Below are 93331 nucleotides of genomic sequence, written 5' to 3'. Positions count from 1 at the left end.
ACGCCTTCACGGATGTATCAATGAAGCTCGGTATCAACAGGCGGGCGGAATATTACACTGCAGTCCCACTAACGACAGGCGATCGAAACATTTCACCACAGCCCCACGAATTCTCACTCCACACTATTATTCCCCTTCACTCTCGAATATTCTTACTCTGCTAACTTTTTATTAACAGGAGTCACGAATGTCTTCTCATGATGAGTATCTACAGCGCGCATTAGCGTTGGCGGCGGAGAGCGTTGAGCAGGGCGGGCGTCCATTTGGTGCGGTGATCGTACGTAATGGAGAGGTTGTCGCCGAAGCGGTGAATACCATTCATCTTAACGGTGATCCAACGGCACATGCCGAGCTGAACGGCATTCGTGATGTTTCTACGCGCCACGGCAGTACTGCGCTGCGTGAGTGCGTGGTCTATGCAAGTGGTCAGCCTTGCCCAATGTGTTTGAGTGCCATGTATCTGACCGGTGTGCAGGCGGTGTATTTCGCCAACGGTAATCAGGATGGAGAAGACTATAAACTCTCTACTGCAGCGATTTATCAGCAACTGCAGTTACCGCTAGAACAGCAAACTTTGCCAATCCATCATTTACCGCAGTTGAATGGCCGTAAGCTGTATGAACGTTGGGCGCAAAAGCAGTCATGAGCCAAACACAAAAACATGGTTTGATGTTGTTAGTTTTGGTGTTGATCGGCCTGAACATGCGCCCGTTGTTGACGTCTATTGGTCCATTGCTGCCACAGTTACGCGAAGCCAGTGGGATGAGTTTCACTGCCGTTTCGTTGTTAACCGCGCTGCCCGTTGTTGCGATGGGCGTTTTAGCGTTGGCGGGCGGTTGGGTTGATCGCCATTTCAGCGAGCGTAATAGCGTGGCATTGAGCCTGTTGGCCATTGGCGTGGGGGCTTTGCTGCGTGAACTGGCGCCGCAAAGTCTATTGCTGCTGAGCAGCGCGTTGCTTGGCGGTATTGGCATTGGGATTATTCAAGCGGTAATGCCTGCGGTGATCAAACGAACATTTCAGCGGCGTATGCCATTGGTGATGGGGCTGTGGTCAGCGGCACTGATGGGCGGTGGTGGCTTAGGCGCGGCGTTAACGCCTTGGTTGGCGGAGCATAGCGACGTTTGGCATCGTTCTTTAGCATGGTGGGCGTTGCCAGCACTGGTAGCGTTAATCGGCTGGTGGCCGCAGAGTAAATCGCTCAACCAGCCGATAAAATCGTCGCAATTAGCGCAGCCATTGCGGCTACATCTTAGTCCACGCGCGTGGACGCTGGGTCTGTATTTTGGGCTGATCAACGGCGGTTATACCAGCTTGATCGCATGGCTTCCACCTTACTATATGCAGCTTGGTGCCACCGCACAGTTCAGTGGTAGTTTGCTAGCGTTAATGACGGTAGGGCAGGCGGCGGGCGCGCTCATTCTGCCGATGTTTGCGCGTAAACAAGATCGGCGCAGCCTATTGATGGTGGCGCTTACGTTACAACTGATAGGTTTCTGCGGATTTATCTGGTTGCCACTCCAGATGTCGGTACTGTGGGCGGTAGTGTGCGGTTTTGGGCTCGGTGGCGCTTTCCCGCTGTGTTTAGTTCTGGCACTCGACCATTCACCTCAGCCAGCCATTGCGGGGCGTTTGGTGGCCTTCATGCAAGGTATTGGTTTTATCGTCGCCGGGCTATCGCCGTATCTTTCCGGTTTACTGCGTAGTTTAAGCGGTAATTTCCTGCTGGATTGGATGTTCCATGCTGTGCTGGTAGTTGGGCTTATGCTACTGACGCTGCGCTTTGTGCCGTCGCATTATCCACGAGAATGGGCACTGAGCCGTCATTAAAAAATCGCCAGCGTTTAAGGCGCTGGCGATTGTCTTTGGCGTCAAAACGGCTAGTTCAAGGAGACCGTCAGCTCGCTGCAGCCTTGCTGTGGGGTAATGATAATACCCATTTCGTCAGACTGTACTGAACCGTTGGTCGCGGCGCTCACGCTGTGAATATTGCGTAAGCACAGACTCCAGTTGCGCGCGTTACCTGTGCCGCTGACATGGAGTTGCTTGCCTTCGCGTCGTACGTTAAGCGTGAACTGAGTACTGCCGTCGGCGGCAGGGATCACTGCTTGAGCCAGTGCGCCGTCTTCGAGGGCGAACAGATGGAAAGCAGTGCTATCGGTATAGTCGTAATCTGGTTTTTGGCTATTATTCCCAATCGCAATCAGGCTATTTGGGCGCACATATAGCGGCAGGCTGTTGAAGTCATGGCGCTCTTTACGCCAGCCGCCAGTGACTTCTTGGTTGGTGTACAAATGTGTCCAACGCCCAGTTGGCAAGTAGACGCTAACGTCACCGTTTTCGCTGAATACCGGTGCAACCAGCAGCGAATCTCCCAACATGTATTGGCGGTCCAGATAATCACAGCCCGGATCGTCGGGGAACTCTAGCATCATGGCGCGCATCACCGGTGAACCCGTTTCCGCTGCCTGCGCAGATGCAGCATACAGATACGGCATCAGGCGGCATTTCCACTCGGTGAAGAAGCGCACTACGTCGCAGGCTTCGTCATCATATGCCCATGGCACACGATAAGATTTGCTACCGTGCAAGCGACTGTGGCTGGAGAGCAAACCAAACGCGCACCAACGTTTGTAGACGTGAGCTGGCGCGGTATTTTCGAATCCGCCGATATCGTGACTCCAAAAGCCAAACCCAGACAGCCCTAACGACAATCCTCCACGCAGGCTTTCAGCCATGGATTCATAGTTGGCGTAGCAGTCACCGCCCCAGTGCACAGGGAATTGCTGCGCGCCCACGGATGCCGAGCGTGCAAACAGCACCGCTTCATCTTTACCCAATTCCTGTTGTAAGACTTCGTAGACTAACTTGTTGTAAATAAACGCATAGTGGTTATGCATTTTTTGTGGACATGAACCGTCGTGCCATATGACATCCGTCGGAATACGTTCGCCGAAATCGGTTTTGAAGCAATCCACTCCCATATGAATCAGGCGTTTCAGATGGCTGGCATACCAGTCACAGGCGGCTGGATTCGTGAAATCAACAATCCCCTGTCCTGGTTGCCATTTATCCCACTGCCATACGTCACCGTTCGGGCGTTTAAGCAGATAGCCTTTTTCCATCCCCTCTTTGAACAGCGGAGATTTTTGTCCGATGTAGGGATTAATCCACACGCAGATTTTTAACCCTCGCGCTTTCAAGCGTTTGAGCATGCCTTGCGGATCGGGGAAGGTTTCTGGATCCCACTCAAAATCACACCATTGGAATGCCTTCATCCAGAAACAGTCAAAGTGGAATACGTGTAGTGGCAGATTGCGTTCCGCCATGCCGTCGATAAAGCTATTGACGGTTTTTTCGTCGTAGTTAGTGGTGAATGAAGTGGTTAGCCATAGGCCGAATGACCACGCAGGCGGCAGCGCTGGGCGGCCTGTTAGGCGAGTATAGCGATCGAGAACCTGTTTCGGCGTTGGGCCGTCAAAGATTAGATATTCCAGATATTCGCCTTCCACGCTGAACTGCACTTTCGAGACTTTTTCTGAGCCTATTTCAAATGACACGCATTCGGGATGATTCACCAGCACGCCGTAACCGCGGTTGGTTAAGTAGAATGGAATATTTTTGTAGGCTTGTTCAGTACTGGTGCCGCCGTCTCGGTTCCAAGTTTCAACATTTTGCCCGTTTTTCACGAAAGCAGTGAATCGTTCACCTAAGCCATAGACGGTTTCACCGACGCCTAAATCGAGACGCTCATACAGATGCGTTTTGCCATCTTTAGCGTTCTGAATATAGCCGTTGGATTTCGCGACGCTGCCAGTAATACGTTCGCCGTTGCGTAGAAAATCGAGCGCCCAATTTTCACCTTTGGTGACTCGTACGCTGAGATTTCCGCTATGCAGTGCCGCAAAACTATTCGTGTCTTCCATCCGAATGAGATGTTCGGTGGAATGAGTTAAAGGATATTGTGGCCCGCGTTCCACTCGTCCAGCAAAGTGTGCGATGCGTACACCGATCACGCCTTCCTGCGGGGAGAAGAAACGCAGCGTAAACAGAGGTGTGTCTAGCTGTGCAGAGCGAGCGCTCGCGTCGCGCGGGGCGGCATAGACGATCATCTCACGGTCATGTTGTTCCACCTCAAATACATATAATGGGTGGATCAGGCTGAGCCCTTCTTGGATGAGCCAGTTACCGTCACTGATTTTCATGACTTAAGTCCTCTGATGTTTTCATCTCTTGATTGAATTCTTGTTCGTTGCGTCGTACACCTGCGGCCAGCTCTTTTAAGATGCGATTGATGAAAGGTGTACGTAGGGTATAAAGGCGAGCCGCAATCACGGCGCTAAGGAAGTAGCAAATGGCTGGAACCAGCGTGAATAGGGCAATAATGCTGACCATGGTGGCGTTATTTTGGGTTGCAGCGCCGGATTGGTAGCCTGAGCCCGCGAGCATCCAGCCAATCAACGCACCGCCGAGTGCCAGACCCAGTTTCAGAACGAATAACGTACCGGCAAAGCTGATCCCTGTGAGACGTTTTCCGTTTTTCCATTCGCCGTAGTCAACCGTATCGGACATCATCACCCATTGAATCGGAGTGACTAACTGATGCAGGATGCCGATGATAAAGATGAATACAAACATGGTGATATTCGCACCGAGAGGCACAAAGAACATCGCCACGCTCAATACCGTTAAAATCGCGTTGGTCCACCAGAATACGCTTACTTTGCATTTCCAGTCAGTCAGCGGCTTGGCAGCAGCGCTGCCGAGAAGATTGCCAACGCAGTAAACGGTTAAGAACACGGTAAATACGGGGGGATTGTGAAGTAGGGATAGAAGGTTAAACAACGCTGAGCCTTCTGGTGGAGCACCAAGCACATAGGTGACGTAGTACATCATTGCCCCACCGCGCACAGACACCGCCAAAATATTAAGGATGGTCAGCAGGCCGACGATACGCCATTGATCATTGCGCATGATATCTCTGAGATCTTCACGCATGCTGCCTTGAGTCGCGCCTTCATCGCTAATACGTTCTTTGGTGGTAGCGAAACAGATAGCCAACATGAATACAGCGACAAGGGCGAGTATCGCAATACCCCCTTGAAAACCGAAAGCCTGATCGCCTTTACCGACGAAATTGACCAGTGGCATCATGAGCACGGTACTTAGCATGCCACCGGCGGTCGCCAGCACGAAGCGATAGGACTGTAGGGAAATACGCTGTGTTGGATCGGCAGTGATAACGCCGCCTAGTGCGCAATATGGAATGTTGACGACGGTGTACATAAGCGTTAGCAGCGTATAAGTACATGCGGCGTAAACCATTTTTGCCGTTAGGCTAAGATCTGGCGTGCTGTAGGCGAAAACACAGACGATGCCGAATGGAATGGCGGCGAATAGCACATAGGGGCGGAACTTCCCCCAACGGGTACGGGTGCGATCGGCCACCAAACCCATGACGGGGTCGGAGATGGCATCCAGCGCTCGAGCAACCAAAAACATGGTGCCAACGAAACCGGCTGGAATACCAAAAATATCTGTATAAAAAAACATCATGTAAAACATGACATTATCAAAAACGATATGGCTAGCGGCGTCGCCTAGTCCATAACCGATTTTTTCCCGCATTGACAGAATATGGTTGCTCATATATCCCTCTGAGGCGCATCTAGTGTGAATTCAATACGCCATTTTTAGAGCAAGGATATATCGCTAACCATTGTGTTTTTTGGTTCTGAAATTATGTTTTGTGTTTTATGTGATCAAGGTAACCGGTTTTAAAACAGAGTTATTATAGGAAAAGATGAGACGCAGTTAAGTTATTAGCTGCGTCTATGTTTTAGGCATGTGTACGCCAGAAATCGTAATAGATGTGGTCTACCTGAAAATCAACGTTGGCGCTATCGCCGGTCAGCTTCCAGCCTAGATGAAAGGCAAAGTCAAAGGCGACGCCCAGACCTTTACCACTCAGCAAGTTGCCGTCTTCAACGATCTTTTCATCCACGTATATGCCGTCTTTCACATCCTGATAAAGTTCGCCAGAGCAAGTATAGCGGCGTCCTTTGAGCAGGTTATTACCACCCAGCACGCGGGCAGCGGCAGAACAGATTGGGCAAATCCATTTCCCTGCTTCATCGTGGCGACGAATGAATTCAACCACTAAAGGATTCGCTGCAAGATTAACGGTTCCTTCCGGCCCACCAGGTATCACAACGGCGTCGAAGGTTTCATCCATATTGCGTTCCAGAAGAGCATCGGCAAACATCCGAATATTGTGGTAGCTGGTGATTTCCAACATATCTTGGCAGGCTAACGTGGTGACGCTGATATTAAGGCGGCGCAGCACGTCGATGGTCATGATAGCTTCGGCTTCTTCAAACCCTTTAGCCAACAATACAGCGACTTTCTTAGACATGGTATCTCCTGCAAATTAGGGGCGGTGATTTATGCAGCGAAGAGTACCAAACTTGCATCGATAAAAATAAAACGATGTTTTGAATATGCCATGGGCGTCGCGAAACAAGGATTTATCCTTTAGCATTGCAGGGATTTCGGGGTATAATCGCCGACTCTCTCGATCTCCCAATGGAAGATCATCGTCCCCGGTGGGGCGGCTGGACTTCAAATCCAGTTGGGGCCGCCAGCGGTCCCGGGCAGGTTCGACTCCTGTGATCTTCCGCCAATTTGCCTCTCTGAACCCCACGTAATTCAATCAATCCTGTGTTCCTTTTATAAAACCAAATACAGTACCCGTCTTATCCACATTAGCAAGAGTAGGCTCGGCCTTACCAATTTCAACACCTTCCACTGTTATTCAATCAGTTTTCTTAATAGATAACTGAATCTCTGCGTACTCATTATGAAAAATATCCAGAGATGTGTAATGAGTGAAGGTATTATAAAAGTTAAACCACCGAAAATGAGTTTAGAGTAAAAATAATATTAGTGGGGCATGTTTATTGTTTTCAATTATCTCAATGTTTTACATCGAGTTACTGAAAATATATCGGATGTGATTTTATTTGCTTACGGATGGTTATTGTTTGAATAAGTTATGAGTAGCACTCTAATTAAGTCGAGTCGTGGACATATTACTGTACGTTACTTACGATGACTGTAGGTTTTACTTGCCATAGAAATAAGGGTAAATACATTCAAATTTGAAGATAATTTATTAATTCACATTACACTTTCTTGCGGATGTTTCATTTTAATTCTGTACTTTTCAATATATCGTGACAGGAGAGAGAAATGTTAAGCCCAAAATATTTATCAGAAAATGAACGTAAGCATGGCATGTATTTATTAGAACAAAGCATGGGATTTGTCTGGCAGGCAGCACTGCGAACGGCTGCATTACTGGGGGTTGCAGATTGTCTCAAAAATGGGGGTAAAACGGCAGAGCAACTCGGACAAGAATTACAGGTTGATGTGGAATTTTTATATCGAGTCATGCGCACATTAGCCTCTCGCGACGTATTTCAGGCCACTGCTGACGGCGTTTTTACGCTGACACCGGCAGCACAATTCTTATGTTCAGATACTCCGTATTCCTTGCGTGCCGGAGTGCTGATGTTGACGGATAAGACTCTCTGGCAGCCCGCAGGGGAAATGACAGATGTAGTGAAGGGAAAACCAGTATTTAATGATTTATTTGGTATGCCTTTTTATGAGTACTGGGGTAAGAAAAAAACGCCGTCAGGAGAAGATGGATTTCATGCAGGTATGTCATCCATGTCCAGCATAGAAAACGAAATCTTAGTTGATTATTACGATTTCCCGGAGAATGCAACGGTTGTTGATATTGCCGGTGGATTGGGGAATTTGCTATTGAATGTTTTACGCCGAAACCCATCATTACAAGGTATTTTATTTGATCAGCAAAACGTTCTGGCGGAAAACCGTCTGCACTTATTGGGTGATGATTCTCGCTGGGAAACTGTAGCTGGCAGTTTTTTTGAGTCCTGCCCATGCGCCGATATTTATTTACTAAAATATATTTTGATGGATTGGCCAGATACTAAAGCCAGTCAAATATTACAGACCTGCCGTAAAGCGATGAAAGCAGACTCCCGTTTATTAATTCTAGAACCCATTATTAAAGAACATGGTAACGAACCGGGACGATATGAAATAGATCTTATTTTGCTGTCAAGTTTTGATGGTGGACGGGCACGAACGGAGAAAGAGTATGCCGCCATGCTAGATAAAGTGGGGCTGAAGATAAATCGAGTGATTCACACCCCATCCTATTTATCGATCGTGGAAGCTATTCCTGCCTGACGGGAACGATGATGAAAATGACCGAACGCTAAGATGGTGTCTCCAGAATTCTGTGATCATTTTGTTTGCCGGAAATTGATACCATTTCTAGTCTTAATGATTTAGGTGCTACGTTTTTATTTGCGGGCAGAAGAGGGGTTGCGGCATAGAGGTGAACTTACTTAATTGGTTGCACAATCAGTAGATCACATAACTCTATGCCCGTCCTTTTTTACCCGCTAGTGACCGCGGATCCCTGTGCGACTCATTTATCAAACATAAAGCACTTACAGAACGGCTTTAGCCTGTTTCACCACGTTCTCAACGGTGAAGCCAAACTCTTCAAACAGCTGCTCAGCAGGTGCAGACTCACCGAAGGTGGTCATGCCCACAACCGCGCCGTTCAGGCCAACGTATTTGTACCAGTAGTCAGCGATGCTGGCTTCGATAGCAACACGCGCAGCAACCGCTTTTGGCAGCACTGCTTCACGGTACGCTGGATCTTGTTTGTCGAATGCATCGGTAGACGGCATGGAAACCACGCGCGCTTTGATGCCTTCTGCAGACAGCTGATCCCAGGCCGCAACGGCCAGTTCAACTTCAGAACCGGTTGCGATCAGGATCAGTTCCGGAGTACCTGCACAATCTTTCAGAACGTATGCGCCACGGGCGATATCGGCCAGTTGTTGTGCGCTACGATCCTGCTGTGCCAGGTTCTGACGGGAGAAGATCAGCGCCGTCGGGCCGTCGTGACGTTCTACTGCGTATTTCCACGCCACCGCAGATTCAACCTGATCACACGGACGCCATGTGCTCATGTTTGGCGTCACGCGCAGGGCAGCAAGCTGCTCTACTGGCTGGTGAGTCGGGCCATCTTCGCCCAGACCGATTGAGTCGTGGGTGTAAACCATCACCTGACGTTGCTTCATCAGCGCGGCCATACGCACCGCGTTACGGGCGTATTCAACGAACATCAGGAAGGTTGAGGTGTACGGCAGGAAACCACCGTGCAGCGCGATACCGTTAGCAATCGCCGTCATACCGAATTCACGTACACCGTAATGGATGTAGTTACCGGCCAGGTCTTCGTTGATCGCTTTAGAACCAGACCAGATAGTCAGGTTAGACGGTGCCAGGTCCGCAGAGCCGCCGAGGAATTCTGGCAGCAAGTGGCCGAAGGCTTCGATGGTGTTCTGGGATGCTTTACGGCTGGCGATTTTCGCCGGGTTAGCTTGCAGGTTCGCGATGAACTCTTGCGCTTTAGCAGCAAACTCAGCAGGCATTTCGCCTTTCATGCGGCGGGTAAATTCTGCGGCTTCCTGCGGGAAAGCTTTAGCGTAGGCAGCGAACTTCTCGTTCCATGCCGCTTCTTTCGCCTGGCCTGCTTCTTTTGCATCCCACTGAGCGTAGATCTCAGACGGGATTTCGAATGGCGCGTATTTCCAGCCCAGCTGCTCACGGGTCAGCGCGATTTCTGCATCACCTAAAGGTGCGCCGTGGGAATCGTGCGTACCGGCTTTGTTTGGAGAACCGAAACCGATGATGGTTTTGCACATCAGCAGTGAAGGTTTGTCAGTGACCGCTTTCGCTTCTTCTACAGCACGTTTGATAGCGTCTGCATCGTGACCGTCCACGCCGCGCACAACGTGCCAGCCGTAGGCTTCAAAGCGTTTTGCCGTATCGTCAGTGAACCAGCCTTCAACGTGGCCGTCGATGGAGATACCGTTGTCATCATAGAAAGCAACCAGTTTACCCAGGCCCAGCGTACCCGCCAGCGAGCAAACTTCATGGGAAATACCTTCCATCATGCAGCCATCACCCATAAAGGTGTAGGTGAAGTGGTCTACGATGTCGTGGCCTGAACGGTTGAACTGTGCGGCCATAGTGCGTTCCGCAATCGCCATACCAACAGCGTTCGCAACGCCCTGACCCAGCGGGCCAGTCGTGGTTTCTACGCCGGCGGTGTAGCCCACTTCCGGGTGGCCCGGAGTTTTGGAATGCAGCTGACGGAAGTTTTTCAGCTCTTCCATCGGCAGGTCATAACCTGTGAGGTGCAACAGGCTGTAAATCAGCATTGAGCCGTGGCCGTTAGACAGCACGAAACGGTCGCGGTCAGCCCATGCCGGGTTCTGCGGGTTATGGTTCAGGAAATCGCGCCACAGGACTTCGGCAATGTCGGCCATGCCCATAGGGGCGCCCGGATGACCGGATTTGGCTTTTTGTACTGCGTCCATGCTGAGTGCACGAATAGCATTGGATAACTCTTGTCGTGTTGTCATGTTCTACCTTGAAAATTTATTGAAAACTCAGGAAAAAGTGATCGTAACGAGGTGAAACCCGTATCGAGCGGTAGTCTTCTAGCGCTGGAATCTGCCCCAAATTATGGGGTACCGACTGCGCAGTTTTCACTTCAACCGCTTGGCAGCCCGCAGCCCAAACAGACTGTAGTCCTGCGAGGGAATCTTCAAACGCGGCACACTGCTCCGGCTGTATGCCGAGACGCTCAGCGCCCAGCAAGAAAGGCTGCGGATGAGGTTTGCCATGGATTATGTTTTCGCTGGTGATCAGGACGGGGGGAAGGGGTAAACCGGTTTGGCGGATCCGTGCGGCAGCTACTTTCATCGAACCCGAGGTCACAATCCCCCACGGGATCTCCAACTCATTCAGCCGCGTCAGAAATGTGCTGGCACCGGGGAGAGCTTCGATACCTTCGGTGTGAGTGGCTTCATATTCTTCCAGCGCTAAAAACTGGTGGCGTAATTCCGCTTCGCTAGCTTGCGGCAGAAAGTGCCGGAGGGTACTCATTGCCGGTTTGCCATGTAAAAAATTTCGCACCTCGAGCGCACACAGGCCATGCATCTCGGCCCAACGTGTCCAAGAATGCTCAACGAAATTGAGAGAAGTTACCAGCGTGCCATCCAAATCAAATAATAAAGCCTTACAGTGCATAGAGCTGCCCTCTAATGAATATATGATTTCATCTTAGAGCGCAGGAAAGTAATTAAAATAGTAATAAAAAGACATTTATATAAATAAAGTTACCTGCATTTCATTTTTCAAACCTGTGATGAATATCTCAAAACCTCGCAGAACAATAGATATGAAAATTAATTCATTTAAATCAAGAAAATGGAGTGGATGTGGTTGTCTATAAAACTGAGATAGCAATCACACTTTTACTATTATAAAACTCAACTACAGCAAAGGTCACAATTTTACTATGTAAAAACAACTTTTGCCCTACGAGGATAGAGGCATGGGTGACGTGAAAAATAATGTCGCTAAATATTATTAACGCGGAGTAGTTATGGCTGAGCAATTAATTTATGCCTGCAACCTGAAGGAGGGTATTCATGCCCGCCCTGCCGGACACATTGAACGCCTGTGCAATACCTTCAGCGCGGATATTTTCTGGAGCAATTCTCGCACCGGTATCACTGCCAATGCAAAAAGTGCCCTTGCACTGGTGGGAACTGATACTTTGTTTCAGGATGAATGCAAGATCACGCTAAGTGGCGATGATGAATTCGATGCCTGTGTTCAGCTTGCTGATTTATTAGAAAAAATATCCTTGCAGGAAGAAATTCACACCGAAGAAACCCCAGATGTCGATCTTTCCTTGCCACGAACCTTACGGGAAACTCACCCTGTATATATACGCGGTACTCGTATTAGCAGTGGGATCGCCATAGCTCGTTCGGTAGTAAGCAAAAGTATCACTTTTTGTCAGCTAGCGAGTTTGGCGCCGGTGGAGTATTTGGGTGAAAAAGCTGAGCTGGCATTGTTTCAACAGGGAATTGAAAATCTCAAAAATGAAAAAGTAACACAGCTTGAAAATGCCAGCGGAGTTGAACGCGATATTATTGAAGCACACTTGTCTATTGTGAATGACATTACCTTTGCAGGACAAGTCACGGAATATATTTACCAACAACACAATGCTTTCTCTGCTGTGATTTCAGCGGCCATCGCGTTCTGCGATATTCTGAATAATTCTTCCAGTAAGTACATCAAAGAACGCGTGCTGGATGTGATGGATATTACCCTGCAATTATTGAGTAAAATTAATAGCGATATTCATCTTCCCCATTCACGGATAGAACTGGTGGAATCGTCAATTCTGGTCGCTGATAGCCTGACGCCTGGGAAATTTATGGCATTAGATAAAACTCGGCTGGCAGGAATGGTGTTGTCAAATACGGGTAAGACATCGCATACGGCGATTCTGGCTCGTTCACTCGGTATTCCAACAATAACCGATCTTGATGACGATGCGCCGAGTTTTGATTCTGACGAGTTAATGGTACTCGACGGGAATCTCGGATTACTGATCCCTTCGCCGACAAATGCGGTATTACGCTATTACCAGCGTGACATTGACGCTAAAACCCAGAAGCAACAACAGATGCTCGCGCAGGTTATTAATCCAGCCACCACGGCTGATGGGCGGCGCATTGAAGTCGCGGCCAATATTGGCAGCGATCTCGAAGCGGCCAGAGCTTTCAGCAACGGAGCTGAGGGAATTGGCCTGTTCCGTACCGAAATGGCATTTATGGATCGTGCGGTTCCTCCGACGGAAGATGAATTGACTCAGCAGTACATTGACGTTATTAAACATGCGAACAACCAACCGGTTATTTTCCGCACCATCGATATTGGCGGAGACAAGCCTGTGGAATATTTAAATATTCCGCCTGAAGAAAATCCGTTCCTCGGATATCGCGCGATTCGTATCTATCCAGAATTTATTACTCTTTTTAAAACCCAGTTGGCGGCTATTTTGCGAGCCTCAGCCTCGGGTTACGCCAGAATCATGATCCCGATGATTGCATCCGTGGAAGAGGTGGTTTGGTGCCGCGAAGTGCTTGAATCCGTCAAAATAGATCTTCGAGCCAACCATATAAAATTTGATGAAAATATCGAAATGGGTGTCATGCTAGAAGTGCCATCCGTTCTGTTTGCCGTACCAGAAATTGCTCGTCACGCCGATTTCTTCAGCGTGGGCAGTAACGATCTCACTCAATATCTCTTTGCGGCTGACCGTGGTAATACACGGGTTGAACACGTTTACGATAACTTCTCTCCCGCTTTTTTGCGTGCGCTAAAGTTCGCTGTAGATGAAGTTCACCGCCAAGGCCGTTGGATTGGTATCTGTGGAGAATTAGCGGCCAACCCACAACTTCTCCCCCTGTTAATTGGTATGGGTTTTGACGAATTAAGTATGAGTTCGGCGGCGATCCCCACTATCAAAAGTGAAATTGCCGGTATGACGCAAGAGCAGTGCAGCGATCTTTTACAGCAGGCTCTGGCATTGGGGAGTTCAGCAGAAGTGCGGCAAATACTGGAGAACCCAAACGTCAAGATCACAACGTCTCTTCCTATTATTGCCGAGAGCTGCATTTTAAATAATCTGGATTTACAGAATCGTAATGAAGTAATAAAGACGCTCACTGATAATCTTTGGCTTCAAGATAGAACGAATAACCCTGAAAAATTAGCAGAAGATGTTTGGGCTAGAGAAGATTCATTCCCGACCGCGGTCGGCTATGGATTTGCTATTCCCCATACTAAATCCGACTTTATTACCAATTCTACGATCAGTATTGCTAAATTGCAGGAACCTATTCAATGGGGTGAACAACAGGTCAACATTATTATTATGCTCACCATTCGTAAGAGCAGTACTGATAATGAACACATGAAATATTTCTCTCAATTGGCAAGGAAAATCATGAATGAGGATTTCAGAAATGAAATAAGCCGCAGCAATACAACAAATGATATTTACAAAGTTGTCGCACAGGCAATTGCCACTGCTCTTTAATTAATTAGAACATGAATCACCTCTCACTCTACACGAGGTCACTATGCTCAGTTTATTGAAAAACACTAAACGCCATTTTATGACTGGCGTCTCTTATATGATTCCTTTCGTTGTCGCTGGCGGGGTATTACTTGCTTTGGCCGTGATGTTTAGCGGTAAAGCTGCGGTACCTGACCACGGTTTCTTGAAAGCCATGTCTGACATCGGTATTGCTGGATTAAGTCTATTTATCCCTATTCTGGCAGGCTTTATCGCTTATTCCATGGTGGAAAAACCGGGTATTGCTCCGGGTGCCATTGGCGGTTATCTGGCTAATCAAATGGGGGCTGGATTTCTGGGCGGTATGCTCGCAGGCATCATCGCGGGTCTGGTTGTTTGGATGTTATTGCAGATAATCGCACGACTGAAAGTGCCCGATTTCCTCCGCATGGTATTACCGATTTTTGTTATCCCTCTGGTGGGGACATTCTTGACCGGCATCGCTATTTATTACGTCGTTGGCGATCCCGTAGCCTGGATTATGAAATCCCTTAGCGTATGGCTGGCAGGTATGCAGGGCGCATCCTTCGTGGTGTTAGGCATCATTTTGGGCTGCATGATCACCTTCGACATGGGAGGACCCGTTAATAAAACAGCCTTCTTCTTCGCTGTGGCTCTGATAAGTACGAACCCACAATTGATGGCCGCCGTTGCCGTACCCGCCTGTACGCCGCCGCTGGGGATGGCTCTGGCAACGTTCTTCTTCAAAGGTATTTTTAACGATGAAGAACGCGAAGCGGGCAAACCCGCATTTGTTATGGGCTGTATCGGCATTAGTGAAGGAGCCATTCCGTTCGCCGCAGCCGATCCGATGCGAGTCATCCCAGCCAACATGATCGGGGGGGCCGTGGGTTCCGTCCTCGCACTGTGGTTTGGTGCCACCAATGCCGCACCTTGGGGCGGGCTTATCGTACTGCCGGTTGTCGGCAACCCTATTGGATATGTCATCGCTGTTATTGCCGGCGCTGCAGCCACAGCTATTGCAGTCAAGGTATTGAAAACCGTGATGAAACCAAGAGTGAAAGAACAGCAAGATTTCGATATTTCGTTCGATTGATAAGTAACTGGAGATAGTATGAAAAACTCTTTAAAGCAGTATGTTGATTACATTGTTAAGGGCGGAAAATCCTCCATGTTGGGTATAGGGCCAATGTCTCCGGCATTGATTCAGGCCTGCTTCGAATTGGGAAAAGAAAAAGACTTACCCCTGATGTTTATCGCTAGCCGTAATCAGGTTGATGCAGATGAATTTGGTGCTGGCTATGTCAATAACTGGGATCAGTTCCGCTTTGCTGCGGATCTCAAAGCCATCGCGGAAAAAGTGGGCTTTGACGGAGATTACTTCCTCTGCCGTGACCACGGCGGCCCGTGGCAGCGTGACAAAGAGCGTAAAGACCATATTCCTGAAGATCAGGCCATGGCGCTGGCTCGCCGCTCATATGAAGTGGATATGGATGCTGGTTTCGATCTGTTGCATATCGACCCAACGAAAGACCCGTATGTGGTTGGTAAAGCCATTGATATTGAAATCGTATTACAACGAACCATCGATCTTATCCAGTTTTGTGAAGATTACCGCAAAGAAAAAGGCCTTAAGCAGTTCTATTACGAAGTTGGTACTGAAGAGACTAACGGCGGTCTGACTTCCATCGAAGCTTTTGAAGCTTTTATTATTGAGCTGAATAAACGTCTAGATGATGCGGGATTACCGCGACCGCTGTTCATCGTCGGGCAGACCGGGACACTCACTCGTTTGACTCGCAATGTTGGCCACTTTAACGATATTCAGGCTAATCAGCTTTCTGACATTAGCTGCCAATATGGCGTTGGGTTGAAAGAACATAATGGGGATTACCTATCAGACGATGTTCTGCTCAAACATCCAGGTCTGGGTATTACCGCGATGAATGTGGCTCCCGCTTATGGTACTTGGGAAACCCGAGCGTATCTCAAACTCCATGAAGTAGAGAAAGATTTAGCGGAAAAAGCACTGATCCCAACTGCTTCTAATTTTAAAACCGTACTGACTAAAGCTTGTGTTCTTAGCCATAAATGGGAAAAGTGGATCACCGAAGAGCATAAAAATAAATCTGAAGAGCAAATTTTCAGCGAGCCAGATTTATTAAAAGAGATTCTTGAACTGAGTGGTCATTATAATTACGAGAAAGATGACGTCGTAGTTGAAATGAAAAAAATGTTTGCCAACTTGTCTCAATTTGGCGTTGAGCCACAGCGTTATGTGATCAACAAAATTAAAGATGTTATTCAGAATGAAGCCGAGTGTTTTAATATGCCAGGGTTAACCAGCCGAGTTTCTGAGGCCTAAGTAATTATTCATCTCACTTTTGGATATTAAAATATGACAATTTTAATTGCTGTAACGGCATGTCCTACAGGCGTCGCGCACACCTATATGGCAGCAGAAGCATTGCAAACGGCTGCGCAGAAAAAAGGTTGGTCGATTAAAGTTGAAACTCAAGGTGCCAGTGGAATTGAAAATGAATTAAATTCCGCAGACATTGAAAATGCCGACATGGTTATTCTAACTAACGATATCAGCATTAAAAATGAAGGCCGATTTAATCATAAAAAAATTGTCCGCGTGGGGTCTAACACTGCTGTCCGCCACGCAGACAAAATTATGGTGAAAATTGCCGAAAATCTTGGCATCGAATAACTATCTAAACTCTCTTGGCGCCAGTCACTAACCTTTAGTTCGCGGCGTTCGGGTCTGCTCCTTTGCACAGTTCAGTCCCGTTCTCCGCGTTCTTTAATAGCGCCGACAAGAGAAAACTAAAACGATGAGAGTATACAATGAATCAACTTGATCAGTTAAAGCAACATACTGTGATTGTCGCCGACAGCGGCGATATTGATAGCATTTTGCAATACCAACCGCAGGACGCAACGACTAACCCTTCGCTTATCTACAAAGCCGCGCAGCTTCCGCAGTACCGTACATTGCTAAGCGATGCGATCGCGAGCGTAGGGGAGTCCTATCCAAATAATGCTGCACGCGCCGCTGCGATTGCCGATTATCTGGCGGTCAGTATCGGTACATTGATTCTCAAACGTATTCCTGGTCGTATCTCAACAGAGGTGGATGCACGCCTTTCTTGGGATACGGAAGCTTGTATCAACAAAGCACGCCACCTTATTCGGCTTTATCAACAACAAGGCGTTGGCAAAGAGCGCGTATTAATTAAGCTTGCCGCTACTTGGCAAGGTATTCGCGCAGCCGCAGTGCTGGAAAAAGAGGGGATCCAGTGTAATCTGACGCTCCTATTTTCATTTGCTCAGGCACGAGCCTGCGCTGATGCTGACGTGTTTTTAATCTCACCTTTTGTTGGCCGTATCTACGACTGGTATCAGAAGAACAATCCCTCGCAGGCGACAACCCCAGAGAATGATCCCGGCGTACAGTCCGTACGCAAGATCTACCAGTTTTACAAAATGCACGGCTACCGCACTATCGTTATGGGAGCTAGTTTCCGCACACCCGCGCAAGTTTTGGCACTAAACGGCTGCGACCGTCTGACAGTATCACCGGCCCTGCTGGCTCAGCTGCAAAATTGCAATGATTGTATTGCGCAACCGATCGTTTATAACGGGGAGGTTGCTGCCAAACCCGCGCCACTAAGTGAGGCCGAGTTCAACTGGCTACACCATCAAGATCCAATGGCTGTGGATAAACTTGCCGAAGGTATACGACTGTTTGCTGTCGATCAAAATAATCTTGAGGCTTTGATCATCGAATTGCTTTAGGTTCGTATTGCGGCGATTAGGCTTGTCATTTGTCATCTATCTGCGTGGACGTGTATACAGATGACAGGCCGATGCTAACGTTTTGATTGTTAATATGTAATATTTATCATTCTCTAAGCAGATGTGGGATCAAATAGGCAATGAGTGCATTTATCCAGTCAATACTGAGTGAATACAGCAGTATTTATGCCAATTCCAGCGCTGTCTTTGTCGCCAACGGGCGGGCGGAACCTCCTGGTATGGCCTATCGACTGCCTCTGCCTCGCCTTGAACTGACGGTTAAAGGTGTGATGACTATGCTGGTGCCGAAAGGCACCGATAAGATAATGCGCTTTGAACAGCCCGTGGGAACCATCACCTATATCCCTGCTAATGGCTGGAATTTGCCTGACTGGTCAACGCCAGTGATTTCCCTTTCGTTGGTTTTTTCGCGTCAAGATATTGGTTTTAGCATGATCAACTGGGATGGACATCAGTTTAAAGAAGTGGAAAAGTTCGCCTTACAACATGCCAGCGTTAATATCCGCGATCACATCCTGCAACTCACGGAAGAACTCGCCTGGTCACAGGACACCACCAGTGAAACCTTCTCTCATCTGGTGCTTGCCCTAGCCAATAACATTTATGATCAACTTAGCCAGACAACGTCCAATCATCTAAACGCTTCGCTGATTGATGATATCAAGTGTTATATAGACAACAACTTTGATCAAAGTGTTAGCCGCGATTCCGTTGCTGCATTTTTTAATATTTCACCCAGCTATTTATCCCGATTATTTTCGCGATCGTCTGAGGTAAAATTTAACGAATACCTTACACAGACTCGTATTGCTAAATCACGCTTACTCTTAATCAATACCACTCTAAAAATACGGGAAATCTCAGCTAAAAGCGGATTCATTGACAATAATTATTTTTGCAAAGTTTTCAAGTTAATAAATGAGTGCACACCGATGGAATATAGAAAAATTAACCGTAACCACTCATTGACGAATAAATCATAAAAAAGGAGGAGATATGTCGTCTCAAAAAGGCACCTCAAAAATTAACATCCTTGCGGTTACCGCTTGCACGACAGGAGTGGCGCATACTTACATGGCAGCAGAAATACTCGAAAAGCTCGCAAGGAAATACGATTTTAACATCAAGATCGAGACTCAAGGAGTCCTTGGTATCAAAAACAAGCTCTTAGAGAGTGACATCGCTCAAACTGATTTGGTGATTGTTGCTGCCGATATTGTTATCGACGAGCCCGCCCGTTTTTCTGGCTGCCGGGTGATTAATGTAAAGATCAGTTCATTACTCATGGATAGCAGTAGTTTATTGGTGAACATCAAAAAAATATTGCATTACTCGAAAGGGAAAACCCTCGATATATAGCCTGTGATGCGGTTTTATTCTATAAAGCCGCATTTGCACCAAGAGCATAATCAACTTGGACATTGCCGGTTCATTATCTGCAAACTTTCAGCATAATTTTGCAAAATTGGCGTTTACCTACCCCACAACAACGACCAGTGGCCACTGGTAAGATTGTTTGTTAACGAAAATGCCTGCTACGGGATTATATATAGATCCCTTACATTAGATGACAGGAAAATTTCCTCTATACCTGTGCGGTAACATCCCCTCCTTTTTACGTAAAAATGTGATATACATCACACTAATCATGCAAAGCAATAGATCGCAAACAATGAAATAAATGGTTTTTAATTCTATAAAAATATTAATTTAATAGTAATTAATGTTATCAAAAATATTTTTAACGCACTAAAAGATCGTTGCTATCTATTTATCAATAATTCCATTATAGAAAAGTCTCATGGTCTTCATTTTTTCTGCATGTAATATCTTCTCGGCGGCGTAAATATATAATGTTGAGATAAAAGGATGCTTGGCGTGTATTACTTATTGGCTTTTATTTTATCGTCATTCCTTGTTGTCATGGTTTCATTCATAACTGGCAGCTATACCATTTTACTTAATGCCACTATCCCATTGGGTTAGAATAGTGTAGGTTGAAGCATGAGTGACGCTATACAGGTCTATAACGTAAAAAGCAGAACAACCAAAAAGAGAATGTACTTTTCTCTATGCTTAATTGTTTTTTTTACATTTCTTTATTTTAGTGTAACAAGTCAAGCAGCGCTGGTTTATATTGCTAGAAATATGATCCCTGATATTTCTGTGTTACCGGATGATTACACAAAATATACCAATAATGTCACTCGTGTTGGTGATCTTCATTATCCGTCAAAATATGGTAGCAGTGATTTTGATATTTACTATCCATCGCAATCCACATCTAAGGCGTCTTTGCCGGTGATTATCTGGGTGCATGGCGGTGCTTTTATTTCGGGTGACAAACGGAACGTGGAAAGCATTGTTTCGATGTTAGCAAGCGCGGGTTATGTGGTTATTGCTATGAATTATCAATTAGCGCCAGAAGCGCGTTACCCTACGCCAGTCTTGCAAGTATACGAGCTGCTTAACTACTTGCCTTCTTTAGTTCAGGCCTATCCGCAGATCGATGACAAACGTGTGTTTTTGGCTGGTGATTCTGCCGGTGCACAGATCTCGGCACAAAGTGTTTTGGCGATGAGTAACGCGACAATGCGTCGTGAGCTGAACATTACGCAGTCTATTCCAGAAAATATAATACGTGGTGTTTTGCTCTTTTGTGGCCCATATAGCGTTGAGAAAACGCTAGCAATTGATAGTCCATTGATAAAACAGGCCTTTGATACTATTGGGTCTGCTTATCTTGGCAAGGAACTATGGCGGCAAAGTAAAGAACTCGAGCAGTTTGATATTATTACTAATGTGACATCAAAATTCCCCCCAACTTTTATTGCGGATGGAAACTATATGTCTTTTTCCGATCAGGGAAAGGCGTTGGCAGATACGCTTAAAAATAAAAATGTGCCTGTTCAAACGACCTTTTTTAATGGGGCTAGAGCTATTCCTCACCAATATCAGGTCGATTTCTCCCGGCCAGAAGCGTGGTTTACCTTTTTTAAAGCTAAAGGCTTTTTGCAACAGTACAGTGAGTGATAAATGATTATTTCTTGTGGTTCTAGCCTCTTGCAATCCCTATTCAAAGAGGACTGCAAGATAGCTATTTGAACCAAATGAACGCTATATGGTTAGCTTTCAGCAACGTCTGCCAGTGCTTTATGGATTACCGCAGAGAGCTCTGCAACATCAAATTTTGCGACATAGCCATTGGCTCCGACTTTACGCACATGATCTTCGTTTGCACTGCCTGACAGTGATGAATGGATCACCACCGGAATATGTTTTAATGCCGGTTCATTTTTAATATTTCGCGTTAGAGTAAAGCCATCCATCTCAGGCATTTCAATATCGGTGAGTACTAGCCCAATGCGGTCTGTAATGGGTTGACCAGCGGCTTTAGCTTCGGCGGCAATGGACTGGATTTTTTCCCATGCCTCTAAGCCGGTGGTGTGCATAAGCGCCGGAATCCCCATCCCTTTCAGGCCTTGTTCCAGCATGGAGCGAGCGACTTTAGAGTCCTCCGCCACAATCGCCAGTGCGCCAGGCTTCAAGGCATAGATTTTCTCTTCGATAGCGTCTACATCGACATCGCGGCCAGAGGGGATGATGTCATACAGAATTTGTTCAACGTCGAGTACTAGCGCCAGATCTTTGTTGCCGTCTTCGTCCTCCATGCTGGCGATACTGGTAATGTTACGGCTACTGACGCCTGAATCGGCAGCATGAACCTGACTCCAATCCAAGCGAATAATGTTATCCACTGACTCCACGGCAAAGGCTTGGGTACTGCGTGCATACTCGGTGATAAGCAGTAGGTTAAGGCCGGTTGTCGGCGTACAGCCAAGCGCTGCGGGGAGATCGATAACCGGCATTATCTGGTCACGGATATTCACCACGCCTAATAGAGGAGACACCATACCCGCTGCACGATTAATTTTTTGCATTGGCACGATTTCACGCAGCTTGAAAACGTTGATCCCATAAAGCTCTGATTTACTTTCGTGTTGACTGGTCCCTAACCGAAACAGCAACAGCTCGAACTTATTGGATAAGGCAAGGTTAGCCCTTTCATCGATATCTTTCTGAAAACTATCCATCTAAACCTCAGTTGCTTATCGGTAGGTGTTGATAACAATGTTGGTAACAACACGAAGAAATTTTCTATAGAGGTTATCGGCAGCAACGGCGGAAAATAGAGTGGTTGAGGGAAAATGATGTGTGACCGAGGAAACAAAATGAGTTTAAAGAAAGCAATTCAAGCTGATGGCTTACACCAGCTTGAGTCTAAAAAGATAATAAATTACAAGCGCATTCCACCAGAGACTTCAATTCGTTGCGCGTTTACCCAGTGATTATCGTCGGATAAAAATGATGCCAGCATTTTTCCGATATCGTCAGGTAATCCAGGGCGGCCTAATGCGGTCATACTGGAGACGAGCTGGTTATCGCGCACCACGCCGCCGCTAAAATCGGTTTGAATTGCTCCTGGTGCCACGGTATTTACTGAGATATTGCGAGGGCGAGATCGTGAGCCATATAGCGGGTGAACACTTCAACGGCACCTTTAACGGTGGCATAGGTCACGCTATTTGGATTAACAAATCGAGTGACTCCAGATGAAATATTCACGATCTGGCCACCATCACGCAGCAGAGGCAGTAATTTTTGAGTCAGGAAAAAGACACCTTTGAAGTTCACTTGAAACTGTAAATCAAACTCTTCCTCAGTGACCTGCATAAACGGCGTATGGTTTGAGATACCTGCGTTATTGACCAGATAGTAGTATCCGGCTCAGATGTTTCATATCTCGAGGACGGTCAGATAGTCATTGATCTGCTTAATAAACGTCTTTAGCAATAATACTTCATCGGCTGTCCACCATCCCATTAAGTGGCCGATAAATAATGCATTGTGCAAATCGTGAGGTGTTTTTATCTCAAACGAATAATCTCGCATCTCCTCCCAAGTACGATCAAAGTTCTGGCATGTCACTATCACACGAGAATCAGAAACCACGCGAGAGTCAGAAACGAACCTCATGATATAGCGTTGGTTATCCTCAGCCAGAAGATATATCTGCTCATTAAATACGCAGAATGAGAATGGAAAGTGGATATTCATAAGTGAGCTAATTATGCCGCGAGTAACATTAACGATGTCCATCGCTGAATACCTACAATCAATACAAGAGTCTTTTATTTATAAACACAGATAAGTGAAAAAGAGAACGATCTTGATCACAGAGTAAATAAACTTAGTAATGGGTTGGGTATTTCAGATGGGGGAGTTAATACCGCATGTTATTTATTAATTGGTGGAAATTAAATCTATGTTTAGAATATTAACAATAAATCTACGTTGCGTCTTCTTGAGAATAGGTGCGTTGACTACGTAGCAGTAACATTTATAACAATTCGTTAATATAAATTAAATTATATTTGTAATAATGCAAAAATATTTTTTTATTTAAATATTCATCCAATATTTCAAATGAAAAAGATCTCCATTTTTTATAACTCAGAAAATAAATAAAGGATCTAATTATCGCGACTCCTATCACATTCAAAGTTGAAATATTTAAGCATACTTCCGGCGTCAAATAATCTGTGGGATGAGAAAATGAAGATATATAATAATCTGCCAGTGACGCTTAACGACATAATCGAGGCCCAGCAAAGGATAAAAGGCCATGTCTATAAAACCGGCATGCCCAAGTCAAACTACCTCAGTGAACGTTGTAACGGCACCATCCATCTTAAATTTGAGAATATGCAGCGCACCGGTTCTTTTAAAATCCGTGGCGCATTTAATAAATTGAGTTCTTTATCTAGAGAAGAGCGTGAGCAGGGCGTTATCGCTTGTTCAGCGGGTAATCACGCACAGGGCGTTTCTCTTTCCTGCGCGATGTTAGGAATTGATAGTAAGGTTGTCATGCCTTGCTGTGCTCCAAGCTCTAAAGTCGCGGCGACAGCAGATTATTCTGCTGAAGTTATCCTGCACGGAAATAGTTTTAATGACACCATATCGAAAGCGCAGGAATTAATTGAAGCAGAAAATAGAATATTTATTCCACCTTATGACGACGTGAAAGTAATTGCAGGCCAAGGCACCATTGGTTTAGAGATTCTTGAAGACCTGTATGACGTTGATAACGTTATTGTCCCTATTGGTGGTGGGGGATTAATTTCCGGTATCGCGATTGCGCTGAAATCAATTAACCCAACAATCAATATCATAGGTGTCCAAGCGGTCAATGTTCATGGTATGGCCAAATCTTTCCATGAAGGACAATTTTTATCTCACCGCACAACAGGTACAATCGCGGACGGCTGCGACGTAGCGACGCCAGGTAAACTGACATATGAGATTGTCAAAGAGCTGGTCACCGATATTGTGGTAGTCACGGAAGAAGAAATTAAGCGCGGCATGATTGATCTTATTCAGAGAAACAAGATCGTGACTGAAGGTGCTGGTGCGCTGGCATCTGCGGCAATATTAAGCGGTAAGCTCAAGGGCTATATCGAAAATAAAAAGACCGTTAGCCTTATTTCCGGTGGGAATATTGATTTATCCAGAATATCCGAGATAACGGGACTGAATCACGTTCACTAATAATATGTTAAGACCCTACTGAGGCTGCGGTAACGCAGCTTCAAGAAAGGGCAAATCCGCGAGGAATATAGTATGACGACAGACAGCGTAACTTATGCAAAACAAGGATCTACGTGGCGAAAATCGGACACCACATGGACTCTGGGGCTATTTGGTACGGCTATCGGTGCAGGGGTTCTGTTCTTCCCTATCCGTGCAGGTTTCGGCGGTTTAATTCCAATCCTCATCATGCTGGTATTGGCCTATCCTATCGCTTTCTTATGCCATCGTGCATTAGCGCGTTTATGCCTATCGGGTAGTAATATTTCCGGCAACATCACCGACACGGTCGAAGAGCATTTTGGCAAAACCGGTGGTGTCATCATCACCTTCCTGTACTTTTTCGCGATTTGCCCACTGTTATGGATTTACGGTGTCACTATCACCAACACCTTTATGACATTCTGGGAAAATCAGCTGCAACTCATGCCGTTAAACCGCGGCTTAGTGGCTCTGGTTCTGCTGATGGCGATGGCTTTCATTATCTTCTTCGGCAAAAACCTGATGGTTAAGGTGATGAGCTTCCTGGTGTTCCCGTTTATCGCCAGCCTCGTTCTGATTTCTCTGTCGCTCATCCCTTACTGGAACGCTTCTGTATTTGAGCAGGTAAGTGCCAGCAGTATTTCTTTACTTGGTCATGATGGTATTTTAGTCAACGTTTGGCTGGGCATCGCCATCATGGTGTTCTCCTTTAACTTCTCGCCAATTGTCTCTTCTTTCGTTGAGTCAAAACGTGAAGAATATGAACCTGAGTTTGGTGCGCAGTTCACCGAAGACCGTTGCTCTAAGATTATCTCTCGCGCCAGTATGCTGATGGTTGCCGTGGTGATGTTCTTCGCCTTTAGCTGCCTGTTCACGCTCTCTCCAGCGATGATGGCCGATGCGAAAGCGCAAAATATTCCGGTTCTTTCTTATTTGGCAAACCACTTCTCTTCTATGTCGGGTGGTAAATCAACGTTCTCAACCGTGCTGGAATATGGTGCTTCGCTGATTGCCCTAGTCGCTATCTTCAAATCGTTCTTCGGTCACTATCTTGGAACGCTGGAAGGTATGAACGGCTTGATCGTTAAGTTCGCATGTAAGGGTGATAAGAAGAAGTACTCGGCTGGCAAACTGAACATGATTAGCATGTTCTTCATCATGGGCTCGACTTGGGTAGTTGCTTATGTGAACCCAAATATCCTCGACCTGATTGAAGCGATGGGTGCGCCTATTATTGCCTCTCTGCTGTGCTTACTGCCGATGTACGCAGTTCGTAAAGTTCCAGCTCTGGCAAAATACAAAGGCAAACCAGAAAACTACTTTGTCACTATCGTTGGTCTGCTGACTATCCTGAATATCTTCTACAAACTCGTTTAATTTAAATTAAAAAAATAGCAGCTAACTCCTCTCTGGGGAGTTAGCTGTGAGGTATCTCTATGTCTTCAAAATCTGTAGTGCTAGTTATTAATTGTGGATCTTCATCTATCAAATTCTCTGTTATGCAGGGAAATAACTGTGATGTGATGATGTCTGGCATTGTTGATAACGTTGGTATTGAAAATACCTCAATGACGATAGATAAAACTATCAGCATTAATTTAAAGACCGGTAGTTATGAAGATGCTCTGAATTCTATCGTCAGAGAATTAGAAAAAAGAAAACTGAGTGAGGCTATTTCTTGTGTTGGTCATCGCATTGCTCACGGTGGCGAAGCTTTTAGCGATGCAACCCTGATTAATGACGAAGTATTGGAAGAAATAACTAATGTTTCCTCTTTAGCTCCGCTGCATAATTACGCTAACTTGGAAGGAATAATGGCGGCACGTCATATATTCCCTGATTTACCCCACGTAGCCGTATTCGATACCGCATTCCATCAGAGCCTAAAACCAGAAGCCTACACTTACGCATTACCACAGCAATATTTTAAGAAATATGGCGTAAGACGGTATGGTTTCCACGGCACTTCACACCGCTATGTTGCTCAGCAAGCTATTGAGCAGCTTGGTTTGGAAGAGAATAATTCAGGCATTATCGTTGCTCACTTAGGGAACGGGGCGTCGATATGCGCAGTGCAGAACGGTAAAAGCGTGGATACGTCCATGGGCATGACGCCGTTAGAAGGTTTGGTGATGGGAACCCGAAGCGGTGATGTTGATTTCGGTGCGCTGGCCTATCTGGCAGATAAAACCGGTAAAACGCTGGATGACCTGATGTTTATGGTAAACAAAGAGTCTGGGTTATTGGGGATTTCCGGCCTTTCTAGCGATCTGCGCGTGTTGCAGAAAGCTTATGAGGAGGGGCACGAAGGGGCTCAGTTGGCGATTAATGTCTTTGTCCATCGTTTGGCCCGCCATATTGGCGGCCACGCCGCATCACTGACCAAGCTTGATGCCATCATTTTCACCGGTGGTATTGGGGAAAACTCCGAGCTTATTCGTCAGCTAACGCTCGACCATCTGGCAGTTTTCGGTCTGGAAATTGATGAAGTTAAAAATCATCTACGTCGCACCGGTGACGCTGAGATCATTACTTCTTCATCTTCCAAAGTAATTGCCGCCGTAATCCCCACCAATGAAGAAAAGATGATTGCGCTGGACGCCATGCGAGTGAGTTCCACTGCTGAAAATATCGCGTTCGCATAACGTAGTGAAATAAAGCTGAAATAAATACTCTTTTCGCCCCTATATTCGATAGGGGCGATATCATCGTATACGGAGTTGATGAATGAATATCGATCTAGATGTATGTGAGAATATATTTACCGACGCATGGAACGGATTTTCTGGCTCACAATGGAAAGAAGAAATTAATGTAAGAGATTTTATTCAAAATAACTATACGCCATATGAAGGCGATGAATCTTTCCTTTCCACCGCCACCGAAGCCACCACTAAACTGTGGGAAAAAGTGATGGAAGGTGTGCGGCTTGAAAACGCCACTCATGCGCCGGTTGATTTTGACGATAATATCGCGACAACTATCACGGCACATGCTCCGGGATATATTCATCAAGATCTGGAAAAAATTGTTGGATTACAAACTGAAAAACCACTGAAACGCGCGTTGTTCCCGTTTGGTGGTATTAATATGATTGAGAGCTCTTTTGAAGCTTACAATCGCAAACTGGATCCTAATTTTAAATACCTTTTCACCGATATTCGTAAAACCCACAACCAAGGCGTATTTGACGTTTATTCTCCAGAAATGCTGCGCTGCCGTAAATCGGGCGTTTTGACAGGCCTGCCTGACGGCTATGGCCGTGGGCGCATCATTGGTGATTATCGCCGTGTGGCGCTGTATGGCATTCGTTATCTGATCCGTGAAAGAGAGCTACAGTTTGCCGATCTGCAGGGCAAGCTGGAAAAAGGGATTCAGCTTGAGCAGGTGATCCGTCAGCGTGAAGAGCTTGCTGAGCAGAAACGTGCGCTGCAGCAGATTCAGGAAATGGCGGCGAAATATGGTTTTGATATTTCACGCCCGGCGCAGAATGCACAAGAAGCGATCCAGTGGCTTTACTTTGGCTACCTGGCTGCGGTGAAATCACAGAACGGCGGGGCGATGTCACTGGGACGGACGTCTACTTTCCTTGATATTTATCTGGAGCGTGACCTCAAAAACGGCGTCATCAACGAGCAAGAAGCCCAGCAGCTGATTGATCATTTCATTATGAAAATCAGAATGGTGCGTTTTTTACGCACTCCTGAGTTTGATACGCTGTTCTCCGGCGATCCGATCTGGGCAACGGAAGTCATCGGCGGTATGGGCTTAGATGGCAGAACGCTGGTAACGAAAAACTCATACCGCTATCTAAATACGCTTGAAACCATGGGGCCATCGCCAGAGCCAAACCTGACGATTCTGTGGTCTGAGCGCCTGCCGAAAGCGTTTAAAGCCTATGCGGCGAATCTCTCGATTGCGACGTCATCGTTACAGTATGAGAACGATGATTTGATGCGCCCTGATTTTGACAGCGATGACTACGCGATTGCCTGCTGCGTTAGCCCTATGGTGGTTGGTAAGCAGATGCAGTTCTTTGGCGCACGTGCCAACTTGGCTAAAACCCTGCTGTATTGCATCAACGGCGGCGTGGATGAAAAGCTGAAAATTCAGGTTGGGCCAAAAGTACCTGCCATGACCGATGAAATATTGGATTACGACAAGGTGATGGCAAGTCTGGATTCGTTCATGGACTGGCTGGCGGTACAGTACATCACCGCACTGAACGTCATCCACTACATGCACGATAAATATAGCTATGAAGCTGCGTTAATGGCATTGCACGATCGTGACGTTGTACGCACCATGGCGTGTGGTATTGCAGGGCTCTCCGTTGCCGCTGATTCTCTGGCAGCGATTAAATATGCCAAAGTGCGTCCAATTCGCGATGAAAGTGGCTTGGCGATTGATTTTGCTATCGAAGGGGAATATCCGCAGTTCGGTAACAACGATCAGCGGGTAGACGATATTGCCTGCGATTTGGTTGAGCGCTTTATGAAGAAAATTCAGAAACTGCCAACTTACCGTGGTGCTGAGCCAACGCAGTCTATTCTAACGATCACCTCTAACGTGGTTTACGGACAGAAAACCGGTAACACCCCTGATGGGCGTAGAGCGGGTACGCCGTTTGGTCCAGGCGCTAACCCGATGCACGGACGCGATCGCAAAGGGGCTGTCGCTTCGTTAACATCGGTGGCGAAGCTGCCGTTCAAATATGCGAAAGATGGCATTTCATACACTTTCTCGATTGTTCCCGGCGCACTGGGCAAAGACGAATTCATTCGTAAAAACAATCTGGTTGGTCTGATTGATGGTTATTTCCATCATGAAGAAAACGTGGAAGGCGGCCAGCATTTGAATGTGAACGTCATGAACCGTGAAATGTTGCTAGATGCGATTGAGAACCCGGACAAATATCCGAGCTTAACTATTAGGGTATCGGGATATGCAGTGCGTTTTAATGCGTTAACGCGTGAACAGCAACAAGACGTCATTTCGAGAACTTTCACCAGTTCGCTGTGATCGATTAGTCGCGTTTGATCCTAAATGCCTCGCAAAGCCTGCGAGGCATTTTTTATGGGCCTGAGGGGGACGTTTTGCCTCACAGATCTACGCTAAACCAGTACCACCCTGAATTAAGTAAGGCTATTCTATACATAAGTTTTCTACATGGAGAGGTCATACATATGTATAAAAGCATTTTGGTGCCGGTAGATATTGAAGAGGATATTCTGACTCAAAACGCACTGCGCCACGTTGAGTATCTGGCAAAAATGGCAGATGCAGACGTTCATTTCTTATATGTACTACCCGATGCACAGGCTTTCGTCACCGCTTACTCGTTTGGCATCAAAGAGTTTGAAAATAAAGCGGTTACCTACGCGGAAGAGAAAATCCGGGAACTTATTCAGGGCGTTGACCTGCCTAAAGATCGCATGTCATACACCATTCGCTTCGGCACACCGCGCGACGAAGCATTACAGCAAGCAGATGAAATGGGCGCAGATCTGATTATCGTCGGGTCGCATCGTCCAAGCGTGAAAACCTATCTGTTGGGCTCCAACGCCGCAGGTATCGTGCGTCATGCAAAAGTGAATGTGATGGTGATTCGTTAGTTTTCACCCCTTCAGTACTTCTGATTTTTCAATGAAAGGGAGCCTTCCGCAGGCTCCCTTTTTTATTAATCTATTGTGCTCATTAATTGAGTAGCAACAAGCAGGATAAATCATCATTTGCATTGATCTGATCGATGTATGCGTTTAGCTCTTTTGCTAAGTTGTGGTTGTGGTTATAGACCATATGGAATGAGCCAAAAAGTTGCATGATTTCTTCCTGAGTCACGTCTCGCGTCATGGATATCATCGATATTTGAGTTTTCAGATAAAAATAATCCGCAATCATCAGATAGTATTTACGCAGGATGTCGCCCATCTCATCGCCGGGAAAAGCGTTGTTGTACATATGGTAAAGAATATAATTCTTCACTACATGTTCTTCAGATAGGCAACTGTTGGCTAGCACCTTTTCCCATTGTAGATTTAAAACTGTGAATTTTTCCTGCACCTTAGCTTCGTTGGGTTCTTTATCTAGCTCTAAATAAGTTGCGAGATTCAGGTGATTTTGCACCATGAAGTTGCGGCCGCGACGAAGTTTTTGAATAGCGGTGCCAAAGACACTCAACAGCATCAATTTCATGCTGGCTGAGCTACTAATTTGTTTACGCTGTTTGGTAATTTCTCCACTCGCCAACTGATTCTGCAGATTTAAGAAAAGAGAGTCTAGATTCTCGACGTTGGTTTCAACTTCATACTTAATCTGCTGTAAATAAAGGATCAGATGTACGATGGCGAGTAAATTATCTTCGATAGTAGGGCTGTCAGCCATGATGAGGTGGCTGCAAAATAAATTGATTAATTGACTGGTTTGAGAGCGATCTGCGTTTGCTCCCTTCTGCTTAATTCGTACGGCCGTTTCAACAATTAATTTTTCATGCTCATTCACTAACATGCTATCTGGCTGAAATAACACTTGATTAACCACTTCGGGGCAAGCCATCGTCAGGCTGAGTAAGGTCTCGTTTGCATACTGTTTTTTTAGTCGAGGGAATGTTTTGCAAGTCACACTCAGCGCATTGGGTCCCATTTCAGCATGGATAGTGCAGAGTTTATCTGCAGTTAGCATTGGACAATTCCCTGACTCATCTACTTTGACCATTGCAAATTCATTGTAGCCTTTGCGGGTTAACAGCAGAGAGTTTTTGGCAAAAGAGCGAATCTTTTCGTGGTGGGCATTGGTGTATTTTTTGTAGGTTTTCTTATCAATTAAGATCTGCCAGCCGGAACAGCAATGATCAATACATTCTGTTCCAGAGCATTGGAATCGGGTGTAAAAATTTGGGGTAACGGTCTTATGTGTTTTCATGTGCTAGCCAGTGATGGGTTTCTAGTAATGTTTAAATTATCACCAGCACGTTTTTTTGATCTTTGAATAAGCGTGAGAAAAATAGGCTAATTTAAATCACTGTCATGTTTGACTCAGCATCTGACGGTAACTACGTTTTTCCCTCATTGATTCATTTAAACCTAGCTCCTGTGCTTTTTGCTGTAACTCTTGCAGCAAGCAGGGAAGCGCGGATTCATCGTCGGTCATAATGGCAATCTCGGCGAAATGCCCGAGCGTTGGCAAGTGATCTATGGTGATGTGATAGCACCCAAGAAAATAGATGCTACGGTTTTTTTCCATACGCAGGCTTGGGACAAAACCCAGCTTTTTGACCATACTGGCGACTTTTTCACAGTCCTCGATGTTAATTGCTTCACACTCTGAGGCATCTGGCCCCTTCACTATCCACAGCTTGATTCCAGACGGCTGCATTTCACGAATGCACATGCTGACGCCGTGATTTACCAGTGGAGAGCTGGGAAGCTCGTAGTAGCAGTCAATTTCGCGATTATCAAGATGGAAGGGCTCTGCCCCTGCCGCGGTGATGCGCTGAAGAAAGGCTTCAGGCTCGCTGAGATGGAATTTTAGCTCAGCTTCGTATTTTCCAGAGAAATGCTTATTCGTCATAATGATAAATGGGCCTTATTGCCGATAAATTATTGTCACCATCATAAGCCATAAGCATTGCAGTTTGAATAACCGGATTGCACAATGATACGGCATTGCCGACTCATTGCGCCGCCAAGGTTCAGAAGGCGCCTGATATATTTGCAAGGCAGTTATTCAAAAAACATATCATTATAATTCTTAATATTAGATAGCAGATCAATCACTGTTTTAAACAGAATATAGGGTCGAAACTTCGTTATTGATGGCAGTTTTAATAATGGTCATTCACTGATTATTAATGGGAATCTAAAAATCAACGGTCAATTACACCGACTACGGTCATTTCCCGACGTAGAGACTCTACGTGAGCTGGCCATCAATGGTGGTTCAACAGATATCCGTAATCAGGCGTTGGATCGACTCGCAGAGATAAATTAGGCGAATGTGATGGAAGTCATCGTGTTTGCGGAAATCAATTTATATTAATTTTTATTACAAAATAACTCGATAATTTATTGGGTTATTTTTAAGTGTACTCGAATCTCAAGAATAGTTATTACATCAGGTTACTACTTATGAATGCTTCTTTAAATGAAAATAATTTTGAATTATATGATGGCGATATTGGTGAAGTGAAATATCGCTTAAATGTGCCGGGGTTACCGCTATCTCACTACCGGCAAGGTTGTCGAATCGTATTGCGTCCTTTGCGTAAAAGGCGATTACGGTATGACCCTATTTTAGTTGTTATCATTGTATATGCTTTACTCGCTTTGGCTAATATGGCGCTGGCTCGGTTTGATATCACCTTGTTTATGACAGTTTTTCAGGAAACTGACGACGCAGACTTCGGTTTTAGCCATAGATGGTGGGGGGCTAGTGTCATGGTTTTCTTTCTCTATGCTGCTCTCTTTGGATTCTTTTTCGCGTACTTTAAGTTTTTGCGCTGTAACCGGCGTTTTCAGAAAAGGGCTCACGATTATAGCCGATTGGCAGAGATGAATTATTGTCTCGAGCTTGGGGAATATGGTTTAAGGTGCCAGACCAAAAATGGTATTAGTTGCTATAGGTGGGATTGCGTCACCAATTTTACTAACCATAAAGGGATGTCATTTATTTCATTGTTCGCTACCAGTTTCTTATGGATACCGGATGATTTAGAAGGCTATGACCGCGATGCCGTTTCTGCTTTCATTCGCAGCAAATTGACTCGTCCTATCTGATTGCACCGTGTGAGAAGCCATTTATTATGGCTTCTCTGTCGTGAGGGAAATCGGTCTAATTTGTGACGTAAGTACGAAATATTCGCATTCCTACCTGAGTTCCTCATATTCCTCCTGCGACATAAAGTTTCTATTCATGTAAAGATTCGTGATCAATATTATGGCTAAGTAACGAATTCTATATATCTGTCATATTTCAATCCTCATTTTTGTAGGCTATGTTCATTCCCCCGAATCACTGACTAGAGTAGCTCGTCGGGATTCACTCACTTGCTGTCTCAATGTAACTCGAATTATTTTTTGTATATGCTTACCGAGATGAAAATTATAAATATCACTATGAGGTAAAAAAATAAAATCGTTGTTCATATATGTCATCCGCATGAAGTCTAAAATAATCAAAATACACATTAATATATTGTTTTTAATGGTATTTTATTTGTTTTTGTATCGAAACCTATGCACTTTACAACAACGATAAAACGGGGCAATACTAGCAGCGCGTTAACAAAGCCAAAAACGATATAGCATTGAATAAACCTGCTTAGATAAATGCTTATTCTATAAAGTATGGCGACTAGTGTTCTGAGAATATATTAAAATATCCTCAGCACGACTAATCGTTATGTCTATTTATCTGTAAGGATAAAAACATGATGAAAGTATTAATTGTTGAAAGTGAATTTTTACATCAAGACACCTATGTCGGAGCGGCGGTTGAACGACTGGCTGATGAACTCGCGCGTCAAGACATCGAAGTGTTAAAAGCGACTTCATTTGATGACGGTTACGCCATTCTGTCTGCGAATGAAGCTATTGATTGCCTGATGTTCAGCCGCGGTATGGATGATTCAGCAGAGCAGGCTCTGGCACAGCAATTGCTGAATAAGTTACATGAACGCCAAGAGAATGTGCCGGTATTCCTACTCAGCGACAGAGAAAAAGCGACTCAGGAACTGAGCCGCGAGATGATGGAGCAAATCGACGAATTTGCGTGGATCCTTGAAGATACCGCCGATTTTATTGCAGGTCGCGCCGTTGCTGCGATGAAACGTTATCATCAACAACTATTGCCACCGCTGATGTCGGCATTAATGAAATATAGCGATGTTCATGAATACTCATGGGCGGCTCCGGGTCATCAGGGCGGCGTTGGTTTTACCAAAACGCCAGCCGGACGCTTCTATCATGATTATTACGGCGAAAATTTGTTCCGTACTGATATGGGGATCGAGCGTACCTCTCTGGGATCTCTGCTCGATCACACCGGCGCATTTGGCGAAAGTGAAAAGAACGCCGCTCGCGTATTTGGCGCAGATCACTCCTATTCTGTGGTCGTAGGGACTTCAGGTTCCAACCGCACCATCATGCAAGCCTGTATGACCGAAGATGACGTCGTGGTCATTGACCGTAACTGTCATAAATCTATTGAGCAGGGGCTGATTCTGACCGGTGCTAAGCCTGTCTACATGCTCCCTAGCCGTAACCGCTATGGCATTATCGGGCCAATCTATCCTCAGCAAATGCAGCCTGAGGTTATTAAAGAGAAAATAGCTAACAGCCCACTGACTAAAGATAAAATCGGACAGCAGCCGTCTTATAGTGTCGTCACCAACTGTACCTATGATGGTGTTTGCTACAACGCGAAAGACACTCAGGGGCTGCTGGAAAAAACCACTGATCGCATTCACTTTGATGAAGCATGGTATGGTTATGCCCGTTTTAATCCGATGTATCACAACCACTATGCGATGCGCGGTGAACCTACCGAGAACGATCGCAATGGCCCAACGCTGTTTGCGACTCACTCTACACATAAGCTGTTGAATGCGCTGTCGCAGGCGTCTTACATTCACGTACGTGATGGCCGTGGCGCGGTGGATTTCTCTCGGTTTAATCAAGCCTACATGATGCATGCGACCACTTCGCCGCTGTATGCGATTTGCGCTTCTAACGATGTTGCTGTTTCTATGATGGACGGCAATAGCGGCTTGTCACTGACTCAGGAAGTGATTAATGAAGCTGTGGACTTCCGCCAAGCGATGGCGCGTTTATATAAAGAGTTCACTCAGGATGGTGACTGGTTCTTTAAACCTTGGAATCAGGAAATTGTCACGGATCCTGCCACCGGTAAACAAATGGCATTCGAAGATGCCCCAGCTGAGCTGCTGGCGACGGAGCAAAGTTGCTGGGTGATGAATCCGGGCGACAACTGGCACGGTTTTAAAGATCTACCTGAAAACTGGAGCATGCTTGACCCCATTAAGGTCAGTATTTTAGCGCCGGGTATGGGTGATGATGGTGAGCTACAGGAGAAAGGGGTTCCGGCTGCTCTGGTTACCGCTTGGCTGAGCCGTCACGGTATCGTGCCAACACGTACCACTGATTTCCAAGTCATGTTCCTGTTCTCGATGGGGGTAACGAAAGGGAAGTGGGGAACGTTGGTTAACACCTTGCTTTCGTTTAAACGCCATTATGATGCCAATACCCCGCTATCTCAGGTTCTGCCTGAGTTGGTAGACGATTATCCTGAGGTCTATGGCAAGTTAGGTCTGCGTGATTTAGGCGATAAGATGTTTGCCTATCTGCGTAAAAATAACCCTGGAGCTAAGCTGAATGCGGCATATTCGGGTCTTCCTGAGGCGGTGATGACGCCACGTCAGGCTTATCAGTCTATTGTTGCGAACAAGGTGGAGATGGTTGCGATCGACGGTCTGGTCAACCGCGTTGCAGCCAACTCCATCATCCCTTATCCACCAGGAATCCCAATGTTACTGTCTGGTGAAAACTTCGGTGGCGAAGATAGCCCACAGATTGGCTACCTGCGTGCCCTACAGGCTTGGGATCATGAATTCCCTGGTTTCGAACATGAAACCGAAGGGACTGAAATTATCAACGGTGTTTACCATGTGATGTGTGTTCGCACAGAGTAACTATCGTTGGTGATGTAGCAAAGACACCACAGCAAAAAACAATAAAGTTTTATCTCTTGTCGTATCTGCGCGGGCATGTCCCGCGCTTTTTTTATCTCTAATGTTTACTTTTTAATCTGTAATCGAGTAAATACCCTGCGTAAATAAATTTATACGGCTCTATTTATCTTTTAGATATTGAATAATTAGAAAAGCACTGTATTTTATTCACTGGCATTTGAATCATCATATGTATTACTTTTTCTTTTATGTCTTATTACTCTAGTCGATAAGTCTAGTTTAGTAGCGGCATTTTATTCTTTACGTCTGTAGGATGTCTTATTATGAAACTTAGTAGCAACGACAATTGTGTTGTCGTTTTAACTCGAAAAGATGTCACCGTTAATTTCAACGAAGAAAATGAAATCACGTTCAAAGCTAATCACATGATGCTCATCTCTTGTGAAAATAACGTAATAGATTTCTCAGAATTAGAACCTTCAGCGGTGCTGCATTTGAATAGAGATGTAATAAAAGACTATATCCATTTTTTAAAAAAAGACATCAGTCAAGTGTCTCCCAATCTACGCTCTGTACCGTGTTTTATGGTTGAGCGGTGTCAAACCCCCCACATCTTTCAAGAGGCTGCACGTCTCTCTCAAGAGACGCTAACCAGCGAAGTTGATCTCGAACGTAGACGTTGCCTTGCCTTCACGGTTCTGTCTATTTTTCTCAATAATAACAGTCTGATACCTTTCCTTATTCGTGAGGTGAGAAGCAACTTAAGCGCTAACGTTTACAACATTATTCAAAGCAATATGCACAAAGAGTGGAGTTTGACTTCAGTCGCCAGTTGTCTGTGTTTAAGCCCTAGTTCATTGAAAAAAAAGCTAAAAAATGAAGATACTACCTACAGTAAAATCATTACTGACTGTAGAATGCGTTATGCGGCAGAACAACTACTTGTTTTTAATAAAAATATTTCTCAAGTTTCCTCTCTATGTGGTTATAGCAGCACGTCATATTTTATCTCAGTCTTTAAAGAATATTATGGTGTCACTCCTCTAAACTATGTACACCGTAGTCGAGAACGAATGACTGCATAATTCTCTTATTAAAATGAGTAAATATCATTTAATATAATTTATCGCTAGCTATTCTATATATATTTTAAGTTTGAAAAGTTATGTAATCTTTTTATGTTTTATCTTTATATATATAGTTTTATCTAAATGGTTGTCGGCTAAAAATATGCTAATAATGGAGATATTCACGGTTAGCCTCTGGAATGATCTCACTCTGAGCGTAATATTAGTTTTCCACTAAAACTTCTATTTAACTTAAGGTTAGATTATGTCTACGGATTCTGAATCTCATAAAGTGGGACTCATTCCTGTTACTCTCATGGTGTCAGGTAATATTATGGGTTCTGGCGTATTTTTATTGCCGGCAAATCTAGCATCTACCGGCGGGATTGCAATCTACGGATGGTTGGTGACCATTATTGGCGCGCTAGCGCTGTCAATGGTCTATGCCAAAATGTCGTCTTTAGATCCCAGTCCCGGCGGCTCTTATGCTTATGCCCGTCGTGCTTTTGGCCCTTTTCTTGGTTATCAAACCAACGTGCTGTACTGGCTTGCCTGCTGGGTTGGTAACATCGCGATGGTGGTTATCGGCGTAGGGTATCTCAGCTACTTCTTCCCCGCGTTAAAAGATCCAATGGTGTTAACCATCACCTGCGTTGCCGTACTCTGGATTTTTGTTTTACTCAACATCGTTGGGCCAAAAATGATCACTCGGGTGCAGGCCGTGGCAACCGTCTTGGCCTTGATCCCAATTGTAGGCATCGCGGTGTTCGGGTGGTTTTGGTTTCGGGGCGAAACCTATATGGCGGCGTGGAACGTCAGTGGCCAGGGGACATTTGGCGCCATTCAGAGCACGCTTAGCGTGACGCTCTGGTCATTTATCGGGGTTGAAAGCGCCTCGGTTGCTGCCGGTGTTGTGAAGAATCCTAAACGTAACGTCCCGATTGCCACCATCGGTGGGGTTTTGATTGCTGCGGTGTGTTATGTGCTCTCCACAACCGCCATCATGGGGATGATTCCAAATGCTGCGCTGCGTGTCTCCGCGTCTCCTTTCGGCGATGCTGCTCGTTTAGCGTTGGGAGATACCGCAGGGGCCATCGTTTCTTTCTGTGCTGCTGCGGGCTGTTTAGGCTCGCTTGGCGGTTGGACGTTACTGGCCGGTCAAACCGCAAAAGCGGCTGCAGATGACGGATTATTCCCTCCTATTTTTGCCAAGGTCAACAAAGCAGGTACACCGGTAGCTGGTTTGCTGATTGTGGGTGTGCTGATGACCATTTGCCAATTCGGCAGCATTTCACCTAATGCGGCGAAAGAGTTTGGCCTTGTTTCGTCAGTGACCGTTATCTTTACGCTGGTACCTTATCTCTATACCTGTGCGGCGCTGCTATTGCTAGGGCATGGTCATTTTGGCAAATATCGCGCTGTGTATATTGCGATTGTCAGCGTTGCCTTTATCTACTGTATTTGGGCAGTGGTGGGGTCCGGTGCGCAGGAGGTTATGTGGTCATTTGTTGTACTGATGGTGATTACCGCCATGTATGCGTTGAACTATAACCGTCTGCATAAAAATCCATATCCATTGGATGGCACCAATCCTGACGGATCGCTGAAAGCTCCGTCGAGCAACTAAAAGCAGGCACAAGTCATCGAATATAAAAACCGCAGTGGTTTCTGCCCTGCGGTTTTTACGATCCCAACTTAGGCCAGCGCGCTGCGTTGCTGTAGGGCAACTAAAGCAGCAAGTGCACGTTGAGCATCGTCTTCCGGGACGAAAATATGGTCATGGTAATAGGCGGCTACTACGTTCGCGCTGATGCCATTCTCGGCTAGCTCGGTGGCGATAGCGGCAGTTAAGCCAACAGCTTCAAGACTAGAGTGAACCGTTAGCGTAATTTGGCAAAAATTGCTGCTGACGTCTAATCCGGCGGCTTGGGCATTTTCTCGCGGTAAGATCAGGGTGAGCCCTTCGGCTTCAAAAAAAAGGCCAAGCGGATTGAGGCTGCTAGCCTGTTCCAGTGTTAGATTCTGGCTGGTACAAAATACAAAGGTATTCGGATTCAGTGCTGGCTCCATAGAGGCCAGTAGTTGAGTGATCTCTTTTATTCCGCTCATGTTGAATTCTCCATTCCGTTTTTGCGCAAGCGTAGCGGGCTATTAATGTGGTGTTAAATTAAAAAAAGTTTGCTGCAATTAGGTATGCTTATAGGCATATAGTAATGCTCTGCGATTGCGTGAGGACAAGGCCATGATTGAAGTGATTCTGGTTGATGAAAGCGACATGCCAGTTGGCAGAATGGAAAAATTAGCCGTTCATCAGCAAGGGCTGCTGCATCGGGCTATCTCTGTGTATGTTTTTAACGATCATCAAGAGCTACTGCTTCAGCGTCGTGCGGTGGGGAAATATCATGCGGGTGGGCAATGGAGCAATACCTGCTGTGGTCATCCATTTCCCGGCGAAGATACTCAAGAGGCGGCAATGAGGCGTTTATATCAGGAAATGGGTATGGCGTGTGCCTTGCACGAATCGTTTGAATTACGTTATCGCCTTGACGTTGGGGGCGGGCTGATCGAGCACGAACTCGCTCATGTGTTCATCGGCCACAGCAATGTTGTGCCGCAGCTTAACTCAGAAGAAGCCGACGCCTTCGCTTACCATCCGCTGGATGAAATTATTGAGCAGATGGCAATAGAACCTGAACGTTTTACGCCGTGGTTTAGACTATGTCTGCCAAAAGTGATTGAACGCTTGGGCTAACAGATTCCTTCTTCCGTCATGGGAGAGGGAATGTTTTACAAATTCCTATTCTGTAATGAAATGTCGGCCATGTCGTTTTTTGTCCTCTGGGCCTGATAACGGGCTACCCTCTGTTTTTCCTCATATTTATTCACTGAGCCAGAGCGGCTATTCCTGCTTTGATTCAGAAGTTAAACGTTATTCGTAAAGTTGTTCAAATTGAGTTCAAAAAAATTGAATGACAAGCTCAAAACTATCCGATTTTAACGCTTCGTTAACCGATCTATTCTTTAGTCATCGGAAGGCAAGTGCCTTTCAAAACATAGAAAAATTCAAGAAAGGTAAATATTATGAAAAGCATCAAAAATTTAGCTGTAGTTTTAGCACTTTCTGTAACTGCATTTGCTGCTTCTGCCGCAGATCTGTCTTCCGTTCCGACTTCTGATATGCAGAAAATGGGTGTGGTTTCCGTTAGCGGCGCAACGACGCTTGATGGTTTAGAAGCTCGTGTTGCTGCCAAAGCTGAGCAGGCCGGTGCATCTTCCTATCGCATCATTTCCACGACTGGGAATAACCGCATGCACGCTACTGCAGAACTGTACAAATAAGTTTTCTCCCCTCTAGCACCCTGAGTTTCAAAAACAGAAAAGGCCTTTCCCCATGATGGGGAGAGGCCTTTTTGTTTACCACTGTCTGTAACATGTTTGTACACGGTGCCTTTCTCATGTTTTTGGTGGTAGCCTAACTCTATTGCATTCGTAAGCGTCAATCATGTCCAACGGGATCGTTGAGGAGAGCACTGTGGGAATTAACATCGTGGATAAAAAAATCGGTTTTATCGGCTGTGGCAATATGGGCAAGGCGATCTTAGGTGGATTGGTCGCCAGTAAATTGGTCCCAGCAGAAAATATCACGGTGTATAACCGTAGTGCGAAAAGCGTGGAAGCGATTAGCCAGGAATTTGGCAGCCGTGGCGCAAACAGCGCAGATGAAGTGGCTAAACAGGCTGACGTGTTGATCGTGGGCGTTAAGCCAAACATGATGGCGAACATTCTGGGTGAGATCCGTGACGCTTTGAAACCCAACGCAATTGTAGTTTCTATTGCCGCAGGGGTGACTCTCGAAACGCTAGAGTTTGCGCTTAAAGACGGGCAAAAAGTGGTGCGTGTGATGCCTAATACGCCAGCTCTCGTCAATGCGGGAATGTCGTCGATAACGCCGAATAAACAGGTCAGCGAAGATGAAAGCGCGCTTATCGTTGAAATCTTTAGTAGCTTTGGCCGAGCAGAAATTGTCCCTGAATACCTGATTCACTCTGTGGTCGGTGTGAGTGGCTCGGCTCCTGCCTATGTGTTTATGTTTATTGAGGCTATGGCTGATGCCGCGGTTCTTGGTGGTATGCCGCGTGCTCAAGCCTATCAATTTGCTGCGCAGGCGGTAATGGGGTCGGCAAAAATGGTGTTGGAAACAGGGAAACATCCGGGTGAGCTAAAAGATATGGTGTGCTCACCGGGTGGAACCACGATTGAAGCGGTGAAAGTCTTAGAGCAAAAAGGATTACGTGCAGCCGTTATGGATGCAATGCAAAGTTGCATGGCTAAATCTGAAGAAATGAGTCGCCGCTAGTTCCCTCCTCTCTCTCCCGAATGCTTATGTCGAAGCGATCGTCCTTTTCTAGGACGATCGCTAATGTTATTACCCGAAAAATTCTGCCAACATATTGATCATAAGGCACTCATGAAGTTTTCGTATCGATGTTGACTTTTCACTCATTGAGAACTACCTCGCCGATTGAGAACTTTCTTGGTAAATTCCTCCTGTATCTGAACGATTCAGAATGTGGTGTGTCTCATATCTTCTAGGGTTAGTAATGGGTTTTAGAAATTAATGCGAAAAATAAAATTGCTATCACAACCAATGCAGGCGCTGATGTTAGCGATTTATGTTGGTGTTTTTCTCAATATTCCGGTTTTTTTACGCCGTTTTGATGAAGTTAAGGAAGGGCTCCACTTTTCCAAATGGATGACGGGAAGTTTAGAAGTTTTAGTCGTCCTCCTGTTCACTTTCTTTGTGCTGAGAGTTTGTTCGCTGGGTGGTCGCCGATTCTTTCAGATTGCAGCCACGCTAATTACCCTGATTTCAGTCGCAGCCAGTTACTACATGACAGCGTTTAACGTCGTGATTGGCTACGGTATTATCATTTCTGTGTTTTCGCCCGGAGATCTGGGGCTGTTTTCCGAGGTTGTCGGTTGGAAATTTCTCCTTTGGTTTATCGCTGCTAGCATCATTCCGTTAGCCATTATTTGGTTAGGCTCTGGGCGTAATACGCTGTTAGAACAGTTAAAAACGCCTGGAAAGAGAATTTCATCTCTGGCTGTTATGGCTGTGATCGTTGCCGTGGTTTGGGTTCCATTAAACATGATGGGGACCGCGCAGAAGAAAATCGATCAGAAAAACAACGTGGATATGCCGAGCTATGGCGGCGTCGTCGCCCACTCTTATCTGCCATCAAACTGGCTAGCGGCATTTGGCCTGTATGCTTACACTGCGCTAGATGAGCGTCAGGATGAGGCCGATTTATTCGACCCTGCAGCGAAGTTTACCTATGTTGCGCCTGAGGGGATTGACGATACTTACATCGTATTCATCATTGGCGAAACCGCCCGTTGGGACCACATGGGCATTCTTGGCTATGAGCGCGATACTACGCCTCTGTTGGCGAAAGAGCCTAATTTGGCTGCGTTCCGTGGAGAGTCCTGTGATACGTCGACCAAGCTTTCTTTACGCTGCATGTTTGTGCGTGAAGGCGGCACTGAGAATAATGCTCAGCGCACGCTAAAAGAGCAGAATATTTTCTCCGTTCTTCACCATATTGGCTTCAGCTCAGAGCTGTTTGCGATGCAAAGTGAGATTTGGTTCTACAACAATACCGATGCCGATAATTTCTCCTTCCGTGAGCTGATTGCGGCAGAGCATCGTAACGATGGCAAACCAGTAGATGATATGTTGCTGGTGGAAGAGCTGAAAAACTCGTTGAAGAAGCACCCTAACGGCAAGCATCTGGTGGTTCTGCATACCTCTGGATCGCATTATCTGTATACGCAACGCTACCCGCGTAGCTATGCAAAGTTTCAGCCGGAGTGCATGGGGGTTGATGACTCTTGCACCAAAGAACAGCTGATGAACTCATACGACAACAGCATTTTGTATACGGACAACATGATTAAAAGCGTGATTGATCAGGTGCGTGATAAAAAAGCGTTGGTGTTCTATGCCTCCGATCACGGCGAATCGATCAGTGACAACGAACATTTCCACGGCACGCCGCGTGAAATGGCTCCGCCGGAACAGTTCCGCGTACCGCTGATGGTCTGGGCATCCGACAAGTTCTTAGCATCTGGCGATAACGCTAAAATGTTTGCGCAAGTACAAAAGCAGGCCAAACAGGGACAGACACATCGCCACGTTGAGCTCTATGATTCCATTCTGGGGTGTTTAGGTTATACGTCGCCAGATGGCGGTATTAATGAAAACAATAACTGGTGTCGTTTCTAATTTAATCAGTTAGCTAACTTAATCAGTTGGCTTACAAAGCCGGAGAGAATCTATCGCTCCGGCTTTTTTTATCTAAACATCCATACCTCGGCATGAATTTTTCCTCAAGTTTCCCTTAAAAGCGCCGATAAACTGATCAATCGTTAGCCAGTTTCCTCTGTTCTGGACTTACTCTCCGTAGAGAGAGGCATTCCCGTTGGCGACGAGACATACCCGTCTAACGCTCTCTTTTGCAGGCTCTTTAATTCCTAGGGATATCACCATATGAGTAAACACCTGACAGTCCGTGGTGGGCTGGCCATCATCATGCTTGTTTATACGCTGCTATTGCTGATGATTAGCATCATTGGTATTCAATCTGTTCGCCAAATCAATCAAAGACTGGCCGTTGTCAATCAGGTGCAGGCCGAAGAGCTAAGCCCGTTGGCGGCCAGCTTTAATGCTACCCTGCGAGCGCGCACTGCGGGTGCGTTATCGGTACGACAAATGGAGATGGGTAAGCTAGCGGCAGCCGATGATAGTCGCCAGCGAGCGGAAAAATTAATCAGTGAATCTGATGCCGCGATGCAGAAATTTACCGATCTGAAGAAGTTAACCCCACGTGGCGCACAGTTGAGCGCTGAGTTGGAAAATAGCTATCAGATTTATGTGAGCCAAGCATTACGTCCGATGTTACAAGCGCTGAAGTCGAATGATAGCGCGAAATATTACGCCCTACTGGAAGATCAGTTGCGCAACCTGTCCGCTAATTTCGATCAGGATTTGCGCGACTTCCGTGGTTTTGCTGATGAAGTCGGGCAGAAAGCTCTGCAAGATGCGCAAAATGACTACCAGCGCGATCTGATCATCATCAGCTGTGCATTTGCCTTCTCGTTGTTGATTGGTGCACTGTGCTGGGTTGCATTGCGCAAAATTATTTTGCATCCATTGGATCGTCTGGATGCGCATGTTTCGCTGATTGCCGACGGTGATTTATCTCAGAGTCTTGAAAGTGAAGGTAAATCAGAGATTGCTAAGCTAGGCCGCCGTTTACGTAGTATGCAGACGTCGCTGGCCAATACCGTCAGCCAAGTGCGTGATGCCAGTGTACAGGTGGAAGTGGGGGCGCGAGAGCTGACCGCGGGTAACCGTAATTTATCGCAGCACACCGAAGAGCTGGCCGCTTCTCTGGAAGAGACGGCCGCCAGCATGGAGCAGTTAACTGCCACGGTGAAGCAAAACGCAGATAACGCCGAGCAAGCCAATCACCTGGCTGGAAATGTGTCACATACGGCAGATAAAGGGGCTGAAATTGTCAGCGAGGCGATTACTCGTATGCAGGGTATTTCGACCAGTTCACAGAAGATTGCCGATATTATCAGCGTTATTGATGGCATAGCCTTCCAAACCAATATTCTGGCTTTGAATGCGGCCGTGGAGGCAGCCCGCGCTGGAGAGCAAGGGCGTGGATTTGCCGTAGTAGCTGGCGAGGTGCGTAACTTGGCACAACGCAGCGCTCAGTCGGCGAAAGAGATCAAAACGCTGATTGAAGACTCTGCCCGTCGTGTGAAAGAGGGATCGTCAATGGTGACATCAGCGGGTGAAACCATGGCTGAGATCGCCACCGAAATCCGTCAGGTAACGACGCTAATGAGTGAGATCTCCGAGGCTTCACACGAACAAAGTCGCGGCATTGAGCAGGTAAATCAGGCTATCTCTCAGATGGATCAGGTGGCGCAACAGAATGCCGCATTGGTGGAAGAATCCGCTGCTGCAACAGGCTCTTTAGAAGAGCAGAGTGGGCATTTGATGCAGAGCATGGGCGTGTTTAAGCTGGCACAAAGCTAAAGTGGAATAACACAGGTTTAGGCGCGGCTTTTGTCGCGCCTTTTTTACTGAGAGCAGACCGAATTATTCCTGCTTCACGAACGGCACCAGCTTAGGCTGTGCAATACGCTGGTAGTCTTGCGTGTTTAAGATCACTGAGCGCTCAAGGGTGCCTGCGTTAAAGGCCAACTCGTCAAAGCGTTCAAACAACAGCGGGTCGGCAACGAGCAATAAGTCAGGATGGAAACTAAACGGAGGGATCGCGCCAAAAACGCAGTCGGTCAGCGTATCCACTTCAACTGGGCTAGCTAGCGACGCACGAGTCCCGCCAATGCCGTGTGCCACTGCGCTTAAATCCGCCTGTTTATCTGCGGGTAAAATGGCTAGCACGTGCTGTTTAATACCGTTCCCTTTCACATGACACAGTAGTGCCTTTGCGCCTTGGCCAAGCTGAGTGCCACGGATCTTAGCCACCTCTTCCGATTTGCCTGCCGTCGGGTGCTCGACGACTCGGTAGCGTGCCTGCTGTTCATCGAGTAGAGCACTGAGGCGATCAAAGGTTGCAATAGACATTCCGTTTTCTCCCGTATGAATTCCTGTTGGTATGAGGCCATTCTAGCGCGATTAAACGTGCCCTAACATGATGCGAAACAGCCAAAATGGCTCCCCGAAATGGAGCATGACCTTGCTCAGAACAGCATTTCCTCCTGTCGATGCCGCAAATTACAAACCCAATTGTTCAGATATTCAGCGTTTGGCGATAATTTTTTCAGCAATTGTGCCAGCGATATCCGCTATTAAAATTTTGTTACACAGTGAAATGAGCTGACTAACGACTGCTAGCATAAATTTTAATCCTGTAAATGTTATCAAGACGTTTCTTTAATGTTTGTATGCTGTATATCACAGTCCTTGTAAATCACCTTTGGTTATATTGACGTCACCTTAAACACTTGCGAAATTGGTATGCATAGGTGGGTGATTAACACTGGAAGCCCCTTCCAAGTGCTACCCAATGTGGCCCCGAAGAATCGTTCTCTTTGGCATGCGGGTTGCACCCATCCTTGGCTTTTCAGCCAACACTGCACGGGTCGCATATAAAAAAACAGATCTGGCAGACACACACATCACTACGGAGCCAAGCGTTATGTCTTCTTATAAGAACACCTCCACTCACCGTGGAAAAAAAATAGGTGCGTTGAAGTTGGGGATTGGTCTGGTTGCTCTGGCGCTGGCCGCCGGTGCTCAGGCAAAAACTCTGGTTTATTGCTCAGAAGGTTCACCTGAAGGTTTTAACCCTCAGCTGTTCACTTCTGGTACAACTTACGATGCGAGTTCTGTACCGCTCTACAACCGTTTGGTTGAGTTCAAAACGGGCACCACTGAGATCCAGCCGGGCTTAGCCGAAAAGTGGGAGATCAGCCCAGACGGTAAAACCTACACTTTCCATCTGCGTAAAGGTGTGAAGTGGCAAGGCAGCAAGCTGTTTACCCCAACGCGTGATTTGAACGCTGATGACATCGTGTTCTCCTTTATGCGTCAGAAAGATGACAAAAACCCGTACTACAAAGTGTCCGGTGGCACCTATGAGTATTTCCAAGGTATGGGCTTGGGTGAATTGATCAGCAAAGTGGAAAAAGTGGACGATAACACCGTGCGCTTTGAACTGACGCGTCCTGAATCACCGTTCTTGGCTGATTTGGCCATGGACTTCGCGTCTATTTTATCTGCTGAATACGCCGATGCGATGATGAAGGCGGGTACACCAGAGAAGATCGACCTAGAGCCGCTGGGTACGGGGCCATTCCAATTGGTGCAATATCAGAAAGACTCCAAAATCCTGTACAAGCCGTTCAAAGATTACTGGGGACCTAAGCCAAAAATCGATCGCTTAGTCTTCTCTATTACGCCGGATGCTTCCGTGCGCTATGCCAAACTGCAAAAAAATGAGTGTCAGGTGATGCCGTATCCAAATCCGGCTGACATTGACCGCATGAAGCAAGATAAAAGTATTACGTTGATGGAGCAGCCGGGTCTGAACGTTGGCTACCTGTCGTATAACGTTGAGAAAAAACCGCTGGATAACGTGAAAGTGCGTCAGGCACTGACGATGGCGGTAAATAAAGAGGCGATCATTGAAGCGGTGTATCAGAAAGCGGGTCAGCCAGCGAAGAACCTGATCCCACCGACCATGTGGAGCTACAACGACAAAATCACCGACTACGCATACGACCCTGCGAAAGCAAAAGAGTTGTTGAAAGAAGCGGGCTTGGCAGATGGTTTTGCTATCGACCTGTGGGCTATGCCGGTACAGCGTCCATACAACCCGAATGCTCGCCGTATGGCTGAGATGATTCAGGCTGACTGGGCGAAGGTGGGTGTAAAAGCCAAGATCGTTACCTATGAGTGGGGCGAATACCTGAAACGTGCGAAAGACGGCGAGCATCAGACCGTGATGATGGGATGGACTGGTGACAATGGGGATCCAGATAACTTCTTCGCGACGCTGTTTAGCTGTCAGTCTGCCAAAGATGGTTCTAACTACTCAAGATGGTGCTACAAGCCGTTTGAAGATTTGATCCAGCCTGCACGCGCTGAATCCGATCACGAAAAACGCACCGAACTTTATAAGCAGGCTCAGGTCGTTATGCATGATCAGGCTCCGGCGTTGATCATCGCTCACTCCACCGTTTATGAGCCAGTGCGTAAAGAAGTGAAAGGCTATGTGGTTGATCCATTAGGTAAACATCACTTCGACCAGGTGTCTCTCGACTAACCACGTTAACCCCTCCCATCCTCCCTCTTATCAGGGGGAGGAATAGAAATAGATTGTGCCGAGTGGGCATTTTCATCATTCAACGCTCTTCTGTGAAGGGGAGCGTTAGGGTGGGGTCTCCGTTAGACGTAGCTGTACTGTGAGCAATGCTTCAATCATAAAAATAGAGAGTACGGGATATGTTGCAGTTCATACTCCGGCGTTTGGGGTTAGTGATCCCAACGTTTATTGGCATAACGTTATTAACGTTTGCTTTTGTTCACATGATCCCCGGCGATCCGGTCACGATCATGGCAGGGGAACGCGGGATCTCCGCCGAACGTCATGCTCAGATGATGACGGAAATGGGCTTGGATAAACCGCTGTATCAACAATATTTCATCTACGTCAAAGACGTACTGCACGGTGATTTGGGCACCTCGCTCAAGAGCCGTACGCCAGTTTGGGTTGAGTTTGTCCCCCGTTTTAAGGCCACGCTGGAACTCGGTATCTGTGCGATGTTATTCGCTATCGCGGTGGGTATACCGGTTGGCGTATTGGCTGCGGTGAAGCGCGGCTCCATATTCGATCATACCGCTGTCGGTATCTCGCTGACAGGCTATTCCATGCCGATTTTCTGGTGGGGGATCATGCTTATCATGCTGGTATCGGTACAGCTCAATCTCACGCCCGTATCGGGGCGCATAGACGACAGTGTTTTCCTTGATGATAGCTATCCGTTAACCGGATTTATGCTGATTGACACCCTATTGTGGGGAGAGCCGGGTGATTTCAAAGATGCAGTCATGCACATGATTTTACCTGCGATTGTGCTGGGTACTATCCCATTGGCGGTCATTGTGCGTATGACCCGTTCCTCAATGTTGGAAGTGCTGAGTGAAGACTATATTCGTACCGCTCGCGCGAAAGGTTTGGGACGTATGCGCGTGATTATTGTACATGCGTTGCGCAATGCGCTGTTGCCGGTGGTTACGGTGATTGGCTTACAGGTGGGGACGCTGCTGGCGGGGGCGATCCTGACAGAAACCATCTTCTCTTGGCCGGGGTTAGGACGCTGGTTGATTGATGCTTTGCAGCGCCGAGATTATCCGGTGGTGCAAGGTGGTGTGCTATTGGTGGCCATCATGATCATTCTGGTTAACCTGCTGGTTGATGTGCTGTATGGCGTCGTTAACCCACGCATTCGCCATAAGAAATAGGAGGCGCAACGATGTCTAACGTTACAACAACGTCCCCGGCAATAAGCGCGCCAAAGCCGATGACTCCGTTTCAAGAATTCTGGCACTACTTCAAACGCAACAAAGGCGCGGTGGTGGGGTTGGTCTATATCGTCATCGTTTTAATCTTGGCGATTGGTGCAAACGTGTTGGCTCCGCATCTGCCAGCGGAACAGTTCCGCGATGCCTTGCTTAAACCTCCCGTGTGGCAAGACGGCGGCAGTTGGAAATTTATTCTTGGCACTGATGACGTAGGCCGTGATGTGCTGTCGCGTCTGATTTATGGTGCGCGCTTGTCACTGCTGGTGGGATGTCTGGTGGTCGTATTGTCGCTGATCCTCGGCGTGATATTCGGCCTGCTGGCAGGATATTTTGGCGGTGTGGTTGATGCCGTCATCATGCGTATTGTGGACATCATGCTGGCCTTGCCAAGCCTGCTGTTGGCTCTGGTTTTGGTGGCTATTTTTGGCCCGTCGATTGTTAACGCGTCATTGGCGTTAACCTTTGTTGCGCTGCCGCACTACGTGCGCTTAACGCGTGCAGCGGTGTTGGTTGAGGTGAACCGCGATTATGTGACCGCTTCTCGTGTGGCGGGCGCAGGTGCGATGCGCCAGATGTTTATCAATATTCTGCCTAACTGCTTAGCGCCTTTGATTGTACAGGCGTCGTTAGGTTTTTCGAATGCCATCCTCGATATGGCTGCATTAGGTTTCCTCGGTATGGGTGCTCAGCCGCCAACGCCAGAGTGGGGAACCATGTTGTCTGACGTGCTGCAATTTGCGCAAAGCGCGTGGTGGGTCGTGACCTTCCCTGGCTTAGCGATTTTGCTGACGGTCTTGGCATTTAACCTGATGGGCGATGGATTACGCGATGCGTTAGATCCGCGTCTTAAGCAGTAGTGGGTAGAGGTAGAATATTATGGCTTTATTAGAAGTTAACGAGCTATCAGTTCACTTCGGTGAAAAAGAAGCGCCGTTCCGCGCCGTTGATCGCATCAGCTACAGCGTTAATCAGGGTGAAGTTGTCGGCATCGTTGGTGAATCAGGCTCTGGTAAGTCAGTGAGTTCTCTAGCCATCATGGGGCTGATTGACTTTCCCGGCCGTGTGACGGCGAACAGTTTGAGCTTTAACAATATTGATTTGCAGAAGATTTCTGAAAAAGAGCGCCGCCAGATTGTGGGTGCTGAAGTGGCAATGATTTTTCAGGATCCGATGACTAGCCTGAATCCGTGTTACACCGTGGGCTTTCAGATTATGGAAGCGCTCAAGGTGCATCAGGGGGGCAACCGCAGTACACGTCGTCAGCGCGCTATCGATCTGCTGACTCTGGTAGGCATTCCCGATCCGGGCTCGCGTTTGGACGTTTACCCGCATCAGCTTTCTGGCGGTATGAGCCAGCGAGTGATGATTGCAATGGCCATTGCCTGTCGGCCAAAACTGCTTATTGCTGATGAACCCACCACGGCGCTGGACGTTACCATTCAGGCACAGATTATCGAGCTACTGTTGGAGCTACAGCAAAAAGAGAATATGGCGCTGGTGCTGATTACCCACGATTTGGCACTGGTCGCAGAAGCAGCCCATAAGATTATCGTGATGTATGCAGGGCAGGTGGTGGAAGCGGGGACTGCACAGGAAATTTTCCGTACCCCACGCCACCCTTACACTCAGGCTCTGCTGCGTGCGTTGCCGGAGTTTGCCGCCGATAAGGCGCGATTGGCATCGCTACCCGGTGTTGTTCCGGGTAAATACGATCGACCAAACGGCTGCCTGCTTAACCCTCGTTGTCCGTATGCCAACGATTTGTGCCGTCAAGTTGAGCCAGAACTTAAAGATATCAACGGACGCAGGGCAAAATGCCATACGCCGCTTGATGATGCGGGGAGACCCACGCTATGAGTCACGCAACACTGAATAAGCAGGCACCGCTGCTTCAGGCTATCGATCTGAAAAAACATTATCCGGTGAAAAAAGGTTTATTCGGCGCGGAACGTTTGGTTAAAGCGCTTGATGGAGTCTCGTTTACGTTGGAACGCGGCAAAACGCTGGCTGTGGTTGGTGAGTCTGGCTGTGGTAAGTCGACGCTGGGTCGCCTATTAACCATGATTGAAATCCCTACCGGTGGTGAACTTTATTATCAAGGACAGGATTTGCTTAAGCCGGATGCAACAGCGGAAAAACTGCGTCGGCAGAAAATCCAAATCGTGTTCCAAAATCCCTATGCATCGCTAAATCCACGCAAGAAAGTCGGGGCCATTTTGGAGGAACCGCTCACTATCAATACGTCGCTTAGCGCCGCTGAACGTCGCGAAAAAGCATTAGCGATGATGGCGAAAGTAGGATTGAAAACTGAGCATTACGATCGTTATCCCCATATGTTTTCCGGTGGGCAGCGTCAGCGTATAGCGATTGCGCGCGGTTTGATGCTCAATCCTGACGTGGTAATCGCCGATGAGCCTGTTTCTGCGCTGGACGTTTCGGTGCGCGCTCAGGTACTGAACCTGATGATGGATTTGCAGCAAGAGATGGGGCTGTCTTATGTCTTTATCTCTCATGACTTGTCGGTGGTGGAGCACATTGCTGATGAAGTCATGGTGATGTATTTGGGGCGCTGTGTGGAAAAAGGGCCGAAGGATGCCGTGTTTAACAATCCGCGACATCCTTATACCCAAGCGCTACTCTCTGCGACGCCACGCTTGAATCCAGACATGCGCCGCGAGCGAATCAAGTTGACCGGTGAGCTGCCAAGTCCGTTAAATCCACCGCCAGGCTGCGCCTTTAACGCGCGCTGCCGTCGTGCATTTGGCACTTGTAAGCAGCTACAGCCACAGCTGAAACAGTATGGTGAACAGCTGATTGCCTGTTTTGCCGTGGATCAGGATGAAGCAGCAGAAAGCGCTTAGTATCGATTTATCCGGATTCTATTTTGAGAGCTCTGAAAAGAGCTCTTTTTTTATTTGAAGAATAAGACAGTCGCGAGATCAATAACCTTATATTTAGTGCGTCTTTAATGTTCTATAAAGTTATGCCTGTAAATTATATTAGCAAGCTATAAGTTCGCTATGACTCATTCATGGGTGTGGAAATATCCTAATATGGAAATCGTTATTACTTGAAGCATTTGATGGGGGTATTAAACAATCAAAAATAGATATTTTTTAATGCCTAGAGTGTCCATTCAAATGTACATAATTAAATGCTTTCCGTTACGGAAGAGATATTCTCTGTGTATTTGAGCATAGCCAACACAGCGTTATAAATGTGATTTAAGGGTATATATATTGAAAAGGCTCCCTTTGGGGGAGCCTTTAGGTACGCTGTTTTGTACGCGATATTACTGCGGGTAAGGTACCCAATCGCCACCGTTGAGGCGGATATAAGGTTTGCCCTGATACTGAATCACGATGGCGTTATCGTTCTCTGACACCGGTGCCGTCTGCGGTAGCCCTTTCAGCAAGGCTTGCCAGTTTACGCTGTCTTCAGTGAAGATTTTACCGTCAACGGAACGAGCTACCAATTCGGAAAGAGCCAGATAGCTGCTTGGCTGATCGATAATGATTTCAGTCGGTTGCGGCGCTTTCATCCCGATAAATTTGATTCCTACTGGGACGTGCGTGATGTTTGGGCTTGGAATATCACGCAGGCCTGACATCTGCATTTTATCCCCAACGAGTGCGGCACCATGCTCAGGCACGACAACCACCATCACTTTGCGATTTGATTTCTCAAGCTGCGTTAGGAATGCGTCTAGCTGATCAAACAGTTTTTGTGCGCGGGGCTTGTAGTCGGCACTCTTGCTACTACCAACCATACGGTTACCGTCATGCAGCGGGATCAGATTAAAGAAGGTCGCGGTACGTGCATCGCCTGACTTTTCAACCGTTTGCTGCCAGCGTTGTAAAATTTCTAAATCGTTAAATATCGGTTCGCCATCAAACGACGTGAGCTCATGCGAAATCCCTGCCTGAGATTCCAACGGCGTCTGCAAACCGGCATCTTTGCGCAGGTCTTCCAAGTAGTTACCGAACTTACCTGAGTGGTCCATGATGAGTCTCTGACCAAAGCCCAATTTAGCCAAATTATCCATCAGATAGCATTGCTGGCCTGCGACAGAGTAGAGCTCTTTATGCGAAGGCTGGCCACAGCTCGCACGCAACAGGCGAATCGACGCAGGGCCGCTGTAGGCGGTGGCAGAGTTAAAGTTTTTAAACAGAATATCGAAGTGTTTCCACAGCGGGTGATCCTGCAAGCCAATAGCATCCACATCAGACCACGCCAAAGAACAGATGTTGATAATCAACAAATCGAATGGCTGCGCGTCCGTCGGTAGCGCCGTTGGGAACTGAGTTTGGCGCTGCTTTTCACTGGCATAGAATGCGTCAAGATAAGCCGAAAGATTCTTATTGTCGGGCGGTGCGGTTTGCGCAGGAAGCTCGCTATTCGCATCTGCTGAGTTTGTGCTGGCATCGGAAGATGCTGCCGATGCTGTTGTGGTATTCGAGCTGGCGGTATCCGGTGTGAGTGAGAATGCAGGACCGGCAATCTGCAGCACGTTTAACCACACAAGAGCCCCGACGACGAATACGGTAACGCGTATCCACTGTGAGATAAAAAGATAGCCAACCAGCATAACAAAGCCAGCGCCAATCATTTTCCAGTTAATGAAGCGATTCACTAAGTCCAGCAGATAGGAGGCTGAGAAGCCCGCCAGCTGCGAACCTTGGCTCATGATGCTGTTAATCCCCGGTAGCCATGTATCGTGATAGAACAGGCCAATCCCAATAGGGATCGCTATCCAGTTACGCCAGCGATGCAAACGAACGTTTGGCAGAGGAAACAGCAAAAAGGCGAGGAATATCAGGTTTGATAGCGCATCAAAATTAAGATAACCAAACCACAACAGAGCGAACTTCAGCAGGAAGTAGAAATTCCAGCCTCCGAGTCCGCGCCAGTAGTGCCACAGGTCCGTTAAGGTATTCGTGGAGTTACTATTTTTGGTCATTTTTACGGTCTACCGTGACAGAAGTATTACGTTCTAAGCGAGTGTTACGCCGCAGGATCCCCTCGGATTTTAAATAGCGCGGCGTGAAGAGTACTTGGCGTATTGATTGCAGAATATGGGGTAATTTTTTACGCAAATAGTAGCCCAATGGCAGAAGTATCACCGCACAGACGATGATGATTTGCAAAATATCCATGCTGTTCATCATTCCACACGCTCCTGACTTGGCGTGAGCAATAGCCTAATTGGCTGCGGTGAATGGCGCAAAGGATGTTCCGCAGCAGATTCACTGTTTTTGCGGCTTACCAGCGGCGTTATGCGATCTGAAAGGTGCCAGTTAGATGGCTTGTTGGACTGCATCTGCTGTAGTTCGGCGATGATCAGCTTGTCTTGATACCACACCATGCGATTTGTGAAGACTTCATCGACCGGTAATGGGAATATATGGCTAAGCGCGATATCTAAGTCATTGATTCTACACGATGAAAGAAACAGTGTTAGCCGGTTTTCATCGATAGTCACCAAATCACCAAAGCGACGGGTTCGGCAGATTGTTAATACCTGCTCAGCGCGCAATCCAGGAACGGGACGTAGGGCAATTAAAATGCCTTTGCTATCCTCCGGTAATAAAGTGTTATTCATCAAAGACATCAGCGTTTCGCAGAAGGCGTTGTAAGGGATATATCCTTTCAGGTTCAGCGGACGCATGGCTTCAATCAGCAGGTCAATGTCTGACGGCACATGGCGGGGATAGGTTTGCCCTTGAATACTTTCCAACATTGTTAGACAACGTGATAGTGGCGCATTGTGCGGGATTATCAGGTTAGCGCCACAGGCCAACAACAGTCGCTCGTCGCTGAAACGTAGACAGGTCGTGCTTTCGCGCACCACCAGTTTGATCGCCTTGCCGCGCTGGCGGCGCAGGCTATGAATTTTACGCGCTAACGTATCAATTTGATCGCTATTGGAAAGCTGGAAAACTAGCGTACAGGCTTGTGCGGCGTAGGCGGCATTAAACAACGCCAGGTTGCTTTCAAATAATTGCCAGTTTTCAGAGAGCGGTGGCGCGCCTTCCAATACGGCTTTATGAGCCATATAGATTTGTTCATCGTTGCGAGGCTGCGGTGCCTGTGGCGTATCTTCATGGGCATGCCAACCGTGCTCATCAAAATAGACGCTCACGTCCTGCTGCGCGGTAACGCCATTTTGATTACACCAGTAGGCAACGTCGTAGCGGTGCAGGTCTTGCAGCCAGCGTAAGCTTGCCAAGCCGCACAGCGTGCGATGTTGGGACTGAAGCATTGTTCTCTGGCTATTTGCACTTTTGCCATAATCGATAATCAACAAGGTGCAATTTTGTTGGCGTAGCCAGCGTGCGGTATCTCGCATCCATTCGGTCAGTTCATAGGGTTGCAACTGCTCCCAAATTCCTGATGGCGTGAATAAAACCAGCAGTCGGTTTTTCGGATGTAGGCCTCGCATCAGATCTTCCGTAAATTGAAATAACGCTTTACGCTTTTCGGGAAGTGAGTAAATGGGAAGTTTATTGGGGCCACGCGTGTAGTTGGCGCCGATAATATCCTGCGGTGGACACTTTACGCTGATTAGCGCTGCGCGTGTTTCTGCAGGCTGGTTTGAGATGACCTGCTGACAAAAGCTTTTGGCATCAACTTCACGGTCTGCACTAATCCAATAGAGGCCGGGAGCTTGCATTATAAGAAGCTCATCCCATAGTTGATGAACCCCAAGAGAAAAAGATAGCGCCATAGAGTGTTAATTCTCTGAATGTGATTATACCCATCAAGCCTAACGTTTTTACCTAATCGCTAGATTTATCCTAGTTGCAATAGATTTTTTGTGTCGCTTTTTATCTACGGCGATAATTTATTTGACGTATGCGGTCTACTAGCGAAAAAAGATAAACGAATGTAACATTATAAATAATTTACGACAAATTACTAAGACTGATGCGTACCCGCTATTACGTTGTAGTCACTGGTTTTTTTAAGCTGTCTATAATCATAAACATTAGTCGATTTTTCATGGATAGCAGAATGAATGACAAAAGAATTAATCTAATTGCGAAAGATCCTACGTTTACTTTCCAAAATGATATTGCTGCACTGAGCAAAGCTTTTGCTATTCCTAAAATCAACTATGTTGATATCTCACGTCAAGAGCATATGAACGAAGTGATTCGCCGTTGGCCGCTATTGGCCGAGCTCACTCAATTAACGAGGAGCGTCCGTTAATGGCTGTTATTGCTTTGCAAGGACTACGAGGTGGTGTGGGCACGACATCCATCACCGCCGCATTGGCGTGGGGGTTACAACAGTTAGGTGAGTCAGTATTGGTGATCGATATGACGCCTGCAAATCTATTACGTATGCACTTTAATACTGACTTCGCTCATCCCCAAGGCTGGGCTCGCGCCGAGTTTGATGGTACCGCATGGCAAGACGCTGCATTACGTTACACAGAATTGCTGGATTTCTTGCCTTTTGGACAGATTAACGGTGATGAGCACGCTCAATTTTTTACTGACGTAACGCGTTGGATAGACTGGTCGCGAAATATTAACGCGTTGCGAGCGAGCGGCAGATATAACTGGATTTTGCTCGATGTTCCCAACGGTGTACACCCACTGGTGCAGCATTTTATCTCGCTGGCCGATAGTGTAATAAACGTCATTGTTCCTGATACCAACTGCCACATTCGGTTGCATCAACAGCCCCTCCCGCAGGGCGTTTTCCTGTTGGCTAATCAGCTATTAGCGACGAGCCAGCTGCAAGAAGATATCTACCAGCTTTGGCTGCAAAGTTTACCTTCTTTGCTGCCGATGGTGATCCACCGTGACGAGGCGATGGCTGAGGCCAGCGCTGTCAAACAGCCGCTCGGCGAATATTATCCGCACTCTTTGGCGGCGGAAGAAATTATGACGCTCGCCAACTGGTGTTTGCTGCATTTCGATGCTGAAGGCAATGCCGCGGATGGGATGACCCCATGAGTCTCCTTCTCGATCTCTTTCTCATGCGGCCAGCGCGTCAAGCTTTGGTCGATCGTTACTACCAATATCGGCAGTCAGCGTCAGTATTGGGTTCCGTATTAGGCTGCTTCTGGCTGACGATGGCGTGGTTCTTTCTCAAGCTGGAATCACCCCGCTGGCAGCAGATCCGTGCGCAACAAACGGCGCTTTTTCCGCATATTGATCCGCAGCGTCCTCGTCCACTCGATATTGTTCGTTACGCGATCCAGAGTCTGTGGCTGGTCGTATTTTTCTCGGGGAAAAACGCGAAAGAGTGGGGTATCCGCGCGCAGATTAAAAAATGGCATAGCGGCTATCATGATTGGCTGAAAAGCTTACCAGAGAAGATGCAGGAGCATGGTGCGGAGGAGTCGGAACAGGCCTTTAACCGTTTAGGCCAAGGTCTACGCCGTCTGGTATTGGGCGTTATGTGTGTATTCTCCGCTATTCTCGCGTTGCTCTGTATTTCCCAGCCGTTTGACTTAAGTTCGCAGTTTGTATTCGTGGTGCTGCTGTGGGGCATCGCGATGGTGGTGCGGCGTATCCCAGGCCGTTTTTCGTCGTTGATGATGATTGTTTTGTCGCTAACGGTCTCTTGTCGTTATATCTGGTGGCGCTATACCTCAACGCTTAACTGGGACGATCCGGTCAGCTTAATCTGTGGATTGCTGCTGCTTGCCGCTGAAACCTATGCATGGGTCGTTTTAGTTCTGGGCTATTTCCAAACCATTTGGCCGCTGAATCGCCAGCCAGCGCCTATGCCGGAAGACGTTAAGTCATGGCCGACCATTGATATTATGGTGCCAACCTATAACGAAGATATGAGTGTGGTGAAGCCCACCATCTATGCGGCTCTCGGCATCGATTGGCCAAAAGAAAAATTGAACATCTGGCTGTTAGACGATGGTGGACGTGAAGAGTTTCGGGAGTTTGCTGAGCAGGTTGGGGTGAAATATATCGCTCGCACGACCCATGAGCATGCCAAGGCCGGTAATATTAATAACGCGTTGAAACAGGCTACCGGTGAGTTCGTTGCGATTTTTGACTGTGACCATGTCCCCACTCGCTCATTTCTACAGCTAACTTTGGGTTGGTTCTTCAAAGATAAAAAGCTGGGCATGATGCAGACACCGCATCATTTTTTCTCCCCCGATCCTTTTGAACGTAACTTGGGCCGTTTCCGTCGAACGCCGAACGAAGGCACTCTATTTTATGGGTTGCTACAGGACGGTAACGACATGTGGGATGCCACTTTCTTCTGTGGTTCGTGTGCCGTATTGCGTCGTAGCGCGCTGGACGAAGTCGGCGGTATCGCCGTTGAAACCGTTACCGAAGATGCTCACACCTCTTTACGTCTACACCGTCGTGGGTGGACATCGGCTTATATCCGTATCCCACAGGCTGCGGGGTTAGCCACCGAAAGTCTTTCGGCACATATCGGCCAGCGTATTCGATGGGCTCGCGGGATGGTGCAGATTTTCCGTTTAGATAATCCATTGCTTGGCAAAGGCCTGAAGCTGGCGCAGCGTATCTGTTATGCCAACGCGATGTTGCACTTTCTGTCCGGTATACCACGGCTCATTTTCCTCACCGCGCCTCTGGCGTTTTTGCTGATGCACGCCTATATCATTTTCGCCCCAGCGCTGGCGATTGCGTTGTATGTGATCCCACATATCGTTCACTCAAGTCTGACTAACTCCAAAATTCAGGGCAAATATCGTCATTCATTTTGGAGTGAAATCTATGAAACCGTATTGGCATGGTACATCGCTCGGCCAACCACGGTGGCGCTGCTTAACCCGCACAAAGGGAAGTTCAACGTGACGGCGAAAGGTGGGTTGGTTGAACATCAGCACGTTGACTGGGTTATTACCCGCCCGTACCTGATTTTGGTGTTGCTCAACTTTGCCGGTTTGATTTTGGGGATTTGGCGTATGTCGTTCGGCCCACAAGATGAAATCTGGACGGTAGCAATGAGTATGGCGTGGGTGTTCTACAACATGATCATTCTGGGCGGTGCGGTGGCGGTATCGGTTGAAACGAAACAGGTTCGCCAATCTCACCGCGTGGAAATTGCGATGCCCGCGGCAATTGCACGCAAAGACGGCCACATCTTCCCTTGTACGCTACGCGATTATTCCGACGGCGGCGTGGGCGTCGAGTTGCGGGAAGGCAGCGTACTCAATGATGGGGAAAATATCACGCTGATGCTTAAACGTGGACAACAGGAATATTCGTTCCCCGCGAAGGTAACACGCGTCTTCGGTCAGAAAGCTGGGTTGCGCATGGACAACATGAGTGTGGCCCAGCATATCGAATTTATTCAGTGTACGTTTGCGCGCGCCGACACGTGGGCGCTATGGCAGGACAGCTTTGCCCAAGACAAACCGGTAGAGAGTTTGCTGGATATTTTGAAACTGGGATTCCGTGGATATCAAAGCCTTGCTGATTACGCTCCTCCTATTTTGCGCAGTGTTTTTATTGGATTCACTACGCTGGTTACGTGGACGGTGTCGTTTATCCCACGTGGGGTGAGCAAGGCTTAGCAGGAAGGAACAATAAACGATCCGGCACCGCACAACGATGTTTGGAATTGATAGACCCAAAACAATCGAAGAACGGTGGTTCAGACATTGGCTCAACATTGATGATAATGCGATGAATAAAAAAATATTTTGGCTAACAGCAGTGGCATTAGGTATTAGCACATTGGTGCATGCTGAGCCCGTGTCTCCTGTTATAGGAACGGAAAGTACGGATGCCACTGTGGCAACGAGTGAAACGGTTGCAGCACAACCTCAGGTTGTCGCAGTTCCGACTCGTGACGTGAATTTAACCTTTGCTAAGATTGCGCCAGCGCCTGGTAGCATGCACTTGCGCGGTGTCGATCCTACCGGCCAGTTTGAGTTTGGCGTACGCAGCGACGAAGTCGTTTCGAATGCGATGCTCAATCTTGAATTTACACCGTCACCGGCGCTGTTACCCGTCGAGTCACAGGTTAAGGTTTTTCTTAACGATCAACTGATGGGTGTTTTACCGATATCTAAAGAGCAACTAGGTAAAAAAAACAGTGCTCAGGTACCGATCGACCCACGCTATATCACTGACTTTAACCGAGTACGCCTTGAGTTTGTGGGTAATCATCGGGAGATCTGTGGAAACCCAGCCAGTAACGCTGTGTGGCTGGATGTGAGTAACGCGAGTTCGGTTGATTTAACCTATCAGGGGCTGCCGCTTAAAAACGATCTTTCCTATTTCCCTGAGCCATTCTTCGACGCGCGCGATTATAGCGCTCTGACGCTGCCAATCGTGTTTGCAGGTCAGCCAAATCTGGCGGAGCAACGAGCCGCGGGTGTATTAGCCTCTTGGTTTGGTTCGAAGGCGCAGTGGCGCGGGCAAAATTTCCCTGTTTTGTTTAATCAGTTGCCAGAAAAACATGCCGTTGTGTTTGCCACCAATGATAAACGCCCAGATTTCCTGCGCGATTACCCTGCGGTGAATGGCCCTGTCGTGGAGATGATCAGCCACCCAGATAATCCTTATGTGAAACTGCTGCTGGTGTTGGGTCGTGATGATAAAGATCTGATGACGGCGGTACGCGGTATTGCACAGGGGAATGTCCTGTTCCGCGGTGCCAGCGTTGAGGTTGAAGGGGTGAAAACCCTCGCACCACGCATACCATACGATGCGCCAAACTGGGTGCGTACCGATCGCCCAATGACCTTCTCTGAACTGCAAACGTATGCAGAGCAGCTGCAATCCAGCGGTCTTGAGCCGTCACCGATTAGCGTCACTCTGAATCTACCACCAGACCTATTCCTGATCCGCAGTACCGGCATTGATATGCGGATGAAGTATCGCTATACGTCGCCGCTGACCGCCGACGGCTCTCGCATGGGTATTTACCTGAATAACCAGTTTATTCAGGCCTATAACTTGGTGCCAGAGAAGGAGAAGGGCGCGCTGCTAATGCGCTTGCCTCTGTTCCAAGGTCTTATTGATAAAAACACGGATGTTTCTATTCCGGCGCTGAAGCTGGGAGCCAGTAATCAGCTACGTTTTGAGTTCAATTATGCGAATCCGATTTCAGGTGGTTCACTCAATAACTGTGTAACGTCACAGCCGATACCTAATACCGTTGCGATTGACGGTAATTCGACCATCGACTTCTCTGGCTATCGCCACTTTATGGCGATGCCGGATCTGCGTTCGTTTGTTAACGCTGGTTTCCCATTCAGCCGTCTGGCTGATTTGTCCGAGACTGAAGTGGTTGTGAGTAAACAATCCACGGCGTCACAGGTAACGGCCATGCTGAATGCTCTGGGTAGCATTGGCGCTCAGACGGGCTTCCCAGCGTTGAATGTATCGTTAACCGACGATTGGGCGCAGGTCAAAGACAAAGATAGCGATGTGTTGCTGATTGGCACGATCCCTGACGCGTTGAAAAACGACGATAAAATCGATCTTCTGGTGGATGCGACCCAAAGCTGGATCAAGATGCCGATGCGTAAACCAAATCTGGATACCATCATGCCAGAGGCGTCTTCGATGAAACCTGATTCGCAAACTACGGTTCGCTCCGATGGCGCAATGGCTGCGGTGATTGGGTTCCAATCGCCATACCATGATCAGCGTAGCGTTGTTGCGCTGCTGGCAGATAGCCCTCGCGGCTACAGCTTACTCAATGAGGCCATGATCGACAGCGGCAAGAAAGCGGCAATGTCAGGCTCAGTGGTGGTTATCCGCGAATCAGGCGTAAACAGTATGCGCGTGGGTGATATCTACTACGTAGGCCATCTGCCGTGGTGGGAGCGTTTGTGGCATATGTTTGCGACCCATCCGATTCTGGTTGCCGTGATGTCTGCGGTGAGCGTTGTGCTGATAGCGATTGTGCTGTGGCGTCTGCTACGTATTTTACGCCGTCGCCGCTTGTCTCCGGATGAGCGAGACTAATCATGTTTGGGTGGATAAAAACCCGAGTTCTATCCGCCTCTCCTTTAACGGGGAGAGGCGCTGAATCAGGCTGGTGGCAGATCGGTGCCATTGGTGGATTGTTACTGCTATCCAGCCTTGCAACTCATGCCGTTGCCGCCTGTGACTGGCCGGAATGGCAGCAGTTCAAACAGCAGTACATCAGCGAACAAGGGCGAGTGATCGATCCTAGCAGTCCGAAGAAAATCACGACCTCGGAAGGACAAAGCTACGGACTCTTCTTTGCATTAGTGGCCAACGATAGGGCTGCGTTCGACAATATCCTGCAGTGGACACAGAACAATCTGGCGCAGGGCGATCTCAGTGCGCGGCTTCCAGCCTGGCTGTGGGGAATGAAAGAGAAGAATCAAGAAGGCAAAGAAGAATGGGGCGTTTTGGATACCAACTCAGCGTCCGATTCTGATTTATGGATTGCCTATTCGCTGATGGAGGCGGGGCGGCTATGGAAGGTGCGTAGCTATCAATCGCTCGGCGTCTTACTGCTTCAGCGTATCGCGAGCGAAGAAGTGGCTGAGCTGCCGGGATTTGGCGTAATGCTGCTGCCCGGACGTGTCGGCTTCTCTCATCCACCGGTGTGGACCGTTAACCCGAGCTATTTGCCGCCACAGTTGATGGCGCGGATGGCTCATTTTCATGGCCCATGGGCGGCGCTGCATAAGAATAACCAGCATCTACTGCTGGAAAGTTCACCGAAGGGTTTTGTTCCCGATTGGATTGATTGGCGTAAAGGTAAGGGCTGGGAAGCAACGCCGGATAAGCCAAATGTCAGCGGTTATGACGCGATTCGCGTTTATCTCTGGGCAGGCATGATGGCCGATGAAGATCCCAGCAAAGCCGCATTAATTAAACAGTGGCAACCGATGGCCACCATGACCGCTGAGCTGGGTTATCCGCCGGAAAGAGTTAATGTGGCGACCGGTAAAGCGACCGGATATGGCAATTCGGGGTTCTCGGCGGCGCTATTGCCATTTTTGGCTGGTTCAGAAGCTCAAGCCATTCAGCGACAGCGGGTAAAAGATAATCCACTCGGTGACGACGCCTATTACAGCTATGTACTAACGCTATTTGGCCAAGGATGGGACCAACAACGTTATCGTTTTAATTTAAAAGGTGAGCTATTACCTCACTGGGACAGCAGCACATGCGTAAGTATCGCAACTTCTCATTAAGTGGATTGAGTCTCTCAATCGGCCTATCCCTCGCGTCTATGACCGGCGTTTCTGTGGCCGCAGATACCGTGGTTTCCCCAGAACAATGGTTGCTGGAACAAATCCGTGTGGGTGAGGCCAGCCATCGCGATGATTTGGTGAAGCAGTCGTTGTATCGCTTAGAGCTGATTGACCCGAACAATCCTGATGTTATCGCTGCGCGTATGCGCCTAGCGTTGCGTCAGGGCGATCAGCAGCTTGCGCAACAGCAGTTGGATAAATTAAAAACACAGGCCCCCGAATCTGAAGCTTATAAGCAAGCCAAGATGAATATGGCGCTAACCACGCCGGAAGGCCGTCAGCAGCTACAGCAGGCACGTTTATTAGCCACCGCGGGACATGTTCCCGAGGCTATTGAGGCATACCAAAAACTGTTCGACGGTACCCCGCCCACGGTGGATTTAGCGGTGGAATATCTGCGGGTGGTGGCGCGTCAGTCAGGGCAAGAAGCCAATGTGATTAATCAGCTAGAAACGTTGCGCAAAAGTAATCCCGGTAACGGTGAATTGCAAAGAACGTTGGCCAGCATGCTGTTAGGCACCAACCAAACTCAGAAAGCTTATGCGGTGTTGGAGAAAATGGCCGCCAACGACAGTACGCGCGGCGATGCTGCAGATTTGTGGATGGGAAGCATTAATCAGCAGCCTGTGAGTGCACAAAGCGTGGCCGCGTTGCAGCGTTATCTGACGGTGTTTGGGCAAGATCCATCTGCTGCCGATGCACGTAAAAAACTGGCTGACCAACAGAAATTGCTAACGGATCCCGCGTATGTTGCTCGTTCCCGTGGTTTGGCAATGGTGGATTCTGGCAAAGGCGGCGTTGCTATCCCCGATTTGCAGAAAGCGCTGGTGGCGAAACCTAATGATGCGGATGTCTTAGGTGCTTTAGGTCAGGCCTATGCGCGACAGGATAATCGCACGAAGGCGTTGGAGTATTTCCAACGTGCGCTAAAAGCGGATTCTACGGGCTATGACCGTGATAAATGGCTCAGCTTAATCAAGAGTAACCAGTATTGGCTGGCGATTCAGTCCGGCGATAAAGCGTTAAAGGCCAACCAGCTCGATAGTGCTCAGCAAAAATATCAGCAGGCTCGTGGTATCGATAATACCGATAGCTACGCGCCATTAGGGTTGGGTGATGTCGCCGTTGCTCGCAAAGATGACGCCAGCGCGGAGCGCTATTATCAGCAAGCACTTCGTCTGGATTCAACCAATAGCAGCGCGGTTCGTGGGTTAGTGGGTATTTACCAACGACAGTCGCCAGAGAAGGCGCTTGCTTATCTGGATAGCCTACCGCGTGGGCAGCGAAATGCGATGCAGGGCGCGATTAATAGTATCCAAAGCGATGTGTTGCAGCAGCAGGCTCAGGTGCTGGAACAACAGCAACAGTGGGCGGGGGCAGCCAGTAAGCTACAGCAGGCTTTGAAATTGTCGCCCAACGATGTGTGGTTAACCTATCGTTTGGCTAAAGATCTGCATGCGGCAGGCCGCACAGATGATGCTGACCGCGCTTTTAGCACCCTAGCGCAGCAGCTACCGGGCGATCCGCAGCAGGTTTATGCCCATGCGCTGTACCTTTCCAGTACCGACCGCGATCGCGCAGCGCTAGCTCTGGTGGACTCTCTGCCGAAAACCAAATGGGACACTGATATTCGCGAGCTTTCAGATCGTTTGCACTTTGGCGAGACGTTACAGAAAGCGCAAGACCTACGCGATGCGGGGCATGAAGACGAAGCGATTGCTTACCTACGTCAGCAGCCGGCGAATACACAGGTGGATCTCACCCTTGCGGATTGGGCCATGGAGCGTGAAGACTACGCTGCCGCCTTGGCGGGCTATCGCGGTGTGCTCCAGCGAGAGCCCAACAATCCATCTGCGCATCTGGGGGAGATTGAAGCCTTTATTGCGCAAGGGGAGTTAGAGCAGGCTCGCTCTCAGTTGCAGGCATTACAGCAAGAGAAACCGGCTGATGCGCCGAGTATGAATACCGAACGCCGTGTGGCTGGTGCTTGGGCATCGGTGGGAGATATGTCCAAGGCGCAGGAAATTTTTGATCGCATTACGCCGCAGGCGGCTAAATCGCCAGGTCAGGCTGGTGCGTTAGTGATGCGTGATGCGGCTCGTTTTGAACAAAAACAAGGCCATCCCGATAAAGCTCTCGATTATTATCGCGATGCCATGGTGACTTCGGGTATTGCGCCAAGCAAACCACAGGACAACGATACCTTCACACGTCTAACGCGTAACGATGAAAAAGATGATTGGCTCAAACGCGGCGTGCGCTCTGATGCCGCCGATCTTTATCGTCAACAGGACGTGAACGTTACGCTGGATCACGATTATGCTCACTCAAGCGGCACAGGAGGGTATTCAGACCTCACCGCCAATACCACCATGCTGCAGATGGATGCCCCGTTATATGACGGGCGCATGTTCCTCCGCACAGACGTCGTGGATATGCAGGCCGGTTCGTTTAAAGGTGGCGCCTATAAAGAGAAATTTGGCACTTGCTATGTGAACGGCTGTAAACCAGGCAATAGCCAAAACTCTACGGGCGCGAGCTTGGCTGCGGGTTGGAAAAACGCCAATTGGGAAGGGGATTTCGGTACTACCCCGATGGGGTTTGATGTGGTCGATTGGGTCGGTGGGCTCAGTTATAGCAACGATTGGAACCATATTGGTTGGACGGTGAACGCGCATCGTCGCCCGATTTCTAGCTCATTATTGGCATTGGGTGGGCAGAAGGACGATCAGACAGGAACCACATGGGGAGGTGTGCGCCGTACTGGTGTCGGGATCAGTGGTAGCTATGATCGTGGCGAAGCTAACGGGGTGTGGGCCGATCTGAGTGCGGATAAGTTGACGGGGAAAAACGTCGAGGACAACAGCAGCATTCGCTGGATGGCGGGCTATTACTACAAGCTGATCAACGAAAATAACCGCCGCGTCACCATCGGGCTCAGCAACATGATTTGGCATTATGACAAAGATTTGAGCGGCTATACGCTGGGGCAAGGGGGTTACTATAGCCCACAGCAATATGTTTCCTTTGGCGTGCCGGTGAATTACCGTCAGCGTACGGAGAATTGGTCGTGGGAGCTTGGGGGGTCAGTATCTTGGTCACATTCAAAAACTAGCACGACCGATCGTTATCCGATTAAAAGCCTGCTCCCTGAGCCGGATAAAAAGAATAACAAGTATACGGATAAATATGATACGGATAGCGGCAGTAGCAGTAGCGGCGTAGGTTATACTCTGCGGGCGATTATCGAACGCCGAGTGACCTCTAACTGGTTTATTGGCGCCGGTGTAGATATTCAGCAGGCGAAAGATTACACCCCAAGCCATGGCCTAATTTATATCCGGTACTCGGCTGCCGGTTGGCAGGGCGATATGGATCTGCCACCACAGCCGCTTACGCCTTATGCTGATTTCAAATAATTAACTCAGCAGAAGGCTCTCAATGAGCCATTTGCGCATAAAAAGACCCGCTGTATTCTAATATGGCGGGTCTTTTTATTTTTTGGCTGTGCAGAAATTGGCTGAATTTGTGGTTAAAAATGGTGTAAAACACATCGGTTTAACACGATTACGCTTAAATCAGTGTAATTGTTTGTTAAAGAGTTCGGCTTTAGGGTTAAAAACCGATGTGATCAAGTATACTCTGGCGGGTAAATGGGCGGTTTTATTACTAGCCAACCAAACATGTCGCAATTTTTTTATGTTATCGGAGAGACAGTTTGCGAGTCAGTCGTTCCTTAACGATCAAACAAATGGCAATGGTGTCTGTTGTGGCACTTATTACGATTTGTATTTTTGTCGTGATTCAGTTGTTCCACTTTGTGGACCAACGCAAGGAGGACTACGTCCAGCAACTGGAGAATTTGGCGCATTCGGTTCGTGAGCCTCTATCGGAGGCGATGCTGAATATGGACGCAGTGAGAGCGCAGAAAATTCTCGATAGCCTCGTTCCCATTGGCATTCTCAGCCGTGCCGACGTCATGCTACCTAATGAGCTTCAAGCGCTTAAAGGGCGTTTTCCTCAGGAGCGGGCGGTTCCTGAAGCCGTCATGCAGATCTTTGATCTGCCCGTTCAGGTTTCTATGCCGCTCTACGGAACTGAACGAAATATTGCCGCACGCCAGCCATCGTCTTATCTGGTGCTACAGGCCGATTCGTTCCGTATTTACCAATTTATTCTCTCGACGCTGTCTACGATGGTGTCGACGTATCTTCTGCTGGCCCTGATTTTAACGGTCGCGATTAGTTGGTGTATGAACCGACTGCTGGTGTATCCACTGCGGGCGCTGGCGCAAGAGTTGCGCAGCATGCCGTTGGATGCGCCTAATTTTCATCAGCTAACGCCACCTCCGCTACACGGCGATGACGAGCTGGGATTGCTGGTGCGCAACTATAACCGCAACCAGCAGGCCTTGGAAAAAGCGCATCAGGTGATGAGCCGCATGTCGACGCGCAATCCAGTGACAAATTTGCCTAACATGACGCTATTCATTCCGCTACTGGAGCAACATTTGCTGGTTTGCCGGAAAGAAAACGCCGGCATTGTGGTGATTAATATTTGTACTCTGCAAGAGGCTATGGGCGTTCTTGATGCCGCTCAGCGTGATACGCTGCTGAATTCGCTCATTTGTCGGCTGAAAGCCTGTGTCAGTGAGTCTGATATGTTGGCGCAGATTAATCAGGATCGCTTCGTGGTTTTGGTGCGCAACGTTGAGATGCCGCATTCGCTGACGCTGTTCGCTAAAAACGTGATGGATATTATCACCCAGCCGCTCGATTTAGGTGCCATTGCGATCAGGCCAACAGCCTGTATTGGGATTTCGCTTTATCAGCCAGATCCTAAGACGCCGATTGATGCTAAGAGAGACGCAGAACAGCTGTTGAGTCAGGCCAGTTCGGCAATGAATGTCGCGGCGCGTGAAGGAAAAAATCAAATTTTATTCTTTGAGCCGACGCTGGCTCAAAAGGCCAAAGATCGGCTAACTAAAGAGACGGAGATTATGTCTGCCCTGACCCAAGGGGACTTCTCTCTCTACCTTCAGCCGCAAATCGACCTGCGTACAGGACGTTTAGCTGGGGCAGAAGCTCTCATCCGCTGGAATCGCCAAGATGGCGAACTGATGCTGCCCTCTGAGTTTATTCCTCTTGCCGAAGAGGTGGGGGGGATAGAAGCCTTAGGCGAGTGGGTGATCACCGAGTCGATGGAGATCTTATCGACATGGCAGAAACAGAATATCGGCGTGCCTATTTCTCTGAATGTTTCTGGTGTTCAAATTGCCAATCTTGACTACGTTGAGCTACTGGAGAGAATGCTGCTTGAGTATCAACTTGATCCGCATATGCTTCATCTTGAGGTGACGGAAACTGCTTATATCAGCAACATAACTCAGGCTGCCGAAATGCTAGCACGGCTGCGAAAAATCGGTATTAAGGTTGCGTTGGATGATTTTGGTATGGGTTACGCGGGCTTAAACTATTTGCAGCATTTGCCAGTGGATATTATCAAAATCGATAAAAACTTCGTCGATCAGATCCCTCATGATGATGCTCTCGTACGAATTGTCGCGTCCATTGCGGAGGTTCTCGCTTTAGACGTCGTGGCTGAAGGCGTGGAATCACACACTCAATGTGAGTGGCTGCTTAAGCACGGGATCTACTATGCGCAGGGATATTGGTTCTCACCGGCGTTGCCGCAAGATGAGTTTGAACGAAAATATTTCCTAATTTAATTATTCTCTTTTCGAAACAAATAATTATGGCCAGACTTCTGGCCATTCTTTCAATAAAACCCCTCTTTTTGTATTGATAACCCTTTTTTCATTGCGGGTTTGATGCGTTTCAGCTCATAAAAATGATAAAATTTGGTTACTAATTACAACATTGCATTTCCATATTGTTACGCCGGTGTTATTTTGCGTCCAACGCAGTACAGAGTCATATAAAGGAAGGTTGTACTAGGTGTAACCCTCCTTTGGTGCGTTGTATCTGATGCGTGCGTACCCGATAAGGAAGTGAATAATATGAAAAAAAATATCTTTAAAAGCCTTTATTTCCAGGTGTTATTAGCTATTTCACTGGGGATATTACTGGGCCATTTCTACCCTGACCTCGGCGCACAGATGAAACCTCTGGGCGACGGATTTGTTAAACTCATCAAAATGATTATTGCTCCAGTTATCTTCTGTACGGTGGTAACTGGCATTGCAGGTATGGAGAGCATGAAGGCGGTTGGCCGTACTGGCGCAATTGCTCTGCTCTATTTTGAAGTGGTCAGCACCATCGCGTTAATTATCGGTCTGGTCATTGTTAACATCGTTCAGCCAGGCGCTGGGATGAACGTCGATCCTGCCGCGTTAGATGCTAAGGCCGTTGCAGTGTATGCCGATCAGGCAGCGCAGCAGGGGTTGGTGGCGTTCATTATGGATATTATCCCTGGCAGCGTCATTGGTGCTTTTGCTAGCGGTAATATTCTTCAGGTTCTGCTATTTGCCGTGATGTTTGGTTTTGCACTGCATCATTTAGGTGAAAAGGGCCAGATGATGTTCAACTTCATCGATAGCTTCTCCAAAGTTATTTTTGGCATCATCAATATGATTATGAAGCTGGCTCCGATAGGTGCATTTGGTGCAATGGCCTTCACCATTGGTAAATACGGCGTTGGTACACTGGTACAGCTGGGGCAGTTGATTGTCTGCTTCTATATTACCTGTGTGCTGTTCGTGGTGTTTGTGCTTGGCTCGATTGCTAAAGCGACCGGATTTAGCATCTTCCGCTTCATTGCCTATATCAAAGAAGAACTGCTGATTGTTCTGGGCACATCGTCATCTGAGTCTGCGCTGCCACGTATGCTGGATAAGATGGAGAAAGTCGGGTGTAAAAAATCGGTAGTCGGGTTAGTCATACCGACCGGATATTCGTTTAATCTGGATGGTACGTCGATTTATCTCACGATGGCGGCGGTGTTTATTGCGCAGGCCACTAACTCCCATATGGATATCTGGCATCAAATCACTTTGCTGGTGGTGTTACTGCTCTCCTCCAAAGGGGCAGCCGGTGTAACTGGAAGCGGATTCATCGTTCTGGCAGCGACAATTTCTGCGGTAGGTCATTTGCCGGTGGCGGGATTGGCGCTGATTTTAGGTATTGACCGCTTTATGTCCGAAGCTCGTGCGCTGACCAACCTGATTGGAAATGGCGTGGCAACTATCGTCGTGGCTAAACGTGTTCGCCAACTGGATGAAAACCAAATGAGAGCGGTTTTAGGTAAAAAAGACCGCAGCGCAACGCAAACTCAGACGCTATAACCCTCCTATTTCTCGGTTTTTGTTACCGAACATGACGGATTGCCCCCATTCGCTTGATGCGAGCGGGGGCATCTTTATAATGTGCCCATTCATTTCTACAACCGCTTACTCTTCATGCGCGAGTTACAGATACGTTGGCAATAGATGTTTGCCATCTTCCTGAGACTCTCGTTATCTTAGTTTGGCGTTGCTTAGAATTTTTTTTCTCTCTGTCAGGAGACATAAGCCTACTCTCGTGGTCTAAAAATCGATGTTTGACTCATCACACTGAGTTAGCCGTTGTTATGGGCCAGATAGGTCATCTTCCTCAGGGGAATTCGTACATTATTGTCAGTATTTAGTAGGGGTTCACATGCAAGGCACCAAAATTCGGCTTATGGTTGGTGGATTGTTGCTGGCAGCGGCCAGCAGCACTGTGCATTCTGAAGCACTACAGCCCGATCCTGCGTGGCAGGAAGGAAAACTAGATAATGGTTTTTCATGGCAACTGCTCGCCACGCCACAGCGCCCATCCGATCGGATTGAATTGCGTATGATTGTGAGCACTGGCTCACTTGTAGAATCAAGCCAGCAGGTGGGGTTTGCCCATTTGCTGCCACGCTTAGCATTAACACACAGCGATAATTTCACCGCCAGCCAGTTACAATCGTTCTGGCAGCAAAGTATTGATCCTCAGCGCCCGTTGCCTCCGGCGGTGAGCTCTTATGATTACACCGCTTACAATCTTAGCCTGCCTAATAACCGCCCTGAACTGCTGAAGGATGCTTTGCAGTGGTTAGCCAATACAGCAGGTAAGCTGCAGATTGATAATAATACGGTGATTAGCGCGTTGCAGTCGCCGGAAAATCTCGTGGCGACATTGCCTTCTGATGCTAATGATCCTTGGTGGCGATTGCGTCTCAAGGGGTCAACGCTGTTAGGACATGAGCCTGGTCAAGGGCCAAATCGACCGGTTGATATCCAACAGCTGAAATCGTTTTATCAGCAGTGGTATACACCAGATGCTATGACCCTGTATGTGGTGGGGAACGTAGACTCCCGTTCTTTAAGCGAGCAGATCAATAAGGCTTTTGCTGAGTTAAAAGGTAAGCGTGAAACGCCTGCGACTCTGCCAACGCTCGCACCGTTGCCAAACACCCCCATTAATCTGATCGCCGATAATGCACAGCAAGACACGCTGTCGATCACATGGGATGTGCCTTGGCAACCCATCCGCGATTCGCAGGTTCTACAGCGCTACTGGAAAAGCGATTTCGCGCGAGAAGCCCTGTTTAGCCATCTGCAGCAGGTTTTAGCTAACAGCGATCTGAAAGGTTCGGTAAACCTGATGTTTGATTGCCAAGTGCAATATCAGCGTTCGCAATGTGCTATCCATCTGGCCACCACTCAGGCGAATTTGAATAAGGCTCTGAGCTTTATTGCGACCGAAATGTCTGCGGTACATGACGACGGTATTACTCAGCAAGAATTCGATACTATCGTTGCGCAGAAGAAAGATCAGCTCACGAAGCTGTTTGCCACCTACGCGCGTACCGATACTGATATTCTGATGAGTCAGCGTTTACGCTCTCAGCAAAGCGGCGTCGTGGATATTTCCCCTGAGACCTACCAGAAGCTGCGTCAGGATTTCTTGGCGACGCTGACGCTGGACGATCTAAATCAGGAACTGCATAACCAACTTTCCCGTGAGCCAACGTTAATCCTGCGCCAACCGCGCGGAGAGCCGGAAGAAAACGTGAAAGCGTTGCGTGATGTGTATAGCAGCATCATGGGATTGAATATGGAAGATGCGGCTGCGGCGGCTGATGCGATTCCAGAAGATACCTCTTCTGCGCCAGCGCCACAGACAGATCCGGCAGCGAAAGAAGAACCGACTTCAGCCCAGTAGCCTCTATAGTCACGCTAGTCTCTGAAAAGGGACTAGCGTGAAATTAGTCGGTTAAAACAGCGGGTATTTTAGCGAGGCATCGCGTCTTGCGGAATAATGGCTCCACGGTACTGAATGACGGTGCTGGCGGTTTGATGTCCACGCTGTGCAGCGGCGGCAGGTTCACCACCGAGCAGACGCACAGAGAGATAGCCGGCGCTGAATGAATCACCTGCGGCGGTGGTATCGATGACCTTATCTTTTGGCAGTTTGACGGCGGGCACATCGACGGTTTGGCCTGCGGCTGAAACGATGCAGGAATCTGCTCCGCGCTTAATCACCACCTCGCTCACGCCAAGCGCATGAGTACGTGCGATCACTTCATCAACGGGCTTTGCGCCCCACAGCAAATCTTCGTCATCCAACGTTAAAAAGGCGATATCAGTACAGGACAGCATCGCTGTATAGGCTGCTTGCGTCTGTTCAACGCTTTGCCATAAACGTGGGCGGTAGTTGTTATCGAAAATCACTTTTCCGCCGTTGGCACGGCAGCGTTTTAATAATGTTAGTAAGCGCTCACGACTGTTGTCGTTCAGAATAGCCAAGCTAATACCGCTCAGATACAGATAATCGAATTGCGCTAGCTGGTCACAGATAGCTTCGGCGCTATCGCTATCCAGCCAATAGCGGGCAGCGGCATCGTTGCGCCAATAATAGAAAGTACGTTCGCCGCTGGCGTCGGTTTCAATAAAGTACAGGCCCGGCAGTTTGTTCTCTAGGCGCTGAGTGAGCTCGGTTTTGACTCCCTCATGTTGCCACGCATTCAACATTTCATTGCTGAATGTATCGGTACCCAGCGCAGTGACATAATGTACCGCAAGTTTGGATTCTGGTACCTGACGGGAAAGGTAAACGGAGGTATTCAGCGTGTCGCCACCAAATCCGCGGGAAAGATCCGCGCCTTTTTGCGACAGTTCAATCATACATTCACCGATAACGGCAATTTTTGCACTTGAGTGTGAAGCAGTGGTCATGAAGAAAAACCTGTTTTATTGAGGATAATAAAGACGCAATAGCCTTAGTTTCCCCGTTGGAAAACCTATCGTCAATATAAATAAAACAGTGTTCTATTTTTATATGATATGGATCTAAAAATAGTGAGAGAGCTTCTGAATACCTCCCCCGAATGCAGGGAGGCAGAGCTGGATTCGGTGTGTAGATAAGCTATTTTTTCTTGCGCAGTTCCGTCACGCTTTTACCGCCGATTCCCCAATTGTCGGTTTCAACCTCTTCAATGATCACAACGGTCGTCGCCGGATTTTTCCCCATGGTATCCACCAGTAGCTGAGTGACGCCTGCTATCAGGGCTTCTTTTTGCTCGGCGGTGGCGCCTTCACGGGTGATTTTGATATTAACGAAAGGCATATTGATACTCCATTTGTCGAAAGGTGAGTCGATTATTCCCATAAAATGAACAAGCTGAATAGCTGTTCTATAGCTAACACAGATGCAATTTCAAGCATGACGGGTGTATAGCGATAGAACCCTAGATAGCGTAGCTCATTTGCGAAACTCCGTGATATCCACCATCTTTTAAGCGGCAGTGATTAAGCTAACAGGAAACTCAGTTAAAGATTTGAGGCCTCCTGCCGATAATTGCCTTTGTTAATTGTCCGTTTGGACGAAGAGTGATTCTCACAAGGTGTATGCGGATGGTGGACACATGAAAATTGGCAAGATGATGGCCACGGGGTGGATGGTGCCTCCGTTGCCCCCGCTAGAGCTCAATCAAGAAAAGAGCTACTGGAGTCAGTGCCAGAGAATGTATACTTTCCAACCCATTTATTGCACCAGCGGCGTACTTCTGGCAATAGAATTGCTTACTGCCGTGCATCATCCTGAAAACCCCGATTGCCGTTTATCCCCAGAAGACTATTTTGAACATATTTCTGAGAGCCTGCGTCAGGACGTGGTGCTGGAGCAGCTTAGATTAATCTATCAATGGCACGGTTTTATTCAGCAGAGCGATCTGCTCGTTTCCGTTAACGTCGATGGTCAAACTTTGCAGTCTTTACAGCGGTTGCCTGAAGCGCGAGAACTGTTGGATCATATGCCATACCTGCGGTTTGAAATGGTAGAGCACGCCTATGCCGCGCTGACGATGCCGATTCAATCGTTAGAAGATGTACACCGTTTATGGCTAGATGATTTTGGTAGCGGATTGGCTAATTTCTCCTCGTTGATGGAGTGCCGCTATGAGTTTGTAAAGCTCGATCGTGCCCTTTTTTCGTTTTTACGCGAAAGCCATGAAGGGATCCGATTATTTTATGCATTAGTAGCGCTGATGAGTCGCTATGCCAAAGGTGTGATTGTTGAGGGGGTCGAAACGTCTCAAGAATGGACACTGGTTAAACGCTCAGAGGCCTGTGCAGCACAGGGTTATTACCTTTCCCGTCCCAATCCATTTGATTTTTTGCATCAACTTCCTATGCGCTTTAGTGAGTAGTTCACCTTCCGTTTTAGCCCGTAAACAGGCGTATTTCTAAAAATTAACCTATTGTTATGTGTGGGATACGACACTTTTAGGCTAAATATTTAGGACATGCCAATGACCAGAACAAAAAAAACTCTGAGTTGGTTAGCAGGGATCGTTGCTTTGGTGATCGTCGGGATCGTTATCTTTGTGATCACCTTTGACTGGAATCGACTCAAGCCAACCATCAATCAGAAAGTCTCAACAGAGCTTAACCGTCCCTTTGCTATCCGTGGCAATCTGGGTGTTGATTGGTCGCGGCCTGCGGATGAAACCGGCTGGCGCTCTTGGGTGCCTTGGCCTCATGTTCATGCTGAAGACATTGTTTTAGGTAACCCCGCGGATATTCCTGCCGTATCAATGGTGTCGCTTGAAAGAGTTGATGCGAGCCTCTCTCCGCTGGCTTTGCTGGGCAAACAGATTTATATCCCTCGAATTAAACTCAAACAGCCGGATGCATCGTTGCGCAGGTTGGCAAATGGTAAGAACAACTGGACCTTTGAACTCGCGAATTCCTCGAACGAGGATCAGCCTAAAGATCAAAAATCGGCGTGGTCTTTCAAGATCGACGATATTGTCTTTGATCAGGGGAAGATCGCATATGATGACGCGATGATCGGCGCAAAATTCAAAGCGACGATCGATCCGTTGGGCAAACCTCTGCCATTTAGTGAAGTGGTGGGCGATAGCAGCTCTGCGAAAAAAGTAGCGAGTAAGAAAGCACCGGATTATGTCTTTGGCTGGAAAGTGGATGGCACGTATAACGATGAGTCACTTTCGGGCAGCGGGAAAATTGGCGGAATGCTGGCGTTACGCGATCCTGATGGATTATTCCCATTACAGGCTGATGTTCGCTCGGGAAAAACGCGTGTAGCGGTCGCCGGTACGCTGAGCGATCCACTCAATTTAGGCGCGTTGGATCTACGACTGCAATTTTCAGGACAGAGCCTGAGCCAGCTGCATAAGCTCACCGGCATCGTGTTACCGGATACGCCGCCTTACTCCACTGACGGTCATCTCAGCGCAGAGCTTAAACGTGCAAAAGGCGCGATTTATCGTTATCAAAACTTCAACGGTAAAATTGGCGACAGCGATATTCACGGTAGCCTAACCTATCAGATGAGCAAACCTCGCCCTTCTCTGAGTGGGGAATTGGTTTCTAACCAGCTCCGCTTTACTGATTTGGCTCCGCTTATCGGCGCTGATTCTAATCAAGAAAAAGCGAGCCGAGGCGAAAAAGCGACTCAGCCATCCGACAAAGTTCTGCCTAGGGATAAATTTGATACCAAGCAATGGTCTACGATGGACGCAGACGTCAAATTTACCGCCAAGCGCATTGAGCACGGAGAGTCGCTGCCGCTTAGCGATCTCTATACTCATCTCTCTTTAAATAACGGTACGCTCCTGATGGACCCGTTACGCTTTGGCGTAGCCGGTGGCAACCTGAATTCAACGATCCGCCTCGAAGGAAAACGAACGCCGATGCGCGGTGCGGCAGACCTTCACGCCCGTGGTTTCCAACTACAAAAGCTGCTGCCGAATGTTGAGTCGATGCGTCGTAGCTTAGGACAACTGAACGGTGATGCCAAAATAAGTGGGACGGGGAACTCGGTAGCTGATTTGCTTGGTACTAGCAACGGTGATGTGCGCTTGCTGATTAATGACGGTGTGATAAGCCGTAACCTGATGGAGATAGCTGGCCTTAACGTGGGTAACTACCTGGTGGGCAAATTATTTGGCGATGATGAAGTCAAGATTAACTGCGCGGCGGCGGATATAGGCATCAAAAATGGTTTAGCCGCTACGCGATTGTTTGTCTTTGATACCGAAAATGCGGTGATAAATATTTCGGGTAACGTCAATTTAGCGACTGAACGGATGGATTTATCGATTGATCCTGAAAGTAAGGGAATGCGTGTCCTCACTTTACGATCCCCGCTGTATGTGAAGGGAACCTTTAAGCATCCCGATGCTGGCGTGAAAGCGGGTCCCCTGATTGCGCGTGGCGTAGCAGCCGTTGCTCTGGGTACTGTTGTTGCACCTGCTGCGGCGTTGCTGGCGTTGATATCGCCAAGTGAAGTGGATTCGAATCAGTGTGGCGGCATGCTGAAAGGGATGAAAAAATAACCAAACGGCTCGTCTAAAATGGCGAGCCTAGAAATATGGGCTATGCTTTCTTGGTGTAACAACATGATTGTGTTGTTCATTTTTAATACACACAGAAAACAAGGAAATGGATGATGAACGTATGGAATAAGGTCCTGTTAGCTTCGCTTTTTGGATTGGTTGTCGCAGGCTGTGATGATTCCACGAAAGTAGATGCCAACCTTGATAAAGCGAAAGATAACGCGGAACAGATCAAAGATGCTGCGGATAATAAAGCCGATCAGATCACCGATGCTGCAAAGCAGCAGGCTGATAAGCTGAAGAAAGAGGCTGATGCTCAGGCCGAGCAGTTGAAGGACAAAGCGAAGGCAATTAAAAGCGAAGCCGAAAAACGAGCGGATGCTATTACGGATGACGCGAAAGCTAAAGCCAATTCGCTAGAAAAGCAGGCTAAGCAGCAAAGCGATCAGATCGTTGAACAGGCGAAGAATATTAAAGACAGCGCTATTAGTGGTGCGAACGATCTGTCAGCCGATGCTCAGACGAAAACTCAGGCAATAAAAGACAGTATGAAGCAAAACCCGCCAGCACAAAGCGGTTCTGCTCCTGCAACAAATGGCAATCAATAACGTTAGACACACTATAATTTAGGTGTGGGTTATATCATTTTTAATCAGTAAATTTAGGGGGAATATATGGGAATCCTTTCGTGGATTATTTTTGGGCTTATTGCCGGTATTTTGGCTAAATGGATCATGCCGGGGAAAGACGGCGGTGGTTTTATTGTTACCGTAATTCTTGGTGTGGTCGGTGCCGTTGTTGGTGGTTATATCAGCACCTTTTTTGGCTATGGCAAAGTTGATGGCTTTAATTTTGGTAGCTTTATCGTTGCTGTTATTGGTGCTTTGGTGGTGCTGTTTATCTACCGAAAAATCCGCAGTTAATGATGCTCTCGGGGCGGGTTTCCGCCCCGATGCTTTAATGGTTAACGAACGATCTCACCATCGCGCAAAATGAACATCAGCTTTCCATCCCAAAACTCAGCAATGAACACATCTTCAGCTTTAATTCCGCAACGCTCTAACTCCTGTTGCATCCATGCTTCATCTTTTTCTATCTGATTCAGTTCATAAGAGCGTAGACGTCCATCTTTCATCAGAATGATTGATGGCATCTGAGCGCCTTCGCACACGACGGTAAGCTGTCCGCTAGGCTCAATTTGGGCGTAGTTAATCTCTTGGAACGAATGAATACCCTGAGCGTGTAACTGGGAGGATACGTTTAAAATATCGATTTTGTTTTTCTTGGTCAGTATGTTCTCCATCAGAAAACGCCCTTTTTTTATAATAGGGATGGGATCGCCGATGGTGACTGAGCGGAAAAAATAGACGTGCTTGCTGATGGCATTCAGTAGTGAAATTAAGCATACGCCGATGAGTAACACGATAATATATTGATAGAGAGGGATCGCATCGCTGTAGATCACGCCGCCAATAATTCCACCTAATACGAAGTTGCCAATAAAGTCGACCGGCGTCATTTGCGATAGCTGAGTTTTACCTGAAAAATTTAAGTGTGTAATGACGATGGCGAATCCCAAAATAAATTTCACCAAAACATATCCGTAGTACTCCATACTCCCTCCCAAAGCGATCAACAACGATAAGATTATCTTTATGTTTCTTAATAATAAAAACAGAAGCTCGCTTTTTATACAAGGGAACATCGCTTATGGGCCTAAACTTTATGAGGCTTATCGGCGTGAGGTATAAAGGCTGATGCAGCGGTGATCCTGAATTTCTTCAATCGATGCTAGATTCATTTTCCACCATTCACGCTGGGTGGCTAATAGCACAAAACCGCCATCATCCACAGGCAGCAAAGCCAGTCCAAATGCGCCCATATCTTCGCGTGCTGCGGGTAAGCCGTTGGCGAGTAGAATAAACGGGCTGCTATGTGATAGCTCACTTTTCTCTAATTTACGCGCCCAATAGCGGTGGCTATTGATGCCATTTTTTATTGGCTGCCATTGACTAGAGAGCGACGGTATTAACCTATCTATTTGCTGGCGTACTTGGGGTTTGGTGCAAGACATATGGATATGTAGCTGATTTTGGCTACGGCCATATTCAGAGTTTACGGTCAACGACAGCATATTATCTGGCACCGGGCTGCCATAGCGCTTTGATAACCACTGACGCTGTTGCCAAGCGGCAGCAAAATAGTTGGGTTGCTGCGGTTTGAGCAGCAAAGGAGATTCAATTCCGGTAATTTTTGCCGTTGGCATTAATAGATATTGCAGTGGTCCGTTGCGATCTTTAAAGATCACAAATCTCTGAGCGAGATTAACCTCGGCGCAAGGACTCGGATTTTGACGCTGTTGCTGATGCGGTACGCATTGCTGGCTGACTATTTTCCACAATGCATCAGGGGGTGTGGGTCGTAAGTAAAAGAAGGCAGTAATGATGAGTAGCACAACGACGATCGCTATGGCGAAACATGTTCTGCGCTGAAATCTCATCATTACCCCGTTATATCATTAAGTCTTAAGGGTGCTTACCTTACTGGGCACATACGCGTTTGTCTAATGCGCCGCTCCAACGAGTCATTCCAAAGGCCAGCAGTACAACGATAGCACCAATCCAAGGGGTTACCATCAAACCGTAGTTTTCAACGACCATTCCACCGACCCATGCACCTCCGGCAATGCCGAGGTTAAAAGCGGCAATATTCAAGCCGGAAGCCACGTCTACTGCATGTGGCGCGTAGCGTTCTGCCTGCTGCACCACGTAAACCTGTAGCCCTGGGACATTACCAAAGGCGACCGCACCCCAGAACAACACGGTAATTAATGCCAGTACTGGGCTATGAGCGGTAAAGCTGAATACGGCCAGTACCGCAGCGAGCAGTAAGAAGATAATCTGCAACGCTTTAATTGGCCCCATGCGGTCGGCTAAACGTCCACCCCAGAGATTGCCTGCCGCAACGGATACGCCGTAAATCAACATAACCCAGGTAACTGCTCCGGCACTAAAGCCACTGACCTGCTGTAAAATCGGAGCTAAGAAGGTAAAGGCAACGAAATTACCGCCGTAGCCCAGTGCCGTTTTGGCATACACCATCAGCAAACGCGGCTGTTTTAAAATAGTGAGCTGACGCGCAATAGACGCAGGCGGTGTGTGCTTCAAGCCGTTCGGTACAAAAATTAGGCTACCGATCAGTGCGACAATACCCAGTAACGATACGGCTAAGAAGGTTTCATGCCAGCCGAAATGTTGGCCGATGAACGTGCCTAAAGGTACGCCGGTCACCAGAGCAACAGTCAAACCTGTGAACATGATAGCGATAGCGCTGGCCGCTTTTTCTTTAGGCACCAGACTCGTCGCGAGCGTTGAGCCGATAGAGAAAAAGACGCCATGGGCTAAGCCCGTCAAGACACGAGCGGTCATCAGAGAGGTATAGCCGGGGGCTTTCCACGCTAATAGGTTGCCGAGGGTAAACAGTACCATCAGACCAATTAGCAGCGTCTTACGCGGCATACGGCCGGTTAGCGCAGTGAGCACTGGGGCACCGATAGCTACGCCGAGCGCATATAAACTTACCAGTAGGCCTGCTGACGGCAGAGAAACCTGCAAATCAGCGGCTATGGTCGGGATCAGCCCCACGATAACAAACTCCGTGGTGCCGATGGCAAAGGCGCTGATGGTCAGCGCAAACAGAGCTAATGGCATAACTGCAAACTCCTCTTCTTTTCGTTTTTCAAACCGCAGGTTGCTGCGTGTTGAAATATCTTCGGTACGAATAATTGATGGCGCTGAGTTTGCACGGATTATTTTTGCAGAAAAATAGGGCTATACTCACAAGATAATTGATTGGTGAGCAACAATGAAAACAACAACCGAAGAGCTAGTGGCGTTTGTCGCCGTCGTAGATGCGGGGAGCCTGACAGGCGCAGCAGAGCAGTTAGGACAAACGCCGAGCGGGATTAGCCGAGCACTGGGGCGTTTAGAGCAAAAGCTGGAAACCACGCTATTGAACCGCACTACGCGGCGTATTGATTTAACTGAAGAAGGGCGCATTTTTCTCGACCGCGCTCGCGCCATTCTTGAGGCAATTGAAGAAGCCGAAGAGCAGCTGGCGCTCCAGCGTCATCGTCCGGCGGGACGTTTGCGTATAAACGCGGCCTCGCCGTTTATGCTGCACGTGGTGGTTCCCTTGATTGATGAATTCACCGCTCGGTTTCCAGAAATCGTTCTAGAGCTGAATACCAGCGATCAGATTATTGACCTTCTGGAGCAGCGTACTGACGTGGCGATTCGTATTGGTACTCTGCAAGATTCAAGCTTGCATGCGCGTCCCATTGGGCGCTCGGGGTTAAAGATTTTGGCCTCTCCGAGCTATCTTCAAAAACAGGGAACGCCACAGCAGGTAAGCGATTTGAGTGGGCATCGTCTGTTAGGCTTCACGCAGCCTCAATCATTAAATCAGTGGCCGCTTAAACAGAGTCAGTGTGCTAGTTTTGCGGTTACGCCCGATATTGCAGCCTCTAGCGGCGAGACGCTGCGTCATTTAGCGATCAGCGGAAGGGGGATTGTGTGTCTTTCTGATTTTATGACGCATCAGGATGTCGCCGAAGGGCGTTTGGTGCAGATACTCACCGAGCATACGTTGGAAACTTATCAATCCATTCACGCTGTTTATTATCGAAACAGTCAGCTTTCGGCGCGGATTCGTTGCTTCCTCGATTTTCTGGCAGAGAGATATCCGCTGCATCGCTGAAAAATGTCCTGTTCCCCTCCGTCATTGGCGGGGACAGGAAAGCCGTACTGGCAGGTTAATCTTGTGGTGCTTTACGCTCTACGGTTTTATCGCCAGCATAGTCAGCGGTGGCAATCCACGCGGCGCAAAATAGCGTGAGTCTAGCGAAGAAGTAGAAGAAAGCCATCAAACCAATGACTGAGCCAAAGGCTGCGCCGGAAGGTGAACGTGCAAGGCTTGGCAGAGTCCATGTCATCACAAATTTAATCACTTCAAAGCCAATCGCGGCGATAAGCGTACCGCGTAATAATGCCTTTTTCTTTGGCTTGTGGCGCGGCAGTACTAAGAAAATCCAGAGGAATAATAGATAGTTGGCCATGATTGAAATCGAAAGCGCGATGGCCGTCATAACTGGACGTAACCATTCAATGCCATCAAGTCCGAGCGCTTTTACGATGGAAGCCTGCGCTGCGCCTGCGATTGAGGTGAAAGAGAGCGAAACGATCAAGGCGATGACTAAGCCGGTCAACGAGATAAAATCTCGCAAATAGCGAAAATAAAACTTCTCTTGATCCTGCGGATTACGTTCCCACACATCGCGTGACTGGGCGCGAATCGCTTCACGCAGATTCCCCATCCAGCTAATGCCTGAATACAGGGCAATGGCTAAACCCGTTAGTCCCACGGTAGTACGCTGCTGAATCGCGGTGTTTACGGTATTTTTTAGCGTGTTGGCTAAGTTCGGATCGCTAATGCTGCTGACGATTTTATTGATGAGTTCGGTGAGCAAATCGGGATTTGATGCCAGTACGAAACCAACGGCCGCAAAGGAAACCATCAAAATGGGGATGAGGGATAGAAAGGAAAAGTAGGTGATGGCAGCACCAAACTGACTTCCGAGTCGATCATTAAAGCGGTCAACCGCACGAATAATGTGCGCAACGCTAGGAATGGCCTTTAACCAGGTTACGAAGCAGTTGGCTTTATCAATGGTTTTGGTCACCTGTTTGGTGACGCTGGCTTTGCTACTTTTGGCATCTATGTCATTCGGCATAAGCATTTTTCACCTACATGCACCAAGAAGCGATGTCATTTTAGGCGGTTAATTTCTCACGTCAGGATAAAGGATTAAGCTAGATCCTAGCAGAGTCGCGCTGCATGGCAAAATATCAGGCAAATATGAGAGGTTTTGCCACGCGAACAAATGCTTTTTACCCCGTCCGACAGTATGGCGGGTATATCGCTGTCACTCGTTGTTTACGCTTATTAAGAATATTCTGCTAACTTAAGCCCAACTTTGTAAATCACCTCTAATCCAGAACGTAATTCGGTAAAAAAAGAATGAAATACTCCTATGGTGTAAAAAAATAAACCTTAAGTGTGAGCGGCTTATTTCTATTTAATGAGGCTGATGTGGTGTTTTATGTCATAATCACGGCGGTAAAATATGTCCGTTATTCTCTTGGCTGCATGTGCCGATTTTGGGTCGAATATTTTTAGCTAACAAGGCAAGGTAGAGGCATGCTAGATATTGATGTGAGCGTTATCCGAATTTTTTTAACGGTGATGGATACGCGCAGTGTCACCTTAGCGGCTGAACTGCTGAATAGTTCAACGGCCTCTGTCAGCCGTGCTCTTAAGAAAATGCGTGATAGCTTTAACGATCCTTTGTTCATTCGTACTAAAAAAGGGTTAGAGCCGACGGCACTCGCATATAATATTACGCCTAATTTAGCTCAAGCGCTTAATAGCATTCAGAGCGCTGTCAGTGTATCGACCTCATTGCATCATGGTGATAATCGCCAAACGAGACTGAAACTCAGCTTGTCACCGATGCTAGAATATTATTTAACCAGCACATTGCAGCAGCAGGGATATCCCTTCGATAGCGTTGCCTTGACGAATGAAACCCATGACGGCGATCTAACAAAAGACATCACTAGACTGCGTACTCGAAAAATAGATATTAGTTTCACCCCACAAAAATATGCTGACTGGATGATTACTAACGTTCCATTGTTTGACGTTTTCCCGGTGGTAATGTGTCGTAAGGGACATCCGCGCATTAAAGCTGGGTTTAAGCTTAGCCAGCTAGAAAATGAAGAGTATCTTAGCCCAACGATGTGGCCCTCCTTGTTTGAAGATAACATCGTGTTAAACCCGCACAACAAAGCACCGATATACTCAAGTACGTCGGTACTGAATTTAATGATGATGGCGGCAACGACTGATTATATTCTTGTTTGTGGTAGGATTTTTGCTCATCAATTTGAAAAAATTGTAGATGTGCAGATCTTGGATTTCCCACATGCAAAACCCATGGGAACCATTTATGCCCATTACCACAAGAGTCGAGCTGCTGATGCCAATATCATGGAGCTCATAAAACAAATAAGGGTAGGGAGTCAGGTACGGCTAGAAAATGAGAATTGACTGATTGTAAAAATAAATATCTCGCTTTTGCATCGTCTGTATATAAGAGGGATAGTGAATGACTATCTTTTTTATTTGGATAGATAACTATTGGCATTGAAGTTTTAGATAATGAATGTGTCATTTTGAACATTTAATGCTATTTATTGTGAACTGCCTAACATTCGCTAAATTGTGTGATGAAAGTCACTAGACAAGACGAAAAGTAGACAGATGTTAAATGCAAAAAATAAGCAGATGAAAATTAAGTATTTTGTTAGTTTTTAATAGCATGTGACTGCTTTTACTTGCCTACATATCCGATACAAAAGAACTACATTTCACTTTATGCAAAAGGGATTTACGCCCTGAGTTATTGTTAATCGTGTTATTTCTACCTAACTTGTACTCATATATCCCCAGCAAATAAAGCTTTCTTGGGTATAGGTCCTCCAAACTCGGCGCACTTTATTTTTATTCGTTCACGTTACGTCGTTATAAATATAACGTGTAGATAGTGAGTATCTGACCTTTATTAGCAAAATAAGGTTGTCCTCTTAATAATAGCACTGTCATTACGAATAATGGGCTTTATGTTGCAGCGAAACCGCGTCGGCTGGGAGTTATCACACGGATGTACTACTAGGCAAGGTATCCCGCAGTGGTGCTGCCGATGATATTTAAGGTAATAAAACATGAATTCATTATCCACATCATCATCTGAGCTTGAAGTCATTAATCTAGACAACGCGGTAATTGGTATTTTATCTGACGATCCTATGTTTGCTACGGGTTTGAAAGGCTTATTGAAAAAGATTGCGCCTCTGGGGCAGGGCGCAGTCGTTGATTCTGATAGAACTAAATTTATCATGGTCGACTTAGACAGTTTGCATCAGTCTATTTTCCATCTGGTACGCAGCCTGTCCGGCCTGCGTGCGTATGATCTGTATCGTATTGTATTCTGGACCTCTAATCAGGCTGAGCATACGCTGAACTTTGTGCGTCTGATTGATAACGCCAGCTTTATAAATAAAAAAGCGCCTCTTGAGTCTGTGGAACAGGCCGTGAAACAGGTCTTGAGTGGAAGTCGTTTTGTGACTCTAGAAGTTCAACATATGTTTCAAACATCTAATGGTCCAGGTCGAGTGACCGAAGAGACATTCACGATTTTGGATGACATGATGAGCGGAATGCGCGTGAAGTGTATTGCCGCTAAGCTGAATACAGCGGATAAATCGATTTACAGCAAATTGCGCCAATTCCGCGAGCGTCTTTCTTTGTTGCGCAAAAGTGATTTCCTCAGCTTTATCCACGATATTTCGTGATATTGAGATAGCGTCGATAACGAAAAGGCCGAAGAGAAATCTTCGGCCTTTTGTTTTCAGGAACAGCTTTACGTGCGCTTAGCGCATGGTCACAAACTCTTCCGAACCGGTAGGGTGGATCGCGACAGTGTTGTCGAAGTCTTTTTTGGTTGCGCCCATTTTCAGTGCGACCGCAAAGCCTTGCAGCATTTCATCCATGCCATAGCCGATACCATGAATGCCGACGATTTTTTCATCTTTACCCACGCAAACCAGCTTCATACGGCACGGTTGACGATGCTGAGTGACTGCGGTGTACATTGCGGTAAACGCAGATTTATACACCTTCACGTTCTCTTCGCCGTGCTGCTCTTTAGCCTGTTCTTCAGTTAAGCCCACGGTGCCAATTGGCGGATGGCTAAAGACGACGGTTGGGATATTGCTGTAATCCAGATGTTCGTCTGGCTTATTGTTAAATAGGCGTTCAGACAGGCGACGACCCGCAGCCACTGCGACAGGTGTTAGTTCGACTGCGCCGGTATTATCACCAACAGCATAAATGCCTTTTACGTTGGTGTTTTGATATTTATCGACGGTGATGTAGCCTTTTTCGTTGGTTTTAACGCCAGCGGCTGCCAGATTGATATTGTCATTGGCAGGCTCACGGCCAATTGCCCAGATCAGGCAATCAACTTCAAATTCTTTACCGTTTTCCAGCGCCAGAGTCAGGCTGCCGTCGCTATTTTTGGTCACAGATTTTGGCACAGACTGAGTGTGAAGCTGTGGACCTTCAGCATTCATCACTTCAACCAGCGTTTCAACGATCATTGGGTCGAAGGTACGCAGCGGTGCATGCTTACGTACGAACAGGTGGGTTTCAGCCCCTAGACCGTTAAGGACACCAGCGATCTCTACCGCGATATAACCCGCGCCGACTACCGCAACGCGTTTTGGCAGTGCGTCCAGCTCAAAGAAACCGTCAGAATTGATGCCGTACTCAGCGCCCGGAATATTTGGGCGAGAAGGGCGGCCACCGGTTGCAATCAGAATATGATCGGCGGTGATAGTCTCACCGTTCACTTCAACGGTATGAGCGTCGATGAATTTGGCAAAACCGTGGATAACATCCACCTTGTTGTTGCCCAAGCCACGCTCGTAGGATTGGTGGATGCGGTCGATGTAAGCGGTACGGCTTTCGATCAGTTTGCCCCAATCGAACTTATTGACGGTGGTATCAAAACCGTAGTCTGGGCCATACAGGTGAATTGCTTCGGCGATCTGCGCCGCATGCCACATAACTTTTTTCGGCACACAACCCACGTTTACGCAGGTGCCGCCCAGATACTTGGCTTCAACCAAGGCACATTTTTGGCCATACATGGCCGCACGGTTGATGGAGGCAATACCACCGCTGCCACCGCCAATTGCGAGATAGTCATAATGTTTAGTCATCAGGGAGTCCCATGAGTTGTGTATATCCATCATACTTCAAGCTGCCTTATTGTTGGCTGCGCTCGCTATCTGTCACCCTAGAGCGAGCTCATCGGGTATGCGCACTGGCCGTCTTAATGCTGCTTGAATGACTTTGGGTATATACCGACAGCGTTTGAGGCCACTTAATTCACGTAACGCCAATCACTGCGGATGAGAAAATTGCCTTAGAGTGTAACGCTACTCACGCCATTGCCGCAAAGGTTGCATCTATGGTTGTGATAGGCTGCGGTTTTCTCGGCGCTAATTGGCAATAATAGTATCCAGACTTAGTCCTTAGCCTGTACCAGCAGCCATTGATGAAACAGCTGCATGGCGGGCGTCATCGGCTTGGATTTCAACCAGGTAAGCCAATAGCTACCGACTTCGACCTCAATATCAAAAGGGCTGACCAGCAAACCGTTTTGTAGTTCGTGCTCGAACATTCTGGCTGGAGCCAACGCCACGCCTGCATTCTGAATCGCAGCTTCCACCATGAGCCGTGAAGAATCGAATATCGGCCCGTTAACTCTGATGGGCTCAATTCCCGCGGCGAGAAACCAACTATTCCACTCTTCGGCGCGATAAGAGCGCATCAGTATTTCTTTCGCTAAATCCTCAGGATGCTGTAAGCGCTGCGCTACGCTTGGTGTACACAGTACGCTGAGCGGTGCGCCAAATAGCTCGGCATTATGGGTCGTTGGCCACATTCCTGTGCCAAAGCGTATGGCAAAATCCAAACCTTCGCCGGCTAAATTGACCAAGTTATTATTGGTTAACAGTCTAAGCTCTACAAAAGGGTGCTCGGTGTTGAAGCTTTGTAGGCGAGGCATCAGCCAGCCAACGGCAAAGGTCCCCACAGCGGCAACGGTCAGAACTTCATGAAAATGTCCGCCTTCAAATTGTTTGAGCACCGTCTCAATCTGGCTAAAGGCATCACTAAGCACCGGCAAAAGCACATGGGCTTCATCGGTGAGTTCTAATCCGCGTGGTAGACGTTTGAATAACTGGGTTCCCAGTTTAGTCTCCAGCATGCGTACCTGCTGGCTGACCGCAGCCTGTGTGACGCTGAGTTCCAGCCCTGCTCGTGTGAAGCTAAGATGTCGTGCTGAAGCTTCAAAAGCGCGAAGAGCATTGAGTGGCAGATGAGAACGCATAGGTCGCCTTAAGAAGTAGAGGCATAAGATTTTCTTTACCCTAAGGGAATTTTATCTCGCTTGTCAATCAGGCGGCGATAGCGGATATTCCTGCCGCTACGGTGAGCTTGGCGCGATGACGCCGATCTTTCACTGGCTAATATAAACATTTTCTTTTGCATGCTGATTGGCGTGCAAGATCCCAAATATATCCGATTAAAAGGTCACTTATTCATGCGTAAAAAAATGCAGAACACCTTGAAGCTGTTATCCGTGATTACCTGTCTGGCAGCAACTGCCCAAGGCGCTATGGCTGCCAATATCGATGAGAGCAAAATTAAAGACACCGTCGATAGCCTGATCCAGCCGCTGATGCAGAAGAATAATATTCCCGGTATGTCGGTCGCAGTGACCATCAGAGGTAGGAAGTATATTTATAACTACGGGTTAGCGGCAAAACAGCCTCAGCAGCCCGTGACGAAAAATACATTGTTTGAAGTGGGCTCTCTGAGTAAAACGTTTGCTGCCACTTTGGCTTCCTATGCGCAGGCGAGCGGTAAGCTGTCTTTGGAGCAAAGCGTGAGCCACTACGTTCCAGAACTGCGCGGCAGCAGCTTTGACCACGTTAGCGTACTCAATGTGGGTACGCATACCTCAGGTCTACAGCTGTTTATGCCGGAAGATATCAAGAACACCACACAGCTGATGACTTATCTAAAAGCATGGAAACCTGCTGATGCGGCTGGAACCCATCGCGTTTATTCCAATATCGGTACCGGTTTGCTAGGGATGATTGCGGCGAAAAGTCTGGGTGTGAGCTATGAAGATGCGATTGAGCAAACCATCCTTCCTCTATTAGGCATGAATCAAACCTACCTGAAGGTTCCGGCTGACCAGATGGAAAACTATGCGTGGGGCTACAACAAGAAAGATGAGCCAGTGCACGTCAATATGGAGATTTTGGGTAACGAAGCTTATGGCATCAAAACTACCTCCAGCGACTTGTTGCATTACGTGCAAGCCAATATGGGGCAGTTAAAGCTTGATGGTAATGCCAAGATCCAACATGCACTGACAGCCACCCACACCGGCTATTTCAAATCGGGTGAGATTACTCAGGATCTGATGTGGGAGCAGCTGCCATATCCAGTTTCTCTGCCGAATTTGCTCACTGGTAACGATATGGCGATGACGAAAAGCGTGGCTACGCCGATTGTTCCCCCGTTACCGCCACAGGAAAATGTGTGGATTAATAAGACCGGATCAACTAACGGCTTCGGTGCCTATATTGCGTTTGTTCCTGCTAAGAAGATGGGGATCGTGATGCTGGCTAACAAAAACTACTCAATCGATCAGCGAGTGACGGTGGCGTATAAAATCCTGAGCTCGTTGGAAGGGAATAAGTAGAAAAGAATAGATATCGCCTCTCGTGTGGGGAGGCGATATGTTGAGTCACTGATTTCTCAGTGATATTACAGCACGCCCTGCGCCAGCATGGCGTCAGCGACTTTAACAAACCCCGCGATGTTTGCACCGCGAACGTAGTGGGTCTGCTTATCTTCTCCGCCATATTCCACGCAGGCTTGGTGGATATCCAGCATGATGTGGTGCAGGCGTAAATCCACTTTCTCAGCTTTCCAGCCCATACGAGCGGCGTTCTGCGCCATTTCTAGCCCTGATGTTGCGACACCACCAGCGTTCGCTGCTTTACCAGGTGCAAATAATACACCCGCCTCAAGGAACAGATCGGTAGCTTCAATCGTGGTTGGCATATTTGCGCCTTCGGCGACGGCTTTGACGCCATTGGCGATCAGGGTACGTGCGGCAGGCGCATCCAGCTCGTTTTGGGTGGCGCAAGGCAGGGCAATATCAACGCTAACCCCCCAAGGCTGCTGGCCTTCAAGATAGGTTAGGCCAAATTCTTTAGCATAATCGGCAATACGACCATCCTGTTGGGATTTGATTTGGCATAGGCGTGCTAGTTTTTCGGTGGTAAATCCGGCCTCATCCACCACGGTGCCGTTGGAATCAGAAGCCGTAATCACGCGAGCACCGAGCGCCATGGCTTTTTCAATCGCGTATTGTGCCACATTGCCCGAGCCGGAAACGGCCACGCGCATGCCTTCAAAGCCTAAACCGTGGCGCTTGAGCATGGCATCGGTAAAGTAAACTAAGCCATAACCAGTGGCTTCTGGACGGATCAAACTGCCGCCAAACGACAGACCTTTACCGGTGAAAACACACGCGGTGTTATTCGACAGTTTTTTCATCATACCGGCCATGAAACCAACCTCACGCCCGCCGACGCCGATGTCACCGGCCGGAACGTCGGTGTCTGCGCCCAGATGGCGATAAAGCTCGGTCATCAACGCCTGACAGAAACGCATGATTTCGCCGTCGCTTTTGCCTTTAGGATTGAAGTCGCTGCCGCCTTTGCCACCGCCCATTGGCAGCGTAGTCAGCGCGTTTTTGAAGGTTTGTTCAAAACCGAGGAATTTAAGAATTGAAAGGTTAACGGAAGGATGGAAACGCATCCCGCCTTTAAACGGCCCAATAGCCGAGCTGAACTGTACGCGCCACGCGCGGTTAACCTGCACCTGACCACGATCGTCGACCCAAGTGACGCGGAACTGAATCACGCGCTCAGGTTCGATTAAGCGTTCAAGCAGGGCTGCATCGCGGTAATGAGGGTTTTGCTCCAGAAACGGCCACAGAGTGGTCATCACTTCTCGCACGGCTTGCAGGAATTCAGGTTGGTTAGGATCGCGCTGTTGCACGGTCGTGAGGAAGTGTTCTAGAGAGCGAGGTTGCTCCATAGTGTGGTTCTCCTTTATGGAAGTGATTTTTTATGCGTTTTTTATGTTTATAAATGCAGTTTTTGCACTGTGTTTGCATTTTGACTATATCACCGTTAACCGAGGCTTAATCAAGTGATTTATGATCATGCAATAAATAAAAACGCCTCCGGGTGGAGGCGTTAGGCGAGGAGGAGCAGTGAGTTATGCGTTTTGCGCTTCGGGTTTGGTATTCATCATGCGGTTTAGCCAAGGCACCATGGCAGCCATAATGATGGCAATGATAAAGGTAGCGATACCGATTTTACTGAATACGCCCGTGTAGATAGGTAGGGTTTGCAGTGGATCGCTAATGCCTTCCGGTACGGCGGTAAAGGTTGCTACATAGCCGCCCAGTAGGAAAGCTGCTGCCTGAGTTAAGAACCACATACCAAGAATAAAGCCCATCAGATACTGAGGGACTAGAGCGGCAACCATTGCCAGTCCTAAGGCACTAATCATCAACTCGCCCAGACTCTGGAACAGATAAACCAGCACGATAAACCATGGTGAGGTCAGCCCCTGAGCATCAGCAAACCACAGGCCAGCAGCGGCGGCGGTAAGGAATCCGAGTGAACATAAGAACATGCCGAGGGTGAATTTGGCTGGCATCGTAAGGTCTTTGCCTTTGGCGCCGAAGCGGGTGTAAAGCGATGCCAGAATTGGGCTGGCAACCACGACCCAGAACGGATTCAATGCTTGGAAGCTGACGGGGTTAATCGCAAACCCCAGAATTTCATGATGTACGTTATTGATTGCAAAGAAGTTCAGCGACGTTGGCATCTGAGCATACAGAATATAGAACAGCACCGCTTCAATCATCAGAACGAAGGCGACATACATACGGTTGCGGTCGCTTCTGTTTTGCTTAAATGCTTCGCGGAAGAAGAAGAAAATCACGATAATTGATAGCACAATCAACACGATGTTGGCGACTTTAACGTTGTGCATCAGCCAAGCGCATACGTAAACCATCACAACGGTGCCGATCAGTACCAGCAGCAGATTTTTCAGGTTCATAGGTTTACTGTCTGGTTCTGAACCGATATCACGAACCATACCGCGGCAGCAGAAATAAACCAATAGAGCGACGACTAAGCCTATACCGCACAGGTTATATGTCACTGCATAGCCATATTTATCAGCAATGATTGGAGCTAATGACAGAGACAGCAAGGAGCCAATATTGATCGACATATAGAACAGCGTAAATGCGCCGTCTAAACGCGGATCTTTAGGGGGATAGCATTTTGAGAGCAGGCTAGCCGGGTTAGCTTTGAACAGCCCGTTACCTACCGCGATGGTACCTAGGGCGATAAAGATCAGGTCAGGTTTATGCAGAGACAGTCCGGTCATAAAATAGCCGAGTGCCAAGACGATAGCACCGAGCACCATGGTGCGCTTGGTTCCCAACAGATGGTCACCGACGTAGCCACCGATGGAGATCAGCCCGTACACCAAAGCGGCGAATGCCCCGAAAGTGATAAATGCCTGTTCCTGTGAAAAACCTAACTGTTTGACGAAGAAAACAGCCAGAATGCCTTGCACACCGTAGTAGCCAAAGCGTTCCCATAGCTCAACAAAGAAAATCATGAAAAACGGTTTAGGTTGTTGCAATAAACCGACTGGGGCGGGCTTATTCATATTAGTTCGCCTTCGAATATTGAATTAATTAAGTGTAGGCGTACGCGAAGCGCGTTGCCGAAGATACATCCTTGCTGAAATAGAATTCCGATTTTATATGTTTTGATGCCGTGTTAATGCCGATTTTTAGTGATGATGTAGGTTATTGTATGGACAGGTTGCGATCTTAGTGGTTGATCACACTATTTAAAAGTTGATTAGCGGTTTTTTTATAGGGAATTCAAGGGGGAATATTTCTATACCGAGGGCCCGTTTTCGCTCGCCGATCGTTTATGGAATTGCTGTGTAATATTCCGCCCGCCTGTCCATACCGAGC

The 93331-nt window shown here is 47.6% G+C and carries 71 protein-coding genes, 1 tRNA gene and 1 pseudogene; 48 read left to right on the top strand and 25 right to left on the bottom strand.

Annotated elements, in window-relative coordinates; genetic code table 11:
* Positions 1–187: 187 nt before the first annotated feature.
* Entirely contained in the window at positions 188–646 is a 459-nt protein-coding gene (locus HMPREF3091_RS00370) for a nucleoside deaminase (protein ID WP_004091228.1), read from the top strand.
* A complete protein-coding gene (locus tag HMPREF3091_RS00365) occupies positions 643–1830 on the top strand; it encodes a cyanate transporter (RefSeq protein ID WP_070713159.1) in 1188 nt (395 codons plus the stop codon). The genes HMPREF3091_RS00370 and HMPREF3091_RS00365 overlap by 4 nt, the downstream gene beginning before the upstream one ends.
* Positions 1831–1880: 50 nt before the next feature.
* Here HMPREF3091_RS00365 and yicI read toward each other — a convergent pair whose 3' ends face one another.
* The 3 genes from yicI to HMPREF3091_RS00350 all read right to left on the bottom strand — a co-directional run bounded on the left by yicI (position 1881) and on the right by HMPREF3091_RS00350 (position 6415).
* Positions 1881–4205: an alpha-xylosidase gene (yicI, locus tag HMPREF3091_RS00360; protein WP_070713155.1), complete on the bottom strand. Its 2325-nt coding sequence runs from the start codon at positions 4203–4205 to the stop codon at positions 1881–1883.
* Complete coding sequence (locus HMPREF3091_RS00355) at positions 4192–5649, bottom strand: glycoside-pentoside-hexuronide family transporter (protein WP_070713153.1); 1458 nt, start codon at positions 5647–5649, stop codon at positions 4192–4194. The genes yicI and HMPREF3091_RS00355 overlap by 14 nt, the downstream gene beginning before the upstream one ends.
* A 190-nt stretch (positions 5650–5839) precedes the next feature.
* Positions 5840–6415 carry a DJ-1/PfpI family protein gene (locus HMPREF3091_RS00350; protein ID WP_004091220.1) on the bottom strand — a complete coding sequence of 192 codons (576 nt, stop codon included), beginning with the start codon at positions 6413–6415 and terminating at the stop codon, positions 5840–5842.
* A gap of 172 nt (positions 6416–6587) precedes the next feature.
* On the opposite strand from HMPREF3091_RS00350, the gene HMPREF3091_RS00345 reads away from it, so the two are divergent.
* Positions 6588–6682 (top strand) — tRNA-Sec (locus tag HMPREF3091_RS00345).
* Positions 6683–7251: 569 nt separating this feature from the next.
* The gene (locus HMPREF3091_RS00340; protein ID WP_070713151.1) at positions 7252–8283 is read left to right on the top strand and encodes a methyltransferase; all 1032 of its coding nucleotides are present in this window, start codon (positions 7252–7254) and stop codon (positions 8281–8283) included.
* A gap of 266 nt (positions 8284–8549) precedes the next feature.
* Here the strand turns inward: HMPREF3091_RS00340 and tkt are convergent, their stop codons facing one another.
* Positions 8550–10541 carry a transketolase gene (tkt, locus tag HMPREF3091_RS00335; protein ID WP_070713148.1) on the bottom strand — a complete coding sequence of 664 codons (1992 nt, stop codon included), beginning with the start codon at positions 10539–10541 and terminating at the stop codon, positions 8550–8552.
* A gap of 16 nt (positions 10542–10557) precedes the next feature.
* Positions 10558–11211, bottom strand: coding sequence for an HAD-IA family hydrolase (locus tag HMPREF3091_RS00330; protein ID WP_070713147.1), 654 nt, complete (start codon positions 11209–11211; stop codon positions 10558–10560).
* Positions 11212–11569: 358 nt separating this feature from the next.
* On the opposite strand from HMPREF3091_RS00330, the gene ptsP reads away from it, so the two are divergent.
* The 8 genes from ptsP (at position 11570) to HMPREF3091_RS00290 (ending at position 20944) form a co-directional block, all read left to right on the top strand.
* Positions 11570–14086, top strand: a complete 2517-nt coding sequence (gene ptsP, locus HMPREF3091_RS00325; protein WP_070713144.1) for a phosphoenolpyruvate--protein phosphotransferase — start codon at positions 11570–11572, stop codon at positions 14084–14086.
* A 43-nt stretch (positions 14087–14129) separates the two neighbouring features.
* Complete coding sequence (locus HMPREF3091_RS00320) at positions 14130–15182, top strand: PTS fructose transporter subunit EIIC (protein WP_004091211.1); 1053 nt, start codon at positions 14130–14132, stop codon at positions 15180–15182.
* An 18-nt stretch (positions 15183–15200) separates the two neighbouring features.
* Positions 15201–16451: a class II D-tagatose-bisphosphate aldolase non-catalytic subunit gene (locus tag HMPREF3091_RS00315; RefSeq protein WP_004091209.1), complete on the top strand. Its 1251-nt coding sequence runs from the start codon at positions 15201–15203 to the stop codon at positions 16449–16451.
* A gap of 33 nt (positions 16452–16484) precedes the next feature.
* On the top strand, positions 16485–16802 hold the full coding sequence (locus HMPREF3091_RS00310) for a PTS fructose-like transporter subunit IIB (protein WP_039185943.1): 318 nt from the start codon (positions 16485–16487) through the stop codon (positions 16800–16802).
* 137 nt (positions 16803–16939) lie between these two features.
* A complete protein-coding gene (gene tal / locus HMPREF3091_RS00305; RefSeq protein ID WP_070713140.1) occupies positions 16940–17890 on the top strand; it encodes a transaldolase in 951 nt (316 codons plus the stop codon).
* Between the two features lie 239 nt (positions 17891–18129).
* Positions 18130–18894, top strand: coding sequence for an AraC family transcriptional regulator (locus HMPREF3091_RS00300; RefSeq protein ID WP_246839930.1), 765 nt, complete (start codon positions 18130–18132; stop codon positions 18892–18894).
* Between the two features lie 13 nt (positions 18895–18907).
* Positions 18908–19270: a PTS fructose transporter subunit IIB gene (locus tag HMPREF3091_RS00295; RefSeq protein WP_004091200.1), complete on the top strand. Its 363-nt coding sequence runs from the start codon at positions 18908–18910 to the stop codon at positions 19268–19270.
* Positions 19271–19915: 645 nt separating this feature from the next.
* Entirely contained in the window at positions 19916–20944 is a 1029-nt protein-coding gene (locus HMPREF3091_RS00290; protein ID WP_070713135.1) for an alpha/beta hydrolase, read from the top strand.
* A 92-nt stretch (positions 20945–21036) separates the two neighbouring features.
* Here HMPREF3091_RS00290 and HMPREF3091_RS00285 read toward each other — a convergent pair whose 3' ends face one another.
* The 3 genes and pseudogenes from HMPREF3091_RS00285 to HMPREF3091_RS00270 all read right to left on the bottom strand — a co-directional run bounded on the left by HMPREF3091_RS00285 (position 21037) and on the right by HMPREF3091_RS00270 (position 23071).
* Entirely contained in the window at positions 21037–22005 is a 969-nt protein-coding gene (locus HMPREF3091_RS00285; RefSeq protein WP_070713132.1) for a chemotaxis protein, read from the bottom strand.
* Positions 22006–22208: 203 nt separating this feature from the next.
* A pseudogene (locus HMPREF3091_RS21920) lies at positions 22209–22687 on the bottom strand (SDR family NAD(P)-dependent oxidoreductase); the annotation flags it as partial.
* 21 nt (positions 22688–22708) lie between these two features.
* Positions 22709–23071: a hypothetical protein gene (locus HMPREF3091_RS00270; protein WP_070713125.1), complete on the bottom strand. Its 363-nt coding sequence runs from the start codon at positions 23069–23071 to the stop codon at positions 22709–22711.
* 456 nt (positions 23072–23527) lie between these two features.
* Here HMPREF3091_RS00270 and tdcB point away from each other — a divergent pair, with 456 nt between their 5' ends.
* From tdcB to HMPREF3091_RS00245, 5 genes are all read left to right on the top strand, one after another.
* Positions 23528–24520 carry a bifunctional threonine ammonia-lyase/L-serine ammonia-lyase TdcB gene (tdcB, locus tag HMPREF3091_RS00265; RefSeq protein ID WP_004091192.1) on the top strand — a complete coding sequence of 331 codons (993 nt, stop codon included), beginning with the start codon at positions 23528–23530 and terminating at the stop codon, positions 24518–24520.
* A gap of 72 nt (positions 24521–24592) precedes the next feature.
* On the top strand, positions 24593–25918 hold the full coding sequence (gene tdcC, locus HMPREF3091_RS00260) for a threonine/serine transporter TdcC (protein WP_004091190.1): 1326 nt from the start codon (positions 24593–24595) through the stop codon (positions 25916–25918).
* 59 nt (positions 25919–25977) lie between these two features.
* Positions 25978–27186, top strand: coding sequence for a propionate kinase (gene tdcD / locus HMPREF3091_RS00255; protein ID WP_035502794.1), 1209 nt, complete (start codon positions 25978–25980; stop codon positions 27184–27186).
* An 82-nt stretch (positions 27187–27268) separates the two neighbouring features.
* Positions 27269–29563, top strand: a complete 2295-nt coding sequence (gene pflB / locus HMPREF3091_RS00250) for a formate C-acetyltransferase (RefSeq protein ID WP_070713120.1) — start codon at positions 27269–27271, stop codon at positions 29561–29563.
* Between the two features lie 164 nt (positions 29564–29727).
* Positions 29728–30156 (top strand): universal stress protein, encoded by a 429-nt coding sequence (locus HMPREF3091_RS00245; protein WP_008815601.1) that lies wholly within the window; start codon positions 29728–29730, stop codon positions 30154–30156.
* A gap of 82 nt (positions 30157–30238) precedes the next feature.
* Here HMPREF3091_RS00245 and fliB read toward each other — a convergent pair whose 3' ends face one another.
* Positions 30239–31462, bottom strand: a complete 1224-nt coding sequence (fliB, locus tag HMPREF3091_RS00240; protein WP_070713117.1) for a flagellin lysine-N-methylase — start codon at positions 31460–31462, stop codon at positions 30239–30241.
* A gap of 102 nt (positions 31463–31564) precedes the next feature.
* A complete protein-coding gene (locus HMPREF3091_RS00235; RefSeq protein WP_070713114.1) occupies positions 31565–32110 on the bottom strand; it encodes a class IV adenylate cyclase in 546 nt (181 codons plus the stop codon).
* Positions 32111–32667: 557 nt separating this feature from the next.
* Between HMPREF3091_RS00235 and HMPREF3091_RS00230 the strand changes: the two genes are divergently transcribed.
* The 4 genes from HMPREF3091_RS00230 to adiC all read left to right on the top strand — a co-directional run bounded on the left by HMPREF3091_RS00230 (position 32668) and on the right by adiC (position 38942).
* Positions 32668–33315, top strand: coding sequence for a hypothetical protein (locus HMPREF3091_RS00230; protein WP_070713111.1), 648 nt, complete (start codon positions 32668–32670; stop codon positions 33313–33315).
* Positions 33316–33971: 656 nt separating this feature from the next.
* A complete protein-coding gene (gene adiA, locus HMPREF3091_RS00225; RefSeq protein WP_070713172.1) occupies positions 33972–36248 on the top strand; it encodes an arginine decarboxylase in 2277 nt (758 codons plus the stop codon).
* Between the two features lie 323 nt (positions 36249–36571).
* Entirely contained in the window at positions 36572–37333 is a 762-nt protein-coding gene (locus tag HMPREF3091_RS00220; RefSeq protein ID WP_070713109.1) for an AraC family transcriptional regulator, read from the top strand.
* A gap of 247 nt (positions 37334–37580) precedes the next feature.
* The gene (gene adiC, locus HMPREF3091_RS00215; RefSeq protein ID WP_004091146.1) at positions 37581–38942 is read left to right on the top strand and encodes an arginine/agmatine antiporter; all 1362 of its coding nucleotides are present in this window, start codon (positions 37581–37583) and stop codon (positions 38940–38942) included.
* A gap of 68 nt (positions 38943–39010) precedes the next feature.
* On the opposite strand, the gene HMPREF3091_RS00210 is transcribed toward adiC, so the two are convergent.
* Complete coding sequence (locus HMPREF3091_RS00210) at positions 39011–39424, bottom strand: ACT domain-containing protein (RefSeq protein ID WP_004091143.1); 414 nt, start codon at positions 39422–39424, stop codon at positions 39011–39013.
* A gap of 133 nt (positions 39425–39557) precedes the next feature.
* On the opposite strand from HMPREF3091_RS00210, the gene idi reads away from it, so the two are divergent.
* The 5 genes from idi to HMPREF3091_RS00185 all read left to right on the top strand — a co-directional run bounded on the left by idi (position 39558) and on the right by HMPREF3091_RS00185 (position 45428).
* On the top strand, positions 39558–40067 hold the full coding sequence (gene idi, locus HMPREF3091_RS00205; protein WP_070713107.1) for an isopentenyl-diphosphate Delta-isomerase: 510 nt from the start codon (positions 39558–39560) through the stop codon (positions 40065–40067).
* Positions 40068–40396: 329 nt separating this feature from the next.
* Entirely contained in the window at positions 40397–40654 is a 258-nt protein-coding gene (locus HMPREF3091_RS00200) for a multiple stress resistance protein BhsA (protein WP_070713105.1), read from the top strand.
* A gap of 163 nt (positions 40655–40817) precedes the next feature.
* Positions 40818–41672 (top strand): pyrroline-5-carboxylate reductase, encoded by an 855-nt coding sequence (gene proC / locus HMPREF3091_RS00195; RefSeq protein ID WP_004091136.1) that lies wholly within the window; start codon positions 40818–40820, stop codon positions 41670–41672.
* Positions 41673–41933: 261 nt separating this feature from the next.
* Positions 41934–43601 (top strand): kdo(2)-lipid A phosphoethanolamine 7''-transferase, encoded by a 1668-nt coding sequence (gene eptB, locus HMPREF3091_RS00190; RefSeq protein WP_070713102.1) that lies wholly within the window; start codon positions 41934–41936, stop codon positions 43599–43601.
* Positions 43602–43865: 264 nt separating this feature from the next.
* Positions 43866–45428: a methyl-accepting chemotaxis protein gene (locus HMPREF3091_RS00185; protein WP_070713099.1), complete on the top strand. Its 1563-nt coding sequence runs from the start codon at positions 43866–43868 to the stop codon at positions 45426–45428.
* Between the two features lie 63 nt (positions 45429–45491).
* On the opposite strand, the gene HMPREF3091_RS00180 is transcribed toward HMPREF3091_RS00185, so the two are convergent.
* Complete coding sequence (locus tag HMPREF3091_RS00180) at positions 45492–45980, bottom strand: YbaK/prolyl-tRNA synthetase associated domain-containing protein (RefSeq protein ID WP_070713096.1); 489 nt, start codon at positions 45978–45980, stop codon at positions 45492–45494.
* A 574-nt stretch (positions 45981–46554) separates the two neighbouring features.
* Here HMPREF3091_RS00180 and dppA point away from each other — a divergent pair.
* From dppA to dppF, 5 genes are all read left to right on the top strand, one after another.
* Complete coding sequence (gene dppA / locus HMPREF3091_RS00175; RefSeq protein ID WP_050854769.1) at positions 46555–48183, top strand: dipeptide ABC transporter periplasmic-binding protein DppA; 1629 nt, start codon at positions 46555–46557, stop codon at positions 48181–48183.
* Positions 48184–48362: 179 nt separating this feature from the next.
* Entirely contained in the window at positions 48363–49382 is a 1020-nt protein-coding gene (gene dppB, locus HMPREF3091_RS00170) for a dipeptide ABC transporter permease DppB (protein ID WP_070713093.1), read from the top strand.
* Between the two features lie 11 nt (positions 49383–49393).
* On the top strand, positions 49394–50299 hold the full coding sequence (gene dppC / locus HMPREF3091_RS00165) for a dipeptide ABC transporter permease DppC (RefSeq protein ID WP_035502787.1): 906 nt from the start codon (positions 49394–49396) through the stop codon (positions 50297–50299).
* A gap of 19 nt (positions 50300–50318) precedes the next feature.
* On the top strand, positions 50319–51299 hold the full coding sequence (dppD, locus tag HMPREF3091_RS00160) for a dipeptide ABC transporter ATP-binding protein (protein WP_004091125.1): 981 nt from the start codon (positions 50319–50321) through the stop codon (positions 51297–51299).
* Entirely contained in the window at positions 51296–52303 is a 1008-nt protein-coding gene (gene dppF, locus HMPREF3091_RS00155) for a dipeptide ABC transporter ATP-binding subunit DppF (protein ID WP_004091124.1), read from the top strand. The genes dppD and dppF overlap by 4 nt, the downstream gene beginning before the upstream one ends.
* Before the next feature lie 431 nt (positions 52304–52734).
* Here the strand turns inward: dppF and bcsG are convergent, their stop codons facing one another.
* The 3 genes from bcsG to bcsE are packed head-to-tail and all read right to left on the bottom strand — an operon-like array spanning position 52735 to position 56169.
* The gene (gene bcsG / locus HMPREF3091_RS00150; protein WP_070713090.1) at positions 52735–54402 is read right to left on the bottom strand and encodes a cellulose biosynthesis protein BcsG; all 1668 of its coding nucleotides are present in this window, start codon (positions 54400–54402) and stop codon (positions 52735–52737) included.
* Positions 54389–54610 carry a cellulose biosynthesis protein BcsF gene (gene bcsF, locus HMPREF3091_RS00145; RefSeq protein WP_004091122.1) on the bottom strand — a complete coding sequence of 74 codons (222 nt, stop codon included), beginning with the start codon at positions 54608–54610 and terminating at the stop codon, positions 54389–54391. Before bcsF ends, bcsG begins: the two co-directional genes overlap by 14 nt.
* Complete coding sequence (gene bcsE, locus HMPREF3091_RS00140) at positions 54607–56169, bottom strand: cellulose biosynthesis protein BcsE (RefSeq protein ID WP_070713087.1); 1563 nt, start codon at positions 56167–56169, stop codon at positions 54607–54609. The genes bcsF and bcsE overlap by 4 nt, the downstream gene beginning before the upstream one ends.
* A 287-nt stretch (positions 56170–56456) precedes the next feature.
* Here bcsE and bcsR point away from each other — a divergent pair, with 287 nt between their 5' ends.
* The 9 genes from bcsR to HMPREF3091_RS00095 all read left to right on the top strand — a co-directional run bounded on the left by bcsR (position 56457) and on the right by HMPREF3091_RS00095 (position 72839).
* Entirely contained in the window at positions 56457–56654 is a 198-nt protein-coding gene (gene bcsR / locus HMPREF3091_RS00135) for a cellulose biosynthesis protein BcsR (RefSeq protein WP_035502783.1), read from the top strand.
* On the top strand, positions 56654–57409 hold the full coding sequence (gene bcsQ, locus HMPREF3091_RS00130; RefSeq protein WP_070713085.1) for a cellulose biosynthesis protein BcsQ: 756 nt from the start codon (positions 56654–56656) through the stop codon (positions 57407–57409). Before bcsR ends, bcsQ begins: the two co-directional genes overlap by 1 nt.
* Positions 57406–59973, top strand: coding sequence for a UDP-forming cellulose synthase catalytic subunit (gene bcsA, locus HMPREF3091_RS00125; RefSeq protein WP_070713081.1), 2568 nt, complete (start codon positions 57406–57408; stop codon positions 59971–59973). Before bcsQ ends, bcsA begins: the two co-directional genes overlap by 4 nt.
* A 112-nt stretch (positions 59974–60085) precedes the next feature.
* A complete protein-coding gene (bcsB, locus tag HMPREF3091_RS00120; protein WP_070713168.1) occupies positions 60086–62380 on the top strand; it encodes a cellulose biosynthesis cyclic di-GMP-binding regulatory protein BcsB in 2295 nt (764 codons plus the stop codon).
* 2 nt (positions 62381–62382) lie between these two features.
* Complete coding sequence (gene bcsZ, locus HMPREF3091_RS00115) at positions 62383–63588, top strand: cellulose synthase complex periplasmic endoglucanase BcsZ (protein WP_070713078.1); 1206 nt, start codon at positions 62383–62385, stop codon at positions 63586–63588.
* Positions 63561–67067, top strand: coding sequence for a cellulose synthase complex outer membrane protein BcsC (gene bcsC / locus HMPREF3091_RS00110; RefSeq protein WP_070713075.1), 3507 nt, complete (start codon positions 63561–63563; stop codon positions 67065–67067). Before bcsZ ends, bcsC begins: the two co-directional genes overlap by 28 nt.
* A gap of 299 nt (positions 67068–67366) precedes the next feature.
* Positions 67367–69376 (top strand): biofilm formation regulator HmsP, encoded by a 2010-nt coding sequence (hmsP, locus tag HMPREF3091_RS00105; protein WP_210403531.1) that lies wholly within the window; start codon positions 67367–67369, stop codon positions 69374–69376.
* A gap of 291 nt (positions 69377–69667) precedes the next feature.
* Complete coding sequence (locus HMPREF3091_RS00100; RefSeq protein WP_004091112.1) at positions 69668–70951, top strand: dicarboxylate/amino acid:cation symporter; 1284 nt, start codon at positions 69668–69670, stop codon at positions 70949–70951.
* Between the two features lie 352 nt (positions 70952–71303).
* A complete protein-coding gene (locus tag HMPREF3091_RS00095; RefSeq protein ID WP_070713070.1) occupies positions 71304–72839 on the top strand; it encodes a M16 family metallopeptidase in 1536 nt (511 codons plus the stop codon).
* Positions 72840–72907: 68 nt separating this feature from the next.
* Here the strand turns inward: HMPREF3091_RS00095 and HMPREF3091_RS00090 are convergent, their stop codons facing one another.
* Together HMPREF3091_RS00090 and HMPREF3091_RS00085 are read right to left on the bottom strand one after the other, a co-directional pair.
* On the bottom strand, positions 72908–73852 hold the full coding sequence (locus tag HMPREF3091_RS00090) for a 2-dehydro-3-deoxygluconokinase (RefSeq protein ID WP_070713067.1): 945 nt from the start codon (positions 73850–73852) through the stop codon (positions 72908–72910).
* Between the two features lie 190 nt (positions 73853–74042).
* Entirely contained in the window at positions 74043–74243 is a 201-nt protein-coding gene (locus tag HMPREF3091_RS00085) for a 2-hydroxymuconate tautomerase family protein (RefSeq protein ID WP_008815572.1), read from the bottom strand.
* A 298-nt stretch (positions 74244–74541) separates the two neighbouring features.
* On the opposite strand from HMPREF3091_RS00085, the gene pdeH reads away from it, so the two are divergent.
* The 4 genes from pdeH (at position 74542) to HMPREF3091_RS00065 (ending at position 78401) form a co-directional block, all read left to right on the top strand.
* The gene (gene pdeH / locus HMPREF3091_RS00080) at positions 74542–75324 is read left to right on the top strand and encodes a cyclic-guanylate-specific phosphodiesterase (RefSeq protein ID WP_004091105.1); all 783 of its coding nucleotides are present in this window, start codon (positions 74542–74544) and stop codon (positions 75322–75324) included.
* A 102-nt stretch (positions 75325–75426) separates the two neighbouring features.
* Positions 75427–77478, top strand: a complete 2052-nt coding sequence (locus HMPREF3091_RS00075; RefSeq protein WP_070713065.1) for an AsmA family protein — start codon at positions 75427–75429, stop codon at positions 77476–77478.
* Positions 77479–77591: 113 nt separating this feature from the next.
* Positions 77592–78086, top strand: coding sequence for a hypothetical protein (locus HMPREF3091_RS00070; RefSeq protein ID WP_020303553.1), 495 nt, complete (start codon positions 77592–77594; stop codon positions 78084–78086).
* Between the two features lie 66 nt (positions 78087–78152).
* Positions 78153–78401 (top strand): GlsB/YeaQ/YmgE family stress response membrane protein, encoded by a 249-nt coding sequence (locus HMPREF3091_RS00065; RefSeq protein WP_004091102.1) that lies wholly within the window; start codon positions 78153–78155, stop codon positions 78399–78401.
* Between the two features lie 41 nt (positions 78402–78442).
* Here the strand turns inward: HMPREF3091_RS00065 and HMPREF3091_RS00060 are convergent, their stop codons facing one another.
* The 3 genes from HMPREF3091_RS00060 to HMPREF3091_RS00050 form a co-directional block, all read right to left on the bottom strand.
* The gene (locus HMPREF3091_RS00060) at positions 78443–79093 is read right to left on the bottom strand and encodes a DUF421 domain-containing protein (protein ID WP_035502773.1); all 651 of its coding nucleotides are present in this window, start codon (positions 79091–79093) and stop codon (positions 78443–78445) included.
* A 117-nt stretch (positions 79094–79210) separates the two neighbouring features.
* Positions 79211–79978 (bottom strand): CDP-diacylglycerol diphosphatase, encoded by a 768-nt coding sequence (locus tag HMPREF3091_RS00055; RefSeq protein ID WP_371328668.1) that lies wholly within the window; start codon positions 79976–79978, stop codon positions 79211–79213.
* 40 nt (positions 79979–80018) lie between these two features.
* A complete protein-coding gene (locus HMPREF3091_RS00050) occupies positions 80019–81188 on the bottom strand; it encodes an MFS transporter (RefSeq protein ID WP_070713057.1) in 1170 nt (389 codons plus the stop codon).
* A gap of 154 nt (positions 81189–81342) precedes the next feature.
* Between HMPREF3091_RS00050 and HMPREF3091_RS00045 the strand changes: the two genes are divergently transcribed.
* A complete protein-coding gene (locus tag HMPREF3091_RS00045) occupies positions 81343–82236 on the top strand; it encodes a LysR family transcriptional regulator (protein WP_004091092.1) in 894 nt (297 codons plus the stop codon).
* 55 nt (positions 82237–82291) lie between these two features.
* On the opposite strand, the gene yhjD is transcribed toward HMPREF3091_RS00045, so the two are convergent.
* Positions 82292–83269 (bottom strand): inner membrane protein YhjD, encoded by a 978-nt coding sequence (gene yhjD, locus HMPREF3091_RS00040; protein WP_371328667.1) that lies wholly within the window; start codon positions 83267–83269, stop codon positions 82292–82294.
* 467 nt (positions 83270–83736) lie between these two features.
* On the opposite strand from yhjD, the gene HMPREF3091_RS00035 reads away from it, so the two are divergent.
* Together HMPREF3091_RS00035 and HMPREF3091_RS00030 are read left to right on the top strand one after the other, a co-directional pair.
* On the top strand, positions 83737–84648 hold the full coding sequence (locus tag HMPREF3091_RS00035; protein ID WP_070713052.1) for a LysR family transcriptional regulator: 912 nt from the start codon (positions 83737–83739) through the stop codon (positions 84646–84648).
* 674 nt (positions 84649–85322) lie between these two features.
* Positions 85323–85952, top strand: a complete 630-nt coding sequence (locus tag HMPREF3091_RS00030) for a response regulator transcription factor (RefSeq protein ID WP_070713050.1) — start codon at positions 85323–85325, stop codon at positions 85950–85952.
* A gap of 78 nt (positions 85953–86030) precedes the next feature.
* Here the strand turns inward: HMPREF3091_RS00030 and gorA are convergent, their stop codons facing one another.
* A complete protein-coding gene (gorA, locus tag HMPREF3091_RS00025; protein WP_035502770.1) occupies positions 86031–87383 on the bottom strand; it encodes a glutathione-disulfide reductase in 1353 nt (450 codons plus the stop codon).
* 308 nt (positions 87384–87691) lie between these two features.
* The gene (locus tag HMPREF3091_RS00020; RefSeq protein WP_070713048.1) at positions 87692–88558 is read right to left on the bottom strand and encodes a LysR family transcriptional regulator; all 867 of its coding nucleotides are present in this window, start codon (positions 88556–88558) and stop codon (positions 87692–87694) included.
* A 213-nt stretch (positions 88559–88771) separates the two neighbouring features.
* On the opposite strand from HMPREF3091_RS00020, the gene blaACC reads away from it, so the two are divergent.
* Positions 88772–89944 (top strand): ACC family cephalosporin-hydrolyzing class C beta-lactamase, encoded by a 1173-nt coding sequence (blaACC, locus tag HMPREF3091_RS00015; protein WP_070713162.1) that lies wholly within the window; start codon positions 88772–88774, stop codon positions 89942–89944.
* A gap of 65 nt (positions 89945–90009) precedes the next feature.
* Here blaACC and gdhA read toward each other — a convergent pair whose 3' ends face one another.
* Both gdhA and dtpB read right to left on the bottom strand, forming a co-directional pair.
* Positions 90010–91353 (bottom strand): NADP-specific glutamate dehydrogenase, encoded by a 1344-nt coding sequence (gene gdhA, locus HMPREF3091_RS00010; RefSeq protein ID WP_070713045.1) that lies wholly within the window; start codon positions 91351–91353, stop codon positions 90010–90012.
* A gap of 183 nt (positions 91354–91536) precedes the next feature.
* Entirely contained in the window at positions 91537–93015 is a 1479-nt protein-coding gene (dtpB, locus tag HMPREF3091_RS00005) for a dipeptide/tripeptide permease DtpB (RefSeq protein ID WP_004091080.1), read from the bottom strand.
* Positions 93016–93331: the final 316 nt, after the last annotated feature.

The organism is Hafnia sp. HMSC23F03 (genome assembly GCF_001816025.1).
Taxonomy (GTDB): Bacteria; Pseudomonadota; Gammaproteobacteria; order Enterobacterales; family Enterobacteriaceae; genus Hafnia; species Hafnia paralvei.
The sequence above is the reverse complement of the archived record's forward strand: the minus strand, read 5'-3'. Positions and strand labels throughout refer to the sequence as shown.

Bases quoted from the DNA above. Each gene is read 5' to 3' on its own strand.
- bcsR (WP_035502783.1), top strand. From the start codon at position 56,457: ATGAATGACAAAAGAATTAATCTAATTGCGAAAGATCCTACGTTTACT.
- tdcC (WP_004091190.1), top strand. From the start codon at position 24,593: ATGACGACAGACAGCGTAACTTATGCAAAACAAGGATCTACGTGGCGA.
- HMPREF3091_RS00340 (WP_070713151.1), top strand. From the start codon at position 7,252: ATGTTAAGCCCAAAATATTTATCAGAAAATGAACGTAAGCATGGCATG.
- pdeH (WP_004091105.1), top strand. From the start codon at position 74,542: ATGAAAATTGGCAAGATGATGGCCACGGGGTGGATGGTGCCTCCGTTG.
- bcsB (WP_070713168.1), top strand. From the start codon at position 60,086: ATGAATAAAAAAATATTTTGGCTAACAGCAGTGGCATTAGGTATTAGC.
- HMPREF3091_RS00075 (WP_070713065.1), top strand. From the start codon at position 75,427: ATGACCAGAACAAAAAAAACTCTGAGTTGGTTAGCAGGGATCGTTGCT.
- gdhA (WP_070713045.1), bottom strand. From the start codon at position 91,353: ATGGAGCAACCTCGCTCTCTAGAACACTTCCTCACGACCGTGCAACAG.
- HMPREF3091_RS00090 (WP_070713067.1), bottom strand. From the start codon at position 73,852: ATGACCACTGCTTCACACTCAAGTGCAAAAATTGCCGTTATCGGTGAA.
- HMPREF3091_RS00270 (WP_070713125.1), bottom strand. From the start codon at position 23,071: ATGGACATCGTTAATGTTACTCGCGGCATAATTAGCTCACTTATGAAT.
- dppD (WP_004091125.1), top strand. From the start codon at position 50,319: ATGGCTTTATTAGAAGTTAACGAGCTATCAGTTCACTTCGGTGAAAAA.
- HMPREF3091_RS00045 (WP_004091092.1), top strand. From the start codon at position 81,343: ATGAAAACAACAACCGAAGAGCTAGTGGCGTTTGTCGCCGTCGTAGAT.
- tdcB (WP_004091192.1), top strand. From the start codon at position 23,528: ATGAAGATATATAATAATCTGCCAGTGACGCTTAACGACATAATCGAG.
- HMPREF3091_RS00050 (WP_070713057.1), bottom strand. From the start codon at position 81,188: ATGCCATTAGCTCTGTTTGCGCTGACCATCAGCGCCTTTGCCATCGGC.
- yhjD (WP_371328667.1), bottom strand. From the start codon at position 83,269: ATGCCGAATGACATAGATGCCAAAAGTAGCAAAGCCAGCGTCACCAAA.
- bcsG (WP_070713090.1), bottom strand. From the start codon at position 54,402: ATGACCAAAAATAGTAACTCCACGAATACCTTAACGGACCTGTGGCAC.
- dppB (WP_070713093.1), top strand. From the start codon at position 48,363: ATGTTGCAGTTCATACTCCGGCGTTTGGGGTTAGTGATCCCAACGTTT.
- dtpB (WP_004091080.1), bottom strand. From the start codon at position 93,015: ATGAATAAGCCCGCCCCAGTCGGTTTATTGCAACAACCTAAACCGTTT.
- dppA (WP_050854769.1), top strand. From the start codon at position 46,555: ATGTCTTCTTATAAGAACACCTCCACTCACCGTGGAAAAAAAATAGGT.
- pflB (WP_070713120.1), top strand. From the start codon at position 27,269: ATGAATATCGATCTAGATGTATGTGAGAATATATTTACCGACGCATGG.
- HMPREF3091_RS00210 (WP_004091143.1), bottom strand. From the start codon at position 39,424: ATGAGCGGAATAAAAGAGATCACTCAACTACTGGCCTCTATGGAGCCA.
- HMPREF3091_RS00370 (WP_004091228.1), top strand. From the start codon at position 188: ATGTCTTCTCATGATGAGTATCTACAGCGCGCATTAGCGTTGGCGGCG.
- gorA (WP_035502770.1), bottom strand. From the start codon at position 87,383: ATGACTAAACATTATGACTATCTCGCAATTGGCGGTGGCAGCGGTGGT.
- HMPREF3091_RS00085 (WP_008815572.1), bottom strand. From the start codon at position 74,243: ATGCCTTTCGTTAATATCAAAATCACCCGTGAAGGCGCCACCGCCGAG.
- HMPREF3091_RS00290 (WP_070713135.1), top strand. From the start codon at position 19,916: ATGAGTGACGCTATACAGGTCTATAACGTAAAAAGCAGAACAACCAAA.
- HMPREF3091_RS00320 (WP_004091211.1), top strand. From the start codon at position 14,130: ATGCTCAGTTTATTGAAAAACACTAAACGCCATTTTATGACTGGCGTC.
- yicI (WP_070713155.1), bottom strand. From the start codon at position 4,205: ATGAAAATCAGTGACGGTAACTGGCTCATCCAAGAAGGGCTCAGCCTG.
- HMPREF3091_RS00220 (WP_070713109.1), top strand. From the start codon at position 36,572: ATGAAACTTAGTAGCAACGACAATTGTGTTGTCGTTTTAACTCGAAAA.
- HMPREF3091_RS00365 (WP_070713159.1), top strand. From the start codon at position 643: ATGAGCCAAACACAAAAACATGGTTTGATGTTGTTAGTTTTGGTGTTG.
- bcsE (WP_070713087.1), bottom strand. From the start codon at position 56,169: ATGGCGCTATCTTTTTCTCTTGGGGTTCATCAACTATGGGATGAGCTT.
- HMPREF3091_RS00100 (WP_004091112.1), top strand. From the start codon at position 69,668: ATGAAAAAAAATATCTTTAAAAGCCTTTATTTCCAGGTGTTATTAGCT.
- blaACC (WP_070713162.1), top strand. From the start codon at position 88,772: ATGCGTAAAAAAATGCAGAACACCTTGAAGCTGTTATCCGTGATTACC.
- tdcD (WP_035502794.1), top strand. From the start codon at position 25,978: ATGTCTTCAAAATCTGTAGTGCTAGTTATTAATTGTGGATCTTCATCT.
- HMPREF3091_RS00030 (WP_070713050.1), top strand. From the start codon at position 85,323: ATGAATTCATTATCCACATCATCATCTGAGCTTGAAGTCATTAATCTA.
- HMPREF3091_RS00180 (WP_070713096.1), bottom strand. From the start codon at position 45,980: ATGTCTATTGCAACCTTTGATCGCCTCAGTGCTCTACTCGATGAACAG.
- HMPREF3091_RS00055 (WP_371328668.1), bottom strand. From the start codon at position 79,978: ATGAGATTTCAGCGCAGAACATGTTTCGCCATAGCGATCGTCGTTGTG.
- bcsF (WP_004091122.1), bottom strand. From the start codon at position 54,610: ATGATGAACAGCATGGATATTTTGCAAATCATCATCGTCTGTGCGGTG.
- bcsA (WP_070713081.1), top strand. From the start codon at position 57,406: ATGAGTCTCCTTCTCGATCTCTTTCTCATGCGGCCAGCGCGTCAAGCT.
- HMPREF3091_RS00200 (WP_070713105.1), top strand. From the start codon at position 40,397: ATGAAAAGCATCAAAAATTTAGCTGTAGTTTTAGCACTTTCTGTAACT.
- tal (WP_070713140.1), top strand. From the start codon at position 16,940: ATGAATCAACTTGATCAGTTAAAGCAACATACTGTGATTGTCGCCGAC.
- HMPREF3091_RS00300 (WP_246839930.1), top strand. From the start codon at position 18,130: ATGGCCTATCGACTGCCTCTGCCTCGCCTTGAACTGACGGTTAAAGGT.
- bcsC (WP_070713075.1), top strand. From the start codon at position 63,561: ATGCGTAAGTATCGCAACTTCTCATTAAGTGGATTGAGTCTCTCAATC.
- HMPREF3091_RS00310 (WP_039185943.1), top strand. From the start codon at position 16,485: ATGACAATTTTAATTGCTGTAACGGCATGTCCTACAGGCGTCGCGCAC.
- HMPREF3091_RS00315 (WP_004091209.1), top strand. From the start codon at position 15,201: ATGAAAAACTCTTTAAAGCAGTATGTTGATTACATTGTTAAGGGCGGA.
- HMPREF3091_RS00185 (WP_070713099.1), top strand. From the start codon at position 43,866: ATGAGTAAACACCTGACAGTCCGTGGTGGGCTGGCCATCATCATGCTT.
- dppC (WP_035502787.1), top strand. From the start codon at position 49,394: ATGTCTAACGTTACAACAACGTCCCCGGCAATAAGCGCGCCAAAGCCG.
- HMPREF3091_RS00330 (WP_070713147.1), bottom strand. From the start codon at position 11,211: ATGCACTGTAAGGCTTTATTATTTGATTTGGATGGCACGCTGGTAACT.
- tkt (WP_070713148.1), bottom strand. From the start codon at position 10,541: ATGACAACACGACAAGAGTTATCCAATGCTATTCGTGCACTCAGCATG.
- HMPREF3091_RS00350 (WP_004091220.1), bottom strand. From the start codon at position 6,415: ATGTCTAAGAAAGTCGCTGTATTGTTGGCTAAAGGGTTTGAAGAAGCC.
- bcsQ (WP_070713085.1), top strand. From the start codon at position 56,654: ATGGCTGTTATTGCTTTGCAAGGACTACGAGGTGGTGTGGGCACGACA.
- proC (WP_004091136.1), top strand. From the start codon at position 40,818: ATGTCCAACGGGATCGTTGAGGAGAGCACTGTGGGAATTAACATCGTG.
- fliB (WP_070713117.1), bottom strand. From the start codon at position 31,462: ATGAAAACACATAAGACCGTTACCCCAAATTTTTACACCCGATTCCAA.
- ptsP (WP_070713144.1), top strand. From the start codon at position 11,570: ATGGCTGAGCAATTAATTTATGCCTGCAACCTGAAGGAGGGTATTCAT.
- HMPREF3091_RS00230 (WP_070713111.1), top strand. From the start codon at position 32,668: ATGAATGCTTCTTTAAATGAAAATAATTTTGAATTATATGATGGCGAT.
- adiA (WP_070713172.1), top strand. From the start codon at position 33,972: ATGAAAGTATTAATTGTTGAAAGTGAATTTTTACATCAAGACACCTAT.
- adiC (WP_004091146.1), top strand. From the start codon at position 37,581: ATGTCTACGGATTCTGAATCTCATAAAGTGGGACTCATTCCTGTTACT.
- dppF (WP_004091124.1), top strand. From the start codon at position 51,296: ATGAGTCACGCAACACTGAATAAGCAGGCACCGCTGCTTCAGGCTATC.
- HMPREF3091_RS00235 (WP_070713114.1), bottom strand. From the start codon at position 32,110: ATGACGAATAAGCATTTCTCTGGAAAATACGAAGCTGAGCTAAAATTC.
- HMPREF3091_RS00070 (WP_020303553.1), top strand. From the start codon at position 77,592: ATGAACGTATGGAATAAGGTCCTGTTAGCTTCGCTTTTTGGATTGGTT.
- eptB (WP_070713102.1), top strand. From the start codon at position 41,934: ATGCGAAAAATAAAATTGCTATCACAACCAATGCAGGCGCTGATGTTA.
- HMPREF3091_RS00295 (WP_004091200.1), top strand. From the start codon at position 18,908: ATGTCGTCTCAAAAAGGCACCTCAAAAATTAACATCCTTGCGGTTACC.
- idi (WP_070713107.1), top strand. From the start codon at position 39,558: ATGATTGAAGTGATTCTGGTTGATGAAAGCGACATGCCAGTTGGCAGA.
- HMPREF3091_RS00065 (WP_004091102.1), top strand. From the start codon at position 78,153: ATGGGAATCCTTTCGTGGATTATTTTTGGGCTTATTGCCGGTATTTTG.
- HMPREF3091_RS00035 (WP_070713052.1), top strand. From the start codon at position 83,737: ATGCTAGATATTGATGTGAGCGTTATCCGAATTTTTTTAACGGTGATG.
- HMPREF3091_RS00060 (WP_035502773.1), bottom strand. From the start codon at position 79,093: ATGGAGTACTACGGATATGTTTTGGTGAAATTTATTTTGGGATTCGCC.
- HMPREF3091_RS00285 (WP_070713132.1), bottom strand. From the start codon at position 22,005: ATGGATAGTTTTCAGAAAGATATCGATGAAAGGGCTAACCTTGCCTTA.
- HMPREF3091_RS00020 (WP_070713048.1), bottom strand. From the start codon at position 88,558: ATGCGTTCTCATCTGCCACTCAATGCTCTTCGCGCTTTTGAAGCTTCA.
- bcsZ (WP_070713078.1), top strand. From the start codon at position 62,383: ATGTTTGGGTGGATAAAAACCCGAGTTCTATCCGCCTCTCCTTTAACG.
- HMPREF3091_RS00355 (WP_070713153.1), bottom strand. From the start codon at position 5,649: ATGAGCAACCATATTCTGTCAATGCGGGAAAAAATCGGTTATGGACTA.
- HMPREF3091_RS00245 (WP_008815601.1), top strand. From the start codon at position 29,728: ATGTATAAAAGCATTTTGGTGCCGGTAGATATTGAAGAGGATATTCTG.
- HMPREF3091_RS00095 (WP_070713070.1), top strand. From the start codon at position 71,304: ATGCAAGGCACCAAAATTCGGCTTATGGTTGGTGGATTGTTGCTGGCA.